Here is a 111,249-nt window from a genome sequence, read left to right as displayed (position 1 = left end):
CTCCGTGCGCTGGACCGGGGTGCCGGCCACCGCTTCCAGGAGGGCGCCCACCGCGGCCGTGGCCATCGCGCGGACCGGCTGGCGGATCGTGGTCAGGGGTGGGTCGGTGAAGGCGATGAGGGGGGAGTCGTCGAAGCCGACCACCGAGACGTCCTCCGGGACCCGCAGCCCCCGTTCGCGGGCCGCGCGGACGACGCCGAGGGCCATCATGTCGCTCGCGCAGACGACCCCCGTGCAGCCCCGGTCCAGCAGGGCGCCGCCCGCCGCGTGACCGCCCTCCACCGTGAACAGCGTGCGCTGGACCAGCCCCTGCGCGGCCGCCTCCGGCCGGGCCGCCAGGAACCCCTGCTCCTTGCGCGCCGAGGGCACGTACCGGGTGGGCCCGATCGCCAGGCCGATGCGGCGGTGGCCGAGCTCCTCCAGGTGGCGCACCGCCATGTCCGCGGCCGCCCGGTCGTCGGGGGACACGAAGGGTGCGCTGATGGCCTCGTTGAACCCGTTGATCAGCACGAACGGCACCCCCCGGGCCGCCAGCCGCTGGTAGCGCGCCGGGTCGGCCGAGCCGTCGGCGTGCAGCCCCGACAGGAAGACGATCCCCGTGACCCCCCGCTCCTCCAGCTGCTCGACCAGTTCGTCCTCGGTGGCCCCGCCCGGCGTCTGCGTGCACAGCACCGGCGTGTACCCGTGCCCGGCCAGCGCCTGCTCGATGACCTGGGCGAACGCCGGGAAGATGGGGTTGGTGAGCTCCGGGATCAGCAGCCCCACCAGCCCGTTGCTGCGCCGCTTGAGCCGCACCGGCCGCTCGTAGCCCAGCAGGTCCATGGCGGCCAGCACCCGGTGCCGGGTCCCGGCCGCCACGCCCGCCTTGCCGTTGAGCACTCGGCTGACGGTCGCCTCGCTGACCTCGGCCTGCGCGGCGATGTCCGTCAGCCGGAGCGGGGAGGTCACCCCTGCCACCACACCGCCGTGTCGGCCGGGAGCACGTCCGGGGCGTCCCCGTCCAGGGGCCCGCTGGCCAGCAGTACGGTCCCCGGCGCGGGCAGCCGTACGGGCGCGTCCGTCGTGTTGACCGTGCAGACGAAGCCGCCCCGGCGGAAGGCCAGCACCCCGGCCGGCGCGGGCAGCCACTCCACCGCGTCGCCGGCACCGAGGTCGTCCCGCTCGCGGCGGATCCGCAGCGCGGCCCGGTACAGCTCCAGCGTGGAGCCGGGGTCGCCGGTCTGCGCGGCCACGCTCAGCGCCGCCCACTCGCCGGGCTGCGGCAACCAGCTGCCGCCCGCGCCGAAGCCGTACGGCGCCTCGGTGCCGGACCACGGGATCGGTACGCGGCAGCCGTCGCGCAGCCCCTCCTGGCCGGTCTCGCGGTGGAAGGCCGGGTCCTGGCGTACGGCGTCGGGGAGGTCGGTCACCTCCGGCAGGCCGAGTTCCTCGCCCTGGTAGACGTACGCGGACCCGGGCAGCGCCAGCATCAGCAGCGCGGCCGCCCGCGCCCGGGCCAGGCCCTCGGGGCCGCCGCCGTAGCGGGTGACGTGCCGGACCACGTCGTGGTTGGACAGCACCCAGGTGCTGGTCGCGCCCACGGGCCGCATCGCGTCGAGGGACTCGTCGATGGCGGTGCGCAGCGCCCGCGCGTCCCACCCGGTGCCCAGATAGTGGAAGTTGAAGGCCTGGTGGAGCTCGTCGGGGCGCAGGTAGAGCGCGGTGCGCTCGGCGCTGGGGGTCCAGGCCTCGGCGACGCCGATGCGGTCTCCGGCGTACTCGTCGAGGACGGTGCGCCAGGAGCGGTAGATCTCGTGGACGCCGTCCTGGTCGAAGAAGGGCAGGACCTGGTTGCCGAGGAGCTTGAGCTGCTCGCTGCGGCCGAGGTCGGGCAGGCCGGGGGCCTTGACGAGGCCGTGGGCGACGTCGATGCGGAAGCCGTCCACGCCGAGGTCGAGCCAGAAGCGCAGGACGGAGCGGAACTCGTCCTGGACGGCGGGGTGTTCCCAGTTGAAGTCGGGCTGTTCGGAGGCGAAGAGGTGCAGGTACCACTCGCCGTCGGCGACGCGGGTCCAGGAGGGCCCGCCGAACAGGGACTCCCAGTCGTTCGGGGGCTCGGAGCCGTCCGCGCCCCGTCCGGGCCGGAAGTGGAAGCGCTCGCGCAGCGGGCTGCCGGGGCCTTCGCGGAGCGCCTGCTTGAACCATTCGTGCTGGTCGGAGCAGTGGTTGGGGACGAGGTCGACGATGATGCGCAGCCCCAGCGCGTGGGCCTCGCGGATCACGGCGTCGGCGTCGTGCAGGGTGCCGAACATCGGGTCGATGGCCCGGTAGTCGGCGACGTCGTAGCCGCCGTCGGCCTGCGGGGAGGCGTAGAAGGGGCTGAGCCAGACGGCGTCGACGCCGAGTTCCCTGAGGTAGGGCAGTCGGCCGCGGATGCCTTCGAGGTCCCCCACGCCGTCCCCGTCGGAGTCGGCGAAGCTGCGCGGATAGACCTGGTAGATCACCGCTTCTCTCCACCAGCCGGGCAGGGTGCCGGTGGGGGTGGAGAGCGTTTCGGCGAGGTGCTGGGTCATGTCGTCCTTGGAGAGGTCGGGCCGGTGATGCGGAAGCGGGCAGGGCGAACGCGGAGGGAGGGTGGTCAGCCCTTCGTCGCCCCCGCCGTCATCCCGGCGACGAGGTGGCGCTGGGCGAAGAGGAAGAAGATCGCCGCGGGGATCGCGATGAGCACGGAAGCCGCGCTCATGGCGCCCCAGTTGGAGGTGTACTGCGTCACGAAGGTCTGGAGCCCGCCGGCGAGGGTGAGGTTCTCCTCGCCCACCATGAAGGCGGAGGCGTACGCGACTTCGCCCCAGGCGGTGATGAAGGCGTAGAAGCCGGTGACGGCCAGGCCGGGCTTGGCGAGCGGGAGGATCAGCCGCCAGAAGGTGCCGAAGGGGTTGAGTCCGTCGACGCGGCCGGATTCGTCGATCTCGACCGGGATGGTGTCGAAGAAGCCCTTCATCATCCAGGCGCAGAACGGCACGGCGATGGTGAGGTACGTGATGATCAGGCCGAGGGGCTGGTTGAGCAGCCCGAGGTCGCCCATCAGGTTGTAGAGCGGCACGATGAGGATGGCCATGGGGAACATCTGCGTGATGAGCAGGGTCCACATGAGGGGCTTCATGCCGGGGAACTTGAAGCGGCTGACGGCGTACCCGGTGGTGGCGGCGATGAACACGCCGAGGACGGTGGTGACGCCCGCGACGAGGACGGAGTTGCCGAACCAGCTCAGGAAGTGGCTGTCCTCCAGCAGGTAGCGGTAGTTCCCGAGGTTGGGTTCCTTCACGAAGTCCGTGCTGATGGCGTACTTCGCGGGCTTGAGGGAGGTCAGCAGGATCCACAGCACCGGGAAGACGGCGACGACGGACGCGACGAGGAGCGTGGCGTGCAGGCCGAAGGAGGCGAGCGGGGAGCGGCTGCCGCGCGGGCGGACGGCCTTCGGGGAGCCGGCCGGAGCGGAGCCGTGTGGTGCGGAGGCGTCCGGAGCGGGGGCGTCCGGGGCCGGCTTCGTGGTCGTCACGGTCACCACACCTCTCCCTGCTTGCGCAGCGAGCGCCGGTAGACCAGCGCGAAGATCATGAGCAGGGCGAGGATGAGGACGCCCCAGGTCGCGGAGCCGGCGAAGTCGCGCGGGCTCGTGATGAAGGCCTCCCGGAAGGCCTGGGTCACCAGGATCTCGGTGGAGTCACCGGGTCCGCCCCGCGTCAGCAGGAAGATCACCGGGAACATGTTGAAGGTCCAGATGGTGGAGAGCAGGATCACCGTCATGCTGACGGCGCGCAGCCCGGGCAGCGTGATGTGCCGGAACCGCTGCCACGGCCTGGCGCCGTCCATCTCTGCGGCCTCGTAGAGCTCTCCGGGGATGGACTGCAGCCCGCCGAGCAGGGCGACCATCATGAAGGGGACGCCGAGCCAGACGTTGACGGCGATGACCGAGAACTTGGCCCAGGTCGGGTCGTCGAGCCACGGCACGGCGGAGATGCCGCCGCCGTCGAGGACCTTGTTGAGGATGCCGTTGTCGCGGTTGAAGAGGAACCGCCAGGCGAAGACGGAGACGAAGCCGGGGACCGCCCAGGGCAGGATGAGCGCCATCCGGTAGGCGGCGCGGCCCCGGAACGTCCGGTTGAGCATGGTGGCCAGGGCGAGGCCGAGCACGAAGGTGACGCTGACGCAGGCGACGGTCCACACCACCGTCCACACCAGCCGCTGCCAGAAGACCGGGTCGCCGAGCACGGCCGTGTAGTTGTCCAGCCCGACGAACTCGTACGTCGCCTCGATGTGACGGACGCCGATGGTACGGGAGACGTTGCGCTCGTTGGCGTCGGTGAGCGACAGGTAGACGCCCCGGACGAGCGGCCACCCGATGATCACGCCGAGGACGAGCACGACCGGGGCGACCATGGCCCAGGCGTACCAGTGCGTGGCGAGGGCCCGGCCGAGGGTCCGGCCGGAGCCGCGGCCCGGCCGGGGATTTCCGCTGGCAGTCGTGCGGCGGGAGCCGCGGGCGGCGGCGCCGGGGTGCTCCCCGGCGTCCGCGCCCGCGGCCGTCGCCGCCGACTGGCTGGTGTCGGCAGCCATCGTGCTCGTTACTTCCAGCCCTTGAGGATCTTGCGGAACTCGACGCCGGCCGCCTTGGCCGCGTCCTCGGGGCTCGACGTCCCGGTGACGGCCTTGGTGTACTCGACCTTCAGCGGCTCGAAGAGGGAGCCGTTCTCCGGGATCCAGGCGCGCTCGACGGCCTTGTCGACGGCCGGCTTGAAGAACTGGACCATCTCGCCGGCCTTGACCTCGGGCTGCTCGTAGGCGGCCGTGCGCGTCGGCAGCAGGCTGAGCTCCTTGGCGGACTGCACCTGGACCTCCTGCGAGGTCATGTACTCGACGAAGGCGTGCGCGGCGGCGGTGTTCTTCGAGCCCGCGTACACGGCGAGGTCGTGGCCGCCCTGCGGGGCGCCGGCCTTGGCGGAGCCGGCCGGGACCGGGGCGACGCCGAGGTTGGCCTTGTCCTTGAACTGGTCGCCCGCGTAGCTGTCGGCCACGGCCCAGGGGCCGTTGATCATCATGGCGACCTCCCCGGACTTGAAGGCGGTCTGCATGTTGGTCCAGCCGTCGGTGGCGTTGGTGACCGCCGCGCCGGAGGTGACCAGGTCGCGGGCGGCCTTGAAGGCCTTGACGCCGGCGGCGTTGTCGACGGTGACCGTCTTGGTCTTGGCGTCGACGAGGTCGCCGCCCTCGCCGTAGATGAAGGGGAGGAACCAGTAGGAGTCGTCGCCGCGCAGGTAGAGGCCGGTCTTGCCGGTCTTCGCCTTGATGGCGGCGGCGGCGGTCTTCAGCTCCTCCAGCGTCCTGGGGGGCTGGACGCCGGCGTCGGCGAGCATCTTCTTGTTGTAGAAGAGGCCGAGGGTGTCGATGACCTGCGGGACGGCGAAGGTCTTGCCCTCGAACTTTCCACTCGCGGCGGCCTGCGGCAGGAACTCCGCGTCGACCTTCTTCGCGGTGTCGGCCGGGACCTCGTCGAGGTAGCCGAGCGAGGCGAAGTCGGCGACCCAGCCGACGTCGGCGCGGATGACGTCCGGGGCCTCGGAGCCGCTGCTGAAGGCGTTCTTGACCTTGTTCTGGGCGTCGCCGTAGGGCACGTTGACGTACTTGACGGTCACCTTCGGGTGCTTCGCCGTGAAGGCCCCGGCGATCTTCTGGAAGCTCGCCTTCTCGGCGTCGTTCGAGGTGTCCCACCACGTGACCGTGCCCGAGAGCTCGCCACCGGCCTGGGTGCCCCCACCGTCGCCCTTGGTGTCACCGCCGCAAGCCGTCGCCGCGAGCGCCAGGGTCGCGACCAGCGCGGTGGCCGCTATGCCACGCCGCATATGAACTCCTTCGATGATCCCGGCCGCGCCCTCGCGGTCCCGAGTTGCCGAGAACGTAACAAGCCTGAAAGCCGACCGAAAGACCTTGCGGCAAATTTCTGCAAGCCGAGCTGATCGTTACATCCGTGTGTCCGTACGGTTGCCGCCGCTTGCTGTTAGTTCGAGTCCGCTTCGATTCCACAGGCCCGCAACCAGGGGGTGTGTACTCGCGTTGACCCCGATATGACCCACGAGTTGACGGCCCCGCCGCTTGCAAGCGCTTCCAGCAACTCCACCGCGCGCGGCGGCTGGTGGCGCGATGCCGTCATCTACCAGGTGTACGTGCGCTCCTTCGCGGACAGCGACGGCGACGGCGTCGGGGACCTGCGCGGGGTCCGCGAGCGGCTCCCCCACCTGGCCCGCCTCGGCGTCGACGCCGTCTGGCTGACCCCCTTCTACGTCTCCCCCCAGGCCGACGGCGGCTACGACGTCGCCGACTACCGGGCCGTCGACCCCCTCTTCGGGGACCTCGCCGACGCCGACGACCTCGTCCGGGCCGCGCACGAGCTGAACCTGCGGGTCATCGTCGACGTGGTCCCCAACCACACCTCCGAGCGCCACCCCTGGTTCCGCGCGGCCCTCGCCGACGAGCCGGGCGCCCGCGCCCGCTACCTCTTCCGCCCCGGCCGGGGCGCGGACGGCGCGCTGCCGCCCAACGACTGGGAGTCCGTCTTCGGCGGCCCGGCCTGGACCCGGGTCCCCGACGGCTCCTGGTACCTGCACCTCTTCGCCCCCCAGCAGCCCGACCTGGACTGGGACCACCCCGAGGTGGCCGCGGAATTCGCCTCCGTGCTGCGCTTCTGGCTGGACCTGGGCGTGGACGGCTTCCGCGTCGACGTCGCCCACGGCATGGTCAAGGCCCCCGGCCTGCCGGACATCGGCCGGGCCGCGCAGGCCACCCTGATCGGCACCGAGCCGCTCCCCTTCTTCGACCAGGACGGCGTCCACGCCATCCACCGCTCCTGGCGCCGCCTCCTCGACTCCTACGACGGGCAGCGCATCGGCGTCGCCGAGGCGTGGGCGCCGACCTCGGAGCGGCTCGCCCTGTACGTCCGCCCCGACGAACTCCACCAGGCCTTCAACTTCCGCTTCCTGTACTGCCCCTGGGACCCGGCCGCGATGCGCACCGTCATCGACGAGTCACTCGCCGCGACCGCCTCCGTCGGGGCGCCCACCACCTGGGTGCTGTCCAACCACGACGTGGTCCGGCACGTCACCCGCTACGGCGGCGGCGCCCAGGGCCTGGCCCGGGCCCGGGCGGCCGCGCTGCTGATGCTGGCCCTGCCCGGATCCGCGTACGTCTACCAGGGCGAGGAACTCGGCCTGCCGGAGGTGACCGACCTCCCCGACGCCGTACGCCAGGACCCGGCCTTCCACCGCGGCGCGGGCCAGGACGGGCTGCGCGACGGCTGCCGGATCCCGCTGCCCTGGACCGGTACCCGGCCCCCGTACGGTTTCGGGCCCGGCGGCAGCTGGCTGCCGCAGCCGGCGGACTGGGCGCACCTGAGCGTGGCCGCGCAGACCGGCGACCCGCACTCCACGCTGGAGCTGTACCGGGCCGCGCTGGAGCTGCGCCGCGCCCTGCCCGGCCTCGGCTCCCCGGAGGCGGGCCCGCTGACCTGGCTCCCCTCCCCCGCGGGCACGCTCCTCTTCACCCGCCCGTACTTCGCCTGCACCCTCAACACCCGGTCCGCACCCGTGGAGATGCCGGCGCCCGGCCGGCCGGTCCTGTCCAGCTCCCCGGTGGAGACCGACGGCCGGACCGTGCTGCTGCCCGCCGATGCGTGCACGTGGTGGGCGTTGTGAGCCGGGGACCGGTACAGTCCAATCCCGTGACCGCACGGCTAGCCGACATCGCAGCCCAGGCGGGGGTCAGCGAAGCCACAGTCAGCCGCGTGCTCAACGGCAAGCCCGGTGTGGCCGCCGGCACCCGCGAGTCCGTGCTGGCCGCGCTCGACGTGCTCGGCTACGAGCGGCCCGTACGGCTGCGCCAGCGCAGCGCGGGCCTCGTCGGGCTGATAACCCCCGAGCTGGACAACCCCATCTTCCCGGCGCTCGCGCAGGTCATCGGGCAGGCCCTGACCCGGCAGGGGTACACCCCCGTGCTGGCCACGCAGACGCCCGGCGGCTCCACCGAGGACGAGCTGACGGAGATGCTGGTGGACCGGGGGGTCTCCGGGATCATCTTCGTGTCCGGGCTGCACGCCGACACCACCGCCGACATGGGCCGCTACGACCAACTCCGCGGCCAGGGCGTCCCGTACGTCCTCATCAACGGTTTCTCCGACAAGGTGCGCGCCCCCTTCGTCTCCCCCGACGACCGGGCCGCGATGCAGCTCGCCGTGACCCACCTGACCGCGCTCGGGCACACCCGCATCGGCCTGGCCGTCGGGCCCAAGCGGTTCGTGCCGGTGCTGCGCAAGATCGAGGGCTTCCGGCTCGGGATGAAGGAGCGGCTCGGGCTGGACGAGGCCGCGACCGAGGAGCTGATCCAGCACTCCCTGTACTCGCTGGAGGGCGGGCAGGCCGCCGCGGCGGCGCTCCTCGCGCGGGGCTGCACGGCCGTGGTGTGCGCGAGCGACATGATGGCCCTCGGTGCCATCCGGGCCGCCCGCCAGCAGGGCCTCGCGGTGCCGCGGGACGTGTCGGTGGTCGGCTTCGACGACTCTCCGCTCATAGCGTTCACCGATCCGCCGCTGACCACCATCCGCCAGCCCGTGCTGGCCATGGGGCAGGCCGCGGTGCGCACGCTGCTGGAGGAGATCGGCGGTACGCCGGCCCCGCACAGCGAGTTCGTCTTCCTGCCGGAGCTGGTGGTGCGCGGCTCCACGGCCTCCGGTCCGGGGCAGCGCCGCGGCGCGTAGGCCCGTCCCCTACGGTCCCCGGGTAGTCCGCAGGGCGGAGCGGGGGCGCCGAAGACCGTCCCGAGGGATGATCGGAGGGGAGAACGCATCTGGCAGACTCTCTCCTCATGGGTGAATCGAGCGTGAAGACACTGGAAACCCGGATGGACGTCTCGTCACCCCCCGTGACCGAGCACGAGGCCCGTCCGGCGTCCGAACGCACCCTCCTCGCCCGGCTCCGGTTGCCGCGCCGTCCGCGCATCTGGTTCGAGGTCCTGCTGATCGCGGTCAGCTACTGGACGTACTCGCTGATCCGCAACGCGGTGCCGGAGCAGAAGGCGGCCGCCCTGGCGAACGCCGACTGGATCTGGAGCGTCGAGCGGGGCCTCGGCATCGCGGTGGAGCACTCCGTCAACCATGCCGTGAACTCGGTGACGTGGCTGATCGTGGGCATGAACTACTACTACGCCACGCTCCACTTCATCGTGACGATCGGCGTGCTGGTGTGGATCTACCGGTTCCACCCGGGGCGTTACGCGGCCACCCGCCTCATCCTCTTCGCCACCACGGGCGTGGCCCTGGTCGGCTACTTCTTCTACCCGCTCGCGCCGCCCCGGCTGATGAACGGCGGCGGGTTCGTGGACACCGTGCTGGTCCACCACACCTGGGGTTCGATGGCCTCGGGGAACCTCAAGCACATGTCGAACCAGTACGCGGCGATGCCGTCCATGCACATAGGGTGGTCGCTCTGGTGCGGGCTGACGATCTTCGCGGTCGCGTCGGCTCCCTGGGCCCGGATCCTGGGCCTGCTCTACCCGGCGGCGACCCTGGTCGTCATCGTGTCCACCGCGAACCATTTCTGGCTCGACGCCGTCGGCGGCATGATGTGCCTGGCCTTCGGCTACGGCGTCTCCCGCCTCTGGTACGGCTCGCTGCCGCACCGGCTGCCGCGCCGGCCGCTGCACACCGAGCCGCATCCGGCCGCCGAGGCCCTGCTGAACCGCTTCCGCAGGTAGCCGCCGCCCCTCAGCCCTCCCCGTGGGTGATCCGGCCCCCCGAGACGGTCAGCCGTACGGGAGCCTGCGCCAGCTCGTCCGGGGCCGCCGTGACCGGGTCGACGGTGAAGGCCGTGAGGTCGGCCCGCGTCCCCGGCGCGATCCGCCCGGCCACCGCCTCCTCCCCCGCGGCCAGCGCCGCGTGCGAGGTCATGCCCTCCAGTGCCATCAGCCCGGTCAGGGACCGGCCGCCCGAGGCCGCGCCCCGGGGGCGCTGGGCGGTCACCAGGACCTGACGGGCGTCGTGGTGGGCGATGGGCCAGTCCGAGCCGAGGGCCAGGACCGCTCCCGCGTCGCGCAGGTCCCGGCAGCGCCAGGCCCGGCCGGCGCGTTCGCCGCCGAGCCTCCTGGACCACTCGTCGGTGTGGTCGGCCCGGGTGTAGGCGGTGTGCGGGGGCTGCATGGAGGCGATCACCCCGAGCTGGGCGAAGCGTCCCAGCTGGTCGTCGGGGACGGTCTCGATGTGCTCGATCCGGTGCCGCATGCGGGCGCCGGGGCCCAGGGCGGCGACGGTGTCGAGGACGTGGCGGACGGCGGCGTCGCCGATGGCGTGGGTGGCGGTGCGGACCCCGGCCGCGTCCAGGACCCGTACCGCCCGGGCGTAGGCGCGCGGGTCGGGCCAGAAGGCCTCGGTGCCCTGGCCGTGGCAGTCGGCGTGCTCCAGCCAGGCGGTGCCGCCCTCGACGGTGCCGTCCATGAAGAACTTGACGCCGCCGACCCGCCAGTGGCGTCCGGCGCTCCCCTGGAGGGCGATCAGGGCGGCGAGCTCGTCGTCGTCCGCGCCGGGCATGCACCAGGGGGCCAGGCGCAGCCGCAGCGGGAGGTGGTCCTCGTACTCCAGGCCGGCCAGGAGGGCGGGGACGTCGCCGTCGCCGAGGTCCATGACGTGGGCGCCGGTGAGGCCGGTGGCGGCCATGTCGCGGAGCAGGGCGAGCAGGCGGGTGCGGCGTTCGGCGAGGGTGGGCTTGGGGGCGAGGGCGGAGACCAGGGCCATGGCGGCGTGCTCGATCAGGTGCCCGGTGGGGCGGCCGTCGGCGTCGCAGACGATCTCGGAGCGCTGCGGGAAGGCGCGGGGGCCGTCGATGCCGGCGGCGGCGAGGGCCGGGCCGCTGGCGAGGGCGGAGTGGCCGTCGTAGAGGCGCAGGAGGGCGGGGGCGCCGCCGAGGGCGTCCTCGATCGCGGTCCGGTCGACGGGTTGGCCGCCGAAGGCGTTGTGGTCGAGGCCGTGGCCGAGGACCCAGCCGCCGGTGCGGTCGGCGGTGCGCAGGACGGCGCGCAGCTGGTCGAGGTCGCGGACGGCGGAGAGGTCGGCGCCGGTGGCCATCTCGATGCCCCACACGGGGTGGCTGTGGGCGTCGGTGAGGCCGGGGGTGAGGGTGGCGCCGGCGAGGTCGATCACCCGGGTGCCGGGTCCGCGCCAGTCGCGTACGTCGCTCTCGTGGCCGACGGCGACGACGTGCCCGTCGGCGAGGGCTACCGCGCCGGCTTCGGGGCGGGCGGGATCGAGGGTGCGGACGCGGGCTCCGGTGAGGACGGTGTCGGCAGCGGGCACGGGGCTTCTCCTTGACGGGGGGCGGGGGCGTGGGCCGGGCGGTCTTCCGCGAAGCGGGCGTAGACCTCGGGGCGGCGGGACTTCAGCCGTCCGGCGAGGGCGAGTCCGGCGAGGAAGACGGCGGGGACGAGGGCGACGAGGACGGTGTCGACGGTGGTGGAGGCCCCGGTGAACAGGCCGACCTTGGCGACGACCAGACAGATCGCGACGGTCAGCAGCACGGCGGCGGTGACGGGCGCGACCACGGTCCGCCAGCGGCCCTCGGAGTGTGCGGTGCGCCGGAAGTAGACGGGTACGGCGAGGGCCGCGAGCAGCATGAGCGCCATCAGGCCGATCATGCCGGGCGTGTTCACCCAGAGCAGCAGCTGCTGGTACGGGTCGGCTCCGGCGAGGGCGAAGCCGAGGACGATGACGGCGCCGAGGGCGGTCTGGGCGGCTCCGGCCAGGTACGGGGAGCGGTGGCGCGGGTGGACGCGGCCGAGGGCGGCGGGCAGGACGCCTTCCTCGGAAAGGGCGAGCACGTAGCGGTTGATGGCGTGGTGGAAGGCGAGGAGGGAGGCGAGGACGCTGGTGACGATGAAGAGGTGCATCAGGTCCGCCGCCCAGGGGCCGACGTAGGTGGTGATGGCGGTGAAGAAGAGGCCGCCGGGGTCCTGTCCGGCGGCGGCGGTGACCTCGGTGGCGCCGTAGGCCTGGATGACGGTCCAGACGATGAAGGCGTAGAAGAGGCCGAGGAAGGCGACGGCGATGTAGGTGGCGCGGGGGACGGTGCGGTCGGGGTCGCGGGCCTCGCGGCGGTAGATCACGGTGGACTCGAAGCCGGTGAAGGCGGCGAAGGCGAAGGCCAGGACGGCGGCGGTGCCGGGGACGAGGACGGCACCGGGGGTGAAGGAACCGAGGGAGAGGCCGTGCGCGCCGCCCTTCAGGAGCACCCCGCCCGCGAGCAGGACGAGTATCCCGGTCTCGGCGACGAGGAGGACGCCGAGGAGTCTGGCGCCGAAGTCGACGGAGCGGTAGCCGCCGTACCAGATGAGGAGGAGGCCGGCGAGGGAGACGGGCAGCCAGGGGATGTCGAGGCCGGCGAGGGCGCGGCCGGTGTCGGCGGTGGTGGTGCCGAGGAGGCCGTAGACGCCGATCTCCATGCCGTTGTAGCCGATGAGGGCGAGCAGGGCGGCGCCGATGCCGACGCGCTTGCCCAGGCCGCGGGCGATGTACGCGTAGAAGGCGCCGCCGCTGGTGACGTGGCGGCTCATGGTGGTGAAGCCGACGGCGAAGACGGTGAGGGTGAGGCCGGCGAGGAGGTAGCCGGCGGGGGCCCCGATGCCGCCGAGGAGGATGGCGACGGGCGCGACTCCGGCCATGACGGTGAGGGGGGCGGCGGCGGAGACGACGAAGAAGGAGATGTCGGCGGTCCCGAGGGCGCCGGTGCGCAGCGCGTCGGGGCGCGGGGGCGCGGTCGCGGGTCTGTGGGGCTCTGGCGTTTCGGGCATGCGGAAGCACCCTTCTGCGAACGGCAGGCGACGGCGAGGCGAAACCTAAAGGCTTTCGGTTCGCGGCAATGTAGCCTCCGGTTTTGGCGTACGGGAAGACCTGGACGAGGGAGAACACCGATGGCACGGCCGCGCACCCCCCTGCTCGACCGGGACCGGATCGCCACCGCGGCGCTCCAACTGGTGGCGGAACAGGGCGAGTTCAGCGTCCCGCAGGTCGCACGGGCGCTCGGGGTGCAGACGGCTTCGCTGTATCACCACGTGGACGGCCGGGCCGGGGTGGTGGAGCTCGTACGGGAGCGGGTGTGCGCCCTGATCGACGACTCGGCGCTCGGGCTGGAGCCCTGGCACCGGGCGCTGGAGGAGTGGGCCCGCTCCTACCGGGCCGCCTTCGCCGCCTATCCGCGGGCCATACCGCTGCTGATGACCACTCCGGTACGGGCCCCCCGGGTGCTCGCGCACTACGAGCGGGCGGTGGCGCTGCTGCGGGCGGCCGGCTTCCCCGAGGAGCGGGTGATGCCGCTGCTGACCGGCCTGGAGAACCTGATCCTGGGCTCGGCGCTGGACCTGGCGGCCCCCGAGACCATGTGGGAGCCCTCGGAGCGCACCCCGCTGCTGGCCGCCGCCCTGGCGGCGGGCGGCCCGGGCCGCGCGGACGCCGCGTTCGACCTGGCCCTGACGGGGCTGCTGGCATACGCGGCGACCCTGCGCGAGGGTGACGGCAGGCGCTAGGACCGGCCTAGGGCACGCCCAGAACCCGCTCAGGCCCCGTAGAAGAGCTCGTCCACCACCGCGCGGGCGCGGCGCGTGACGCGGCGGTAGTCGTCCAGCATCTCGCCGACCCGGCCCTCGGGGTAGCCGAGGTAGCGGCCGACCGCCGCGAGTTCGCGGACGTCGGTCGGGAAGGTGTCCCCGGCGCGGCCGCGCACCAGCATGACCGCGTTGCGCACGCGGGTGGCGAGCACCCAGGCCTCGTCCAGGATCTGCGCCTCCTCCGTCGGGATCAGCCCGGCGGCGTGCGCGGCCGACAGGGCCTGGCGGGTGCGGGTGGTGCGCAGGCCCGGTTCGGCCCAGGCGTGCCGCATCTGCGTCAGCTGGACGGTCCACTCGACGTCGCTGAGGCCGCCGCGGCCGAGCTTGGTGTGCAGGGTGGGGTCGGCGCCGCGGGGCAGCCGCTCGGCCTCCATCCGGGCCTTGAGCCGGCGGATCTCCCGTACGGCGTCCTCGCCGAGGCCCTGGGCGGGGTAGCGCAGCGGGTCGATCAGCTCGATGAAGCGGCGGCCGAGGTCGTCGTCCCCGGCGACGGGTTCGGCGCGCAGCAGCGCCTGGCTCTCCCAGGTCAGCGACCAGCGGCGGTAGTAGGCGGCGTACGAGGACAGGGTGCGCACGAGCGGTCCGGAGCGGCCCTCGGGGCGCAGGTCGGCGTCGATGAGCAGCGGCGGGTCGGCGGTGGGCAGCTGGAGGAGCCTGCGCATCTCGGCGATGACGCTCTGGGCGGCCTTGGCGGCTTCCTGTTCGTCTACGCCCTCGCGGGGTTCGTGGACGAAGAGGACGTCGGCGTCGGAGCCGTAGCCGAGTTCGTGTCCGCCGAAGCGGCCGACGCCGATGACGGCGAAGCGGGTGGGGAGGGTCTCGCCCCACTGGTCGCGTACGGCGGCGCGCAGGGCTCCGGCGAGGGTGGCGGCGGTGAGGTCGGAGACGGCGTCGCCGACCCGGTCGACCAGGGCGCCGGGGTCCTCTTCGGCCGGGCTGTCCTCCGTACCGTAGGAGGAGATGATGTCGGCGGCGGTGGTGCGGAAGAGTTCGCGGCGGCGGACCCCGCGGACGGCCGTGACGGCGGCCTCGCCGCTCTCGGCGCGGCCGACGGCGGCCATTACCTCCTGGGCGAGGGCCTCGTGGGTACGCGGCTCCAGGCCTCCGGCGTCGCCGAGCAGGGCGACGGCCTCGGGGGCGCGCATCAGGAGGTCGGGGGCGAGGCGTCCGGCGGAGAGCACGCGGGCGAGGTTCTCGGCGGCGGCGCCCTCGTCGCGCAGCAGCCGCAGGTACCAGGGGGTCTTGCCGAGGGCGTCGGAGACCTTGCGGAAGTTCAGCAGCCCGGCGTCGGGGTCGGCGGAGTCGGCGAACCAGCCCAGCATGACGGGCAGCAGCGTGCGCTGGATGGCGGCCTTGCGGCTGACGCCGGAAGCGAGGGCTTCGAGGTGGCGCAGCGCGGAGGCCGGGTCGGCGTAGCCGAGGGCTTCCAGGCGCTGGCCGGCGGCGCGCGGGGAGAGCCGGGTCTCGCCGGGGGTGAGCTGGGCGACGGCGTCGAGGAGGGGCCGGTAGAAGAGCTTCTCGTGCAGCCGGCGGACGGCGGTGGCGTGCCGGCGCCAGGCCTTGTTGAGCTCGGCGACGGGTTCGGTGCGCAGGCCGAGCGAGCGGCCGAGGCGGCGCAGGTCGGCCTCGTCCTCGGGGACGAGGTGGGTGCGGCGCAGCCGGTAGAGCTGGATGCGGTGCTCCATGGAGCGCAGGAAGCGGTACGCGTCGTTCAGCTGGGCGGCGTCGGCGCGGCCGACGTAGCCGCCGGCGGCGAGGGCGTGCAGGGCGTCGAGGGTGGAGCCGGAGTGCAGGGTGGCGTCGCTGCGGCCGTGTACGAGCTGGAGCAGCTGGACGGCGAACTCGACGTCGCGCAGGCCGCCGGGGCCGAGTTTCAGCTCGCGGTCGATCTGGGCGGCGGGGATGTTGTCGACGACGCGGCGGCGCATCTTCTGCACGTCGGGGACGAAGTTCTCGCGTTCGGCGGCCTGCCAGACCAGTGGAGTTATGGCCGCCATGTACTCGGCGCCGAGGTCCTCGTCCCCGGCGACGGCGCGGGCCTTGAGCAGGGCCTGGAACTCCCAGGTCTTGGCCCAGCGCTGGTAGTAGGCGACGTGGGAGGCGAGGGTGCGGACGAGGGGGCCGTTGCGGCCCTCGGGGCGCAGGTTGGCGTCGACGGGCCAGATGGTGCCCTCGACGGTGGTCTCGGAGCAGATCCGCATGAGGTGGGAGGCGAGGCGGGTGGCGGCCTGGATGCCCTTGGCCTCGTCGGCGCCGGGGGCGGCCTCGCCGACGAAGATCACGTCGACGTCGGAGACGTAGTTGAGCTCGTTGCCGCCGCACTTGCCCATGGCGATGACGGCGAGCCGGCACTGGCGGGCGTCCTCGGGTGCGGCGGCGGTGGCGATGCGCAGGGCCGCGCGGAGGGTGGCGGTGGCGAGGTCGGCGAGTTCGGCGGCGGCCTCGGCGACGTCGGTGGTGCCGCAGACGTCGCGGGCGGCGATGGAGAGCAGGCAGCGGCGGTAGGCGACGCGCAGGGCGACGGGGTCGTGGGCGTCGGCGAGGCCCGCCTCGAACTCGGGCAGGCCCGGGTGCAGGTCGGCGGCCTCGTAGGTGACGAGGGCCTGCCAGTCGCGGGGATGGCGGGCGAGGTGGTCGGCGAGGGCCTCGGAGGCGCCGAGCACACCGAGGAGACGGTCGCGCAGGGGCTTGGCGCTGACCAGGGTGTCCAGCAGGCGCGGCAGGTCCTCGGGGGTCTGGGCCTCGGCGAGGCGGACCAGGCCGAGGAGGGCGAGGTCGGGGTCGGCGGTCGCGCCGAGGGCGTCGAGGAGCACCGGGTCGGTGCGGACGGCGGCCAGCGCGTCGGCGTCGAGGAGCCGGGCCGCGGTGGAGGGGTCGGTGAACCCGCTGCGCAGCAGTCGGATGAAGGTGCTGCTCCTGCGTCCCGGGACTGTCATCCCGCCGCCTCCCGAGTGCGTCGCCGCCGGTGGTCCGGCCGGCGCTGCCGGTGGTCGTGGTAGCCGGCCTGGGGGCGAGCCTAGCCGGAGCAGGCGTTCGACTCACCGGGGCGCCCGAGGACGGTGTCGTGGCGAATATCATGAGGCGGATTATCAGATTTTCTGATTACTTATAGATCTATGCGTCAGGGGCCCGGTCCCCGTGCGACCGGTTGCGAGGAGCCCCATGTCCGACGGACACCCGTACTCCGCCCCGACGCCTGCCTCGGTACCGTCTCCGCGCCGCCCGCGCCGCCAGGGTGGGGCGGGTGCGGTCGGTGGGTCCGGTGGGGCCGCTGGAATGTCCGACGCGGGACGGGGGGTGGGCGGTTCCGGGGTTACGGGGGGTGCCGGGGTTACGGGGGGTGCCGGGGTTACGGGGGGTGCCGGGGCGGTCGGCGGTTCCGGGGTTCCCGGCGGTTCCGGAGCCCCGGGCGGTGCTGGGGCCCCCGGCGGTGCTGGAACGCCCGGCGGCTCCCGGGCACCCGGCCGCGCCTCGATCCCCCGCCAGGCCACGGGACCCGCCGCGGACGCCGCGTACCCGTACGCCCACGGCCGGGCCGCGCACCACCGGCCGCACCACGCCCGCCACCGGGCCCGGGTCGTCAAGGCCGTCGCCGCCTTCGCGGCCACCGCCGCCGCCGGGATGCTCGTCCTGCGCGGCAGCGACGCCTTCGCCGCCCTCGGCGCCCCCACCGGCCCCGACTCCCGGCTCACCACCGCCACCACGGCCGACGCCCCCGACCCCGGCCGGGTGCTGCAGATCGTCGCCCACCCCGACGACGACCTGTACTTCATGAACCCGGACCTCGGGTACTCCATAGCCGCCGGCCACCCCGTGACCTCGGTCTACCTCACCTCCGGCGAAGCCGACGGCATCAACGCGGGCGCCGCCGAGGAGCACACCACCCCGCCCGACAAGCCCGCCTACGCCGAGGCCCGCCAGAACGGCATCCGCGCCGCCTACGCGAAGATGGCCACCGGCGACCGCAGCAGCCCCTGGAAGCGCACCGTCGTCCCGACCGACGGCGGCGGCCACGCCGAGATCGACGTCCTCCTCGCCAAGCCCCACGTCAACCTCGTCTGGCTGCAGATGCGCGAGGCCGGCAACGTCTACGGCGACGCCCCCGACAGCCTGCACGGGCTGTGGGACGGCCGGGTCCCGCGCCTGGAGTCGATGCTCGCCTCCGGCAGCCCCGTCAGGCAGCGGTTCACGTACACCAGGGACCAGGTCGTCAAGACGGTCGAGGGCGTCCTCGCCCGCTACAAGCCGACGACGATCCGCATGCAGGACCCGACCCCCGGCCGCTTCCCCGACACCAAGCGCTACACCGACCACCAGGACCACTTCTACGGGGCCCGGTTCGTACAGCTGGCCGCCGAGGCCTACGCCCGCGACGTCCGGGACCGGCCGCACTTCGGGGTGCAGAACTACATCGGCTACTTCAACGGCTCCCTGCCCAGCGCCCTGGGCCCCGGCGAGGCCAGGCAGAAGCTGGACATCCTCGACACCTACGCCTGGCTCGACCGGACGAACCACTGCGGCAGCGCCGCCGGCTGCGGTGACCTCAAGGTCGCCGACCACCCCTCGGGCAACCGCTGGACCGACTCCATCAACTACGCCCGCGGCACCAGCACGTCCTGGCTCGCCTCCGACCGCGACCAGGGCCTGTGGGCCTTCAAGGTGCTCGACGGCCAGGTCGCGCTCTGGCACCGCACCAGCCTGATCGGCGGCTGGAGCGGCCCCCGCCTGCTCCCGGGCACCGGCATGGACCAGGGCATCTCCACCGTCACCCTGCCCGACGGCCGGATCGCCGCCTACGGCACCCGCACCTCCTTCGGCGCCCGGCCCGCCGACTACCGGCGCGAGGTCGTGTACGCGGTCCAACGCGCCCCGGGCTCCGAGGAGTTCGAGCCCTGGGTGTCGCTCGGCACCCCCGAGGCCGCCGACGACACCTGGACCTCCGACATCAGCGCCCCCGCCGTGTCCGTCGACGACGCGGGCCGGGCCGCGGTCTACGTCCGCGACGGCGCCGCCGGCCTGCGCGGCCGGGTCCAGCGGGCCGACGGGGGCTGGGGCCCCTGGGAGCACCTCGGCGGCACCGACCTGCACGGCAGCCCGGTCGCCGCGAGCGACGGCGCCGGGCGGCGGATGGTCTTCGCCGCCACCACCCGTACGGTCATCGGCTGGGCGCAGCCCGCGCCGGGCGCCCCGCTGGGCCCGCCCACCGCGACCGGGCTGCCGGACACCACGCTGCCGCTGACGGCGGAGGGCCGCGAGGGCGGCGTACGGCTGTGGTTCCGCAAGCCCGGCTCCGGCAACGTCCGCACCGCCCTGATCACCGCCGACGGCGGCCTGAAGGTCAACCACCTCACCGACCTCGGCGGGCTCCAGGGCTTCGGCTCGGTGACGGCGAGCGGGCACGTGCTCGCGGGCCGCGCGGCGGGCGGCCAGCTCGGCTCGGACCTGGGCGTCGGCCTGCCGTGGCAGCGCTCGCCGCTGATGTTCGTCGGGGCCCCTGCCAGCACGATGACCGGGAAGAAGATCGTCAGCCTGGCGGTGGTCGGGCTCGACGGCCGGCTCTACGTCACCTCCTCGGCGGACTCCGCCGACGCCCACCTCGCGCCCTGGCAGCCGGTGGGCCCGCGCAACTCGGCGCCGTAGCGGGCGGTTGCACCGCGCCCGTCACGCGGCAGGCTCATCCTCCCCATCTCGCCCTCACGAACGGTCAATTCCGGACGAAACGCGTCATCGGCGAAACCGGTGAACCAACTCCCCCGATTTCGCCTCTCACTGACTGCACAGCGGTTCTTCCTGCCCGTCCGGAACGACCTCAAGGCGTGACCCCATGCCCGTATCCCGCCGCAGTCTCCTCCTCGCGGCCGTGGTGCCCATGCTCACCGTGGGCGCCACCGGCGTACTCTCCATCGCCTCCGGCCGGCAGACCTCGGCCGAGGCCACCCAGACCGACGGCGCCGGGAAGCCGGCCGCCGCCCTCCCCGCCAGCACCACCGCCGGCTCGGTGGTCCAGATCGTCGCGCACCCCGACGACGACCTGTTCTTCATGAACCCCGACCTCAGCCGCACCCTGCAGGCGGGGCTCCCCCTCACCACCGCCTACCTCACCTCCGGCGAGGCCGACGGCCGCAACGAGGCCCACGGCCGCGAGGCCAAGGACCCGGCGCAGCCCGCCGACCGCCCCCGGTACGCGGAAGCCCGGCAGAACGGCATCCGCTGCGCCTACGCCCAGATGGCCACCGGAGACCGCACGAGCGCGTGGACCCGTACGGTCATACCCACGGCCGGCGGCGGACAGGCGGAACTCGACGTCCTCGTCGCCCGGCCCCGGATCCACCTCGTCTGGCTCCAACTGCGGGAGGCCCGCAGCCCGGCCGGGGAGAACCCCGACAGCCTGCGCGGCCTGTGGAACGGCGCGATACCGGCGCTCGGCGCCCAGCTGACCACCGGCAGCCCGGTCCGGCAGTCGTTCACGTACACCAAGGACCAGGTGGTCGCGTCCATAGCCGGGATCCTGGAGCGGTACCGGCCGACGACGATACGCATGCAGGACCCGACGCCGAACCGCTACGAGGACACCGGCAAGTTCACCGATCACCAGGACCACATGTACGGAGCCCGCTTCGTACAGGCCGCCACCGCCGTGTACGCCGAGCGCGTCACCGACCGGCCGCGCTTCTCGGTCCAGAACTACCTCGGCTACCACAACGGCACCCTCCCCCACGCCCTGGACCCGCAGACGGCCGCGACGAAGATCGGCTTCCTGAAGACGTACGCCTGGCAGGACCGCACCGACTACTGCGGCAGCCCCTCCGGGTGCGGGGACCGCAAGGTGGCCGGCAGCCCCACCGGCCGCAACTGGGCACAGTCGCTGCGCTACGCCCGCGCCGACACGACCTCCTGGCTCGTCGAGGGCACACCCGGCCGGCTCTGGGCCTTCGCCGCGCTGGACGGCCGGATGGCGGTGTGGAACCGGGACCCGGCGGGCGTCTGGACCGGGCCCGCGCTGCTTCCCGGGACCGGCATCGACTCCGGCGCCGCCACCGCCCGCCTCCCCGACGGCCGCGTCGCGGTCCTCGCCACCCGCACCGCTCTCGGCACCCGGCCGGCCGACTACCGGCGCGAGGTGGTGTACGCCGTCCAGTCCGCGCCCGACGGGCCGTTCGGGCCCTGGCAGTCGCTCGGCACCCCGGAGCCGGGCGACGAGGGCGGCACCTCCGCCATCAGCGCCCCCGCCGCCGTCGCCGACGCCGACGGCCGGCTCACCGTCTACCTCCGCGACACCCGGCGCACCCTGCGCGCCCGAATCCAGCAGCCTTCGGGCGCCTTCACCGACTGGCAGCGCCTGGGCGGCGCGGACCTCCAGGGCGACCCCGTCGCCCTCACCGACGCGGCCGGGCGGCGCCACGTCTACGCCACCACCACCAAGTCGGTACTGGCCTGGACCGGGCCGGCCCCCGGCGCCCCGCTCGCCGGGCCCTTCCCGACCGCGCTGCCCGCCACCACGGTCCCGCTCTCGGCGGCCCGGGAGGGCGCGGGCGTACGCCTCTACTTCCGGCGCCCCGACTCGGGGGCGGTGCGCAGCGCGCTCGTCACGGCGGGACCGGGCGCCCCGCAGGTCACCGGCCTCGCCGAGTCCGGCGGCCGGGCGGGCTACGGGGCGGTCGCCGTGGCGGGCCGGACCCTGACGGGCCGGGCCGACTCCGGCACGGTGGCGGCGGCGTCCTTCGGCGGCCCGCCGACCTGGTCGGAGTCCCGCATGCTCTACACGGGCGCCCCCGCGGCGACCCTCACCCCCGCCACCACCACGGTCACCACGGTCCTAGGCCTGGACGCCCACCTCCACACCACCACAACCCACCCCACAACCCAACCGGTCTGGCACCCGGCGATCCCGACCCCCCGCGCCTAACCCCCGACCACGGGCCGGGACCCCCTGGACGGGCCCCGGCGGCTCCCGGCCCCGCAGGACAGCCGCCCCCCGGCGCCCGGGAAGCCCTACAACACCGGCAGGTTCTTGCGGAGTTCGAAGGCGGTGACCTCGCTGCGGTACTCCTCCCACTCCTGCTTCTTGTTGCGGAGGAACTGAGACGTCACTCCCCCGGCCTGCGGCACCCCTGCCCTACCCCCAGGTCATCGGCAGGAAGAGAGTCGTCCATGGCCGTTGTTAGTCACCCCCCGGCCACCGTCCGACGGCCCACAGACGGCCCAGGGGGGAGGCTGACAATGAACGCGTGACCGAACCCTTCGCCCTGGTCGCAGAGCCAACCGAGCGCGATGCCCACGCCTTAGCGCAAGGCGACCCAGCCACGGCTCGCACTCTACGAACCCACAGGAAAGGACGCACGAAGAGGCGACATCGTTTTCAGGTTTCAGGAGCACGCCATCGGACAGCTCAGACTTGGAGCCGGCTAGCGCTAGCAATCAAAGCCTTCTGTGCTATGAACCTGATCAGTTCAATGTCGGGCGATAGGGCATCCGCTTCCTTCGAGAACGGAAGTAGAAGATCTTTGGATTTTCCACCATCTTCCTTCGTGTGAACAATCCGGCAGCGAATTTCGTAGATTCGATTTGTGACCGAAGTCAGCAGGTCGTTTTGCTGGTCCCCGACATTAACGATAGCGACGTCTTTAATCTTCTGCTTTCCAGAAAAATGATCAGAGAGCAGTGAGTCGCCATTAATCAGACCCCTAATGGAATCGGCCGTTGTGCACCCGCCGATAGTGGAGCGCAGCTGCTCACGTTCGCTACCAAACCCCTTGCCGGTTCCTGCCGTGAGGGAGATGATTCGAACTAGAGCATCATTGTCGTCCGCACTGAATCGCGGATCTAGCAGCTCATTTCGGAGTCTCTCCAGAGTGTCCCGATGACTAAAGCTCGGGAAGAAGTACTCCAGGACCTGATAGTACGCGAGGTATTCCAGGAGCGGAAGACCGCGCGATTCCCTTCCGTAGCGGTAAAGACTTAGAGGTCTCTCGGCGTACTGATTTGCAGGAGTCCTCGGAGCTCCGGTGAATGCGTAACGGCTGGACCGCCCGGGTACCCTTCGTGACGTAGCTGCCAGTGACGGAGACAACCCGATCACGAGTGAGTACCGGATGTCAGTCTCGAAAAACACAGAATCCGATACCGTCTTAAGGATTTTCAGGCATTCATCGTGCCTTACCTGCTGCAGTCCAGAGATACGGAGCACTGGGAGGGGGCGGCGCTGCCCGAGACCTCGTCGCCTTGCGCGCTCGGAAATGCAGGAGAATTCTGCGGACGACGAACCGAGCTCTACCCGCAATTGAGGCAATGCCAGAGATGGGGAAAACTCCAGAACCCAACAATCTTCGGGACCTATTTCAGCCTTTTGCTCACCGGGTACTTCGACGGAATCATCATCGGCTTCGTTGGTCGAAGCGTCGGAATTGAGACGCCGAACGCCAGGTAGATCAGTTACCCGCGGATCGAAAAATGGACCTTCTTGGATGGTCGCTTCGATTACCCCTCTTGAGCGGAACAGGACGGCATCATACTCCCCGAGAAATGCAACGTCGGCCAAGTCAAGCGCAAGGTAATCTTCCGCTCGCCTGGAAGGGATTACGATCCATCTTTGCTCGCGTCCATTTGGGATAGAGATGCGCAGCCGCGGATTACTGAGTGTGCTTGCCGGCTTACCCCACTCGAAGCCTACGCCCTGCCCTACGCACTTCTGTTCAAGTTTCAGGAGTGGATCATCCTCAGCAAGGCCTTCTTTGAGGGCCTCGATCTCATCCGATGTCAGCGGCATGGTGTCCTGCTCCTGTAGTCGCCCGAGTCTTGTGCTCTTTGCCTCTTCAGGCTATCCGTTTCTGTGGTCGGGCATGGAGTAGTTTTGCGTAACTCGTCGCAGGCATTAGGTCGATGGAACGCCACACAGAGAGGCCAGCGTTGACGCGCGAAGCGCAGCAAGAGTCAACGGGCCCTGCAGAGCTTGCTCCGGCAACCCGATGGTGGGGCTTGCCTGCCGCAACCGGGCAGCCGACAGCTAGGACACTCGTCGCTCCCGGCCGACCGTACGAAGCTGGAGCGCGACCCCGATTGAAGGAGGAGTGCGTGCCGAGCCCCAGCCCACGCGGGACGTATCAGGTGATCTTTCAGGTGCTGCGCGAGCGGATCGCTGCTGGTGACTACGTCGACGGATTGCCGCCCGCGGCGGCGATCGGGCGGGAGTTCGGCGTGGCGCGCACGACTGTGCGGCGGGCGCTGCGGGCCCTTGAAGACGCAGCGGCGTCAAGTCCGTGGCTGGTGTCAGGCGGGCGGTGGCCGGGGGAGCCGACTCTCCGCCGTACGAGCTGATCACCAATTACCTGCTGGGGCAGATTCAGAGCGGGGAGCTGGCCGTCGGCGCCCGGCTGCCGAGCGAGGCAGTGCTCGCCGAGACGTACGCGGTTGCCCGGGGGACCGTGCGCCGCGCGGTGCGCGAGCTGAAGACCTTCGGGCACGTCGAGGCTCGGCACGGCGTGGGGCGGTTCGTTCACCCCTCCTCCTGAAGCCCGGAGCTCGAACTCCCGGTTCTGGCTCTCTCGGAGGCGCTGGACATGCAATTGGCCAAGTGGGCCCACGATCTCACCGAGTCTCTGCTCGCCAAGGACCTGCCCCGGCGGCGGGCCTCACTCCCAGCGGGTCTACGAACAGGCCCTGACTCCGGCGCCGGCGCTTGGCGCCGACGCCGAGCTGTTGGCAGCCGCGGCCATCGCGCACGACGTCGGGTATGCCGAGCGGGCGGTGGACACCGATCAACACGTGATTGACGGGGCCCGGTACCTGCGGGACGTGGTAGGCGGCGACCCATGGTTGTGCAGCATCGTCGCCTTGGATGTGTCCTGCCCCGTATAGGCCTTTCTGGGCAAGCGCCGAGGGCGGGCCCGGGTGTCCCGAGCCGCTCTTCGCCGTCCGGGCAGCGCGGCAGAAGCGGTACCGGCCGGACGATGGCGGATGTCGGCGGAGGGCTGGCGCTCCGACAGGGGGAAATCTTCCGCCTGCCGGACGACTTCCGCGGTGAATGGCTCCGGGTGGTCAATCAGGTGAAGGTGGCGAACGGGCACCTCGTCTTCGGGCCGCCCAAGCGGGAGAAGAAGCGGGACGTGCCACTCCCCCGCCGCATCGAGCAGGTGTTGTGGGAGCACCACGAGGAGTTCCCGCCGGTGGACGTAACGCTTCCCTGGCTGAAGCCGGAAGTTCGCCCTCGTGCAGGCCGGCGTCACCTCGGAGCCGCGGCCGGGTGAGCGTCACCAGGCCGCGCGGGAGCACGGGATGCGCGCATTGCCGCACTTTTGCGTCCGTCCTGCTGGACTCCGGGGAGAACATCAAGGCGCTGAGCACCTACCTCGGGCACGGCGACCCCGGCTTCACACTCCGGGTATACACGCACCTGATGCCGAGCAGCCACGAGCGGGCGCTGAGGGCCGTGGACGAGGTCTACAGGGCCGCCGATTCGACGGCCGACGGCCCACAGGCGGCCCAAAGGGGTGAGACAGGTCCGGGCCGGCGGCTGAGTGCCGCCGGCCCGGGGTGCCGTGCGTGCGGGATACCGCCGCTGACCTGCGGTTACAGGACCGGCAGGTTCTTGCGGAGTTCGAAGGCGGTGACCTCGCTGCGGTACTCCTCCCACTCCTGCTTCTTGTTGCGGAGGAAGAAGTCGAAAACGTGTTCGCCGAGGGTTTCGGCTACCAGTTCGCTGCGTTCCATCAGGGTGATGGCCTCGCCGAGGTTCTGGGGGAGGGGTTCGATGCCCATCGCGCGGCGTTCCGCGTCGGAGAGGGCCCAGACGTCGTCGTCGGCGCCCGCCGGGAGTTCGTAGCCCTCCTCGATGCCCTTGAGGCCGGCCGCGAGGAGGACGGCGTAGGTGAGGTAGGGGTTGGCGCCCGAGTCGATCGAGCGGACCTCCACCCGGGAGGAACCCGTTTTGCCCGGCTTGTACATCGGGACGCGGATCAGCGCCGAGCGGTTGTTGTGGCCCCAGCAGATGTACGAGGGGGCCTCGCCGCCCGCGCCGGCGCTGCGGGAGGAGCCGCCCCAGATGCGCTTGTAGGAGTTGACCCACTGGTTGGTGACGGCGGCCGTCTCCGCGGCGTGCTTGAGCAGGCCCGCGATGAAGGAGCGGCCGACCTTCGAGAGCTGGTACTCGGCGCCCGACTCGTAGAAGGCGTTGCGGTCGCCCTCGAAGAGGGAGAGGTGGGTGTGCATGCCGGAGCCGGGGTACTCCGAGAACGGCTTCGGCATGAAGGTGGCCTGGACGCCCTGCTCCAGGGCCACCTGCTTCATCACCAGGCGGAACGTCATGACGTTGTCGGCCGTCGAGAGGGCGTCGGCGTAGCGCAGGTCGATCTCCTGCTGGCCGGGGGCGCCCTCGTGGTGGCTGAACTCCACCGAGATGCCCATGGATTCGAGCATGGTGATGGCCTGGCGGCGGAAGTCCATGCCGACGTTCTGCGGGGTGTGGTCGAAGTACCCGGAGTTGTCCGCCGGGACCGGACGGGTGCCGTCCAGCGGCTTGTCCTTCAGCAGGAAGAACTCGATCTCCGGGTGGGTGTAGAAGGTGAAGCCCAGGTCGGAGGTCTTGGCGAGGATGCGCTTGAGGACGTAGCGCGGGTCCGCGAAGGACGGCGAGCCGTCCGGCATCAGGATGTCGCAGAACATCCGGGCGGTCCCGGGCGCCTCGGCGCGCCACGGCAGTATCTGGAACGTGCTCGGGTCCGGCTTGGCGATCATGTCGGACTCGTAGACCCGGGCGAAGCCCTCGATCGCGGAGCCGTCGAAGCCGATGCCCTCGTCGAAGGCCTGCTCCAGCTCGGCGGGGGCGACCGCGACGGATTTGAGGAAGCCCAGCACGTCGGTGAACCACAGGCGCACGAAGCGGATGTCGCGTTCTTCGAGCGTCCGGAGGACGAATTCCTGCTGCTTGTCCATGCCTTCATCCTCGCAGTTCAGACGATCTGTGCACCACCGCCCCGGGGCACCGGGGGGCACAGTCGGGCCCGTCCAGTATCGCCATCGGTGGTTTCCGCCACATTACGCACCCCGGAAAGCCGATGACACCCCCGCACTGACCGCCGGGCCGTCATGAGCATTACCATCTGCGCCCATGGGGGGCTGGAAGCACACGCGGAACGGGGGCCACGGGCGTCCCCTCGACGCCTCCCAGGTGCCGCGGGCGTAACGGTCGCGGCGTGGCAGGCGCACCACCGGCTCCACCCCGACCACCCCCCAGCAGAAGGAACCAGGGCACATGGCCAGCAGGACGTCCGGGAACAGCTCCCGTCAGGACCGCATAGCCGAGATGCGCCGCGCCGAAAAGGCACGCGACCGGCGCAACAAGTTCCTCGCGATCGGCATCTCGGCCGTCGTCGTCGCGGGGCTCGTCGGCTTCGGCTCGTGGCTGCTGATCGAGCAGAAGCGCAAGGACAAGGACGCGGTGACCGCCGCCAAGGCCCCGGTGACCGGCGAGCGCGACTGGGACCCGAAGAAGCTCGGCCGCAACCACGTCGAGACCCCGGTGAAGTACGAGATGACCCCGCCGGTCGGCGGCGACCACAGCCCCCGCTGGATGAACTGCGACGGCGACGTCTACAAGAACCCGATCCCCGAGGTCAACGCCGTGCACTCGCTGGAGCACGGCGCGGTCTGGGTGACGTACAACGAGAAGGCGGCCCCGGCCGACGTCGAGGCGCTCGCCGGGAAGGTCGGCAAGACCCCGTACACGCTGATGAGCCCGGTCAAGGAGCAGGCCGGCGCGATCATGCTCAGCGCGTGGGGCAAGCAGCTGACGGTGGACAAGGCGGACGACGCGCGGGTGGCGCAGTTCTTCACGAAGTACGTACAGGGCCCGCAGACCCCCGAGCCGGGCGCCGCCTGCACCAACGGGCTGGCCGACAAGTGACCCGTACGTACTGGGCCGCGGGCGCGGCGGTCGTGCTGGCCGTGCTCTTCGCGGTGGGGGCCACGGTGGCCACCGCCAACGGCGGCCCGGACGGGGCGGGGTCCGGGGCCGGGGCAGGGGCCGGGAAGGCGCCGGCGCTCTACTCCCCCGACGCGGGGTTCGCCCGGGACATGACCGTGCACCACCAGCAGGCGGTGGAGATGTCCTTCATCGTGCGCGACCGCACCCAGGACGAGCCGGTGCGCGCCCTCGCGTACGACATCGCCAACACCCAGGCCAACCAGCGCGGCATGCTGCTGGGCTGGCTGGACCTGTGGGGGCTGCCGAAGGTGCTGGCCGACGAGCCGCCGATGTCCTGGATGGCCGCCTCCGAGGGGGGCGGCGGCGAGCACGCGGGGCACGCCGGGCACGGCGCCGCCAAGCCGGGGGCGCTGATGCCGGGGATGGCCACCAAGGAGGAGCTGAGCCGGCTCGGCGCGGCGGGCGGCCGGGACGCGGAGGTGCTGTACCTCCAGCTGATGACCGAGCACCACAAGGGCGGCGTGGCCATGGCCGAGGGCTGTGCGGTGCAGTGCCGGACCCCGGCGGAGCGAGCGCTGGCGCAGGGGATGGTCGCGGCGCAGCAGTCGGAGATCACCCTGATGGCGGACATGCTCAAGCAGCGCGGGGCGGCCCCGCGCGGGTGACGTGGCTCAGGCGGCCCGGGGCGGCCCCGCACGGATGACGTGCAGGATCGCCCGGGCCACCTGGGCGGGGCGGTCCAGCATGACGAGGTGACCGGCGGGTTCGGCCACCTCGAAGCGGGCGCCCAACCGATCGGCGAGGCCGGCCTGGCGGGCCAGCCAGCGGCGGCCGGCGCGGCCGGTGCCCCCGTCGTGGGCGGCGAGGACGGTGGCGGGGGCGGTCAGCGGGCGGGCGGCGCGCAGGGCGGGCAGCTCGGCGGCGGTGTCGGCGTAGCGGGCGTTCTCCAGCAGGGCGCCCCGCCAGACCCGGCCGGTGCGGTAGCAGCGGCGTACGAGGTCCCGCGCGGCCGGGTCGGCGGCGGCGCCGGCCCGGGAGGCGCGTACGGCGGCCCGCCGGGCGGCGGGGCCCAGCGCGGCCGGCAGCCCGGCGGCGGTGACGGCCCGGCCGAGGGCTCGGGCGGCGGCGGTACGGAGGACCGGCGGGAGCCGGGTACGGGGGCTCTCCTCGACGCTGGCGTCGACGAGTACGAGCCCCGCCGTACGGTCCGGGTACAGGCGGGCGAAGGCTTCGGCGTGGAATCCGGCGAGGGAGTGCCCGGCGACGGTGACGGGCCCGGGCAGGCCGAGCGCGTCGAGCAGGGCGGCGATCCGGCGGGCCTCGTCGGCGGCTCCGGCCGGCGCGGTGGCGGGGGCGCTGAGCCCGTGCCCGGGGCGGTCGAAGCGGACGACGGTGCGGCCGCGGGCGGCGAGCAGGGCGGCGACCGGGTCCCAGTCGAACCAGGCCATGGCGAGCCCGGCGCTCAGCACCACGACGGGCCCGCGCCCCTCGACGACCACGTGCAGCGGCACCCCGTCGACGCGCACGAGGCGGCCGGGTACGGGGGCGGCGCCGGGGCCGGTCATGTGCGGTGCTCGCGGTGGACGGAGAGGGCGAGCACCCCGAGCCAGATCGCCACGAGCAGCACCTGGAGCCGCTGGCCGGCGCCGAGCGCCCAGGTCCCGTGCCCGGCGGTGAACAGGGCGATCGCGGTCAGGGTCCAGGCGGTGGCCAGCAGTTCCAGGACGACCAGGGCGGGGCCGAACCGGGCGAGCGGCGCGAACCAGCCGTAGCGGCGGGCGGCGACGGTGAGGGCCACGACCCCGGCGAGCGCGCCGGTCATGGCGAGGCTGCTGCTGACGGCGTGGGCCTGATGGGTGGCCGGGACCAGTCCGGCGGTCTCCCGGGCCGCGCACACCGGGTCCACGGTGGGCCGGCAGCTCAGCGGAAGCCAGGCGTCGGCGGCGGTCGCGGCGCCGAAGAGGGTCACCCCGGCCCAGCCGGCCACCGCCCACGGCCGCCGCGACTCGGGATGCCGGGCCAGCCGCAGCAGGGCGAGCAGCCCGCCGAGGAAGGCGAACAGCCCGGCGGTGAAGTCGGTGGCCCGGAAGAGACCGCCGAGGGGCTGGTCCTGGGCGGCGAGTTCACTGACGTAGGTCTCGATGGGGTTGAGGCCGGTGGAGAGCACCACCTCCAGCACCCACGCGGTATACGCGGCGGCACCGAGCCCAATGAAAACGGCGACGACCCGACTGCCCTTCGCGGCGTTGGTACGCATAGTGCGACCGATCCTAGACAGGGGCGGCGGGACGCGGGCGCGGCACGCGGGCACGGGGCGGGGGGCGCCGGGCATGGGGCGTCGGACGCGGCGGGGCCGTCCGGTCGGGTCTCGCACCGGAGAGGACGCGGTCGCCGCCGTCGGCGTTGTCCGTCCCCACGGGCCGCGCGGGCAATCCCAGTTGGAGCCGGGCGGCCCCCGTGGCAGTCTGACGCCGGCCCCTTACGCCGCACACCGCACCTCCGAGGAACTCCACCAGGCATGAGCACACCCCCGCACCCCGCCTCACCCGAGCCCACGGAACCGGGCATACCGCCGCACCCCATGACACCCACCCCGGCGGAACCGGCGACACCGCCAGCCGACGCCGCCGCCCGGGCGGCGGGGGCCTCCCCGGCGAAGGGCCGGGCCCCTCAGGACCCCGCCGACGCCCCAGACGTAACCCCGGCCGCGCCCGCCTCACGGACCCCCGGGCCCTCCCTGGCCAAGGCCCAGACCCCACAGGACCCCGCCGACGCCCCGGGCGTGACCCCGGCCGAGGCCCCGGCCGCGCCCGCCGCACAGACCCCGGACCCCTCCCTGGTGAAAGGCGCCGCCCCACAGGACCCCGCCGACGCCCAGGGCATGACCCCGCCCGAGGCCCCGGCGGCGCCCGCCCCACAGGCTCCCGGGCCCTCCCTGGCCAAGGCGCCCGCCGCTCACGACCCCGCCGACGCTCCCGCCCAGGCCCCGGCCCCCGTCGACCTCTCCGCGCAGGCCGGCGGCACCTCGCCGGGGAAGGGCCCCGCGCCGGAGGCCGCCGTGGGGTCCGGGGTTCAGGGCCCCGCCGCGGCGCCCGGAGCCTTCGGTGCGCCCGCCGCCGCGCCGCGTGACCCCTTCGCGGTGCCCGCCCCCGGCGGCTTCGCGCCCGTCGGGGGTGTGGCGGCCGGGCCCGGGTACGGGTGGGCGGCGCCCGGGTACGCCGGGTATCCCGGGTATCCGGTGGCGGCGCCCGCCAACGGGCTCGCCGTCGCCGCGCTCGTCCTCACGCTCACGGCCGTCCTGCTCGCCATCGTCCCGTTCGTGTTCCCCGTCGGGACCCTGGCCGGGCTCATCGGCATCGGTCTGGCCATCGGGGCCCTGGTCCGCGCCCGCTCCGGCGCCCCGCGCCGGGCGATGGCCGTCGCGGGCCTCGTACTCGGTGTCCTCAGCCTCGGCGTGTCCGCCGGCGGCTACCTGCTGACCGTCGCCGTCATCGACCACGCCCGCGACCTGGACCGGGAGATGGACGGGGACGGGGACTACGACGCGGACGCCGACGACCCCGGCTGGGACCCGTACCCGTATCCCGACCCGACGCCCTCCCCGTCCCCGAGCGCCACCCCGGCGCCCGGCCCGATGCCCTTCGGCCAGACGTACACGTATCCCGACGGGATCAAGGTGACCCTCACCGCCCCGAAGGAGTACGTCTCGTCCAACCCGTACCTCCACGTCGGCCACGCCGTGCAGATCTCCTTCACCATCACCAACGGCACGTCCGAGCCGCACAAGGTCATCTACGCCATGCCCAGCGTCCGCGACGACAAGGGCGTCGAGGGCAAGCTGGTCTTCGACGGCCGGATGCCGAAGCGCATCGAGGGCACGATCGACCCCGGCGCGTCCGCCACCGGCTTCGCCGCCTACGAGGTCCCCGAGGACACCCACGACATCAGCGCCGAGCTGTCCCCCGGCATCCTGATGCCCGCCGCGCGCTTCAACGGCCGCGTCGGCTGAAGCCCGCGACCGGCCCCCCGCCTCGCCGACGCCCCGCGACGGCGCACCCGGGGCACGGGATCCAGGACATCGCGTCAGAGAGACGATTAGACTGGGTTCCGTGCCTCAACTACGTCTGGCTCTGAATCAGATCGACTCGCACGTCGGCGACATCGCCGCCAACGCCGACTCCGTCCTCCACTGGACCCGGCACTCGGCCGAGCAGGGCGCCCACCTCGCGGTGTTCCCGGAGATGGTGCTGACGGGGTACCCCGTCGAGGACCTCGCCCTGCGCGGCTCCTTCGTCGAGGCCTCCCGCACCGCCCTCCGCGACCTCGCGCGGCGCCTCGCGGACGGGGGCCTCGGCGAACTGCCCGTCGTCCTCGGCTACCTCGACCGCAGCGAGGAGGCCACGCCCCGCCTCGGCCGCCCCGCGGGCTCCCCCGAGAACGCGGCCGCCGTCCTGCACCGAGGCGAGGTGGTGCTCCGCTTCGCCAAGCACCACCTTCCCAACTACGGGGTCTTCGACGAATTCCGCTACTTCGTGCCGGGCCAGACCCAGCCCGTGATCCGGGTGCACGGCGTCGACGTCGCCCTGGCCATCTGCGAGGACCTCTGGCAGGACGGTGGCCGCGTCCCCGCCACCCGCTCCGCCGGCGCCGGGCTGCTGATCTCGGTCAACGCCTCCCCCTACGAGCGCAACAAGGACGACGTCCGGCTGGAACTGGTGCGCCGGCGGGCCCGGGAGGCCGGCTGCACCCTCGCCTACCTCGCGATGATCGGCGGCCAGGACGAGCTGGTCTTCGACGGCGACTCCATCGTCGTCGACGCCTCCGGCGAGGTCGTCGCCCGCGCCCCGCAGTTCTCCGAGGGCTGCGTCCTGGTGGACCTGGACCTCCCGGCGGCCCGCGCCGACGCCCCGGAGGGCACCGTCGACGACGGCCTGCGCATCGACCGGGTGATCCTCTCCGAGGAGCCGCTCGCCCGCTACGAGCCGGTGGTGCCGGGCGGCTGCGCGGAGCCCCTGGACGACGACGAGGAGGTCTACGACGCCCTCGTCGTGGGCCTGCGCGCGTACGTCAGGAAGAACGGCTTCCACTCCGTCCTGATCGGGCTGTCCGGCGGCATCGACTCCGCGCTCGTCGCAGCCATCGCCTGCGACGCGGTCGGCGCGCAGAACGTGTACGGCCTGTCCATGCCCTCGAAGTACTCCTCGGACCACTCCAAGGGCGACGCGGCCGACCTGGCCGAACGGACCGGCCTGAACTTCCGTACCGTCTCGATCGAGCCGATGTTCGCCGCGTACATGGGTGCGGTGGTGCTCGACGGCCTCGCCGAGGAGAACCTCCAGTCCCGGCTGCGCGGCACGCTGCTGATGGCGCTGTCCAACCAGGAGGGCCACATCGTGCTGGCCCCGGGCAACAAGTCCGAGCTGGCCGTCGGCTACTCCACCCTCTACGGGGACTCGGTCGGCGCGTACGGCCCGATCAAGGACGTCTACAAGTCGGACGTCTTCCGGCTCGCCCGCTACCGCAACCGGGCCGCCGAGGAGCGCGGCGAGATCCCGCCGATCCCGGAGAACTCGATCGTGAAGCCGCCGAGCGCCGAACTGCGCCCGGGGCAGGTCGACACGGACTCGCTGCCGGACTACCCGGTGCTCGACGCGATCCTGGAGCTGTACGTGGACCGCGACCAGGGGATGGAGGCGATCGTGGCGGCCGGTTTCGACGCCGAGCTGGTCGCGAAGACCCTCCGGATGGTGGACGTCGCCGAGTACAAGCGGCGCCAGTACCCGCCGGGCACCAAGATCTCCGCGAAGGGCTTCGGCAAGGACCGCCGGCTGCCCATCACCAACGGCTGGCGCGAGCGGACGTGACCGCGCGTACGAAGGGGCCCGGCCGCTCCCACGAGCAGCCGGGCCCCTTCGTCGTGTCCTACGGGCGGACCGTCTTCCGTGGCGTCCTACGGCCGGACCGTCAGCCGGGCCGCCACCGGCAGGTGGTCGCTGCCCGTGCGCGCCAGGGTCCAGGAGGCTTCCGGCTTGATCCCGCGGACCATGATCTGGTCGATCCGGGCCATCGGGAACTGCGCGGGCCAGCTGAAGCCGAAGCCGTGGCCCGCCGCGCCCTGGGTGGAGCGCATCTGGGAGGTGACCTCCGAGAGGGCGCGGTCGTTCATGGTGCCGTTGAGGTCGCCGAGCAGCACGACCTTCTTCAGGCCGTCGTTGGCCAGGGCTGCGCCCAGCGCGTCGGCGCTGTTGTCGCGCTGGTTGGCCGTGAACCCGGCGTTGAGCTTGACCCGGACCGAGGGCAGGTGGGCCACGTACACCCCGACCTCGCCGAAGGGGGTCGCGGCGGTGGTGCGCATGGCGCGGGTCCAGCCGAGGCGGATGTCGACGGGCTTGCTGGAGGTCAGCGGGTACTTGCTCCACACGCCGACGGTGCCCTCGACCGCGTGGTACTTGTACGTGCCCGCCAGGGCCTTCTCGTAGACGGGGACGGCGTCGCCGGTGAGCTCGGTCAGGGCGAGCACGTCGGCCCCGGACTTGGCGACGGACTCGGCGGTGCCGCGCGGGTCGGGGTTGTCGGCGTCGACGTTGTGGGCGGCGACCATGAGGTTGCCGCCGCTCGCGGACTTGTCGGTGATCAGTCCGCCGAAGAGGTTCACCCACACCGCGGAGGTCAGCAGTATCGCGATCATCGCGGTGGCGGACTTGCGGACCACGGCGGCGACCAGCAGCAGCGGCACGGCCAGGCCCAGCCAGGGCAGGAAGGTCTCGGTGAGGCTGCCGAGGTTGCCGATGTCGTTGGGCAGCTCCGCGTGGAAGATCATGACCAGTGACACCAGCGCGGCCAGTACGGCGGTCACGATGCCGCGCCGCCAGATGCCCGGGTCCCGCCGCAATGCGGCCATGCGGCGGCGGAAGCCGGATCCGGAGGAGCCGGGCTCGGAGCCGCCGTTCCCCGTCTCCGTCATGTACGCCTGTGCCATGCCATGTCCTCGCTGCCGTGCTCGCGCTCCGTCCCCGCCCCTTGACCCTAGGCGATGTGCGGAGCCTTCCGTGCCGTCCTCGCGGCCCTACTTCCCGGAGGACGAACGGCCGTGCGACTTGGGTTCCGCTTGTCACGAAACGCGCACATTGGCCCGGCCGCGCCCGGAGCCGGGCCGGGAGTGTGGCGTACGGGTCGGCGCGGCGGGAGCGGCCCACTTCCGCCGACGGCCGGGAGGGTGCCACCATGGTGGGTGAGTCCGGGGACGCCGTAAGGGCGCTTCGAGATGACACTAGGAGCAGTTGCAATGACGCACGCCGTTTCGCCTGCCCGCGAAGCCGCCTCCACCACGCTGTACGGAGGCTCGGGCACCCGGCGCATCACCGTCCGCGACCTCGCGCTCGCCAAGGAGCGCGGCGAGAAGTGGCCCATGCTCACCGCCTACGACGCCATGACGGCGTCGGTGTTCGACGAGGCCGGCATCCCGGTCATGCTCGTCGGTGACTCCATGGGCAATTGCCACCTCGGCTACGAGACCACCGTCCCCGTGACGATGGACGAGATGACCCTGCTGTCGGCGGCCGTCGTACGGGGCACCAGCCGGGCCCTGATCGTCGGCGACCTGCCGTTCGGCTCGTACCAGGAAGGCGCCGTACAGGCGCTGCGCAGCGCGACCCGGCTGGTCAAGGAGGCCGGGGTCGGGGCGGTCAAGCTGGAGGGGGGCGAGCGCTCGCTGGCCCAGACCGAGCTGATCGTGCAGTCCGGCATCCCGGTCATGTCCCACCTGGGCCTGACCCCGCAGTCCGTGAACGCCATGGGCTACCGGGTGCAGGGCCGCAGCGACGAGGACGCGCACCGGCTGCTGCGCGACGCGAAGGCCGCGCAGGACGCGGGTGCCTTCGCGGTGGTGCTGGAGCTGGTCCCGGCCGAGCTGGCCGCCGAGGTCACCCGGTCGCTGCACATCCCGACGGTCGGCATCGGCGCGGGGTCGGAGTGCGACGCGCAGGTGCTGGTGTGGACCGACATGATGGGTCTGACCGGCGGGAAGATGCCGAAGTTCGTCAAGCAGTACGCGAACCTCCGCGCGACGATGGGTGACGCGGCGCGGGCCTTCGCCGAGGACGTGGTCGGCGGAACGTTCCCGCAGGCGGAGCACGCCTTCCACTAGTCCGCTAGTCCGCCAATCTGGCCCGCCAGTCCGGTCCGCCGACAGCCGGCCGACAGCCCTGCCCCGGGATGTCGGCCGGCTGTCGGTCGGCTGTAGGGGAATTGTCAGTGGCGGATGGTCCCATGGCGGACATGACGCGAAACGACAAGAACCCCCACGCCGTGGAGGTACGGGGGCTGGTCAAGCACTACGGCCAGACCAAGGCCCTCGACGGGGTCGACCTGGACGTGCGCGAGGGCACCGTCCTCGGTGTCCTCGGCCCCAACGGCGCCGGCAAGACCACCCTGGTGCGCTGCCTGTCCACCCTGATCGTCCCCGACGCCGGCACCGCCGTGGTCGCGGGCTACGACGTGGTCCGCCAGCCCCGGCAGCTGCGCCGCACCATCGGGCTGACCGGCCAGTACGCCTCGGTGGACGAGAAGCTCTCCGGCCGCGAGAACCTCTACATGATCGGCCGGCTGCTGGACCTGTCCCGCAAGGACGCCCGGTCCCGCGCCGACGAGCTGCTGGAGCGGTTCTCCCTGACCGAGGCCGCGAAGAAGGCCGTGATGAACTACTCCGGCGGCATGCGCCGCCGGCTCGACCTGGCCGCCTCGATGATCGGCCGCCCGGCCGTGCTGTACCTGGACGAGCCGACCACCGGTCTGGACCCCCGTACCCGCAACGAGGTGTGGGACGAGGTGCAGCGGATGGTCGCCGAGGGGGCCACCGTGCTGCTCACCACCCAGTACATGGAGGAGGCCGAGCAGCTCGCGAGCGAGCTGACGGTCATCGACCGCGGCAAGGTCATCGCCAACGGCAAGGTGGACGAGCTGAAGGCGCGCGTGGGCGGCCGCACCCTGCGGATCCGGCCCACCGATCCGGCCGATCTGCCGGGCATGGCGCGCGCCCTCGCGGAGACCGGGCTGGACGGCGTGGCCGGTTCCCAGGCCGTCCCGGACGAGGGGGCGCTGCTGGTGCCGATCCTGGCGGACGAGCAGCTGACGGCGGTCGTCGGCCTGCTGGCCGCCCGCGGGTACGGGATCGCCGACATCGGCACGTACCTGCCCAGCCTCGACGAGGTGTTCCTGTCCATCACCGGCCAGAAGCCCACCGCCGAGGACACCCTTTCCACCGAGCAGACCGAGCAGAGCGAGCAGACCGAGGAGGTCGCGGCATGAGCGGCACCGTAACCACGACGAAGCCCACGGCCCCGGCCCCGGCCACGGCCCCCGCGCCCGGCCCGCGGCCGGCCGCGGAGGGCCGGATCGGCCTGCGGGGCAACCTCCGCCACATCAGCGCGCTGGCGCGCCGCAACATGCTCCAGATCAAGCAGGACCCGGAGTCGATGTTCGACGTCCTGTTCATGCCGATCATCTTCACGCTGCTGTTCGTGTTCGTCTTCGGCGGCGCGATCTCCGGCAAGGGCAACCAGGGCGAGTACGTCAACTACGTCGTCCCGGGCCTGATGGCGATGATGGGCATGAACATCGCGATGGGCGTCGGCACCGGCGTCAACGACGACTTCAAGAAGGGCGTGATGGACCGCTTCCGGTCCATGCCGATCGCCCGTTCCTCGGTGCTCATCGCGAAGATCGTCGTCGAGCTGGGCCGGATGATGGTCGCCATCGCGATCCTGCTCGGCATGGGCTTCCTGCTCGGGCTGTCCATCAAGTCCTCGGTGCTGGACCTGTTCCTCGCCATCGGGCTGTCGGCCGTCTTCGGCGCCTCGCTGATGTGGATCTTCATCCTGCTGGGCCTCACCCTGAAGACCGCCCAGGCGGTCCAGGGCATGGCGATGCTGGTCCTGATGCCGCTGCAGTTCGGCAGCTCGATCTTCGCCCCGCCGACGACGATGCCGGGCTGGCTGCAGAGCTTCACCGACGTCAACCCGCTGTCGAACCTGGCCGACGCGGCCCGCGCCCTGATCAACGACACCCCGCTGGGGAACTCCGCGTGGATCACGCTGGCCTGGTCGGTGGGTCTGACGGCCGTCACGATGCCGCTGGCCGTCCGCAAGTTCCGCCAGAAGACCTGACCCGGGGCCGGCCGGTCCGTTCGGATCGCGTCCCGGACGGGCCCCGGCCGGGGGACGGTGCCGGATCAGATGAGGGCGGTGGCCTCCTCCAGGGTGAGGCCACCGCCTTCGGCGTACGCGGCCTCGTACCCGGCGTCGCCCAGCGCCGCCCGTGCCAGCTCCTCGGCACGGGCGGCGTCCTCGCGTTCGGTGGTGACCGGGACGTGCGCGGCCGGCAGGTGGGCGTGGTGGGCGCCGAGCAGCCGGGCGCCGTCCTCCGCCCGGCCGGGGCCGCCGGGTGCGGCGAGGGCGACGGCGGCCGTCAGCAGGAACACGGCGGGCAACTGCGGGGCGACCATCAGCGCGAGCGGGTCGTGGGCGACCGGCAGCGCGTCGCGGACGGCGGTCAGCGCCTGCGCGTACCGGCCCTCCTGGTTGTCGAGCCAGGCCGTCGTGGCCAGCTTGAAGACGTCGAAGGCCGCGTAGGCGCCGGAGGCGAACTCCGCGTCCAGCGAGCGGAGCTGGGCCCGGGCCTCGGGGATGCGGCCGGTGCGGCCGAGGATGCCCGCGAGGAAGAGCCGGGCGGCGGGCCCGGCTTCGGTGTCGTGGCCGCCGCCGGTGGCGATGACCTCGGTGAGGATGTCCTCCGCCTCGGCGGCGTGGCCGGTCTCGGCGAGGGTGCCGGCCATCCGTACCCGCAGCACCGTCACCTGGGCCTTGGCGCCGAGGCGTTCGGCGTGCTCGATCGCCGCGCGGTAGTCCCGGGTGGCCAGGGCGTACGAGCCGGTCTTCTCCCGGGCCTCGGCGCGCGCGGACAGCGCCTCGGCGCAGCCCCAGTCGTCGCCGAGGGCGCGGAAGAGGGCGTGGCTCTCGTCGGCGTCGCGGGTGGCGTCGCCGCCGTGCTCGGCGCGGTTGGCGAGGACGTTGGCGCGCAGCTGGAGCGCGGAGGCCAGTTCCCAGTCGTAGCCGAGGGCGCGGGAGGTGGCCACGGTCTCGTCCAGGACGCGTACGAGCGCGCCGGGCGGCCCGGCGATCATCACGGCGTAGATCCAGAGGCCGGCCGGGGGCCGGCAGGTCTGCGGGAGGCCCGGCCGGTAGACGGAGAGGACGGCGTCGACCTGGGCGCGGACCTCGGGGGTGTGCCAGCTGTCACCGCCCTGGTCGCGGGAGGCGAGGCGGACCATCCGGATGCCGCGCCAGGCCTCGGTGCGCAGTTCCCCGGCGTAGGGCGGGGGTGAGTCCACGAGGCGCTCGTGGACGGGGAGGGCGGGGGCGGCGGGCGGGGCGAAGGGGTCGGGGCCGAGGGCGGCGGCGACGTCGGCCCAGTGCCGGGACTCGCCGCGCAGGTCGTGCATGAACCAGTACCAGACGAGGGAGTGGACGAGGCACAGCACCTCGTCGGCCTCGTGGGCGGCGGCCGCGCGGCGCAGGGCGGTACGGAGGTTCTCGTACTCGGTGGTGAGCAGGGTGACGGCGGCGCGCTGGCCGTGGCCGCGGAGCAGGGGTTCGGCGGTGCGGGCGAGTTCGCGGTAGTGGACGAGGTGGCGCCGCTCGGTGGCGGTGCGGTCGGTGCCGGTGAGCCGTTCGGTGGCGTACTCGGCGACGGTTTCGAGGAGCCGGTAGCGCATGCCGCCCGTGGTGTCATCGGGCTCGGCGACGACGAGGGACTTGTCGACGAGGGACCCGATGACGTCGGTGACATCGGTGACGTCGGCGACGTCGAGGGGGGCGCCCGGTCGCGGCTCGGCGCAGACGGCTTCGGCGGCGGCCAGGTCGCAGCCGCCGGCGAAGACGGACAGCCGGGCGAGGACGGCCCGTTCGGCGGTGTCGAGGAGGTCCCAGGACCAGTCGACCACGGCCCGCAGGGTCTGCTGACGGGGCAGAACGGTACGGGCGCCGCCGGTCAGGAGACGGAAGCGGTCGTCCAGCCGGTCGGCGATCTGACGCGGGGTGAGCAGCCGCAGCCGGGCGGCGGCCAGCTCGATGGCGAGCGGCAGACCGTCCAGACGGCGGCAGATCTCCACGGCGGCGCCCGGGTCGGCGCTGACGCTGAACCCGGGGCGGGCGGCGGCCCCGCGGTCGTCGAGGAGCCGGAGCGCGACGGCGTCGGGCAGCGGGTCCACGGGACGTACGAACTCGCCCGGCACGCCCAGGGGTTCGCGGCTGGTGGCCAGGATCTGCACGCCGGGGCAGTGGGTGAGGAGGCGTTCGGCGAGTTCGGCGGCGGCGCCGACGACGTGCTCGCAGTTGTCGAGGAGCAGCAGGAGCCGGCGGCGGGCGCAGTGTTCGGCGAGCCGGGCGAGCGGGGTCTCGCCGGGGCGCTCGGTGAGGGCGCGCAGTTCCTCGGAGGCGGCGCCGCGCAGCTTCGTCTCGCGGGCGCCGAGTGCGGCGAGGGTCGCTTCGGCGACGTCCTCGGGGTCGTCCACGGGCGCCAGCTCGACGAGCCACACCCCGTCGGGCCAGGCGTCGCGCCCGGCGGCGTGCCGCTCGGCCGCCTCCTGGGACAGCCGCGTCTTCCCGGCCCCGCCGGGCCCGAGCAGCGTGACGAGCCGCGCCCGCGCGAGGTCCTCCCCGAGCACCCGGATGTCCTCGTCCCGCCCCACGAAGGAGGTCAACCGCACCCGAAGGTTCCCGGGCCCATCGGCATGCCCCGACACCGACACCGACGCCCCGCCCGGATACCCCGATCCCGCCGGACCGCCGGCCCCGAACTCCGCGGCGGGCGAAGCCGGGGCCGCGGGACCGGGGCGCGGCGGCATCGAAAGCGCCGCAGCACCGGCCGCCGGGGCCGCAACCCCCGAACCCGTAGCGACGGAAACCGGGCCCGGACCCGAGGCCGCCGGATCCGGACCCAGAGCCGCCGGATCCGGGAACTCCCCGGGCACCACAGCACCGGAACCCACCGCACGGAGGGCCGCGCTCGGCGCCCCCGGGGCAGGGGCCGGGGCTGGGGCGGGGGCGACCGGATCAGGACCCGCCGGGCCGGAAGCCGGCGCGGCCGAGATGCCCGGATCCCCGGACACGGCTGCGCCCGGAGGCGTCGGACCGGGCGCGGGGGCGGCCAAGGGCGTCGAAGCGGACGTGGCTGCCGCCGGGAGCGTCGAGCCGGGCGCGCCCGGAGGTGGGGGCATCGAGCCGGGGGCCGCCGGGGCGGAGGGCGCCGCAGCCGGACCCGGGGCGGCCGGGGGTGTCGAGCCGGGATCGGTCGGGGGCAGGGACGTCGAGCCGGGACCGGCCAGGGACGGGGGCGTCGGGGCGGAGGGCAGCGCCGCCGGGCCGGGGGTCGTCGGGGGCCAGGGGTCGGGCGTGGGGGCCGCCGGGGGCGTCGAGCCGGCTGTGGCCGGGGGCGGCGGCGGGGTGAGGAGTTCCGTGTGGAGGGTGCGGAGGTGGGGGCCCGGGGTGGTGCCCAGGCGGGCTGCCAGGTCGCGGCGGACGGCTTCGTAAGCGGCCAGCGCCTCCGCCGGGCGGCCGACCGCACGCAGGGCCTGGATCCGCAGCACCTGCAAGGGCTCGTCCAGGGGCCGGCGCGCGCACAGTTCGGCCAGCTCCGGCAGGGCCTGTTCCGCTTCGCCCAGGGCCAGGGCCGCGCCCAGCCGGCCCCGGCGCGCGTCCATCCGTACGGCTTCCCAGCGGGCGGACTCCGCGCCCGCCTCCGGCAGGGAGACCAGCGCCGGGCCCCGCCACAGCGCGAGGGCCTCGTCGTACAGGGCTGCCGCCCGGGCCGGGTCCGCCGTGCGGGAGGCGTCCCGGACGAGGCGCTCGAAGCGGTACGCGTCCACGTCCTCCCGCTCCGCCACCAGCAGGTAGCCGCCCTCGACGGAGCGCAGGGCCGGGTGCCCCAGCGCCCGGCGCAGCCGCCCCACCAGCGCCTGGAGCGCGGGCACCGCCTCGGCGGGCGGGTCCGCGTCCCAGACCTCGGCGACGAGCAGTCCGGCCGGCACCGCCCGCCCGGGCCGCAGGGCGAGGGCGGTCAACAGCGCGCGCAGGCGGGCGCCGCCGACGGCGACGGGGCTCCCGTCGTCGCGGCTGGCCTGGGTGGTGCCGAGGATCGCGTACCGCACCGGCCCATTGTCGCCGCCCCCGCGCCCCGGCCCGAACGGGCACCGGGATAGGTTTCGCCGCATGGGTCATCTGGGTCACCACCACGGCAGCCGCGGCGAGCGGCGGGTCAGCTCCGTATTCCTCGGCATCGTCGCCGTCATGGCGGTCACCGGCTGGGCGGTGTGGACCGATTACGCCTCCAGCCCGGGGCTGGCGGTGTTCCTGTTCGTCACCTCGGCGTGGGTCGTCTCCCTCTGTCTGCACGAGTACGCGCACGCCCGCACCGCCCTGCACGGCGGCGATCACACGGTCGGCGCGAAGGGCTACCTGACCCTGAACCCGCTGAAGTACACGCACGCGCTGCTCAGCATCGTGCTGCCGGTGGTCTTCGTGATCCTGGGCGGTCTGGGCCTGCCCGGCGGGGCGGTGTACATCGAGCGGGAGCGGATCCACGGACGCTGGAAGCACAGCCTGGTCTCGGCGGCGGGCCCGCTGACCAACGTCGTCTTCGCGGTGGTCTGCACGGCGCCGTTCTGGCTGGACGCCCTCGACGGGGTCCCCCTCGGCTTCCGCTTCGCGCTCGCGTTCCTGGCGCTGCTCCAGGTGTCGGCGGCGATCCTGAACTTCCTGCCGGTCCCGGGTCTGGACGGCTACGGGGTGATCGAGCCCTGGCTCTCGCACCGGGTCCGGCGCGAGCTGGCACCGCTGGCGCCCTTCGCCCTGATCGGGGTGTTCGCGCTGCTGTGGATCCCGGCGGTGAACGCGTTCTTCTTCGGCGTGGTGGACGGCGTCCTCAGCGGGCTGGGCGTCTCCGACCTGGAGACGTACTGCGGCCACGACCTGTACCGCTTCTGGCAGGACTCGGACGGCTACTGCGCCCTCTCCGGCAACTGACCCGCGCCGCCCGGGCCGCTCCGGGCGGCCTAGCCCGCGGTCCGCTGCTTCTCGGCGCGGGCCTTGCGCACGTAGAACCAGGCCATGTTGGACGTCAGGCCGGCCAGCAGCACCCAGACGATGCCGAGGAAGCTGCCCTCCACGAAGGCGACCACGGCGGCGGCCACGGCGAGGACGCAGACGACAACGGCGAACACGGCAAGGCGGGGCATCGGGCACAGCTCCTCGGCGACACGGGACGGGGGTCGAGCCCCTCCAGTGTCCCCCATCCCCGAGGGCGGCCTTTTCCGCCTTCGCCTGATTCCGGGCATCGCGTCCGGTTACGGTTCGTCCGGGGCTCGCCGTACACGTCGGGCGAGAGCACGAAGACCCCGGCCGCCGCTGCGTACGACGGCCGGCACATGGGGGGGGAACGAAGATGCGGGAAATCGGGAAGGGCGCGAACGTCAGCCTGACCGCGCTGAGCGAGGACGCGGGCGCGGTCGTCGTGAGCCTGAGCTGGACCAGCGCCTCGGGCGCCGGTGACGCGGACGTCTCCGTCCTGCTGCTGGACGAGAACGGCAAGGTCCGGGACGAGAACGACTTCTACTTCTACAACCACCCGGCCGCCGACGACGGCAGCGTGCAGCTGCTGGGCAAGACGCCGACGGAGAACGGTGACGAGGACCGCATCGGGCTCGACCTGACGGCGGTCCCGGCGGGCGTGGCCCGGATCGTGGTGGCGGCCAGTCAGTACGACGGCGCGCGGTTCGGGGACCTGGACGACCTGCGGATGACGGTCGCGGACCGCTCCGGGGTGCCGCTGGTCGGGTTCTCGATCGAGGACGCGGGGGTGGAGACCGCGTTCATCTTCGGGGAGCTCTACCGGCGCGGCGAGGAGTGGAAGTTCCGCGCCGTGGGCCAGGGGTACGAGACCGGGCTCGCCGGGCTCGCGACCGACTTCGGCATCGTGGTGCTGGAGGACGGCGAGGAGGCCGAGGGCGCCGAGGGGACTCCGGGGACGGAAGGGCCCCTCGGAGCCGAGGGGGTTCCGGGAGCCGGGGGGACCGACGCGACCGTGAAGACCCTGGGCGGCGGGGGCTCGGCCCCGGGCGGGGATCCGGAATCCGCCCCCGCGGCCGTCGCCGGGCAGGGCGGTGGACCCGCCCCGGAGGCCGGGCCGGCGGAGCCCGTCGTACCGGCGCAGGGCCGCGCCAGAGGTCCCCGTACGACCAGGAAGAAGGTCACCCTCCCCAAGGTGCCCGGGAAGTCCCTCGCCGAGAACGACTCCTGGCGCCCGGCGCGGCTCTTCCCGGTCCCCTCCCTGAAGAGCGACAAGGAACGCGAGGTCCGCTCGACCTCCGTCCTGCTGTCGGTCATGGCACAGGTTCCGGAACTGGGCCGTCGTCTCACGGCGGGGTTCGGCGCGCCCTCGGGGCGGATGCAGACCTTCACCGAGGTGTCGCTGCCCCACGGCGAGAGCCCGCGGCGCCCGGACGGTGTGATCCGGATCGACCGGGCGGGCAAGCTGTGGACGGCCCTGGTCGAGACGAAGACGAACGGCAACGCGCTGCGGGCCGAGCAGGTCCAGGAGTACGTGGACATCGCCACCCGGCGCGGCTACGAAGCCGTGATCACCCTTTCCAATGACGTGGCCCTCGAAGGCGTCCCGATGGTCGAGGTCAAGATCGACGGTCGACGCCGGCACAAGGTGAGCCTGTGGCACCTGTCGTGGGCGGAGGTGGCCCACCAGGCGCAGATGCTGATCCGCCACGAGGGGGTCGCCAACGCCGCCCACGCCTGGCTGCTCCAGGAGCTCCTGGAGTACCTCCAGCACGAAAACTCCGGCTGCCACGGCTTCCAGAACATGGGGCCCGCCTGGGTCCCCGTACGCAAGGGCATCGAGGACGAGACCCTGTGCGCCGGTGATCCGCGTGCCGTGGAGGTGGTGGAGAGCTGGGAGCGGCTCATCCGGCAGGTGTGCCTTCGCCTGGGCGGAGAGCTGGGGCAGAAGGCGCTGCCGGTGCAGCGGGCGCGGCGGGCCAGCGATCCCCTGGAGCGGCGGGCGGCCGCGGGCGAGGCGCTGTGCGCGGACGGCAAGCTGGTGGCGGAGCTGCGGATCGACGGGACGAGCCGGGTGATAGCGGTGACGGCCGACCTGCGGACGGCGAAGGTCCGCACCTCGGTGGAGATCCCGGCGCCCGCGGGCTCCTACCCCCTGTCCACGGCGAAGCGACTGCTGCGGCTGCTGGCCGAGGCGCCCGCCGACCTGCACGTGGAGAGCCTCGTCGAGGGGACGAACGGGCCGCGCGGGACGCTGGAGCGGCTGCGGCCGGAGCCGGGCGACCTGCTGCCCAAGGACGGTGCGCAGCTCACCGGGTTCCGGCTGACCCTGGTCAAGGGGATGGGCAACACGCGGGGCAGCGCCGAGTCGGGGTTCATCCGCAGCGTGGACGACGCCGTGGAGCGCTTCTACCACGGGGTGGTCGCGCACTTGGGCGCCGCCGACCGCCCGCGCGCGAACGGCGCCCGGCGGGGCTGACCGGGTGGGGGCCCCGCGCCGGGGCCCCCGTCGGGATCAGACGTCGGTGAGGCGGAGGCCGGCGTGGGCCTTGTAGCGGCGGTTCGTGGAGATCAGGTTGGCGACCATGGCCTCGACCTGGTGGGCGTTGCGCAGGCGGCCCGCGAAGACGCCGCGCATGCCGCGGATGCGGGCCGCGAGCGCCTGGACGAGGTCGGTGTCGGCGCGGGACTCACCGAGGACCATCACGTCGGTGTCGATCTCCTCGACGCCCTCGTCCTGGAGGAGGACGGCGGAGAGGTGGTGGAAGGCGGCGGTGACGCGGGAGTCCGGGAGCAGCGCGGCGGCCTGCTGGGCGGCGCTGCCCTCCTCGACGTGGAGGGCGTAGGCGCCCTGCTTGTCGAAGCCGAGCGGGTTGACGCAGTCGACGACGAGCTTGCCGGCGAGGTCCGCGCGCAGCGCTTCGAGGGTCTTGGCGTGGCCTTCCCAGGGCACGGCGATGATCACGATGTCGCTGCGGCGGGCGCACTCGGCGTTGTCCGCGCCCTCGACGCCGAGGCCCAGCTCGTCGGCGGCGGTCCGCGCGCGGTCGGCGGCGCGGGAGCCGATGATCACCTTCTGGCCGGCCCGGGCGAGCCGGTAGGCGAGGCCGCGGCCCTGGTCGCCGGTGCCGCCGAGGACGCCGACGACCAGGCCGGAGACGTCCGGGAGGTCCCAGGGGTCCTTGGCGGGCGGCTTCTGCGTGCTGTCTGAGGAAGTCATGGGGGCGAGAGTACTGCCGCGCACCTGACGGTCGAAGGAATGAGCCGGACGGGTGACGCCGCCGATCGGGCCCCCGGGGGCGCCCCCGGTGCGGCAGGATGCGGCCATGGACGCCGTGAGGGTGGCGCTGCTGCGCGAGGTGCTCGCCGGGACGCACTGGCCGGGTGAGGCGCGGAGGTTCGCCGGGGCGCTGCGCCGGTCGGTGGTGCCCTCCCCCGGCGCCGGGCGGCTGCTGCTGGTGGGGACCGAACAGTACGAGCCCTGGCACCTGGCGGCGCACCTGGTGGACGAGGCCGCCTGGTCGGGGCTGCCGGAGCTGGCGCCGACGCTGGTGCGCCACCGGGTGCGGCCGGGCGGGCCCCCGCACCTGTCGGTCGGGCTGAGCCGGCTGGCGGCGGCCCGGCGCGGGCACACGCTGCTGGTGGTGGCGCCGGAGCGGCCGGGCGGCGGACTGCTGGAGCGGGTGCACGATGCCCGGCGCGCGGGGGCGACCGTACTGTCCCTGGACGGCGGGGACCCGGATCTCGGCACGCTGGCGCACGAGGCGCTGTCGGTGCCCGCCGCCACCGCCGAGCTGGACCTGGACACGGTGCAGCACCTGGTCAGCGCGGCGGCCGGGGAGAACGGCCTGCCGGCCCAGCGGGCGCCGCGGCGCTTGCGGGACCGGCTGGCGCGGCTGGCCGACCAGCTGACCGCGCCGCCGCCCAGCCGCTGGTGACGGCGGCGCGAGGCCGGGCCTAGGGGGCCGTGCCCTCTTCTTCCTCGCGGGCCTTGTCGTTCCAGTGGGGGTCGTTCTGCCATTCGAGGTTGCGCTCCTGCGCCGTCTCCATGGCGCGGCTCGCCTCGGCGGGCGTGTCGTAGGGGCCGAAACGGTCCTTGGCCGGACAGTCCGGACCCTCTTCGACCTTCTTGTGAACCAGGCAGTAGTACCACTCGCCCGGCTTGCCCACCTGTCGCTTCTTGAACAGGGCCATCGTCGGCTCCTTCCTCTGTCGCCATGCTGCCCCATACCCGCTGGATACACTCGCTTGCATGTCTGGCCAGTCGCTGCTCGTACCAGGCGAGCTCTCTCCCGTCCGTTCCGTTCCCGGAAACATCCGCCGGCCCGAGTACGTGGGCAAGCCCATGCCCACGCCGTACACCGGACCGGAGGTGCAGTCGGCCGAGACCATCGAGGCGATGCGCATCGCCGGCCGCATCGCCGCCCAGGCGATGGAGGAGGCCGCCAAGCACATCGTCCCGGGGGTGACCACCGACGAGCTGGACCGGATCGCGCACGAGTACATGTGCGACCACGGTGCCTACCCGTCGACGCTGGGGTACCGGGGCTTCCCCAAGTCCCTGTGTTCCTCGCTCAACGAGGTCATCTGCCACGGGATCCCCGACTCGACCGTCCTCAGGGACGGCGACATCGTGAACCTCGACGTGACCGCGTACATCGGCGGGGTGCACGGCGACAACAACGCCACGTACCTGTGCGGCGAGGTGGACGAGGAGTCGCGGCTGCTCGTGGAGCGCACCCGCGAGGCGCTGAACCGGGCGATCAAGGCGGTCAAGCCGGGCCGGCAGATCAATGTGATCGGCCGGGTCATCGAGTCGTACGCGAAGCGCTTCGGCTACGGCGTCGTCCGGGACTTCACGGGGCACGGCATCAACAGCTCGTTCCACTCCGGGCTGATCGTCCCGCACTACGACAGCCCGCACGCCACCACCGTCATCGAGCCGGGCATGACCTTCACGATCGAGCCGATGCTGACGCTGGGCACCCACGAGTACGACATGTGGGAGGACGGCTGGACGGTCGTCACCAAGGACCGCAAGCGCACCGCGCAGTTCGAGCACACGCTGGTGGTGACCGACACGGGGGCGGAGATCCTGACCCTCCCCTAGCGGGACCGGGCGGCGGCGGGCACCCGCGTTTTACCGACAGGACGTCGGGAACACATTGACTCGGGCCCGCCCCGGCAGGAGTATCGGGTCGTGGCGGCGCCGCGCCGCCACGCCCGTTTTCCTCTTCCCCGGAGGTCCGTCTTGGACGCCTTCTCCACGGCCATCCGTGTCGCCTCGCACGAGCAGCACACCGAGGCCGAGACCTCCACCTTCATGAGCGACCTGCTCGGCGGCCGGCTCGGAATCGACGCGTACACCCGCTACACCGAGCAGCTGTGGTTCGTGTACCGGGCGCTGGAGGACGCGGCCGACGCGCTGCGCGACGACCCCGTCGCGGGGCCGTTCATCCGGCCCGAGCTGATGCGCGTCGCGGAGATCGAGCGGGACCTCGCCCACCTGACCGGCCCCGACTGGCGGGAGTCGGCCGTGGCGCTGCCCGCGACCGCGGCGTACGCCGCCCGGGTGGCCGAGTGCGCGGCCTCCTGGCCGGGCGGGTACGTCGCCCACCACTACACCCGCTACCTCGGCGACCTCTCCGGCGGCCAGATCATCCGGGACAAGGCGGAGCGCACCTGGGGCTTCGCGCGCAAGGGCGACGGGGTGCGGTTCTACGTCTTCGCGGACATCTCCAACCCGGCCGCCTTCAAGCGGGACTACCGCGAGCTGCTCGACGCGATCGCGGCGGACGACCTGGAGAAGCAGCGCATCATCGACGAGTGCAAGCGCGCCTTCGACTTCAACGGCGCGGTCTTCCGCGAGCTGGGCGAGGCGTTCCCGCTCAGCGCGTAGGGCGGCCGCGTTTCGCGCGGAGTGGTCTTACGAGGCGAAGCGGACCCGGCCGCCGACCTCGACGGTGCCGTCGGGACCCGGGGCGGTGAGGAGCTGCGAGCCGGCGCCCTGGGTGATGTTGAGGGCGCGGTTCAGCTGGGCCGTCAGCAGGATCGCGGCCGAGCCGGTGGCCTCGTCCTCGGTGACGGCCCCGTCCGGGCGGCGCGGGAAGCCCCGGGCGCGGATCCGGCCGGCGGCCTCGTCCTCCCAGGCCCACGCGTACAGCCAGCCCTCGCCCGGCGGCGGGGCGGGCAGCGCCTCGACCTCGGCGGCGCTCGCGTACTGCTCGGCGCGCTTGCCGGTCACCCACTCGGGGCGGGCCGTGATCCAGGTGAACTCCCCGTCGCAGCGGGCCCATACGGACCCGGCGGGCGGCTGGAGCTCCTCGATGTCGAGCAGCCAGGCGACGCCGACGAGCGGGTGCCCCGCGAAGGACATCCGGGTGCCGGGCGTGCGGATGTCGACGACCCCGCGCTCGGGGTCGTCGACGAACACCGTTTCGCTGTACCCCAGTTCGGCGGCGAGGGCCTGCCGGTCCGCGTCATCCGGGCAGGTCCGGCCGTCGCGGACGACTCCGAGCAGGTTGCCGAAGCGGCCGTCGCCCGCGCAGAAGACCCTGAGGACATCGAGATCGTTCACGCGCGCATTCAAGCACGGGCCGGTCGCGGGCACGCGGCTTGACCAGCGCTTGACCCTGGCTTGGGCTGCCCATGGGGGCGTCGTGACGGCCTCGTGTCCGGGCCCGGAACGTGAGAGCTGAATCACTGGCCGGGTGGGTATTGCTGAGGTAAGCCTCGGTTAAGTTAGGTCCGCCTCACTACCTGGTGTCCACCCAGCCTCCACCTCGCAGGAGCCCTTATGCGCCCCGCCCGTCCCACCGTTCTGACCGCGGTCGCCGCCGTCGTCGCCCTCACCGCCGTCACCGGCTGCGCGGAGAAGAGCGGCCAGGGCGGCGACGGCGCGATCCACGTGAACGCGACGGACAGCGCCTGCGAGCTCTCCACGACCGGGTTCCCGGCCGGCAAGGTCTCCATAGAGGTCGAGAACAAGGGCTCCAAGGTCACCGAGCTGTACGTGCTCTTCCCCGACGACCGCATCGTCGCCGAGCGCGAGAACATCGGCCCCGGCACCAAGGCCACCATCACCGCCGAGATCAAGGCGGGCGACTACGTCTTCGCCTGCAAGCCCGGCATGACGGGTGACGGCATCCGCACCAAGGTCAAGGTCACCGGCAAGGGCGGCGACGCCAAGCGCGACCCCCGGCTGGACGCCGCGGTCGCCGCGTACCGCAAGTACGTGCAGGAGCAGGCCGACGAGACCCTCCCGCAGGTGAAGACCTTCACCGACGCCGTCCGCGCCGGTGACGTCGAGGGCGCCAAGAAGGCCTTCGCGCCCTCGCGCACCGGCTGGGAGCGCACCGAGCCGGTCGCCGAGTCCTTCGGCGACATCGACCCGAAGACCGACACCCGCGAGGACGGCCTGGAGCCCGGCCAGCAGTGGACCGGCTGGCACCGCCTGGAGAAGGCCCTGTGGGCCGACAACAAGATCGGTGACGAGGAGAAGACCCTCGCCACGCAGCTGGACACCGACCTCACGGACTGGCAGAAGCGCGTCGGCACGGCGGAGATCACCCCCACCTCGATGGCCAACGGCGCCAAGGAGCTCCTCGACGAGGTCGCCACCGGCAAGGTCACCGGCGAGGAGGACCGCTACGCCCACACCGACCTGGACGACTTCAAGGCCAACGTCGAGGGCGCCCAGAAGGCGTACGAGCTCCTCAAGCCGGTCGCGGCGAAGAACGACGCGGCCCTGGTGACGGAGCTGGACAAGCAGTTCGCCGCGCTCGACACGCTGCTGGAGAAGTACCGCACCGCCCCGGGGGCCACCGGCTTCATCTCGTATGACAAGGTCGGCGAGACCGACCGCAAGCAGTTCTCCGACAGCGTGAACGCCCTGGCGGAGCCGCTGTCGAAGCTCGCCGCCGCGGTCGCCAAGTAGTGCGGGCCCCAGGAAGGCGGGAGCGACGATGACCGAGCAGACCAACCAGGAGCCCGGGGGCGCCGACGGCACCCCGGCCGCCGCCGCGCCCTCGCGGCGCTCCGTGCTGGGCTGGGGCGGAGCCGGCCTCGCGCTCGGGGCCGCCGCCGCGGGCGGCGCGGTCGCCGCGTTCAACGGGGGCTCCGGCCTCGCCCCGGCGGCCTCCGCCGGGACGGCCGTGCCCTTCCACGGCGAGCACCAGGCGGGCATCGCCACCGCCGTCCAGGACCGGCTGCACTTCGCGGCGTTCGACGTGAAGACGAAGGACCGGGCCGAACTGGTCCAGCTCCTCAAGGACTGGACCGAGGCGGCCCGCCGGATGACGGCCGGACAGCCCGTCGGCGAGGGCGGCTTCGGCGGCCTGCCCGAGGCGCCGCCGGACGACACCGGCGAGGCGCTCGGCCTGCCGGCCTCCCGGCTCACCCTGACCGTCGGCTTCGGCCCGGGGCTCTTCGCCAGGGACCGCTTCGGCCTGGAGGGCAAGCGCCCCGAGGCCCTGGTGGACCTGGAGGCCTTCCCCGGCGACAACCTGGACCCGGCCCGCTCCGGCGGCGACCTGTGCGTCCAGGCCTGCGCCGACGACCCGCAGGTCGCGGTGCACGCCATCCGCCAGCTGGCCCGCATCGGCTTCGGCAAGGTCGCCGTGCGCTGGTCGCAGCTCGGCTTCGGCAAGACCTCCTCCACCACCCCGGACGCCCAGACCCCGCGCAACATGATGGGCTTCAAGGACGGCACCCGGAACATCCCCGGCACCGACACCGCGGCCCTGGACCAGCACGTGTGGGTCGGCGCGAACGACGGCGGCGGCTGGCTGACCGGCGGCTCGTACCTGGTCGCCCGCCGCATCCGGATGCACATCGAGACCTGGGACCGGACCTCCCTCCAGGAGCAGGAGGACGTCTTCGGCCGCGACAAGGGCGAAGGCGCCCCCGTCGGCCGGTCCAAGGAGCGCGACGAGCCCTTCCTGAAGGCGATGAAGCCGGACGCGCACGTACGCCTCGCACACCCGGACTCCAACGACGGGGCGCGGATCCTGCGCCGCGGCTACTCCTTCACCGACGGTACGGACGGCCTCGGCCGGCTCGACGCGGGGCTGTTCTTCCTCGCCTACCAGCGGGACGTCCGCAAGGGCTTCGTGCCCGTCCAGCGGCGGCTCGCCAAGAACGACGCGCTCAACGAATACATCCAGCACGTGGGTTCGGCCGTCTTCGCCGTCCCGCCGGGCGTCCGCGACAAGGACGACTGGTGGGGCCGGACGCTGTTCGCGTAGTCCCCGCCGGAGAGGAACACCGCCGTGTTCGGCAACTATCTGATCGGCCTGCGCGAGGGCCTGGAAGCCAGTCTCGTCGTCTGCATCCTCATCGCCTACCTGGTGAAGACGGACAACCGGGCCGCCCTGCGTCCCGTGTGGACGGGCATCGCCATCGCCTGCGGTCTCTCGCTCACGTTCGGCGCCCTGCTCACCTTCGGGACGCAGGAGCTGACCTTCGAGGCGCAGGAGGCGCTGGGCGGCAGCCTGTCCGTCCTCTCGGTCGGCCTGGTGACCTGGATGGTCTTCTGGATGAAGAAGACCGCCCGGCACCTGAAGGGCGAGCTGGAGGGCAAGCTCGACGCGGCGCTCGCCATGGGCACCGGCGCCCTCGTGGCCACCGCGTTCCTGGCGGTGGGCCGTGAGGGCCTGGAGACGGCGCTGTTCGTGTGGGCCTCGGTCCGGGCGAGCGGCGAGGGCTCCTCGGCGCCGCTGATCGGGGTGCTGCTGGGCATCGCGTCGGCGATCGTGCTGGGCTGGCTCTTCTACCGGGGCGCCGTACGGATCAACCTGGCGAAGTTCTTCCGGTGGACCGGCGGCATGCTGGTGATCGTCGCCGCGGGCGTGCTCGCGTACGGGGTCCACGACCTCCAGGAGGCCGGGTTCGTCGGCGGCCTCCAGGACAAGGCGTTCGACATCAGCGGCGCCGTCCCGCCGGACAGCTGGTACGGGGTCCTCCTCAAGGGCGTGCTCAACTTCCAGCCCGACCCGACGGTCTGCCAGCTCGTGGTGTGGGCCCTGTACCTGGTGGTCGTGCTGGCGCTGTTCCTGGCCCCGGCCCGCCTGGGCCGCGGGTCCGGCGCCCCGGCCGCGGAGAAGCAGTCCGCGGGGGCCCCGTCGCGCGGCTGACGCCCCGCACCCGCCGTCCGTCGCCCGGCCGCGTCCCCTCCCGAGGGGGTTGCGGCCGGGCGTCGCGCGTTGCGGGGGCTCACCAGAGCCGGTCGACGCTGCCCGGGTGGAGCGGGATCCGGGCCCCCGTCAGGGCGGCGCGGTCGGCGGCGGCTTCCGGGTCCGGGGCGAAGAACGCCGCCAGCACCTCCTTGTCGAAGCCGGGGCCGTCGGTGGCCAGCGGCTCGGCGGGAGTGCCGCCGACCAGGACCGTGCCGGGGAGCCGCTCGAAGCCGGCCGCCGTGTAGAACGGCGCCAGCGGCCGGTCACAGCTGAACAGGGCCAGGTCCACCGCCGGGTCGGCGGCCAGGGCGGCCCGGGCCCCGGCCACCAGCCGGCCGCCGAGGCCCCGGCCGCGCAGCCCGGGCCGGGTCACCACCGCGCTGAGCCCGGCGGCCCGCCGGGCACGGCCCGCGCCGCCGGGGATCTCCTTGTACAGCAGGGCCAGCGAGGCCCCGACCGTCCCGGCGTCGTCCACCAGCAGCAGCGCCCGCGGCCGCAGCGCCGGGTCGTGCCCGGGCGCGCTGCCGGGCCACACCTGCGCCTCGATGGCGCCGATCTGCGCGGCGAGCTGCGCGGGCAGGTCCTCCTGCGCGTACGCGAGCAGCCGCATCAGGGGATCCGGACGGCCGCGCCGCCGACCCGGACGCGGGGGTCGCCCGCCCGCAGCTCCACCGTCAGGACGCCGGGGCGGCCCATGTCCTCGCCCTGGTGGAGGGTGAGCACGGCCGCGTCCGGGACCAGGCCCAGCTCCCGCGCGTACGCCCCGAAGGCGGCCGCGGCGGCTCCGGTGGCGGGGTCCTCGACGACGCCGCCGACCGGGAAGGGGTCGCGTACGTGGAAGAGCTCCGGCCCGGCCCGCCACACGAGCTGGACGGTGGTGAGGTCCAGGCGCCGCATCAGCGCCTCCAGCCGGCCGAAGTCGTAGTCGAGGTCGGCGAGCCGCTCCCGGCTCCCGGCGCCGAGCACCAGGTGCCGGGCCCCCGCGAAGGCGATGCGCGGCGGGAAGGCGGCGTCCAGACCGGCGGCGGGCCAGCCGAGCGCGGCCAGGGCCTCGGCGAGGTCGGCGGGGGCGATGTCCTCGGTGTGCGGGGCGACGCTGGTCAGGGTGGCGCGCAGGACGCCGTCGTCCTCGGCCACCGTGACCGGTACGGGGCCGACCGGGGTCGCGAAGAGCAGCTCGCCGGGGCCGATCCGCTCGGCCAGCGCCACGGAGGCGGCGACGGTGGCGTGCCCGCAGAAGCTGACCTCCGCCTTGGGGCTGAAGAACCGCAGGGTGAAGGCCCGTCCGGGCGCGCCGCCGAGGTCCGCGGGCGGGGCGGTGAGGAAGGCGGTCTCGCTGTAGCCCAGTTCGGCGGCGAGGGCGAGCATCGCGGCGTCGTCCAGGGCGGCCGCGTCGAGGACGACCCCGGCGGGGTTGCCGCCCTCGGGGTCGCGGGAGAAGGCGGTGTAGCGCAGTACGTCGGAGTGGATCTTGATCGTCATGCCCACCACAACCGAGGTGTCGTGCGGGGCATTCCCCCGGCCCCTGCCGACCCCCGGCCCCGCCCTCGGCCCCGCCCTCCGCCCGGCCCTCAGCCCCGCCCGATGTACGGCATCGCCGTGGCCATCACCGTCGCGAACTGGACGTTGGCCTCCAGCGGCAGCTCCGCCATGTGCACCACCGTCCGCGCGACGTCGGCGGCGTCCATCACCGGCTCGACCGCGAGCTCCCCGTTCGCCTGGAGGATCCCGGTCCGCATCCGCTCCGTCATCTCGGTGGCCGCGTTGCCGATGTCGATCTGGCCGCAGGCGATCCGGTACGGGCGCCCGTCCAGCGACAGGGACTTCGTCAGGCCCGTCATGGCGTGCTTGGTCGCGGTGTAGGCGATCGAGTGCGGGCGGGGCACGTGGGCCGAGATGGAGCCGTTGTTGATGATCCGGCCGCCCTGCGGGTCCTGGTCCTTCATCATCCGGAACGCGGCCTGCGCGCAGAGGAAGGACCCGGTCAGGTTGACGTCGACGACCTGCCGCCAGGCCTCGGGGGTGAGGTCCTCCAGCGCGACCCCGGCCGGGCCGAAGGTGCCCGCGTTGTTGAAGAGCAGGCCGAGCCGTCCGTAGCGCTCGCGGACGGCGGCGAAGAGCGCGGTCACGTCGTCCGCGTCGCTCACGTCGGCCCGTACGGGCATGACGTCCGCGCCCGGGCCGGCGGCCGCGGCGGTCTCCTCCAGCGGCCCGGTCCGGCGGCCGGCCACGGCCACCGACCAGCCGGCCCCGGCGAGGGCGAGGGCCACGGCACGGCCGATCCCGGAGCCGGCCCCCGTCACGACAGCGATCTTCTTCAGGCGAGCGTTCATGGGGCCGCAGGGTACGTCACGGCGCCGATCCGTCCCCGGGCGTTCCGACAGCTGAGAGCATGGGTCGGTCAGGGGTGCGTAAGAGCAGATGAGATGACTGGAGATCCGATGTCGGAGAGAGGCCCTTCGACGGCCCCCGCACAGGGCCCCACGCCCGAACCCCCCTCCCCTTCCGCCACCACCGCCGCCCCGGCGCCGCACCCGGCCGTCCCCTTGACGGCCGCGCGCCGCACCGGCCTGCTCGTCACCTTCGTCCTGGGCGGCCTCACCGCCCTGCCGCCGCTGTCCATGGACATGTACCTGCCGGCGCTGCCGCAGGTCACCGCCGCCCTGCACAGCCCGGCCGCGACCGTCCAGCTCACCCTCACCGCCTGCCTCGCCGGCATGGCGCTCGGCCAGCTCGTCATCGGCCCGATGAGCGACAAGTGGGGGCGCCGACGCCCGCTGCTGGCCGGCATGGCCGTCTACGTCCTGGCCACCGCGATCTGCGCCCTGGCGCCGAGCGCCGAGCTGCTGATCGGCTTCCGGCTGCTCCAGGGCCTGGCCGGCGCGGCCGCGATCGTCATCGCCCGGGCCATCGTCCGCGACCTGTACGACGGGGTCGAAATGGCCCGCTTCTTCTCCACGCTCATGCTCATATCCGGCGCCGCCCCGATCGTCGCCCCGCTCATCGGCGGCCAGGTGCTGCGCTTCGCGGACTGGCGGGGGGTCTTCGTCGTGCTCACCGCCGTCGGCCTCGCGCTGACCCTGGTGGTCTGGCGCGCGCTCGGGGAGACGCTGCCGCCCGAGCGGCGGCACACCGGCGGGGTGGGCTCCGCGCTGCGGACCATGCGGGGACTGCTGGGCGACCGGGTCTTCGCCGGGTACACCCTGGCGGGCGGCTTCGCCTTCGCCGTGCTCTTCTCGTACATCTCCGCCTCGCCATTCGTGGTGCAGGAGATCTACGGGGCCTCCCCGCAGGCGTTCAGCCTGCTGTTCGGCCTCAACTCGGTCGGCCTGATCGTCATCGGCCAGGTCAACGGCAAGCTGCTGGTCGGCCGGGTCAGCCTCGACAAGGCCCTCGGCGCCGGTCTCGCCGTCATCACCGCGGCGTCCGTGGCCCTGCTGCTGATGTCGAGCGGGGTGTTCGGGGAGGTCGGGCTGGTGCCGGTCGCCGCCGCGCTGTTCGCGCTGATGTCGGCGATGGGCCTGGTGCTGCCGAACACCAACGCGCAGGCGCTGATGCGCACCCCGCACGCCGCCGGCTCGGCGTCCGCGCTGCTGGGCACCTCCTCCTTCCTGGTCGGGGCGGTCGCCTCGCCGCTGGTCGGGATCGCGGGCGAGCGCACGGCGGTGCCGATGGCCGTGGTCCAGCTGAGCTGCTCCCTCCTCGCGGCGGCCTGCTTCCTCGGCATGTGCCGCCCCTGGCGGCCCCGCGAGCCGCAGTCCGCGTAGCGCACCGGACCGGGCGGCGGTCCGGGCGGGACGGCGGCCGGACCGGGCGGCGGTCCGGCCGCCGTAAACTTCGTGGGTGAACGTCAGCGCCCCCACCACCGCCGAGACCCTCCGCAGCGCCCTCGCCGGGCTGCTCGACGGGCTGCCGCCGAAGCAGGCTTCGGCCGCCGTCGAGCGGCTGATCGCCAGCTACCGGGGCGCCACCCCCACCGACACCCCGGTCCTGCGCGACCGCTCCGACGTGGCGGCGTACGCGGCCTACCGGATGCCGGCCACCTTCGAGGCCGTCCGCTCCGCCCTCGCCGGGCTCACCGCAGCCGCGCCGGACTGGATCCCGGGCTCGCACGTGGACGTGGGCGGCGGCACCGGCGCCGCGACCTGGGCGGTCGACGCCACCTGGGACGGTCCCCGGACGACGGCGGTACTGGACTGGGCCGAGCCGGCCCTCGTCCTCGGCCGGGAGCTGGCGGCCCGCTCGCACTCGGCGGCGCTGCGCGGGGCCGCGTGGCGCCGGGCCGTCATCGGCGCCGGGATCAGCCTGCCCGACGCGGACCTGGTGACGGTCTCGTACGTGCTCGGCGAACTGACCCCGCAGGCCCGCCGGGCGGTCGTCGCCGAGGCGGCCCGCGCCGGACAGGCCGTCGTGCTGGTCGAGCCGGGCACCCCGGAGGGCTACCTGCGCGTCCGCGAGGCCCGCGAGCAGCTGATCGAGGCCGGGCTCCGGGTCGCCGCGCCCTGCCCGCACGACGGCGCCTGCCCGATCGAGGTGGGCCAGGACTGGTGCCACTTCTCGGCGCGGGTCAGCCGGTCCTCCCTGCACCGGAAGGTCAAGGGCGGCTCGCTCTCGTACGAGGACGAGAAGTTCAGCTACGTCGCCGCCACCCGGTTCCCGGTGACGCCGGTCCCCTCCCGGATCACGCGGAGGCCGCAGATCCGGAAGGGGCTCGTCCAGCTGGACCTGTGCGGTCCCGAGGGCGAGGGCCTGACGCGGGCCACCGTGACCAAGCGCCACGGCGACCGCTACAAGGCCGCCCGCGACGCGGACTGGGGTCACCCGTGGCCGCCCGCGGAGGCCCCGTAACCACTGCGCGCGTCCGGGCCGGGGCCGGGGCTCGGGCCCCGCTAGGGCCGCAGCTCCTGGGTGCAGCACTTCACGCTGCCGCCGCCCTTGAGCAGTTCGCCCAGGTCCATCGGCACCGGTTCGAAGCCCCGGTCGCGCAGGGGGGCCAGGAGCCCGGCGGCCGCCTGCGGGAACAGCACGTGCCGCCCGTCGGAGATCGAGTTCAGACCGAAGGCGGCCGCGTCCGGGGTCTCCACGAGCAGGGCGTCCGGGAAGAGCCGGCGCAGGACGGCCTGGCTGCCCGGGGAGAAGGCCGGCGGGTGGTACATGATCTCGTCGCCGTCCAGCACGCACAGCGCCGTGTCCAGGTGGTAGTAGCGCGGGTCCACCAGGTCGAGTCCGATGACGGGCCGGCCGAAGAACTCCTGGGCCTCGTCGTGCGAGAGCGGGCTGGAGCGGAAGCCCCGGCCGGCCAGGATGTAGGTGGCGGTGACGGCGAAGTCGCCCTCGCCCTCGTTGACGTGGGACGGTTCGTGGACGTCCGTGAAGCCGTGGGAGCGGAACCAGTCGAGGTGGATCTCCGCCTCGGCGGTGCGTTCCGGGTAGGCGAAGCGGGCTCCGAGCACCCGGCCGTCGACGACGAGGGCGCCGTTGGCGGCGTAGACCATGTCGGGCAGGCCGGGGTGCGGTTCGAGCGTCTCGACGGTGTGGCCGAGGGAGCGGTAGCGGTCCCGCAGGTCCTCCCACTGGGCCTGGGCGAGGGGCAGGTCCACCGGTTTCGTGGGATCCATCCACGGGTTGATGGAGTACGTGACCTTGAAGTGTGCCGGTGGGCACATCAGGTAGCGCCGGGGTGTGGCGTCTCTGCGCAAAGAAGGCTCCTCACGACTCGGTCTGTGGAGGGAATCGTCTCTCCTCCGCGGGAACCGCGCAGTGAACTGACCGGGTGGTTTAGTCGAGGCGCGGGAGACGAGACGTCTCGCATGGGTACGGTGGGCCCCATGACCAAGATCCTCGGCACCGCCTCCGCCCCCGCCAAGGCCCCGGACGCCACCCGCCGCAGTGACCGTTCGCGGCGCGCCATCCTCGACGCCGCGCTCGCCCTGGTGGGCGAGGTCGGCTACAACAAGCTGACCATCGAGGCCATCGCCGCCCGCGCGGGCGTCGGCAAGCAGACCATCTACCGCTGGTGGCCCTCGAAGGCCGCCGTGCTGCTGGACGCCTCCCTCGCCCTGGCCGGGGAGGTGGCGGAGGGCGGCGACTGGAGCTTCCCCGACACCGGGGACCTGACGGCCGACCTCAAGACGGCCATGCGGGCCACGGTGGACGAGTTCGCCGACGCCCGGTACGAGGCCCCCGCGCGCGCCCTCGCCGCCGCCGCGGCGAGCGACCCCGAGCTGGGGGCGCGTTTCACCGAGCGGCTCCTCGAACCGCAGCTCGCGCTCTACGAGACCCGGTTGCGCAGCGCGCGGGAGAGCGGGCGCCTCCCGGCGGACACCGATCTGCGTCTGATGGTGGAGATGCTGGTGGGCCCGCTGACGTACCGGTGGCTGATGCGGACCGGGCCGCTCGCGCACGCGCACGCGGACGCCCTGGTGGACACGGTGTTGCGCGGGGTGGGATACGTCACCGACCGGACGGCCACGACCCGGGCCTGACCCGGTGGCCGGGAACATTTGGCCGAATTCTATGGTTATGAGGGCACCCCGTTCGGGGGGTGCGGTCACCCGGGACACGGGATGGTGGGACGATGGGTGCGTCTTCCGGGGCAACGGTTCGAGGTGAGGGGATAGATGGGGTCTGAGTCCGGCCGCGTCAAACGCGGCGAGCAGAGCAGGATCTCCCAGTGGCTGCGCCGCCGCCCGAAACCCGCCCCCGAAGACCCCGCCGCGGTGCGCGAGGCGCTCCTGCTGGCCGTGGCCGCCGCCGGACTCCCGATCGCCCCCGCCGCGCATCCCGCCGGCTACCGGTGTTCGTGCGACCGCATCGGCTGTCCCACCCCCGCGCGCCATCCCGTCTCGTTCGCCTGGCAGACCCAGTCGACCACCGACCGCGCGCAGGTCGAGCGCTGGGCCCGCAACGAGCCCGAGGCCAACTTCATCACCGCCACCGGCATGGTCCACGACGTCCTGGACGTCCCGCTGGAAGCCGGCCGCAACGCGCTGGAGCGGCTGCTCGCCGCCGGCATCGAGGTCGGGCCGGTCGCCGAGTCGGGCGGTACGGGCGAGCAGGCGCGGATGCTCTTCTTCACGGCGACCCGCGGGACGCCCGAGGACGAGGACGAGTGGTGGCCCTGCGAACTGGACTGCCACCCCGAGACGATGGACGAGCACCCGGGCCTGCGCTGGCACTGCCGCGGCAGCTACGTCCTGCTCCCCCCGGCCACCCTGCCCGGCGACCTCGCCGTCACCTGGCTGCGCGACGTCGGCCACCCGCTCCCGGACCCGCTGACCCTGCTGGAAACCCTCACCGACGCCTGCGCCACCTACGCGGGCACCGCCGGCCAGACCCCGGCGGCCGTCGCCTGGCCGCTGGGCCGCTGACCCCGCCGCCCCCGCCCCGCGCGCCCGGAGCGGCGCGCGGGCCGGCCGCCGGGCGCGGCCTCAGTGGATGCGGCTGACCACCACGTCCAGGGACCAGGCCTTCGACGGCTTCGCCGGGACTTCGGCCTCGACGGTGTAGCCCAGCTCGCGCAGGGCCGTGACCAGCTCCGCCGGGGAGCCGGGGACCGCCCCGGCCAGCAGCAGGTCCCGTACCAGCCTGCCCTTGGTGGCCTTGTTGAAGTGGCTGACCACCGACCGCTTCTCGACGCCGTCGACGATCTGCGCGTGCAGCACCCGCACCGTCGCCGTGCGGCCCGCCGTCTCGCCCTTCGGCTTCCACGCGGACGCGTACGCCGAGGAGCGCAGGTCCAGCACCAGCCCGTCGCCCGCCACCTCCGGCAGCACCTCGGCCATCGGGGTGCGCCAGTACGCGCCCAGCGCGCCGAGCCCCGGCAGCCTGACCCCCATCGAGCAGCGGTACGAGGGGATCCGGTCCGTCACCCGTACCGCGCCCCACAGGCCGGAGAACACCAGCAGCGACCGCTCGGCGAGCTCCCGCGCACCGGCGGGCAGCCCGGCCAGGCCGAGGGCGTCGTACAGCACCCCGGTGTAGACCTCCCCCGCCGGACGGGCCACCGCCTCCCGCAGCCCCGCGTTCTTCGCCACCTCGCCGGCCAGCCCCTCGCTCAGGCCCAGCACCTCGCGCGCCTTCGGCACGTCCGCGGAGCACAGCTCGACGAGCTCCTCCAGTACGGCGGCCCGCGCCCCGGCCAGCCCCGGCAGCGACAGGGACCCCGGCTCCAGCGGTGCGCCGGAGCCGCCGGCGGCCTTTCCCTCGGAGGGCGGCAGCAGCACGAGCACGGTGGTTCTCCTTCGACACGACACGGCGGGGGTGCGGCCCCCGAGCCAGGGTAGACGGCTCGCCGCGCCGCCCCGGCCCGCCGGCCATACGCTCGACCCATGCCACGCCGCCTCCTGCACATGACCGGCGCGGACGGCAGCGCCCTGCGGTCCGCGCTGGGCGCCCTGCGCACCCGGCTGGGCGTGCCCGGGGCGTTCCCGTCCGCCGTGCTCGCCGAGGCGGAGCGGGCCGCCGCCGCTCCCCGCCTCCCCGATCTCGACGCCACCGGGATCCCGCTGTTCACCATCGACCCGCCGGGATCCGTCGACCTCGACCAGGCCATGCACCTGGCGGAGCGGCCGGGCGGCGGCTACCGGGTGCACTACGCCATCGCCGACGTCGCCGCCTTCGTCACCCCGGGCGGCGCCCTCGACGCCGAGGCGCACCGCCGCGTCACCACCCTCTACTTCCCCGACGAACGGGTCCCCCTGCATCCGGCCGCGCTCTCGGAGGACGCCGCCAGCCTGCTGCCCGACCGGACCCGGCCCGCCCTGCTGTGGCGCCTCGACCTGGACGCCGAGGGCCGGGTCGAGGCCGCCGAGGTCCGCCGGGCCCTGGTCCGCAGCCGGGCGAGGCTCGACTACGAGGGCGTCCAGCGGGCCGTCGACTCCGGCACCGCCGAAGCGCCCCTGGCCCTGCTGAAGGAGATCGGGACCCTGCGCGAGGCGCTGGAGACCGAGCGCGGCGGGATCTCCCTGAACGTCCCCGAACAGGAGGTCATGGAGCGCGAGGACGGCTCGTACGCCCTGGTCTACCGGGCGCCGCTGCCCGCCGACGGCTGGAACGCCCAGATCTCCCTGATGACCGGCATGGCCGCCGCCGACCTGATGCTCGCCTCCGGCACCGGCGTGCTGCGCACCCTCCCGGCCGCTCCCGACGGCGCGGTCGGCCGGCTGCGGCGGACGGCGGCGGCCCTGGGGATCGACTGGCCGCACCACGTCCCGTACGCGCGGCTCGTGCGCTCCCTCGACCCCCGCCGGCCCGCCCACGCCGCCTTCCTCCAGGAGTGCACCGCCCTGCTGCGCGGCGCCGGGTACACGGTCTTCACCGGCGGCCACACCCCGGACCCCGCCCTGCACGCGGCGGTCGCGGCCCCGTACGCGCACTGCACCGCGCCGCTGCGCCGCCTCGTCGACCGGTACACCGGCGAGCTGTGCGTGGCGGCCGTCGCCGGGACCGCGCCGCCGGAGTGGGTCACAGCCTCCCTGGACGCGCTGCCGCGCACGATGGCGGAGGGCACCCGGCTGGCCAACACCGTGGAGCGGGAGTGCGTGGACCTGGTGGAGGCGGCCGTGCTCCAGCACCGCGTCGGGGAGACCTTCGAGGCGACGGTCATCGACGTCAAGGAGCAGCGGCCCACGGTGGGCACCGTCCACCTGGAGGACCCTGCGGTCGTCGGCCGCGTCGAGTCGGCCGGGGACCGGCTCCCCCTCGGCGACCGCATCCGGGTCCGCCTGACCCGCGCCGACCCCGGCACCGCCACGATCCTCTTCACCCCGGCCTGAGCCCGGCCGGGCACCGCCCGGGCACCACGGCCACGGAGTGGACCTCGGCGAGGCGCCCGGGCCCGCCCCGCCCCGCCCCGGCTGCCGGTCCCCGGTTCCCCGAGCGGTACGGCAGCCCGTCACGGCGGTGCGGGTTGCCGTACGGCGCTCACCACGGCGCGGGGGTCGTCCGCGTGGAAGCGGATCGTACGGGCCGACGCGCGGGCCCCGAGCGGCCTGCGGAACTCCAGCGGCCGGTGCAGCTCCACGGTCACCGTGGTCTGGCCGCCCACGACCAGGTCGAGCACCCCGTCCCCGGAGACGGTGACGAGCCGGCCCGCCGGGTAGCGTCGCTCGACCCGGACCGAGGCCACCGCCTCCGCCGGGACGGCCAGGTCGAACAGGGCCCCGTACCGGATCCGCAGCGCCCCGTCCGGCCCCACCACGTGCGGCCGGGTCACGCAGGCGGCGTGCAGCGCGAGCACCTGGAGCAGCCCGTACACGTCGAGGACGAGCAGCACCCGGTGGACGGCCGGCCAGGGGATCAGCACGGCCAGCCCGACGGTCTCGATCACCGCTACGAAGAGCAGCCCGTACACCATGGCGGTCTGCGGTCCGGTGTACGCGGCGGCGAGGTCCCCGGGCCGCACCCCGTGGCGGCGGCGCAGCACCCAGCGGCCCAGCGAGCCGAACGCCCGCAGCTCGTGCCGCAGCAGCCGCCGTACGGGCTCCGGGACGGCGCTCATGCCCGGCCCCGGCGCACGCGGTCGGTGAAGGCCGCCATCACCCGGCGTACGACCTCCGCCTGGGCGGGCGCGTACTCGGCGAGCAGCGCCTCCTGGAGGCCGGGGACGTCGGGCCCGTCGGCCGGGACCGAGTGGAGGAGGGCCGCCGGGACGGCCGCGACGAGCGCGTCGGCGAGCGGCCCGACGCGGGGGTCGTCGACGGCGGCTCCGGCGAGCGCGTCGAGGCGTTCGTAGAGGGCCAGGACCGCCGGATCGGCGGTCAGCGGGGCGAGGGCGGCGTAGACCTCCTCGCCGGCCGCGCCGGTGGCGTCGAGCAGCGTGAGGTGCTCGCGGTCCTTGGCGGCGGCCGGGGAGGTGGTGGGCGGCGCCTTCGCCAGCAGCGCGGCCAGACCGGGCGAGACGGGCTCCCCCTCCCCCGGCCCGGCGGCGAGCAGTCCCGCGAGCCGGGCCCGGCGGGCGGCGAGTCCGGCTTCCTGGCGGGCCAGGTCGGCGTCCAGCTCGGCCAGCACCTCGGCGAGCTCGCGCCCGGCGTCGTCGGCGAGGACGTCGCGCACCTCGTCGAGGCTCAGGCCGAGCTCGGTGAGCCGGCGCACGCGGGCGAGCAGGACGGCGTCCCGCACGGTGTAGGCCCGGTAGCCGTTGGGACGTCGCGTGGGCTCCGGGAGCAGGCCGACGTGGTGGTAGTGCCGGACGGCCCGGGTCGTGACCCCGACCAGCGCGGCGATCTCTCCGATTCGCATGGCCCCAGTAGAAACGTTGCCGTTGCGTCAAGGTCAAGCCGGTGCGCACGGCCCGGTAGCATGGTCCACCGCAGAACAAGCGGAGTGGACGGCCGCGTCGGGGCATCGCACCCCGCCGAGGAACGTCCGGGCTCCACAGGGCAGGGTGGTGGCTAACGGCCACCCGGGGTGACCCGCGGGACAGTGCCACAGAAAACAGACCGCCTGGGGCTTCGGCCCCCGGTAAGGGTGAAACGGTGGTGTAAGAGACCACCAGCGCCTGAGGTGACTCAGGCGGCTAGGTAAACCCCACCCGGAGCAAGGTCAAGAGGGATCCTCCCCGGAGGGTCCTGCGCGGACGATCGAGGGCTGCCCGCCCGAGTCCGCGGGTAGACCGCACGAGGCCGGTGGCAACACCGGTCCTAGATGGATGGCCGTCTCCCCGGCGACCGCGAGGTCGCCGGGTGACAGAACCCGGCGTACAGCTCCGCTTGTTCTGCGCCTCGTACGACGCCGAAGGGCCCGCACACACGGTGTGCGGGCCCTTCGGCGTACGGGCGGGCTAACGCAGGTGGGAGGTGTCGTTCAGCAGCCGCAGCGAGGCGTTGCCGTCGGCGTAGTAGGCCACCGCCGAGAGGGAGGCCGCGGACAGCTCCATCTTGAACAGCGCCTCGGGCGGCGCGCCCAGCGCGAGGCGGACCAGCGTCTTGACCGGGGTCACGTGGGTGACCAGCAGGACGGTGCGGCCCGCGTGGGCGGCGAGCAGCCGGTCGCGGGCGGCGGAAACCCGGCGGGTGACGGCGCTGAAGCTCTCGCCGCCGCCGGTGGGGGCCGCCCGGGGGGAGTCCAGCCAGGCCTGGAGGTCGTCGGGGAAGCGCTCGCGCACCTCGGCGAAGGTCAGGCCCTCCCAGGCGCCGAAGTCCGTCTCGCGCAGGCCCTCCTCGACCGCCACGGGCAGCCGGAGCCGGTCGGCGACGGCCTGGGCGGTCTCGCGGCAGCGGCGCAGCGGGGAGCTGACGACCGCCTGTACGGTGCCCCGCGCGGCCAGCGCCTCGGAGACGGCCGCGGCCTGCCGGCGCCCCACCGGGGACAGCTCGGGGTCGGTGCCGCCGCTGCCGGAGAACCGCTTCTGCGGGGTCAGCGCGGTCTCCCCGTGCCGCAGCAGCACGAAGGTGGCGGGCGCCCCCATGTCGGGCCCCCACCCGCTCCCGGCGACGGGCGCCCCGGCCGGGGCCGGGCCCGCCCCGGCCTCCACGGCCCCACCGGGGACGACGAGAGCGGCCGCGGGGGTCCCCGTACCACCGCCGGAGGCTTCGGTGTCGGCGAAGAGCGTGTCGGCCGAGACGTCGGGTCCCTCGGAGGCGGGCCACAGGCCCACGGCCGTCGCCGCGCGGGCGTCCTCCGCCGGGGCGGAGCCGGACCGCGTGCCCGCGCCGGGCTCCTTACCACCGGCGGAGCCGGCCCGCGCGGCCCCCGCCGGGCGGGATCCGGCGTGAGCGCCGGAGGCGAGCGCCGCGCGGGCCGCCGCCGCTCCCTTCGCGGCGTCGCCCGGCAGGCGGGGCTCCGGGTCACCGGAGGAGCCGGCGCCGCCGGGCTGGATGAAGGCGGCCGTGGAGCGGGACGGTTCCCACTGGGCGCCGCGCTTGCCCGCGTCCATCGCCTCGTTGGCGAGCCGGTCCGCGTGCTTGTTCCGCTCGCGCGGAATCCACTCGTAGCTGACCTGCGCCCGCGGCAGGATCGTCGCCGCCTCCGCCGCGAGCGGCTTCATGTCCGGGTGCTTGATCTTCCAGCGGCCCGACATCTGCTCCACCACGAGCTTGGAGTCCATGCGGACCCGCACCACCGCGTCAGGGGCCAGTTCGCGGGCGGCCCTGAGGCCGGCGATCAGGCCCTTGTACTCGGCGACGTTGTTCGTCGCGACGCCGATGAACTCGGCGCGTTCGGCCAGGGTCTCCCCCGTCGTCGGGTCGAGGACGACCGCGCCGTAGCCGGCGGGCCCCGGGTTGCCCCGGGATCCGCCGTCCGCCTCCACGACGAAACGCGGCATCAGATGCCCGAGTCCGCCGTACGGACCAGGATGCGCCCGCAGTTCTCGTGGCGGACGACCTGGTCACGGGCCGCGGCCTTGATCTCGTTGACCTCGGCCATGTCCAGCTCCAGCCGGCAGCCCTCGCAGCGGCGCTGGTACAGGCGCGCGGCGCCGACCCCGCCCTGCTTGACGCGGATCTTCTCGTACAGGGCCATCAGGTCGGCCGGCATGGAGGCGACGATGACCTCGCGGTCCTTGCCGATCTTCGCGACCTCGGTGTCGATCTCCCCGGTGGCGGCGTCGCGGCGCGCGGTGGCGTCGACCAGCTTGGCCTCCAGCGCGGCGACCCGCTCGGTCAGCTCGGTGACGCGCTCCTGCGCGGCCTCCAGGCGCTCCATGACCTCCAGGACCACGTCCTCCAGGTCACCCTGCCGCTTGGCCAGGGAGACGACCTCGCTCTGGAGGTTCGCCAGGTCCCGCGCCGAGATGCCGACGCCGGTGTCCAGGCGCTGCTGGTCGCGGGCCGCGCGCTGGCGGACCTGGTCGACGTCCTGCTCCGCCTTGGTCTGCTCGCGGGCGGCGTCGCTGGCCTGCGTCTGCGCGGCGACGAGCAGGTCGCGCTGCTGGGTGAGGTCCTTGGTCAGGGAGTCGACCTCGGCGTGCTCGGGGAGCGACTTGCGCTTGTGGGCGAGCTGAGACAGCCGGACGTCCAGGGCCTGGACGTCGAGAAGTCGGATCTGGTCGGCGGGCTCGGCGTTCAGTTGGGGGCTCCAGAGGTAGAGGGGGAGGTGACGGACGGCGCGTGCGCCGTCCACGGGTCGGTGACCGTGCGCGAGACGTGGGTTCGCAGACCCCAGCCGTGGCGCTCGGAGATCGCGTCGAGCTGCGCGGCGGCCTGCTCGCACCAGGGCCACTCGGTGGCCCAGTGGGCGGCGTCGACGAGGGCGAGCGGGTTCTGCTCGCGCGCCTCGGACACCGGGTGGTGGCGCAGATCGGCGGTGAGGTACGCGTCCACGCCCGCCGCGCGGACCTGCGCGAAGAGGCTGTCGCCGGAGCCGCCGCTGACGGCGACCGTACGGATCACCGCGTCGGGATCGCCGGCGACCCGGATGCCCTGGGCGGTCGACGGCAGCCGCGCGGCGGCCCGGGCGGCGAACTCGCGCAGGGTCTCGGGATGGTCCAGCTCGCAGATCCGGCCGAGGCCCCGGCGGCCGGCCGGATCGGTGGCGTCGGGCACCAGGGGGCCGGTGACGCGCAGGTCGAGGGCGCCGGCGAGGGCGTCGGAGACACCGGGATCGGCGGTGTCGGCGTTGGTGTGGGCGACGTGCAGCGCGATGTCGTTCTTGATCAGCGTGTGCACGACGCGGCCCTTGAAGGTGCCCGCCGCGACGGTGGTGGTGCCGCGCAGATAGAGGGGGTGGTGGGTGACGAGCAGGTCGGCGCCGAGCTTCACAGCCTCGTCCACGACGTCCTGTACGGGGTCCACGGCGAACAGCACCCGGCCGACCTCGGCGTCGGGGTCGCCGCAGACGGTGCCGACGGAGTCCCACTCCTCGGCCCGCGAGGGGGGCCAGAGAGCGTCCAGCGCGGCGATGACTTCAGAGAGACGGGGCACAGGCCAAGGCTACCGTTGGTTTTTTGGGCTCCCTCGCCTCCGGGCCGCCTTTTGCCGGGCTCACAGGCCCGACCGTGCGCGAAAGCCCTCGTTCCTCGCGCTTCCCGCGCGCGCCCGGACCTTCCCCCGGACTCCGTCCGGGGGAACCGGCGCAGCAGGAGGTGGTCTGCGAGACGCCTTCAGGGGGAGCTGGTGGACGGCCGGGCAGCCGCGCCGGGAACAGCCGGTCCGTCCGGCATCGTTGCACCGACCGGAGGCCCGGCGCCGCACGGGTGGGGACGATGTCGTCCGCCCCGGCAGGGTCCGGCCTCCTGGATCGCGAAACGCCCACCGCGCACTCGGACCCACACGTGTTCCCGCAGGAGGACTCCCTCATGACCGACCGGCCCTTGACGCTCATGGCAGTGCACGCCCACCCCGACGACGAGGCCACCGGAACGGGAGGAATCCTCGCCCGGTACGCGGCGGAGGGCATCCGCACGGTTCTCGTGACGTGTACCGACGGCGGTTGCGGAGACGGGCCGGGGGGCGTCAAGCCGGGTGATCCCGGGCACGATCCGACGGCCGTCGCCTTGATGCGCCGACGAGAGCTTGAGGCGAGCTGTGACGTCCTGAAGGTCAGTGACCTGGAGATGCTGGACTACGCCGACTCCGGGATGATGGGCTGGCCGAGCAACGACGCCCCTGGGTCTTTCTGGAAGACCCCCGTGGAGGAGGGCGCTGCCCGGCTCGCGACCCTCATGCGGCACTACCGGCCCGATGTGGTCGTCACCTATGACGAGAACGGCTTCTACGGCCACCCCGACCACATCCAGGCCCACCGCATCACGATGGCGGCGCTCGAAATGACCACGCTGACACCGAAGGTGTACTGGACGACGATGCCGCGCTCGGCGATGCAGCGGTTCGGCCAGATCATGCGCGAGTTCCAAGAGGACATGCCGGAGCCGGATCCTGCCGAGGCCGCCGCGCTGGCCGACATCGGCCTCCCCGACGACGAGATCACCACGTGGGTGGACACCACCGCGTTCAGCGGTCAGAAGTTCGACGCGCTGGCCGCGCACGCCAGTCAGGGCGAGAACATCTTCTTCCTCAGGATGGGCAAGGAGAGGTTCGGCGAGCTGATGGGCATGGAGACCTTCGTGCGGGTCCAGGACGCCACCGGCACTGCCGTGCCCGAGAACGATCTCTTCACCGGCCTGCGCTGACCCGACCGTCCGGCCGGGCCCCGTCGGGCAGCGGTTCCGATACGTCCCGGTATGCCACAGCACAACCCTGTCCCGCGACACCGGCGAATCGGGACTCGGCCACCCGTACGTGTGAAGCGGGCCGAGTCGCGCGGGACGTAGGGGGAGTCGAAAACTAGCTTCCTGATCCGGAGGTGAAGGCCCGGATGACTGTCTGTGCCATCGACATCACGACGACCGCCCGGTTCACGATCGCCGCCGCCGGGGAGTATGCCGCGCGGCTGGCCGGGGAGGGGCAGGCGCGGTACCCCGAGCGGTGGACGCTGGGGGGGCCCGAGCCCTACGCGGTGCCGTTGCCGCTCGGGCAGCCGGAGGAGGCCGACAGTGAGGTGCTGCCGCTGGCCGACGGGCGGGTGCTGATCCACCGCCGGGTCGCCGACCGGCACGCCTTCGCGCTGCTCTACCCCTCGGGCGCCGCGAGCGGCCCGCGCACCGGGGAGCTGCCGCTCGGCTCGGTGTCCGCCGAGGAGGGCGTACGGGTCCGCCTGCTGCCGCCGTCCCCCGACGGACACGGGGCCTTCGCCCTGGCCGTGGGCGCCGACCGGAGCACCCTGTGGCAGGTGGCCGGGATCCCGGGCGGGCCGCGCCGGGCGGCCGTGCTGCCGGGCCGCTGCTCCGGCGGGGTGTGGCTGGACCGGGTCGGCCGGCTGCTGTCCCTGGACCGCGAGCTGGAGGGCCGCACCAAGGCCGTCGTCGTGGACCTGGAACGGGGCGGCGAGGTCAGCCCGCTCCTCCAGATCGCCGAGGACAGCGACGACCGGCTCCTGCTCGCCGCCCCCGACAGCGGGCTCCTGCTGATCCGCTCCGACGCCCCCGGCGAGCCCCGGCTCGGCTGGGGGGTGCTGGGCAGTGCCCGACCGGTGCGCTTCCCGGACTGCCTGCGCATGCGGGACGCGCACCCGTTCGCGGTGCAGCCCGGCCAGGCGCTGATGCCGGAGACCTGCGGGGTGGCGCTGCGGGTCGGCGAGAGCGGCCTGGCGCTGTGGCGTCCCTCCGACCGGTCCGTGTTCCGGCTCGGTGCCCCGGTGGGCTGGCTCGGGACCGGGCTGTGGACCGCGGAGGGCCGTCTGCGCCTCCCGTACAGCACCCCGGAGGTGCCGTGCGGGCTGGCCTCCCTGGTCCAGCCGGCCGCCCCGCCCCCGCGGGTGCGCCCGCGCCCGCCCGCCGGCCCGGGCCCCGCCGTCGCCGCGTCCGCGTGCGCGGAGCCGCCCCGGCGGCCGGTCCCGCTGCAACAAGCCCCGCTGGGCTGATCCCCGAGCCGGGGGTGATAGGCAGGCCCGGTGATCACCTCCCCCGCCCCCGGCGCGACCCGGCCCTTCGACGCCGTCCTGTGCGACCTGGACAACGTCATCCGCTTCTACGACTCCTCCCGGCTCGGCGCCCTGGAACGCGCCGCCGGGCTGCCCGAGGGGACCACCGCGGAGGTGGCCTTCGCCCCCGCGCTGGACGGCCCGCTGATGCTCGGCCGGATCACCCCGGAGCAGTGGGCGCGGGAGGTGGCCGACGCGCTGAGCGCCACGGCACGGGTGCCCGGGGAGCGGGCCCGGGAACTGGCGGACGCGCTGGCCGGGACCCCGTTCTCGGCCGACGCCGAGGCGGTCTCCGTCCTGAGGGACGCCCGGGCCGCCGGGATGACCCTGGTGCTGGTCACCAACGCCACCCTGGACCTGGAGGCGGACCTGGCGGAGATGGGGCTGTCCGACCTGGCGGACCACGTCGTCAGCAGCGCCCGGGTGGGGGTGGCCAAGCCGGACCGGGAGATATACGAGATCGCCGCCGCGCGGGCGGGGGCCGACCCCGGGCGCTGCCTGTTCGTGGACGACCAGCGGGAGAACGTCGAGGCCGCGCGGGCCCTCGGAATGACGGGCGTCCACTACGCCTCCCCCGCCGGCCTGCGCACGGCCCTCGGCCTTCCCGGCTAGGCCGAAAGAGACGGCCTAGTCGTGCTTGAGGCCCAGCACCTCGGCCGCCGCGAAGGTCTCGTTCGGCGGCCGGGAGTCGTAGTGCGGGGTGAGGAGCGCGTCGAGTTCCTCGTAGGAGAAGACCTCCTTGGCGGTGTCGAACTTCGCGGCCACCTTCGGGCGCTCCATCACGACCACGATCCCGCCGTGGACGACGAAGAGCTGGCCGTTCGCCTTCGCCGAGGCGGGCGAGGCCAGGTAGCCGACGAGCGGGGCGACGTGTTCGGGGGCGAGGGCGTCGAGCCTGCCCTCCTCCGGTACCTGGAAGCCCGCGAAGACGTCCTCGGTCATCCGGGTGCGGGCGCGCGGGCAGATGGCGTTCGCGGTGACCCCGTACTTGGCCAGGGCGAGGGCGGTGGAGGTGGTCAGGCCCACGATGCCGCCCTTCGCGGCGGCGTAGTTGGGCTGGCCCGCCGAACCGCCGAGGAAGGCCTCGGAGGAGGTGTTGACGATCCGGCCGTAGACCGGGCCGCCCGCCGCCTTGGAGCGTTCCCGCCAGTGCGCGGAGGCGAAGTGGGTGGTGTTGAAGTGGCCCTTGAGGTGGACCCGGATCACCGAGTCCCACTCCTCCTCCGACATGGAGAAGACCATCCGGTCCCGCAGGATCCCCGCGTTGTTCACGAGGACGTCCAGCTTGCCGAAGCGGGAGACCGCCAGCTCCACCAGTTCCCGCGCCTGCTCGAAGTCGGCCACGTCACCGAGGTGCGCCACCGCCTGCCCGCCCGCCGCGCGGATCTCGGCGGCGACCTCCTCGGCCGGGGCGGCCGAGGCCTCGCCGGAACCGTCGCGGCCGCTCTGGCCGAAGTCGTTGACGACGACGCTCGCGCCGAGCCGGGCCAGTTCGAGCGCCTCGGCCCGGCCGAGCCCGCGCCCGGCGCCGGTGACGATGGCGCTGAGCCCCTCAAGTGGCAGTGACATCTACCGGTTTCCTCTCAGAGCGGTCGGAGTCGGATCAGATCTCTATGCAGGTGCGCAGCGCGACGCCGGTGCGCATCTGGTCGAGCGCGTCGTTGATCTCGGCGAGCTTCACGCGATGGGTGATCAGTCCGGCCAGGTCGACCCGGCCGGCCCGCCACAGGGCGATGGTGCGCTCGTAGGAGCGGAGCACGTCCCCGCCCCCGTACATCGACGGCAGGATCTTCTTCTCGTCGAAGAACAGGGAGAACATGTCGATCTGGAACGTGTCGTCGAGGGCGCCCGCGCCGACGATGACGACGTTGCCGCCGCGCCGGGTCATCTTGTAGGCGGTCTGCGCGGTGGCGGACTTGCCGACGACCTCGAAGACGTAGTCGAAGCCCTCCCCGGCGGTGATCCGGTTCTTGGCGTCGTCGAAGGCGTCCGGGGCCACGGCCTCGGACGCGCCGAAGCGCAGGGCCGCCTCGCGCCGGGACGCGACGGGGTCGATCGCGATGATCTGCGCGGCGCCCTGGAGCTTGGCGCCCTGGATGACGGAGATGCCGACGCCGCCGCAGCCGATGACGGCGACCGAGGAGCCGGCCTCCACCTGGGCGGTGTTGATGGCCGCGCCGAGGCCGGTGGTGACGCCGCAGCCGATGAGGGCGGCGATGTCGAAGGGCACGTCGTCGGGGATCGGGACGGCGCACTTGGCGTCGACGACGAGTTCCTCGGCGAAGGTGCCGGTGGCGGCGAAGCCGAAGATGTCCCCGCCCGCGCGCCGGAAGTTGGGGGTGCCCGCGTTGACGAGGCTCTCCAGGCAGAGGTGGCCCTGCCCGCGCTTGCAGGCCGCGCAGTGCCCGCACGGCGGCAGCCAGCACACCAGGACGCGGTCGCCCTGCCGGAGGTGGGTGACGCCGTCGCCCACGTCGGCGATCACCCCGGAGCCCTCGTGGCCCGGGACGAAGGGCGCAGGCTGGGGCAGGACCCCGCTCATCGCGGACAGGTCGGAGTGGCACAGGCCGGTGGCCTTGACGCGGATCTTGACCTTGCCGGGGCCCAGGCCCACGGCTTCCATGTCGTCGACGACCTCCAGCTTGTCCTGGCCTATCTCGCTCTGCAGTGCTGCGCGCACGGTGCGGCTCCTTCGGTGGGCGGACTGTTACGCGTGTTCGACGACGGTGTCGGCGAGGACCGGCGCGTCGTCCCGTTCGACGGCGCTCACGGCGGCCACGACGCGGCCGGGCTCCCGCCACATCCGGATGCGCAGCGTCTCGCCGGGGAAGACGATCCCGGCGAAGCGCGTGCGGTAGGCGCGTACCCGGGAGACGTCGCCGCCGAGCACGGTGTCGACGACGGCCTTGAGGGTCATCCCGTACGAGCACAGGCCGTGCAGGATCGGCCGGTCGAAGCCGGCCAGCTTGGCGAACTCCGGGTCGGCGTGCAGCGGGTTCCAGTCCCCGGAGAGCCGGTAGAGCAGGGCCTGTTCCTCCCGGACGGCGCGCTCCTCGACCCGGTCGGGGGCCCGCTCGGGCGGTTCGGTCCGTACGGAGGGGCCGCGCTCGCCGCCGAAGCCGCCTTCGCCGCGGACGAAGAGCTGCGCGTCGCTGGTCCACAGCGGCCCGTCGGCGTCCGCGACCTCGGAGCGCAGCACGATCACGGCGGCCTTGCCCTTGTCGTGGACGGCCACGACCCGGGAGGTGGAGGTGGCCTTGCCCTGGACGGGGATGGGGCGGTGCAGCTCGATGGAGTGGCCGCCGTGCAGGACGTGGGCGAGGTTGACCTCGATGCCGGGGGCGGCGAGGCCGCCCAGCATGGCCATGCCGGCGCCGGCGACGGTGGCGAAGCTGGGCAGCACGTGGAGCTTGGACTCCAGGGTGTAGCGCAGCTCGTCGGGGTCGGTGGCGGGGATTCCGGCGCCGAGGCCGAGGTGGTAGAGCTGGATGTCCTTGTGGTCCCAGCCGATCTCCCCCCGGCGGGGTTCGGCGGCGAGGGCCTTGGCGGCATCGATCGGCATGGGGAGCTGCTCCCTGTCTCGGGGCGCCGCGGCCTGCGCGAGCACCGCTGCCTTGGAAGACCTCGGCGCGGCCGTCCGCACCGTCAGCCGCACCGAGGTCGTACGCGGGACCGGTCCGGTTCTAGAACGCGTTCTAGGGAGCCGGTCGAAGGCATGTATAACGCACGCCCGACCACTTGGGAAGTCTCCTGACTTGACGTCAGATCAGCCTTGGCGGTCGCGTGTTGCCCGCCGCCCACACGGACGGGCGTTACGCTGCGCCGGTGGACGAAATGCCCGTGACGCACCCGCCCGCCCGTTCCCTGCGCGTCCTGCTGGACCCGCCGAACCGGGCCCTCGCGGTCCTCCTGGGCCTCCAGCCGGACATCGAGGTGGTGGCCTCGGCGCAGGCCCGGCCGGCCGTGGCGCTGGTGGAGGAGCCGGCCTCCGTACGGGCCGTCCTGGCGGACGAGCCGGAGTGCCGGGTGCTGGTCGCCGCCGGTTCGGCGCGGCCGGGGCTGCGGGAGGCGGCGCTGGCCGCGGGCGCGGCGGGGCTGGTCCTGCGGGACGGCCCGGTCGAGGAGCTGGCGGAGTGCCTGCGGCGGGCGGCCAGGGGCGAGACGGTGGTGGACCCGGCCCTCGCGGGACCGTAACGCGGCGGCCTGGCGGCCCACCGGCGCGGCGGCAGTGCGATGCCCTCCGCCGGCGCCGGCGGAGGGCATCGGGAGGATCCGCGTACGCCGTCAGGCGGTCGGCGCGTCCGGGGCCGTCCAGTCGTCCACCGTCCGCGAGGGGTCCAGCGCCACCGGCAGCTTCTCCAGCCCCCGGAACGCCGGGAACGGCCCCTTCAGCCAGTCCCCCTCCTCCGACTCCGGCATCGCCAGCACCATGTCCGGGAAGCGGTCGAGCAGCGCGGTGAGGCAGACCTCCAGCTCCAGCCGGGCCAGCGGGGCGCCCAGGCAGAAGTGCGGACCGAAGCCGAAGCCGATGTGGGTGCGCTGGAGGTGCTCCCGCGTGATGTCCAGGGTGTCCGGGTCGGGGAACTTCTCCGGGTCGCGGTTCGCGGCGGTCAGGGCGATCTGCACGATCGCGCCCCGCGGAATGACCGTCCCGCCGATTTCCACGTCCTCCCGCGCGTACCGGAAGGTGGAGGTCTCCACGGAGCCCTCGTAGCGCAGGAGTTCCTCGATGGCCTGCGGCAGGAGTTCCCGGTTCTCCTTCAGCGCCCTCAGCTGTCCGGGATGGGTGAGCAGGTTGAAGACGGAATTGCCGATCTGGAGGGTGGTCGTCTTGTGCCCGGCGAAGAGCAGCACCCACATCATCGAGACGAGTTCGTGGTCGGTGAGCGGCTCTTCCTCGTGGTGCGTCTGCACCAGCATGGTGAGGAAGTCGTCCGTGGGGTTCTCGCGCGTGCGCCGGATGTGCTCGGTGAAGTAGTCGCGCAGCCAGTGTTCGGCCTGGACCAGGTCGTCCTTCATGTCCTTGCTGAACCGGGAGCGCGTCACCACCGAGAACCACTTCAGGACCTCGGTGCGCTCCTCCCCGACGATGCCGAGCAGCTCGCAGATGACCATGACGGGCAGCGGCAGCGCGAAGGCCTTCATCAGGTCGACGGGCTCGTCGGTCGGGCAGCGGTCCAGCAGCTCGTTCGCGAGCTCCTCGATGTGCGGGCGCAGTTCCCGTACGTGGCGCGGGGTGAACGCGGTCTTCGCGATGTGCCGCAGCCGGGTGTGCCGGGGCGGGTCCGCGAAGAGCAGGTTGTCGTCGAGGGTCTCGCACGCGTCCCCGAAGAGCGCGTGGTAGAGGTCGGTGCGCTCGTGCATGTCCTTGCCGATGCGCGGGTCGGCGAGGGCCGCGTGGGCGTCCTCGTACCCGGTGATCAGGTAGGTGTCGACGCCGTGCCGCGGGGTGAGGCGGGCGACCGGGGCCTGCTCGCGCAGGACCTTGTAGTACGGGTGCGGGCACTGCCGGTATTCCGGCGTGCTCAGCGTCGCCGCCTTCACCGCTTCGTCCAGCGCGAGGCCGTCGTTCACCGCCGCAGTCGGTTCAGTCGTCACGCGTCCAGACCTTTCGGATGTCCCGGAATTGACGTTCGGCTCCTTTCCCGGACGGCGCGCGGAACAAAACCTCATTGACCCGTTCGGGGCCGGATCTCCCGCCGGGGAATGTCCGCCGCGTTACGGCCGGGGGCCGCCCTAGGGTGTGAATCCGATACTCCCGACGAGCCCGACGAGCCCGATGAAAGGGAATGCGCGCATGCCGGAATACGGTGCGAGTGGAATCACCGCTGGTTCGGCGGTACGGCCCCGGGCGGGAATGCCGGACACGGCGGCCGCACGCCCCGGCGCGGCGGCCGGCGAGGACGACGGCAGCCGGGCGGTGATCGACGTCCACCACCACTTCTGCGCCCCGGCCTGGCGCGCCTGGGCCGAGGAGCAGGGGCTGGTGCACCCCAGGGCGCTGCCCCCGTGGTCGCGCTGGGACGCCGAAAGCGCGCTCGGCCTCATGGACCGGGCCGGGATCGCCACCGCCGTGCTCAAGCCGATGCTGCCCGCCCGCTACACCAGCTCCGCGCAGCTGCGCGAGGCGGTCACGGTGACGCTGCGGGCGGCCGTCGAGGTCTGCGCGGCGCATCCGGGGCGGTTCTTCTTCCACGCCCCGCTGTTCCTGGACGACCTGGAGGTGTCGTCCTGGACACTGCGCCGGGGCCTGGACGAGCTGGGCGCGGTCGGGGTGAACCTGACCGCGAACTACGGGGGCGTCTACCTCGGCGACCCGTCCTACGACGGGATCTTCGCCGAGCTCGACGAGCGGTCGGCCGTCGTCGACACCCATCCCCACAACCTGCCGGGGCCGGGCGGTCCGCCCGGGGCGGCGACCGTGCCGGGGCTGCCGAACTTCCTGTGCGACTTCCTGCTGGACACCACCCGCGCCGCCGCGAACATGATCCGCACCGGGACGCTGGACCGCTTCCCGAACCTGTCGGTGATCCTGCCGCACGGCGGCGGCTTCCTCCCGCACATCGCGACCCGGCTGGAGGCCTTCGCGCACGCCTTCGACCCGCCGGTGGAGCCCGCGGCGGTACGGGACCACCTCCAGCGCTTCTACTACGACACCGCCGGCCCGCTGTCCCCGGCGGGCACCCTGCTGGCGACGGTGTCACCGGACCGGATCCTCTTCGGCAGCGACTGGCCGGCCTGCCCGGCCCCGATGGTCACCGGCGTCGCCGTGCCCGCCCTGGCCGCCGACCCCGCCTTCACCCCGGAGCTGCGCCGGGCCGTCAACCGGGAGAACGCGCTGCGCCTGATGCCGCGCCTGGCACCGGCCTGACGCACCGCGGGCGCCGGAGCCCGCCCGCCCCGGCCGTCCCCCCCCCGCCCGGGGCGCCGGAGCGGGCCGTGGGCTCAGCGGCGCAGCAGGGTGACCACCGCCGCGCCGCCGAGTCCGATGTTGTGCGCGAGGCCGACCCCGGCGCCGGGGACCTGGCGTGCTCCGGCCTCGCCGCGCAGCTGCCAGACCAGTTCGGCGGCCTGGGCGAGGCCCGTGGCGCCGAGGGGGTGGCCCTTGGAGATGAGCCCGCCCGACGGGTTGACCACCCAGCGGCCGCCGTAGGTGGTGGCGCCGCTCTCCACGAGCTCGCCGGAGGCGCCGTCGGCGCACATGCCGAGGGCCTCGTAGGTGAGCAGTTCGTTGACGGAGAAGCAGTCGTGCAGCTCGATGACGTCGACGTCCTCGATGCCGAGCCCGGACGCCTCGTACACCCGGCGGGCGGCGGCGGCGCTCATCGGCTTGCCGACGACGTCGATGCAGGAGCCGACGAAACTCTCGGCGGTGTCGGTGGTCATGGCCTGGGCGGCGATCTCCACGGCCTTGTCATGCAGTCCGTGCCGGACGACGAAGCGTTCGGAGACGACGAGGGCGGCCGCCGCCCCGTCCGAGGTGGGCGAGCACTGGAGCTTGGTCAGCGGGTCGTGGATGGTCTTCGCGGCGAGCACCTCCTCCACCGAGTACACGTCCTGGAACTGCGCGTTCGGGTTGTGCGCGGAGTGCCGGTGGTTCTTGGCGCCGACCGCCGCCAGCTGGGCGGGCGTGGTCCCGTAACGCTCCATGTGCTCGCGAGCGGCGTTCCCGAAGATCTGCGCGGTGGGCGGGGACATCTCGAAGCCGTGCGCGGCCGCCATGATCCCGTAGTGCCGGGCCACCGGCGAGGTCTGGAAGTCGCCGCCGTCCGCCCCGCCGCCGAGGGCGCCGCGCTTCATCTTCTCGAAGCCGAGCGCGAGGACGCAGTCGTTGATCCCGCCCTCCACGAACTGCCGGGCCATCATCAGGGCCGTCGAGCCGGTGGCGCAGTTGTTGTTGACGTTGTAGACGGGGACACCGGTCAGGCCCAGTTCGTACGCGGCCCGCTGCCCGGCGGTGGAGGCCTGGAAGCAGTAGCCCACCGGCACCTGCTCCACCAGCCCGTAGTCCACGTCGGCGTCGGCCAGCGCCGCCGTGCCCGCCTCCCGCACCATGTCCCAGTACTGCCAGTCGCGCGATTCCGGCTTCTCGAACTTCGTCATGCCGACGCCGACGATGTAGGCCTTCGTCGCCTTCGTTTCCTTCACTGCCTTTACTGGCTTCATTCCGCTGACTCCTAGTCCCGGGGCAGGCCGAGGATGCGCTCGGCGACGACGTTGAGCTGGACCTGTGTGGTGCCCCCGGCGATGGTCAGGCAGCGGGACATGAGCATCCCGTGCACGGCCCGCTCCCCCGCCCCCTCCCGTACCGCGCCCGCCGGGCCCAGCAGTTCGAGGGCCAGCTCGGCGGTCCGCTGCTGGTGCGGGGTCTGCACGAGCTTGCGTACGGAGGCACCCGCGCCGGGCTCCAGCCCGGACACCTGCTGGAGCGTGGTGCGCAGGCCGATGCAGGCGAGGGCGTGCGCCTCGGCGGCCAGGGCGCCGATGCGGGCCCGGTAGGAGCCGTCGAGATCGGCGGAGCGGGCGATGAGCGCTTCGAGGCCGGTGTCGAAGGTCATCTGGTCGGCCATGTGGACGCGTTCGTTGCCGAGGGTGTTGCGGGCGACTTTCCAGCCGTCGCCGGGCGCCCCGACGAGGGCGTCGGCGGGCAGCGGGACGTCGTCGAAGTACACCTCGTTGAAGAGGGCCTCGCCGGTGATCTCCTTCAGGGGGCGCACGTCGATGCCCGGCGTGTTCCTCATGTCGACGACGAAGTACCCGAGGCCCTTGTGCTTGGGCGCGTCCGGGTCGGTGCGGGCCAGCAGGATCCCGAAGTCGGCGGTGTGCGCGGAACTCGTCCACACCTTCTGCCCGTTGACCTTCCAGGAGCCGTCCGGCTCCCTTTCGGCCCGCGTCCGCAGGGAGGCGAGGTCCGAGCCGGCGTCCGGCTCGGAGAAGAGCTGGCACCAGGTCGCGTCCCCGCGCAGCGTGGGCAGGACGTACGCCTCGCGCTGCGCGTCCGTGCCGTAGGCGAGCAGGGAGGGCACGACCCAGGTGGCGATGCCGAGGTCGGCGAGGACGACCCCGGCCTCCTTCAGCTCCTGCTGCACCACGAGCTGCTCGGCGGCCCCGGCGCCGAGCCCGTACGGGCGGGGCAGGTACGGGGCCGCGTAGCCGGTCGGCGCGAGGACCCGGCGGGCGGCGGCCGGGTCGAGGCCGCGGGCGTCCCGGGCGGCGGCGCGGGCGGCCGGCCGGTGCGCCTCGGCGCTCGCGGGCAGCTCCAGGCGCAGCTCGCGGCGGGCGCCGTCGGCGGCGAGGCGCACGGCGCGGACGCGGTGGCCGTCGCCGGGTCCGAGGAGCTGGCGGGCGACCAGGGCCCGGCGCAGGTGGATGTGGGCGTCGTGTTCCCAGGTGAAGCCGATGCCGCCGAGGATCTGGATGCAGTCCTTGGCGCAGGAGTAGGCGGCGTCGAGGGCGCTCCCGGCGGCGAGGGCGGCGACCAGGGAGCGGACCGGCGCCTCCTCGCCGGCGCTGTTGGCGGCGTCCCAGGCGAGGGCGCGGGCCTGCTCCAGGCGGACCAGCATGTCGGCACAGAGGTGTTTGACGCCCTGGAACCGTCCGATGGGCCGTCCGAACTGCTCGCGCACCTTCGCGTACTCGGCGGCGGTGTGCACGGCCCAGGCGGCGGTGCCGCAGGCGTCGGCGGCGAACAGGACGCAGGCCAGGTCCCGTACGAGCGCGGCGTCCAGCTCCAGCAGCCGGCCGGGCGGCACGACGGCCCCGCGGGCCCGCACCTCGGCGGTGGGGCGGGTGGGGTCGGCGCTCTCGTGGGTGCGGACGTCCAGGGCGGCGGCGTCCACGGCGAACCAGCGGGTGCCGTGGGCCGCTTCGGCGGCGAGCAGGACGAGGTCGGCCTCGCCCGCGCCGAGAACGGGCGGCGCGAGCCCGTCGAGCAGGTACCCGCCGCCCTCGACGGCGACGGCGGTGAGGCCGCCGGGGCCGAGGGCGACCGCCCCGGTCCGGCCGTCGAGCGGCGCGGCCCCGGCCCTGTCCAGGAGTACGGATGCCAGCGCACTCGGCAGGAAGGGCCCGGGCAGCGCCGCCCGGGCGGCCTCCTCCACCACGACGGCCAGATCCAGCAGCGTGCCGCCCTCCAGATGGGGCGCCAGCAGTCCGGCCGCCGCGAGCCCGTCCCAGTAGCCGGGCCGCGTCCCGCTCCGCGGCGGGGTGTCCAGCAGCTTGCGCACCTCCTCGGGCGGCACGGCCCGCCCCACCCAGCCGCGCACGGCGTCGGCCAACTCCCGCTGTTCTCGCGTGATTCCGATGCCCATGCGCGGCAGACTAGAACACGTTCCAATCTGACGGAAGGTCAGCAGGACGTGTTCTTCGGCGCCTGCGACAATCGTCGGACGAGGACGGACAAGGAGGCACGAACGTGGTCATGGCCCTCATGCTCGGAGTGCTGGCACTCGCCGTGGCCGGCTGCGCGTGCGTGGTGTGGACGGCTCGCGGCGGCGGCCCCCGCTGGGCCCACGCGGTCGCCACCGCCACCCTCACCGCGGGCGGCCTGCTCCACGCCGCCCGCAAACGCCGCCGCCGCGGGATCGGCGGCAGCGGCCGCAGCGACGGAGACGGCGACTAGTACTGCAACCGTCTTCGCTGTGACGGTTTGTTGTTGTTCGCAGTGGCTGACGCGGGCTTGCTGTTGTCGGCGGCTTCGCCCATGGACCAGTGCACGACGTGGCCGGTGGAGGCGGGTCGGCGGTGGGTGAGGCGGGTGATCAGGCGTCGGAGTTCGGGGAGGGTGAGGGGGATGGCCTCCAAGGATCCGTTCCTGCCTTCCCGGCGTCCGCCGCTCGGGCCCCAAGGACGGTGAGACAGGCATGGGCGGCCATGGCGAGGGTGATGGGCGGTGCCAGCCGGGGTGGCGGCGGACCTGGTAGTCGTCCAGGCCGCATTCCTGCTTCGCGTGGGCCATGGCCCATCGGGAGACGACGGTGTCGTGGCGGGTGGTGGCCATGACGTGGAAGACATCGGCCCGCTCGAGCTCCCTGCCTCCTCCGCGAGCGTCCAGCCGTTCTTCCGTTCCGACGGGGCTGTCAGTCCCCGGACATACGTGCCGTGACAGACGTAGCCGTCGCTTGGTGGCTACAGTCCCGGAACTGCCACCAGGCCGTACTGAAGCGTCCTCAACAACCCTCCTATGATTTCGCGGGCGCGGGCGCTGGCGTGGACGCGGGCGCGGATCCGGCGGGGGCGGCCGGTGGAGGCGGCGAGGGAGCGTCGGGCTCCCGGTTGTTGCGGTCGGTGATCCACGCGTCCGCGCCGGGCAGGTGCAAGTCGGCTTCGACGACTGCCCGGTTTTCCGCACATGTCGCCGAAGGCGGGGGACAGGACGTCACCGACACCACGTTCTGCCGCCGGCATCCGCGGCCCGCATGGGCCGTGGATCCGGGAATGGTGGCCCTCCAGCCCGTGCTCGTGTACGTCCGGATGGCGTCGGTGAGGCATTGGCGTGTGTCCGCGGGACTCAGCGCCTGCGCCTGCAGGTGCGCGTACATGTCCTGGTAGGCCTCTACGTCGGAACGTTTCTCCACGTAGAGGTTGCTGGTGAACCTCTCCTGATACACCACGCCGGGTTCGGAGGTATCGGCGAACTCGAGCATCGAGAACTGCCCGGAGACTCCGGGATGTGCTCCCGCGGAGTGCGGGAGCACCTGCATCGTGATGTGTGGCTGTGTGCTCATGCGGGCCAGATGCTCCAGCTGATCGCGCATGACCTCGCGGCTGTCGACGACGCGCCACAGCACCGACTCGTCGAGTACGACCCACAAGCGAAGTGGGCGGTCCGAGGCCTTCGTGATCCGGTCCTGGCGGCGCAGGCGTGCCTGCAGCCGCGCGGCTGCCTGTTCAGTGGTGGGGAGCGGGAGCGTCGCCGCGATGAGAGCCCGGGCGTAAGCGGGCGTTTGCAGCAGGCCCGGTACCACCAGCGGCTCGTAGGAGCGGACCGAGGCGGCTTGGTCCTCCAGGCCGATATAGGAGCCGTCGGGAATGTCGCCGTAGGCGTTCCACCAGCCTTCCTGGCGGGGCTCCTTGGCCAACTCCATCAGCAAGTCGACGATCTCCCGGTCCCGGACGCCGTAGAGGGCGCACAGATCACGGACATCGCGTGGATTGATGCGACGGTGGCCGTTCTCCAGGAGACTGAGCTTGGGCTGGGAGACGAGCAGATGCGCGGCTGCCTGTTGCATTTTCAGGCCGCTGGCTTCCCGGAGTCGGCGCAGCTCCGCTCCGAGCCGACGCCTTCTGATAGTGGGATTGACGTACGCCGTCACGGAACTGCTACCTCCACTTAGGAGTTCTGCCGATCAGCAGATTGCCACGGCCGGAGGGGTGCGAATCCCCTATCTGGCCCCGTGTCGTGGGTGCGTTTCCGTCGTACCGCAGAGGGGCCGATGGCGGATGTAGCTGCACAGCCCCCTGTCCGCAGCCTTTGTCCGGCCGTCCCATTGGGGGGAGTCCGACCGGAGCGCGCTCATCGAGCCGTCCGCGATTCCTTCCGAACTATTTAATGGCCAGTCGTATGTTCCGCCGGGCCAACTGGTCGAATGTGTGAATCACCCGAACGATTCGCATTCGATGCGGATTACTTTGAAATATGCCAGTGAAAATGGAAGCGTCCGTACGACGGGGATCTTCCCCCCTAAGCCACCACTCAGGAGTTGGCCCCTCGATGACGCCGAACATCTCTCACATGCCTCAATGGCGCAGAACGCCCGCCCTGATTGCGTCGGCGATCGCGGCGGTGATCGCCGTTGCGGTGGCCACGGTGACGCCGACACCGGCACATGCCATCGCAATCCCCGTACCGCTCGGCACCGCGACCCCCTTCGCGATTCTGGCCGGTACCCAGATCACCAACACCGGCCCCTCGACGGTCACCGGAGACATCGGGGTCCATCCGGGTACGGCCATCACCGGCTTCCGTCCCCCCGTGACGGAGGACGGAACGGTGAACGGAGTCCAGCACCGGGCGGACGCCGTGGCCCTCAGCGCCAAGAACGATCTGGTCAACGCTTACGACCAGGCCGCCGGCCAGCCCGTGGACCAAGCCATTCCGGCGGGCCTCGCCAATGTCACTTTGGCCCCCGGCGTCTACCACGCCGCGGTCGGTCTCGGACTCACCGGCGACCTGGTCCTGGACGCCGCGGGTGACCCCAACGCGGTGTGGGTGTTCCAGATCCCCGAGTCCCTGACGACGGCCTCCGCCAGCCGTGTGCTCCTCGTCAACGGGGCTTCGCCGTGCAACGTGTACTGGCAGATCGGAGCATCGGCCACTCTCGGCAGCGGCTCCACGTTCGTGGGCACGATCATGGCTCTGAGCTCGATCACCGTGGATGACGGAGTGTCGGTCGCCGGTCGGTTGTTGGCTCGTAACGGCCTGGTGTCCTTGATCAACGACTCGGTCGACATCGGGACCTGCGCCACCGGGGGTACCGGTGGGACCACGGGTGGTCTGGTCACGGGCGGTGTGGTCGCCGGCACGACCACGGGCGGCACCGCGACCGGCGGCACGGCGACCGGAGGCACTACGGGCGGCGGAACCGCGGGCGGTCTCCTCGGCGGGGTGACGACCGGCGGTACCACGGGCGGTGGCCTCTTGGGCGGAGTCCTGGGCGGAGCCACCGGCGGCCTTCCCGGCGGTCTCATCGCGGGTACCACGGGCAGCACCACGGGTGGCGCCAACGGCGGAATCCCCGGCTACCCCAAGCCCCCGCATGACCATGGCAAGCCCCCGCATGACCACGGCAAGCCCGGTCACGACCACGGCCGGCCTCCGCATGACCACGGCAAGCCCGGTCACGACGAGCACGGCAAACACGGTGACGACGAACAGGGCGAGCAGGGCTACGGCGAGTAAGGCAGAGCCCGGTCACGACAAGCACCACAGGCACGACGAGTAGGCAGCCAGACGGGGTCGGGCGGCGAAGCGGCACCGCGATCGCCGCCCGGCATCGGCGAGAGCTCGGGAGATCAGTTGAGCGCAGTCGGGACGCAAGGGCCGGTCGGAGCCGTGCCGGAGGCGGCGGAGTCGGCGGATGTGAAGAAGCCGAAGCAGCAGCGCGGCACTTCGGCGCGGACACCTGGCCCGGACCCGGACGGGAACCCCCTGGTCGAGCCGACCGGTTCAGAAAACCCGACCGGCCCGTGGAAAGCCGGAGTCTCGGCCGGTGTGGTCGTGTGCGTGGCGACGGCCCTGATCCATGTCCTCCTGGTCTTCCTTCACGTGGCACCCCCGAACACCGTCTCACAACGGTACAGCCGACAGATCAACGCATGGGTCTTCCCCCTGTTCGAGCAGAACTGGCGCCTGTTCGCCCCCGATCCGGAGTCGGTCAACCGGCAGATCTCGGCGAGGACCGTACGCACCGCCCCGGACGGCACCGCACAGATCAGTGACTGGTTCGATCTGTCCGGCCCGGACGGTGCCGCCGTCGAGCACAACGCCTTCCCCAGCCACACGACGCAGAACATGCTCCGGCGGGCCTGGAGTTCCTACCTCGAAACGCACGGCGGCGACGACCAGCCGCGAACCGAACGGGCTCTGATGATGCAGAAGTACCTGCGCAACATCGCGGCGCATCGTGTGGCCGCCCAAGGCGGTGGCCGCTTCGACTCCATCCAGTTGCGGGTGATCACCCGCCGCATCGGCCCACCCGCACCAGCCGGCGGCCTTCGCCGGGCCACGCCCGCTACCCCGCCTGCCGACATCCGCTACCTGCCCGTGTGGACGGTGGACGCGCATGAGCACTGAGCAGGCCTCCTCAGCGCGTCGCGTCTCCTTCGCTGTCCTCACCGAGACGCCGATCTCCCTCTACGCGGCCGCCGTGCTGCGCATCGGGTACGGATTCCTCTACCTCGTCTTCCTGCTCCGCGAGTTCCCCCACCGAAACGAGATCTGGGGTCCCGGGTCACCGTGGACCCCGGATCTCGCCAGGGAACTGTTCGACCAGACCGGCTGGCTCAGCGTCCTCACCCTCTCCGACAGCCGGCCGTACTTCGAGATCTGTTACGCGGGGGCTCTCGTCACGTCGGCACTGTTCGTGCTCGGCTGGCGGACCAGAGCGGTCTCCGTGCTGTTCGCGGTCGTGGTCGCGTCGTTCCATTCCAGGGCGGTCTTCATGACGGACGGAGGGGACAACGTCACCCTCCTCATGTCGATGTACCTCGTGTTCACCGCGTGCGGCCGCCGCTGGTCCCTCGACGCGGCCCGACTCCGGACACCGGCGGGCCTGCCGACCGGTCGGCGAACGCGGCACCTCGTCCGTGCCCGGCGGACGTTGACCACGGTGCTGCACAACTGCGGCATGTTCGTCATTGCCGCTCAGGTCTGCTTCCTCTACGGATCCGCAGGGCTCTACAAGGTGCAAGGCGGTTCCTGGGGGAACGGAACGGCCCTCCACTACGTCATGAACCTCGATCTGTTCCGGCCCTGGCCGGCCCTGTCGCTCATGGCCGACGCGCACCCGGCACCGCTGGCCGTCGCCGGCTACCTGACGGTGCTGCTCCAGGTGGCATTCCCGTTCGTCCTGTTCGGCAGACTGAAGTATCCCGTCCTCACCATGCTGCTCGGCATGCATCTAGGTATCGCCGTGCTCCTGGGCCTGCCGCTGTTCTCCGGCGCGATGATCGTCGCGGACGCCACCTTCCTGCCGGATCGCTTCTACCAAGCACTGGGACGACGGTGGCGGCGCACCGTCCGGCGGACGCAGGCCGCCGCATCCCCGCGGCAGGGGAGGGGAAAGCCCGCACTCGTGCCGCAGCGGCAGGCGGCCCCCGCCGTGCCGCGCGACCGCGCCATCGTCGCGAGCGAGCGAGGACAGGCGTAGGACGCGAAAACTTCTGTGCCCCTGCCGATCAGATACTCGTCCATGCGTCGAGGAAAGCCTTTCGCCGGGCTGGATCGGCGGATTTCTGGTGGGCGTGCAGGACCCGCCAAGCCGTGAGTTCGAGGTCTCGGAGCCACAGCTCGCCGATGACCTGCGTCTTGAGGTCGGGGAGGTGGTCGGACTCGGAGAGTGCCTGGCCGATGACCTCTCCGGCTGCGATGCGCTGGGGCGGCGTCATCTCGTCGACAGCCGAGAGGATTTGCCCTGCCAGCCCGGACCCCTCGCCGGCCAACGAACTCAGCACGCACGTCTTGATGTTGGCGGGCAGTAGGTAGAGAGAGCCGGAAGACCTCCACAAGTCCGACCAGAAGCGCTCTCCAGCCTCGGTGGGAGCGGGGAGCGCGGCCAGCAGTCCGAGAAGGTGGGCGGTGGCCGCGTAGCCGTCGGAGTGGGCCGATGCGACGACGGCGATGTGAGCGACGCGCTCCACGTCGATTCGCCCGGCGTCGAGGCGCGGATCCAGTCCCAGCCGCTGTTCCAGCTGATGGGCAAGGGGAACGGATGCGTGGGAGCGGAACTCGGGAAGCATCGGCGGTCCTTGAACGTCGGGGAGCGGAGATCCCGTTCGGGAGCTCTGATCGTTCCCACGGGCCGTCGGATTACACGAGTTCCGCCTTCCCGAGTTGGCGGAAGACTGCCCCTAAGGGAGCCATCAGCGGCTGCATTCGACGCGCCCGGCGACGCCCGCCCGGGGGAGCGCGCCAGGCCTCCGCGACCGCGGCTCCGCACAGGCTCCTAGCATGAGCGCATGGTTGCCCGTGATACCCAGCAGTCCGAGTCAGAACGGGAAGCAGTGTTTCGAGACGACACCGAAACCGGCAGCGCACCTTCCGCACCCACCGGAACGGGACGGGAGGACTCTCGCCCGGTTGGCGGCCTGGTCGAGCGAGCGGCCGATCTGGTGGAGCCGATCAAGCCGAGGCTACGGGGCTGGCTTCACGCCGGTATGGTCCCCACCTCGCTCGCCGCGGGCATCGTCCTCATCTGCCTGGCAGGGAGACCGCACGCCGCCGTTGCCTGCGCCGTGTACTCCATCACCGCCTGGTTGTTGTTCGGGACGAGCGCGGTCTACCACCTCGGCACGTGGGGCCCACTCGGCGAGGCCGTTCTGCGCCGCCTCGACCACGCCAACATCTTCCTGATCATCGCAGGCACCTGCACCCCGCTCGCCGTGCTCCTGCTCGCCGCTGACCAAAGGTCGACCCTCCTGTGGATCGTGTGGACAGGCGCGTTGGCGGGCATCGCGTTTCGGGTCCTGTGGGTCGGAGCTCCCCGCTGGCTGTACACCCCTTGCTACCTGGCCCTCGGCTGGGCGCCGGTGCGTTACCTGCCCGACTTCCTGGACAGCGGCGGATCGGCCGTACTCGCCTGGATCGTGGCCGGAGGCCTCCTCTACAGCGCGGGCGCGGTGGTGTACGCCCTCCAGCGGCCCGACCCCTCACCCCGCTGGTTCGGCTACCACGAGGTGTTTCACGCCCTTACCGTTGCAGCCTTCACCGCGCACTACATCGCCATCTTCCTGTCCGCCCACTGACCACGCCGGTGCCAAGTGCGCCTGCCGTGCGACCGAGCGGATGCCAGGACAGGAACGGCTCTCCCGGCCCCGGGGGTGACCCCCTGCCGTGTACCGGTTCGCCCGGTCCGAGCCGCGGGAGTCGGCGTGGGCGTATATGCGGGCCTGATGGCCCCGTTGGAGCGGAAGAACGGCTGGACGCTCGCGGAGGAAGCCGGGCAGGCGGCTACGGACCGGATGCGCCGGCTGTTGAACCGGTGTGACTGGGACACGCAGGAGGCCTTCGACGACGTGCACGAGTACGTGGTCGCCTTCGAGACGAAAGGGCCATCGCGGAAGTGATGCCCGCCGACCCATTAGCCAGCGCCGGCCGGAGGGGCTGCGGGTGGAGGTGACGGACGGGTGCCCCGGCCTCCGCTGGGGCGCGCTCCCCCGGCCGGCCGGGAAGACGGTGTGGTTCGCGTGCGACGGGTGACCCCCGCCCGCCCCGCTCGGAGATAATGCCCCGGCGAGCGGAACGATCAAGGGCGACGGGGGCCGAGGGGCGTGCGGGAGATCATCGAAGGGCGTTACGCGCTCGACGAGTTGCTCGGCAGGGGCGGCTTCGGCGAGGTGTGGCGGGCCAAGGACTCCCGGGTGGGCCGCTGGGTCGCGGTGAAGATCGGCTATCCGCAGACTCCGGAGGAGACCCGCCGGTTCGAGCGGGAGGCCAGCCTCGCCGGGAACCTGGCCCACCCCGCCATCGCCACCATCCACGACTTCGGCCGCACCCGGCGCGGCGGGCGCGACGCGGTGTTCCTCGTCATGGAGCTGCTCCAGGGCCGCAGCCTCGCCGAGGTCCTGGAGGGCGGGGTGCCGCCGCTCGCCGACGCCCTGGCGTGGGCCGCGCGGATCGCCGACGCGCTCGGGGCCGCGCACGACGCCGGGATCGTCCACCGGGACGTCAAGCCGGCCAATGTGATGGTCACCGAGGGCGGCGCCGTCAAGGTCCTCGACTTCGGGATCGCCAAGTCCTCGGGCGCCCCCGGCACGGAGCTGACCGCCACCGGGATGATCATCGGCTCCTTCCCGTACATGGCGCCGGAACGCTGGACGGGCGGCGCGAACGGGGTCCCCGTCGACGGGCGGGCCGATCTGTACGCCCTCGGCTGCGTCCTGACGGAGCTGCTGACCGGCCGGCGGCCCTTCCCCGCCCGCGAGATGCACGAACTGCTCGCCCACCACCTGACGACCGCGCCGCCCGCGCCCGGTTCGTTGTACGAGGGAATCCCGGCCGCGCTGGACGAGCTGGTGCTCGGGCTGCTGGCGAAGGACCCGCGCGAGCGGCCCGCCGACGCGCGGGAGGTGAGCCGCAGGCTCGGGGAGATCGCCGGGAGCGCCACCGCCCCGGCCCCCGTACCCGTACCGCCCGCCGTGGCGTACCCACCGCCGCCCGCCTACTCCCCCACCGTGCACACGGCCGCCGGGGACCCCGTCCGGACCATGCTGGAGCGGCGCCTCGACCAGGTGCTCGACGAGGATCCGGCGGACCGCCCCGTACGGCTGGACATGCTGGTCGCCGACCTGACGGAGGAGCTGGGCGCCCAGGACGCGCTGACCGTACGGGCCGCCTACCACCGGGCCATGACCGTACGCGGGCACTCCCGCAGCGAGCTGGAACGCATCCTGCCGCGCATGGTGCGCGTGCTCGGGCTGGAGCACCCCGACACCATCGCCGCGCGGGCCGCCTGCGTCGGGGAGGCCGCCGCCTACGGGCCCGGCGACGGGCGCCGCCACGAGGCGGAGCTGCGCGAGATCATCGAGCAGGCCGGGCGGGTGCTCGGCGCCGACGACCCCGTCACGCTGTCCGCCCGCTACCACCTGGCCGGAGCCCTCCAGCGCGGTGACGCCTCCCACGCCGGCCGGTGGGGCTCCGAGACCGCCGAGCAGGCGCACGCCGAACGCGGCTGGCTGGCGCCGCTGCTGCCCGACCTGGAACGGCGGCTGCCCGCCGACAGCCCGGTGCTGCTCGACGTACGACGGCGCCTCGCGCACGACGCCTGGCTGCTCGGTGACTTCGCCGCCGCCGCGCCCCTGTTCCTGCGGCTGTACCCGGACCTGGCGACACTGGCGGAGCGCGGCGACCCGGAGACCGCGTACCGGGTGCTGCGCTGCGTCGGCGGGGCGGGGGAACCGGGGCGGGCGCTGCCGCACCTGAAGGCGCTGCTGCACCGGCTCCACCTGACGGCCGGGAACACGCACTGGCTGACGCAGGAGGTGACGGAGGTCCGCGACGCGTTCCGGCGGGCGCTGCGCGAGGACCGCCTCGCGGAGCTCGGCGGGGGCCTGTCCCGGCTGTTCGGCCGCTGAGCGGACGGCCGGCGCACCGCGCAACGGGGCCCGCCCATGGCGTCCTACCCGCCGGTAAGGCAGCATGGCCCGGCACCGACCCGCAGCTCAGCAGGAGGAACCACATGGCCACCCCCAAGCCGCAGACCCTGGCCGCCTTCGAGGCCGCCAAGGGGTTCATGCCCGTCGGCGAGGGCCTCGCGCTGTACGAGGCGGCGGTGGCGGCGGCGGAACTCGGGCTGCCGCTGCTGGAGGTCGGCACGTACTGCGGGCGCTCCACCATCCTGCTGGCCGACGCCGCCCGCGCGGCGGGGGTGCCCGCGCTGACCGTGGACCACCACCGGGGCAGCGAGGAGCAGCAGCCGGGCTGGGAGTACCACGACCCGTCGGTCGTGGACCCGAAGGTCGGGCTGATGGACACCCTGCCGACCTTCCGCCGCACCCTGCACGCGGCGGGGCTGGAGGAGCACGTCATCGCGCTGGTGGGCCGCTCCCCGCAGGTGGCCGCGGCCTGGGGCGGCCCGCTGGGCCTCGTCTTCATCGACGGGGGCCACACCGACGAGCACGCGACCGGCGACTACGAGGGCTGGGCCCCGCACCTGGCCGTGGGCGGGACCCTGGTGATCCACGACGTCTTCCCCGACCCGGCCGACGGCGGGCAGGCCCCGTACCGCATCTACCTGCGCGCCCTGGCCTCGGGCGCCTTCGAGCAGGTCTCCGCGACGGACTCCCTCCACGTCCTGCGCCGCACGGCCCCGGGCATCTGACCGCACGGGGGACGCGGGCCTGCGGGCCACGGCACGCAGTCCCCCGCCCCCGGCCGCCGGGCCTCGCGGCCATACAAGCGGGTCATCGCACCACGCCCCCGGATGGAGCAGGGTCCGTACGGGGCCCGGTCGTGCGTTCTAGCATCGCGAGGTGCGCTACGACGACAGTTCCCCGGCCCCCGAGTCCCGCGACTCCATCGATCCCGACCGGCCCTGGTACACGCGCCGCTCCACCCTCTCGGTGGCGGTCGCGGTCCTGGCCCCGACCGTCCTCGCCGGCTGGGTCCTGACCCAGGTGGCGTCGGGGACGGGCGCCGACGCGAAGCGGCCCGCCGCCCTCGCCCCGCTCCCGGCCTCGCACACGGCGGCGGCGGGCGACGCGAAGTCCAGCGCGTCCCCGTCCGCCCCCGTCTCCCCCGCCGCCCCCGCCGCGGCCCCCGCCAAGGGGCCCCTCGCGGGCAGGACGGTCGTGATCGACCCCGGCCACAACACCGGCAACTTCAAGCACACCGACGAGATCGACCGCCAGGTGGACATCGGCACCAACCGCAAGGAGTGCGACACCACCGGCACCACCACCAACTCCGGTTACATGGAGGCGGAGTTCACCCTCGACGTGTCGCGTCGGCTGCGCACGATCCTGGAGGGTCGCGGGGTGCGGGTGGTGCTCACCCACGAGGCCGGCACCGCCCGCCCCTGGGGCCCCTGCATCGACGAGCGGGCCCGGATCGGCAACGAGGCCCGCGCCGACGCCGTCGTGTCCGTCCACGCGGACGGGGTCTCGGCCGGCAACCGCGGCTATCACGTCATCCTCCCCGCCCGGGTCAAGGGCGGCGCCGCCGACACCGCCGCGATCATCGAACCCTCCCGTCAGCTGGGCGAACGCATCGGGAGCAACTTCGCCCGCGCCACCGGCTCCGCGCCCGCCAACTACCTCGGCTCCGGTACCGGACTCGTCGTCCGCGACGATCTGGGCGGACTCAATCTCTCGACACGGCCCAAGGTGTTCATCGAATGCGGCAACATGCGTGACGGCAAGGACGCGGCGCAGCTGATGAGTCCGGAGTGGCGTCAGAAGGCAGCACAGGGCATCGCGGACGGCATCGTCGGTTTCCTCGGGGGCTAGGGCCCCGGGGGCGGCCCGCCGCCCCGATCCTCTCGGCCTCGGGAAACTCCGTACCATGGTGCCGCCACCCCGCTGCAGCCCGGCACGCGCCCGCACGACCGCGGCGCCACGAGACGACCGAGACCGAGAAGGACACCAGAGACGTGAACATCCGCTCCCTCACACGAGGCGACGGCGTGGTGATCGGAGCAGCGGCGCTGCTGTTCATCGCCTCGTTCCTCGACTTCTACTCCGCCACCAACGTGGACCTGCCCAGCGCGTGGGACACGGACTCCTTCGGGCTGGCACTGCCCACGATCTTCCTGACCGGCTTCGCCGCCGCCGGTCTCCTTATCGCGGCGCGCTTCCAGCCCGAGGGCCGCAAGCTCGCCGGGCTGACGCTGACCGGCTGGGGCACGGTGCTGGCGGTGGCGGCCGCCTGGAGCGCGCTGTGGTCGCTGATCGTCATCCCGACCCGGCTCGACCTCGGCGCCGGCTGCATCCTCGCCTTCCTCGCCACGCTGGCCCTGGCCGGTGTCGCGATCGCCGGTACGAAAATCCCCGCGCTGGCCGGTCCGCTCGTGCCGGAGCCCCGGCCGGTCGCCCCCGCGCCCTACGGCGGCCACCAGCCGCAGCAGCCGGGCACCGGGTACGGCTACCCGGGCGGCCCGCAGCAGCAGACCCCGTACGGGTCCACCCCGCAGCCCGTGCCGCCGTACGGCGGTACGCCGCAGGACCCCGCCCCGGCGCCCCAGCCGCAGCCGGCCGCGGAGTTCAGCCCGTTCTGGTTCGCGGTGCCGGTGGCCCGCCCGCTGTTCGGCGAGGACGGCTCCCCCACCCCGATCGCGGAACTCGCGCCGGGGACCTGGTACCTCGCCGTCGACCAGCGCGGCCCGGCCTCGCTGATCGCCCAGACGCAGGACGGCCGCCGCGGCGTGCTGAACGACACCTCGGGCATCCAGCGCGGCTGACCTACCGCCGGCCCCCTGCGAAGGCCCCCGCCCCTCCGGGCGGGGGCCTTCGCCCTTCACGGCGCGACCCGCGTGCCCTACAGTCACCTGACGCCTCGTCAGATTGCCTCAGGCCTCAGGGGGACCCATGCGCCTAGGACTCGCACTCGGATACTGGGGCCGCGGCCCCCACCCGGCCCACCTCGACCTCGCCACCGAGGCCGAGCGGCTCGGCTACGACTCGGTGTGGACCGCCGAGGCCTGGGGCTCCGACGCCTTCACCCCCCTGACCTGGATCGCCGCCCACACCTCGCGCATCCGCCTCGGCACCGCCATCGCCCAGATGGCCGCCCGCACCCCCACCGCCACCGCCATGCACGCCCTCACCCTGGACCACCTCTCCGGCGGCCGGATGATGCTGGGCCTCGGCCTGTCCGGGCCGCAGGTGGTGGAGGGCTGGTACGGGCGCCCCTTCCCCGCGAGCCCGCTCACCGCGACCCGCGAGTACGTCGACGTCATCCGGCAGGTGCTGCGCCGCGAGGCCCCGGTCACCCTCGACGGCCGCTTCCACCGCCACCCGTACCAGGGCGAGGACGGCACCGGCCTCGGCAAACCCCTCAAGCCGATCACCCACCCGCTGCGCCCGGACCTGCCGGTCCTGCTCGGCGCGGAGGGCCCGAAGAACATCGCCCAGACCACCCGCATCGCGGACGGCTGGCTCCCCCTCTACTGGTCCCCGACCCGCACCGACGCCTACCGCGCCTCCCTGGCCGACCTCCCCGAGGGCTTCATGATCGCCCCGATGGCCCGTGCCCACGTCTGCGAGGACGTCGCCGAAGGCCTGCTCCCCGTCAAGGCGATGCTCGGCTTCTACATCGGCGGCATGGGCCACGCGGCCCGCAACTTCCACGCCGACCTCATGGCGCGCATGGGCTACGAGGAGGAGGCCCGCCGCATCCAGTCCCTCTTCCTGGCGGGCCGCACCCAGGAAGCGGTCCTGGCCGTCCCCGACGCCTTCGCCGACGAGATCTCCCTGATCGGCCCCCGCGCCCGCATCGCGGAACGCCTGGAACTCTGGCGCAAGGGCCCGGTGACCGACCTCCTGGTCACCGCCCCCGACCCCCACACCCTCCGCGTCCTGGCGGAACTGAACGCCTGAGGCTTGAGCCCCGGTCAGTCGGTGCCTTCGACGATGCGGAAGTCGCGCTCGACGCCGTCGGCGAGGGCGACCAGCGCCTCCTGGTAGGCAACGCTCTCGCGCGCCGCGACGGCCTGCTCGAAGCTGTCGAACTCGATCACGATGGTGCGCTCGGCGGTTCCGGCGTCATGCGCCACGATCCGGCCGCCACGGACGAGGACCCGCCCGCCCGCGGCCTTGACGGCCGCAGCGGCCAGCTTGTCGTAGGCGGCCAGTTTCTCAGGGTCGGAAATGGTGCGGTAGGCGCTGACCCAGTAGCCCTTGGGCATGGAACCTCCAGTGTGTCGACGGTGGGCCAAGGAAACAGGACCCGGGACGGCGGGCGGCCCGCAATGATCACCACATGGCTGGTCTGATCACGGCAGCGGTGCCGTCCTGGACGGTTCCCTTCGGCGGGTTCGGGCAAGGACAAACCTCAGGCGACCGCCTTCAGGAGGTCGGCCAGGTCCAGGGCCATCACCGCGATCTCGATGTCCGGGCCGCCGTCCGCCGTGGCGCAGGTGACGATACGGGAGCCCGGGTTGATGGAGAGGGCCTCCCGGACCGTCGGGGGGCGGACGGTATCCGGGCGGGCCGCGGCCAGGGGGACGGCCGGGCCGCGGGTGGGCTGCCAGCGGGGGGCGTCCTGGTCCGCGTGGACCCGGCCGGCGCGCCAGCGGCCCTGGCCGCCCGGGCGGCGGGCCATGCCCGGGATGCCGGCGGGGGAGCCGGCCTCCGCCCTCTGGCGGTGCTTGCGGCGGAAGAGCCAGCCGGCGACGGCGGCCACGAGGGCGAACAGCAGGAACTCGATCACATGCGCCATTAAAACAGGGTGGAATGACCGAAAACCGCCCACCGGAGTACCGGTGGGCGGTTCGCCGGGCTCGCGGGAGGGGTCAGCCGCCGCTGAGCTGCGAGGCGCTCGGGACCTTGTCGGTCACCGGGGCGCCCGCACTGCTGCCCGCGTTCTTCACGCCGTCGATGACGTTCTGGAAGGAGCTGACGTCGGCGTCGCCCGCCTGGCCCTTGCGGAGCTTGGACCCGAGGCCCTTCAGGGACTCGATGCCCGAGGTCAGCGGCCCCATCGCCTTGGAGAGCAGGGGGTCGCCCTTGGCGTTGTCGGCCGCCGCCTTCAGCCGGTTGTACGCGAAGGCGCCCGCCAGGCCCGCCTTGATCAGCGCGAACGTACGGCCCTTGGCGCCCTTCTTGAACTTGCCCGCCTGGTACGGCTTGACGATCCACTGGTACGTGGCCCCGGCCGCGAGACCGGCGTTGGCCACGAAACGGGTCTTGGCGAACTTCTGCCTCTCGGCCGACGTGCTGGGCGCGGGCGTCGCGGCGGCCAGCTCGTCCTCCTCGGCGGCCACCGGTTCGGCGGCGGCGAGGACGGCCAGGTCGGCGGCGGCGGCCGAGGAGATCTCCTCCTGCCGGCCCTGGCCGCCGTTCGTGCCTGCACAGGCGGTGGCGCCGGCCAGCAGCGCGGTGGACAGGACCACCGCGGTCAGGGCGCGGCGGAATCGGACGGTCACGGGTAGGGACACGGGTTGCCTCCGGGGACTGAGGTGTCCTCCGCAGCCTCGCCCCGGCCCGTCTGCTGCGCTACTTGGGGGACCCGTTCGGGTTTCGCCGGCCCCAACGCGGCAAGACGTTTGACATGTCCCCTTACACCCGAGCACACTCCCGCGCACATGCCGGTGGCGGCAATCCGGTGGCCAGGGCCATTGCCCTGGTGGCGGACGTCGCCGCCTTCCTGATCGTCCTCTGGATCGCGCTGTGGCTGCTGGACGCCAACCAGGGCAACGCCCTGGTGTCCTTCGTGCACGACGCCGCCGACTGGCTCGCCGGCTGGTCGTACGACCTGTTCACCTTCGACCGCGACTGGGTGCAGGTCGTCGTCGGCTACGGCCTGGCCGCCGTCGTCTACCTGCTCGTCGGCCACGCCGTGGCCGGCCGCCTCGCCCGGCGCTGAAACGGGCGCTGAACCCGGCGCCCGGCCTGGCGCCCGGCCCGGCGCCGAGCCGCCGGCTCCCACCCGGCGGCTCCCCGCCCCGCAGTGCTCCGGCCCCCGACGCTCCGGCCCGCCGACGACGTGTCGGCGGGCCGGAGCGCGTTGTTCAGCGGCAGCAGTCCGGTTCCAGGCCGCGCGGCAGCGCGAGCCCGCCGAACACCTCGCCGGTCGCCTCGTCCCCGCCCAGCGCCGCGACCGCGAGCAGCAGCGAGCCGGCCGTCCAGGTCGTCTGCTCGACCGGCCACACCGCCCGGTCGTCGAAGACGTAGCCCGTCCAGTACATGCCGTTGTCGGCGCGCAGGTGGCCGATCGAGCGCAGGACCTCCAGCGCCCGGTCCGACTCGCCCATCACCCACAGGGTCAGGGCCAGTTCACAGGACTCCCCGCCGGTCACCCACGGGTTCGGCAGGACGCACCGCACCCCGAGGTCCGGTACGACGAACTCCTCCCAGCGCTCCTCGACGCGGGACTTCGCCGCCGCCCCGGACAGGGCGCCGCCGAGGACGGGGTAGTACCAGTCCATCGAATAGCGGGACTTGTCGAGGAAGCGCTCCGGATGGTGGCGCACGGCGTGGGCGAGCGCGCCCGTCGCCAGCTCCCAGTCGGGCTGCGGCTCCCCCCGGTGGTCGGCGATGGCCAGGGCGCAGCGCAGGGCCTGGTGGATGGAGGAGGAGCCGGTCAGCAGGGCGTCGGTGACGATGGTCCCGTCGGCCTCCCGCTTCCAGCCGATCTCCCCGCCCGGCTGCTGGAGGCCGAGGACGAACTCGACGGCCGCGTACACGGCGGGCCACATCCGGTCCAGGAAGGGGTCGTCGCCGGTGGCGAGGTAGTGGTGCCAGACGCCGACGGCTATGTACGCGACGAAGTTGGACTCCCGGCTCGCGTCCTGCGGCGCTGCGGTGTCCACGCCCTCGGGCCGGTCCGCGTACGCGGCGTACCAGGAGCCGTCCTCGTTCTGGTGGCGGACCAGCCAGTCGTACGCCCGCTCCGCGGCCTCGTGCTCGCCCGCCGCGTCGAGGGCCATCGCGGCCTCGGTGTGGTCCCACGGGTCGAGGTGGTGGCCGCGGAACCAGGGTATGGCGCCGTCGGAGCGCTGCGCCGCGAGGATCCCGGCGACGGTGGCGGCGGCCTCCCCGGCGGTCAGGACGCCGTCGAGGACGAGGTGCTCGGGCACCTCGGGGACGGTGCGCCCGGGCGAGGTCACTGGGCCGCGCCGACGGGAAGGTGCGGCTTGGTCGCGTACGCCACGAAGCTCTTGCCGATGACCGGGTTGAGGGCCTGCTCGGCGAGCCGGGTCGCCAGCGGCTTCTTCATGATGTCCCAGACCAGCAGCTTGTGGTACGCCTGCACCGGCAGCGCCTTGTCGTTGTCGACGCCGAAGGCGCACTTGAGCCACCAGTACGGGGAGTGCAGGCCGTGCGCGTGGTGCGTGCCGTACGGCTTGAGGCCCGCGGCCTCCATCTTGCCGAGCAGTTCGTCCGCCTTGTAGATGCGGATGTGGCCGCCCTCGACCTCGTGGTAGGCGTCGGAGAGCGCCCAGCAGATCTTCTCCGGGCCGTAGCGGGGCACGGTGATCGCGATGCGGCCGCCGGGCTTGAGGACGCGGACCATCTCGGCGAGGACGCCCTTGTCGTCGGGGATGTGCTCCATCACCTCGGAGATGATGACGACGTCGAAGGACTCGTCGGGGAAGGGCAGGGCGAGGGCGTCGCCCTCCATCGCGGTGGCGGTGGCGCCGGCCGGGGCCTCACCGGCCTCCTTCATGGCGGCGAACCACTTGGCGACCTCGCGGATCTCCTCGCCGTTGCGGTCGACGGCGATCACCTGGGCGCCGCGCCGGTAGCACTCGAAGGCGTGCCGGCCTGCGCCGCAGCCCAGGTCGAGTACGCGGTCGCCGGCGGCGAGCGGGAACCGGGAGAAATCGACGGTCAGCACGGGGTCCTGCCTTCGCGGTCGCGGGGGTGGAGGGGGTTGCGCATGGGACGGGGAAGCGGGAACGGGGAGCGCCGCCGCGGCCGGGGAGGCCGGTGGGGCCGGATGAGCTGGGCGGCGCGGCGGGTCCGGCAGGTCACCGCGCGCCGCGGCGGCCACGGGCTGCCGCGGCCTGCTCGATGGCGGCTCTGTAGTGCCGGACGGTGCCCTCGGCGGCCTTGGCCCAGGTGAACCGGGCCAGGACCCGCTCCCGCCCGGCGGCGCCGAGGCGGGCGCGCAGGGCGGCGTCACCGAGCAGCCGGCCCAGCGCGGCGGCCAGCGCCCCCGCGTCGCCGGGCGGCACGGCCAGGCAGGTCTCGCCGTCGGGCCCGGCCACCTCGGGGATGGCCCCGCCGGTGGTGGCGACGAGCGGGGTGCCGGTGGCCATGGCCTCGGCCGCCGGGAGCGAGAAGCCCTCGTAGAGGGAGGGCACGCAGGCGACCTCGGCACCGCGCACGAGGTCGACGAGCTCGGCGTCGGTGATCCCCTTGACGAAGCGCACCGCGTCCGCCAGGCCGTACTTCTCGATCGCGCGGGCGACCGGCCCGCTCTCGGCGCGCTTGCCGACGACGACGAGGTGCGCGTCGGGCCGCTCGGTACGGAGCTTGGCGAGCGCCTCCACGAGGTGGACGAGCCCCTTGAGGGGGACATCGGCGCTGGAGGTGGTGACGATGCGCCCGGGCACCTCGGCGACGGAGGCGTCGGGCGACCAGAGGTCGGTGTCGGCGCCGATGTGGACGACGTGGATCCGCTCGTCGGGCACGCCGAGGTGCTCGGCGATCTCCTGCTGGGAGGAGCCGGAGACGGTGAGGACGGAGGGCAGCCGGCGGGCGACGCGGCCCTGCATCCGCGTGAACCCGTACCAACGCCGCACGGAGAGCCGCTTCCTGCGGCTCCTGGCGGCGGCGAGGTCGAGGCCCCGGTCGACGGTGATGGGGTGGTGGACCGTCGTCACCAGGGGCGCGCCGAGATCGGCGAGCAGCCCGTAGCCGAGGGTCTGGTTGTCGTGGATGACGTCGAACTCACCGGCCCGCCCCCGCAGATGGCGCCGGGCGCGCAGCGAGAACGTCAGTGGCTCGGGGAAGCCGCCGGTCCACATGGTGGCGACCTCCAGCGCGTCGATCCAGTCCCGGTACTCGTCGCGCTTGGGGGTACGGAAGGGGTCCGGGCTGCGGTACAGGTCCAGGCTCGGCAGCTCGGTCAGCGTGGCGCCGGTGTCGAGGACCGGGTAGGGCTGCGCGCCGATGACCTCGACGCTGTGGCCGAGCTTCACGAGCTCGCGCGAGAGGTGGCGGACGTAGACGCCCTGACCGCCGCAGAACGGGTTCCCCTTATAGGTGAGGAGTGCGATGCGCAACGGGCGGTCGCCGTCGGTGGCGGAACCCGCGAAAGGGCTCGTCACCATGGCCTCTGCGGTCACTCTCGGCCCCCTTCTCCCTGCACTTTCGCCGGAGCGTAACCGCTCGGATAATGTAGAACAAGTTTCAGACTTGATCCCTCGAAGACCATTGAATCTACCGGCCGGAAACCACACCGTAAGAGGCGGAGCAGGTGATTCGCGCCACGGCTCGGACGCCTGAGATGCTGGCCCCGGACCATCCCGGAAACAGCTCCCCGCAACGACACGGAACGCGCCACGGAACGCCAGGAACGGGACACATGACAGCGGAAGCGAAGGCGGTCGCGAAACCGGCGACCACACCGGCGACCACGCCGGCGTCCCCTCCCCTGACGGAACGCCAGGAGGCCCGCCGCCGCCGGATCCTGCACGCCAGCGCGCAGTTGGCCAGCCGGGGCGGCTTCGACGCGGTGCAGATGCGGGAGGTCGCGGAGGCCGCCGGTGTCGCGCTGGGCACCCTGTACCGCTACTTCCCCTCCAAGGTGCACCTGCTGGTGGCCACCATGCAGGACCAGCTCCAGCACATGCACACCACGCTGCGCAAACGCCCCCCGGCGGGCGAGGAGCCCGCGGCACGGGTGGCGGAGACCCTGATGCGCGCCTTCCGCGCCCTCCAGCGCGAACCGCACCTGGCCGACGCGATGGTCCGGGCCCTGACCTTCGCCGACCGCAGCGTCAGCCCGGAGGTCGACACCGTCTCCCGCCTGACCACGGCCATCATCCTGGACGCGATGGGCCTGGAGGCCCCGCCGACGGCGGAACAGCTCTCGGCGGTCCGCGTCATCGAACACACCTGGCACTCGGCCCTGATCACCTGGCTGTCGGGCCGCGCCTCGATCGCCCAGGTCAAAATCGACATCGAAACGGTCTGCCGCCTCATCGACCTGACGTCCCCGGAAAAGTCCTGATAGCGCCGTCGGGGGGAGCGTAGACGGTGATCGGGGTCGGGGGTGGGCGGTGCGCCCTTGCCCGGTCTCAGGGAGGGTTGGGGGCTTCCCGGCAGTCCATCGTCTTCCGTGGCGGGCCGGTCCCTCAAGGGCGCTCCCTTCGGTCGCGTCGCTTCGCGATGGCCTTCGGCCACCCTTGACCGACCGACCCGCCACGGAAATAACGAAGACTGCCGGGAACCCCCCAAGAAACGGTCTGGTCTGAACGAGGCAGGAACGGCCCCGTCACAGTCCTTGATCCCGCCTCCGGTCGCCGCAAAGGGCATACGGCACACTCACAGTCGTTGAGGGGGGCGGGGGGGCGCATCAGATCGCTACGCCCTACCACTCGGCTTAGCGTCTGCGGCCGGCCTGTGGCTGGACATAAGCCGCACCAGCTCCGTCGTGCCCCGGCTATCTCAGCGACAGCAGCCCGGATGGACTACCTGCCCCACTACCTACAGGAAACGACGAGATCATCAGCCCTGAGTGTGGAGAAGCGGCCTGAGAGCTGCGCGGGTGCAGCCGAAGAGCTGCGCGTGTGGGAAAAGGACATCGAATCCGCACTCCACGACCTCAGGTGGCCGTCAGGGACGCCCAGACGAGCCGCAGTCGCTGAGACGAGTCGCAGGGCGTAGCGATCTGATGCGCCCCCCGTCCCCCTGGCGGTCTGTGAGTGGGCCGTGTGCCCGGTAAGGCAACGGGAAGCGGGATCAAGGACTGTGACGGGGTCGTTCCTGCTTCGTTCAGACCAGACCGTTTCTTGGGGGGTTCCCGGCAGTCTTCGTTATTTCCGTGGCGGGTCGGTCGGTCAAGGGTGGCCGAAGGCCATCGCGAAGCGACGCGACCGAAGGGAGCGCCCTTGAGGGACCGGCCCGCCACGGAAGACGATGGACTGCCGGGAAGCCCCCAACCCTCCCTGAGACCGGGCAAGGGCGCACCGCCCACCCCCGACCCCGAGCCCCACCCCTTACCCCCGCTCCCTCCGGGAGTCCTCGCGCAGGGCGTTGTCGCAGGCGCGGCTGTCGTAGAGGGCCGTCAGGTTCAGTGTCCGCAGCAGACCGCCGTTGGAGACGTGCAGCCGCCACGGGCCGCGGGACAGCTCCGTGCTCGGTACGGGATCACCCCGGCGGGCCGTGACGTGCCAGCCACCGGTCTTCAGCCGCGCTTCGACCGCCGCCAGCTGGGCCGGGTCCGCGGGGCCGCCGCCCGACCAGGACGCCACGCATGCTGCGCTCCTCCCGGTCCTGGCCGGGGCCGGGTCTCCCGGGGTGAGGCCGGCCGCGGCCGTTGCGGCGGCGAAGTCCGCTTCCGCCCCGACTCGCGATGCGGCGTCCCCGTACGGGCCGTCGTCGGACCCGGCCGTGATCAGCAGAGCGGCGACGATGGCCGCGACCGCCACGACGACCGCCACGACGACGACGGCGGCGACGGGCACTACCCCGCCGCCGCCCGCTCTCGTACCCCTGCCCATGCCGCACTCCCCCACCCTCACGACGACCACCGCCGCCGGCTCCCTGCGGCCGGCGGCGGTGGTCAGGCTAGCTTCCCGCCCACCCCTAGTCCTCCGGCGGGAACACCGGTTCGCCCGTGGTGGAGAGGGTGATCGTGATGGCTTCCACCGGGCAGCCCTCGGCCGCCGTCAGGGTGGGTTCGTTGGCGTCTGTCTGCGGGGAGCGGGGGTGGGACTGGCGGGCCGAGTCCAGGGCGAAGGCCTCGGGGGCGTGGTTCACGCACATGCCCGAGCCGATGCACACCGCCCGGTCCACCTCGATCTGCCAGCGGTCCCCCATCACGCACCCGCCGGAAGGTGGATCATCTTGTGCTCCAGGTACTCGCTCAGCCCCTCCGGCCCGAACTCCCGTCCCAGGCCGCTGTTCTTGTAGCCGCCGAAGGGCCCCAGCATGTCCAGGCTGAAGGTGTTCACGTTGAAGGTGCCGGTGCGCACCCCGCGCGCGAAGTCGACGCCGTGTTCCACGTCCCCGGTCCAGACGCTGCCGCTGAGTCCGAACTCCGAGTCGTTGGCGATCCGCAGCGCCTCCTCCTCGTCCCCGTACGGGATCAGGCAGACGACCGGCCCGAAGATCTCCTCGCGGGCGATCCGCATCGTGTTGTCGACGTCGCCGAAGAGGGTGGGCTCCACGTACCAGCCGTGTTCCAGGCCGGCCGGGCGGCCGCCGCCGGTGAGGATCTTGGCGCCCTCCTCCTGGCCGATGCGGATGTAGTCGAGCGAGCGCTGCTGCTGGCGCCGGGCGACGAGCGGTCCGAGCTGGGTCGCCGGGTCCAGCGGGTCGCCGACGACGAGGGCTCCGGCGGCCGCCGCGAAGGCGTCGGCGTACTCCTCGTACCGGCTGCGCGGGGCCAGGATGCGGGTCTGGGCGACACAGGCCTGGCCGTTGTTCATCCAGGCGGCCGGGACGATCCCGGCGACGGTGGCGGCCGGGTCGGCGTCGGGCAGGATCACGGCGGCGGACTTGCCGCCGAGTTCGAGGGTGACCCGGGTCAGGTTGCGGGCGGCGACCTCCATGACCCGCCGGCCCGCGGCGACGGACCCGGTGAAGGCGACCTTGTCGACGCCGGGGTGGCCCACCAGGTACTCGCTGACCTCCCGGTCGGCGGGCAGCACCGACAGCACGCCCTCCGGCAGCCCGGCCTCGCGTGCGATGCCGGCCAGGATGAAGGAGTCCAGCGGCGCTTCGGGCGAGGGCTTGAGGATCACGGTGGAGCCGCTGAGCAGCGCCGGGGCGAGCTTGGCGGCGGCCACGAACTGGGGGACGTTCCACGGGATGACGGCGGCGACGACGCCGACCGGCTCGCGGCGCACGAGGATGGGGCCGAGCGCGCCCTGCCGGCGTTCCTCGTAGGGGTAGTCGGCGGCGACCTTGATGGCGGAGTCGTAGACCATCATCGCGCCGAGCGCCTGGGCCAGGACGCTCCAGGAGTACGGGGAGCCGTTCTGGGAGCTGATCGAGCGGGCGATCTCCTCGTGCCGGACGGCGATGGCGTCCTTGATCCGGGTGACGACGGCGGTCCGCTCCTCCAGGCTCAGCCGTGGCCACGGGCCCTGGTCGAAAGCCTTGCGGGCGGCGGCGACGGCCCGGTCCACGTCGGCGCGGGAGGCGTGCGGGACGCTGCCGATGACCTGCTCGGTGTGGGGGGAGACGACGCGGATGGTGTCGGTGCCCAGCGGGTCCGTCCACTCTCCGCCGATGAACAGTTGTCCGTGTTCCACGAGCTCGGTCATCGCTGATGCCTCCCGGCGCTGCGTGCTGCTTGGCGTTCCAGAACTGATACCAGTTCTAGTTCCAGGAGTCCACGGCCGGAGCGGAACGGCCGTGGACCAACCGGGGCCACGGCGGAGAAGATCCGACGACTAGCCAGGAACCGGGAGAGATGGTCGACTTGGGCGACTACTGAAACAGGTTCTCTTTCGGCATGTCTCTTTCGACAGGTTCTCTTTCCAGGGAGTTCTCATGGCCCTCACCCCCGGGACGGCCCAGGTCACCGATCACGGCGGCGGCGTGCGGGGCATCAAGGTCCCCATCCCCGACAACCCGCTCGGGCACACCCTCGTCCACGTCGTCGACACCGACCGCGGCCCCGTCCTGATCGACACCGGCTGGGACGACCCCGCCTCCTGGGACGCCCTCACCGCCGGGCTCGACGCCCTCGGCACCCGCGTCGCCGACGTCCACGGGGTCGTCATCACCCACCACCACCCCGACCACCACGGCCTGTCCGGGCAGGTGCGGGAGGCCTCCGGGGCGTGGATCGCGATGCACGCCGCCGACACCGAGGTCGTCGTACGGACCCGCTCCGCCGAGCCTGGTGTCTGGTACGACTACATGGCCGGGAAACTGGCCGCCGCCGGCGCACCCGAGGAGCACCTCGCCCCGCTGCGGGCGGCCCGCAGCGAAGGCCGGCTGCGGACCCTGCCCGGGCTGCGGGCCGCCGTCCCCGACCGGGAGATCGTCCCCGGCGAGCTGCTGCCGCTGGCCGGCCGCCGGCTCCGCGCGATCTGGACCCCCGGCCACACCCCCGGCCACGTCTGCCTCCACCTGGAGGAGGAACACCCGGCGCGGCTGCCCGGCAACGGCCGCCTCTTCTCCGGGGACCACCTGCTGCCCGGGATCTCCCCGCACATCGGCCTGTACGAGGACCCGGAGGACATCCGGGTCACCGACCCCCTCGGCGACTACCTCGACTCCCTCGAACGCGTCGGCCGGCTGGAGCCCGCCGAGGTGCTCCCGGCCCACCAGCACGCCTTCACCGACGCCCCCGCCCGCGTACGGGAACTCCTGGAGCACCACGAGGACCGGCTGACCGGGCTGTGGCGGCTGCTGGCCGAGCCGCTGACCCCGTGGGCGCTCGCGGAGCGGATGGAGTGGAACCGCCCCTGGCCGCAGATCCCGTACGGCTCCCGCACCATCGCCGTCTCGGAGGCGGAGGCGCATCTGCGGCGGCTGGTGAAACAGGGCCGGGCGGAAGCGGTCCCGGGCACGGACCCGGTGACGTACCGGGCGCTGTGACCGTCCGGGCGCGCCCGCCGGTAACCGCTGTGACCGTCCGCGCGCGCCCGCCGGTAAGGGGCGCCGGGGCCCGCCGCCCCCCCGGGCCGGCCGGCTACGGGCCGGTAGAGTGGGCCCGTCGTCCACATCTCCGTACGGGGGGAAGCCGGTGCGAATCCGGCGCTGACCCGCAACCGTGACCCGGCCCGCACTCCGCGGGACGGCAAGCCGGAATGCCCCGTACCGGAGGTGCGCGGCTCGTGCCGCCGGGGCCTCCGGCGGCCGGCACCGTCGAGGTAAACGGAGCCGGAGCCCGGTGCCTGCGCGTGCCTGCCTCCCGCTCCCCCAGCACGAGAGGCACCCGCCCCCCATGAACGTCCGCCGCAGCGCAGCCGCGCTCGCCGCCTCCGCCGTGCTCTGCGTGGGTGCCGCCCCCGCAGCCCTCGCCGACACCCCGCCGCCCTCCCCCTCCGCGCCCCCGGTCGTCCCGTCGGGCCTGTTCGGCAAGGCCGATCCGACGTACGACGGCGTGTGGCGCCAGTCGATCGCGCTGCTCGCCCAGCGGACGGCCGGCGAGAAGCCCGCCGCGCAGGCGGTGGACTGGCTCACCGGCCAGCAGTGCGCGAACGGCGGCTTCGCCTCCTTCCGCGCGGACGCCGGCCAGGCCTGCGACGCGACGACCGTGCTCGACACCAACGCCACCGCCATCGCCGTGCAGGCGCTGAAGGAGCTCGGCGGCCGGGACGCGGCCGTCCGGAAGGGCGTGGACTGGCTGAAGTCCGTCCAGAACGAGGACGGCGGCTGGGCGTACGTCCCCGGCTCCCCCAGCGAGGGCAGCTCCACCTCGATCGTGATCAGCGCCCTCGCCGTGGCGGGCGAGAAGCCCGCCGAGGTCAGGTCGAAGGCGGGCAAGTCCGCGTACGACGGTCTGCTCGCCTTCCAGCTGGGCTGCTCCGCCGAGCCGGCCGCCGACCGGGGCGCCTTCGGCTACCAGGCCGCCGACGGCAAGCTCCCCGCCAACGCCGACGCCACGGCCGCCGCCGCCCTCGCCGGGCTCGGCAAGGGCGCCGTCGTCGACCCCGACGCCACCGACACCCCGGCCGCCGCGCTGCCCTGCCCGGCCGGGGCCGGCGACCCTGCGGGCGCCGCCCAGGGCGCGGCCGGCTACCTGGCCGAGGCCCTGAAGAAGGACGGCCACCTCACGGCCGTCACCCCGGGCGCGGACCAGCCCACCGCCGACACCGGCAACACCGCCGACGCCGTCCTGGCCCTGGTCGCCACCGGGCACCGGCAGTCGGCGGCGGGCGCGCTGGAGTGGCTCAAGGCCAACTCCGCCGACTGGTCGAAGGGCAACCCGGCGGCGCTGGGCACCCTGGTCCTCGTCGCGCACGCCACCGGCACCGACCCCAAGGCCTTCGGCGCCGCCGACCTGGTCGGCGCGCTGAACGCGACCGGCCCCGCCCCGCAGCCGGCCAACGCCGAGGCGGAGAAGGTGGAGAGCAAGGACGACGGCGGCTCCGGCGGCCAGAACGTGTGGTGGATCATCGGCGCGGGCGCCGCGGCCGGCATGGGCATCGGCATCCTGCTGAGCGGCCGCCGGAAGAAGAACCAGCTGTGACCCGCCGCCGTCCGCGCACCCTGGCCGCCGTGCTCCTGGGCGCCCTGCTGACCCTGCTCGCCGCTTCCCCGGCCCTGGCGGCGAGTTACCGCTACTGGTCGTTCTGGGACGGCGCGCACGGGCAGTGGGCGTACGCGACCCAGGGTCCGTCGACGGCCCGGCCCGCGGACGGCGCGGTCCTCGGCTTCCGCTTCTCGGTGAGCAGGGACGCCGCCGACCAGTCGGGGCGGCCGCGCGCGGCCGCCGACTTCGAGGGCGTCTGCTCGGGCACCGCGGCGGCGGACGGCAAGAAGCGGGTGGCCCTGGTCCTCGACTTCGGCGTCCCCGCGGACGCGCCCGGCGGGGAGGCCCCGCCGCAGGACGCCCCGCGCACCGCCTGCGCCCAGGTGGCCCCCGACGCCACCGCCGCCGAAGCCCTGGCCTCGGTGGCGAAGCCGCTGCGGTACAACGGCGCGGCCCTGCTGTGCGGGATCTCCGGCTATCCGAAGACGGGCTGCGGCGAGCCGGCCGAGGACTCCGGGGGCGGCGCTCCGGCGGCCTCGGCGGCGGCGCCCGCCGCGGCGCCCGGGGAGACCGGCTCCTCCGGGCCGTCGGCGGGCCTCGTCGCGGGGCTGGCCGCGGTGGCCGTGCTCGGCGCGGCGGGCGTCTGGCAGTCCCGCCGCCGCCGTCGGCGATGACGCACGGCGCGGCGGGTACCGGCATACCCCCGGCCGGGCGCGGCCCCGGCCGGGCGGGTCGGGGCGCGGGCGGGGCGACGTACAAGAAGACCTGGAAGGCGCCCGAGGCGCGGCGCAGCAACGCCCTGCACGCGGGGGCCTGGTGGCTGTGGGCCCTCGGGCTCGCCACCGCCGCCTCCCGGACCACCAACCCGCTGCTCCTCGGGCTGATCGTCGGCGTCGCCGGGTACGTGGTCGCCGCCCGGCGCACCGACGCGCCCTGGTCGCGCTCCTACGGGGCCTTCCTCAAGCTCGGCCTGTTCGTCATCGGGCTGCGGCTGCTGTTCTCCATGCTGCTCGGCTCCCCGGTGCCCGGCGCGCACGTGCTGTTCACGCTGCCCGAGGTGCCGCTGCCCGCCTGGGCGCAGGGCATCCGCTTCGGCGGCAGGGTCAGCGCCGAGCAGCTCGTCTTCGCCTGCTACGACGGGGCGAAGCTGGCGGCGCTGCTGGTGTGCGTGGGCGCCGCGAACGCCCTCGCGAATCCGGCGCGGCTGCTGAAGTCCCTGCCCGCCGCCCTGTACGAGGCGGGGGTCGCGGTGGTCGTCGCCATGACCTTCGCGCCGAACATGGTCGCCGACGTGGCCCGGCTGCGGACCGCGCGGCGGCTGCGCGGGCGGCCCACCGGCGGGGTGAAGGCCGTCCTCCAGATCGGGCTGCCGGTGCTGGAGGGCGCGCTGGAGCGGTCGGTGGCCGTCGCCGCGTCGATGGACGCGCGCGGGTACGGGCGCACCGCGCGGGTCCCGGCGGCCGTGCGGCACACCACCAACGCGCTCACCCTCGGCGGCCTGCTCGGCATGTGCGCCGGCACGTACGGGCTGCTCGCCGCCGAGGGCGCCGCGTACGGGCTGCCCGTGCTCGGCGTCGGCCTCGTGCTGGCCCTGGCCGGGCTGCGGCTCGGCGGCCGGCGCAGCGTGCGCACCCGTTACCGGCCCGACCGGTGGGGGGCGCGGGCGTGGCTGGTCGCCGGGTCGGGGGCGGCGGTGGCGGTCCTGCTGATCCACGCGGCGTCGGTGGATCCGGCGGCGCTGCGGCCGGGCGTGGTCCCGCTGGTCGCGCCGACGCTGCCGCTGTGGCCGGCGGCGGCGGTGCTGATCGGTCTGCTTCCCGCCTTCGTGGCACCCGTACCTACCCAGGAGTCCGCGTCGTGATCCGCTTCGAGCAGGTGTCGGTGACGTACGCCGACGCCGCCCAGCCGTGCCTGCGGGACGCCGACTTCACCCTCCGGGAGGGGGAGCTGACGCTCCTCGTCGGCCCGTCCGGGGTCGGCAAGTCGACGCTGCTCGGCGCCGTGTCCGGACTGGTGCCGCACTTCACGGGCGGGGTGCTGCGGGGGCGGGTGACGGTGGCGGGGCGCGATACGCGCACGCACCGGCCGCGGGAGCTGGCGGACGTGGTGGGCACGGTGGGGCAGGACCCGCGGGCGCACTTCGTGACGGACGTGGTCGAGGACGAGCTGGCGTACGGCATGGAGTCCCTGGGCCTGCCGCCCGCCGTGATGCGGCGCCGGGTGGAGGAGACCCTCGACCTGCTGGGCCTGAACGAGCTGCGCGACCGGCCCATCGCCTCCCTGTCCGGGGGGCAGCAGCAGCGGGTCGCGATCGGTTCGGTGCTGACCCCGCACCCCAAGGTGCTGGTCCTGGACGAGCCGACCTCCGCGCTGGATCCGGCGGCGGCGGAGGAGGTCCTGGCGGTGGTGCAGCGGCTGGTGCACGACCTCGGCACGACGGTCCTGATGGCGGAACACCGCCTGGAGCGGGTCGTCCAGTACGCGGACCGCGTCCTGCTCCTGCCCTCCCCGGGCGCCGCGCCGCTCCTCGGCACCCCGGCGGAGATGATGGCCGTCTCCCCGGTCCACCCCCCGGTGGTCTCCCTGGGCCGCCTGGCCGGCTGGCACCCCCTCCCCCTGACCATCCGCGCGGCCCGCCACCAGGCGCAACCCCTGCGCACCCTCCTGACCACGGCTACGAAGCCCACCCCCGAGGCCGCCGCTACGGAGGCCTCCCCCATGGCCCCCTCCGCCGCCCCGGGACCCGCTGCCCGGCCCCCGGCCGGGTCCCGAGGCTCGACCCAGACCCCCGCGCCCCGGACGCCGGCATGTTCAGCCCCGCCGGCGCTTGAGGCGCGGGGTCCGGGGCCGAGCCCCGACCCCACAGCCCCGCCGGCGCTTGAGGCGCGGGGTCCGGGGCGGAGCCCCGGTTTCGGGAAGGGGCGGGGTGGGGGAGAAGCTCCGCGCAGCGGGCCCGGCCTGCTCGCGCGGCTGCGCGGGCGCCGCCCCGCCCCGGCCCCCATGAGCGGCAGCGCCCCCGCCGCCACCGTCAAGAACCTCGGCGTCCGCCGAGCCCGCACCGAGGTCCTCCGCGACATCACCCTCACCGTCGCCCCCGGCGAAACCATCGCCCTCATGGGCCGCAACGGCGCCGGCAAATCCACCCTCCTCGCCACCCTGGTCGGCACCCTCGCCCCCGCCACCGGCGAGGTGACCGTCGGCGGCCGCACCCCCCACCGCACGCCGCCCCCGGAGATGGTGCGCCGCGTCGGCCTGGTCCCCCAGGAACCCCGCGACCTCCTCTACGCCGACACCGTCGCCGCCGAGTGCTCCGCCGCCGACGCCGACGCGGACGCCGCCCCCGGCACCTGCCGCGCCCTGGTCTCGGCCCTGCTGCCCGGCGTACCGGACGACACCCACCCCCGTGACCTGTCCGAGGGCCAGCGCCTGACCCTGGCCCTGGCCCTCGTGCTGACCGGCCGACCCGCCCTGCTCCTCCTCGACGAGCCGACCCGCGGTCTGGACTACGCCGCCAAGGCCCGCCTGATCGAGCTGCTGCGCGACCTCGCCGCCGACGGCCACGCCATCGTCCTGGCCACCCACGACGTGGAACTCGCCGCCGAACTGGCGCACCGGGTCGTGATCCTGGCGGGCGGCGAGATCGTCGCGGACGGCCCGACGGCCGAGGTGGTGGTGTCCTCCCCCGCCTTCGCCCCGCAGGTGGCCAAGGTGCTGGCCCCGGGCCACTGGCTCACGGTGTCCCAGGTGGCCGCGGCCCTCGCCCGTACGGAAGCCCCGCCCGGGACCCCCGCCTCCGCCCCCACGGAGCGGGCCACGCCATGACCCGCCCCCTCCGCATCGGCCCCCGCGCCGCCGTCGCCCTGCTCCTCGTCACCCTCATCGGCATCGCCGCCTTCGGCTGGCCCCTCCTCGCCGACCCCGGCTCCGGCCTCGCGCACTCGGAGGACGCCCCCTGGCTCTTCGCGGCGCTGCTCCCGCTCCTGGTGGCGGTGGTCGTCGCGACCATCGCCGACCAGGGCATGGACGCCAAGGCCGTCGCGATGCTCGGCGTGCTCGCCGCCGTGGGGGCCGCCCTCAGACCCCTGGGTGCGGGCACGGCCGGGCTGGAGCCGATGTTCTTCCTGATGGTGCTGAGCGGCCGCGTCCTCGGTCCCGGGTTCGGGTTCGTCCTCGGGTCGGTGACCATGTTCGCGTCGGCCCTGCTCACGGGTGGGGTCGGTCCGTGGATGCCGTTCCAGATGCTGGCCCTGGGCTGGTTCTCGCTGGGCGCCGGGCTGCTGCCCGGTCCGGAGCGGATCCGGGGGCGGGCCGAGCTGGCGCTGCTCGCCGCGTACGGGTTCCTCGGCTCGTTCGCGTACGGGACGGTCATGAACCTCCAGGGCTGGGTGCTCCTCCAGGGCATGGGCCAGGGCATCTCCTTCCACCCCGGCGAGCCGGTGCCGGCGAACCTCGCGCGCTTCCTCGCGTACTGCCTGGCCACCTCCGTGGGGTGGGACCTGGGGCGGGCGGTGCTGACCGTCGTCCTGACCCTCACCCTGGGGGCCACCCTGCTGAAGGCACTGCGCCGGGCCACGCGGAAGGCTGCCTTCGAGGCGCCCGTTTCCTTCGATTCCGTGCCGTTTTCGACCCCTTCCCCCTCTCCGAAAGGGAGACGAACGGCCACGCAGGGTGAGATCGGGGTCCCCCGCGGGTGAGGCGCCCCACAGGACCCACGTCACATACGACCCGGGATCGTAGAGCCGA

Annotated in this window: 98 protein-coding genes, 1 other RNA gene, 4 pseudogenes and 1 riboswitch (1 of these 104 only partly in view); of the genes and pseudogenes, 55 read left to right on the top strand and 48 right to left on the bottom strand. The window is 73.3% G+C overall.

Annotation, left to right across the window (positions count from 1 at the left end; all coding sequences use genetic code 11):
• From ACZ6ZT_RS18675 to ACZ6ZT_RS18655, 5 genes are all read right to left on the bottom strand, one after another.
• A protein-coding gene (locus tag ACZ6ZT_RS18675) for a LacI family DNA-binding transcriptional regulator (protein WP_469720341.1) crosses the window boundary here: on the bottom strand, positions 1–957 show its 5' portion. Its footprint begins 63 nt before the window's first position; only the first 957 of its 1,020 coding nucleotides appear in the window; it begins with the start codon at positions 955–957; its stop codon lies beyond the left edge, outside the window.
• The gene (locus ACZ6ZT_RS18670; RefSeq protein ID WP_469720338.1) at positions 945–2,552 is read right to left on the bottom strand and encodes a glycoside hydrolase family 13 protein; all 1,608 of its coding nucleotides are present in this window, start codon (positions 2,550–2,552) and stop codon (positions 945–947) included. The genes ACZ6ZT_RS18675 and ACZ6ZT_RS18670 overlap by 13 nt, the downstream gene beginning before the upstream one ends.
• Positions 2,553–2,617: 65 nt before the next feature.
• Positions 2,618–3,538, bottom strand: a complete 921-nt coding sequence (locus tag ACZ6ZT_RS18665) for a sugar ABC transporter permease (protein WP_469720334.1) — start codon at positions 3,536–3,538, stop codon at positions 2,618–2,620.
• A 2-nt stretch (positions 3,539–3,540) separates the two neighbouring features.
• On the bottom strand, positions 3,541–4,596 hold the full coding sequence (locus ACZ6ZT_RS18660) for a carbohydrate ABC transporter permease (RefSeq protein WP_469720329.1): 1,056 nt from the start codon (positions 4,594–4,596) through the stop codon (positions 3,541–3,543).
• Positions 4,597–4,604: 8 nt separating this feature from the next.
• Positions 4,605–5,879 carry an extracellular solute-binding protein gene (locus ACZ6ZT_RS18655; protein WP_469720325.1) on the bottom strand — a complete coding sequence of 425 codons (1,275 nt, stop codon included), beginning with the start codon at positions 5,877–5,879 and terminating at the stop codon, positions 4,605–4,607.
• 222 nt (positions 5,880–6,101) lie between these two features.
• Here ACZ6ZT_RS18655 and ACZ6ZT_RS18650 point away from each other — a divergent pair, with 222 nt between their 5' ends.
• The 3 genes from ACZ6ZT_RS18650 to ACZ6ZT_RS18640 all read left to right on the top strand — a co-directional run bounded on the left by ACZ6ZT_RS18650 (position 6,102) and on the right by ACZ6ZT_RS18640 (position 9,777).
• A complete protein-coding gene (locus tag ACZ6ZT_RS18650) occupies positions 6,102–7,724 on the top strand; it encodes a glycoside hydrolase family 13 protein (RefSeq protein ID WP_469720322.1) in 1,623 nt (540 codons plus the stop codon).
• Positions 7,725–7,750: 26 nt separating this feature from the next.
• The gene (locus tag ACZ6ZT_RS18645; protein ID WP_469720319.1) at positions 7,751–8,782 is read left to right on the top strand and encodes a LacI family DNA-binding transcriptional regulator; all 1,032 of its coding nucleotides are present in this window, start codon (positions 7,751–7,753) and stop codon (positions 8,780–8,782) included.
• 107 nt (positions 8,783–8,889) lie between these two features.
• Positions 8,890–9,777, top strand: coding sequence for a phosphatase PAP2 family protein (locus ACZ6ZT_RS18640; RefSeq protein WP_469720317.1), 888 nt, complete (start codon positions 8,890–8,892; stop codon positions 9,775–9,777).
• Positions 9,778–9,787: 10 nt separating this feature from the next.
• Here the strand turns inward: ACZ6ZT_RS18640 and ACZ6ZT_RS18635 are convergent, their stop codons facing one another.
• Together ACZ6ZT_RS18635 and ACZ6ZT_RS18630 are read right to left on the bottom strand one after the other, a co-directional pair.
• Positions 9,788–11,368: an amidohydrolase gene (locus ACZ6ZT_RS18635; RefSeq protein ID WP_469720315.1), complete on the bottom strand. Its 1,581-nt coding sequence runs from the start codon at positions 11,366–11,368 to the stop codon at positions 9,788–9,790.
• Entirely contained in the window at positions 11,290–12,858 is a 1,569-nt protein-coding gene (locus ACZ6ZT_RS18630) for an APC family permease (protein ID WP_469720313.1), read from the bottom strand. The genes ACZ6ZT_RS18635 and ACZ6ZT_RS18630 overlap by 79 nt, the downstream gene beginning before the upstream one ends.
• Positions 12,859–12,978: 120 nt before the next feature.
• Here ACZ6ZT_RS18630 and ACZ6ZT_RS18625 point away from each other — a divergent pair, with 120 nt between their 5' ends.
• On the top strand, positions 12,979–13,590 hold the full coding sequence (locus ACZ6ZT_RS18625) for a TetR/AcrR family transcriptional regulator (RefSeq protein ID WP_469720309.1): 612 nt from the start codon (positions 12,979–12,981) through the stop codon (positions 13,588–13,590).
• Positions 13,591–13,619: 29 nt separating this feature from the next.
• Here ACZ6ZT_RS18625 and ACZ6ZT_RS18620 read toward each other — a convergent pair whose 3' ends face one another.
• Positions 13,620–16,607 (bottom strand): bifunctional [glutamine synthetase] adenylyltransferase/[glutamine synthetase]-adenylyl-L-tyrosine phosphorylase, encoded by a 2,988-nt coding sequence (locus ACZ6ZT_RS18620; protein ID WP_469720308.1) that lies wholly within the window; start codon positions 16,605–16,607, stop codon positions 13,620–13,622.
• A 340-nt stretch (positions 16,608–16,947) separates the two neighbouring features.
• On the opposite strand from ACZ6ZT_RS18620, the gene ACZ6ZT_RS18615 reads away from it, so the two are divergent.
• Positions 16,948–19,311 carry a PIG-L family deacetylase gene (locus ACZ6ZT_RS18615; protein ID WP_469720304.1) on the top strand — a complete coding sequence of 788 codons (2,364 nt, stop codon included), beginning with the start codon at positions 16,948–16,950 and terminating at the stop codon, positions 19,309–19,311.
• A gap of 184 nt (positions 19,312–19,495) precedes the next feature.
• The gene (locus tag ACZ6ZT_RS18610) at positions 19,496–21,577 is read left to right on the top strand and encodes a PIG-L family deacetylase (RefSeq protein WP_469720301.1); all 2,082 of its coding nucleotides are present in this window, start codon (positions 19,496–19,498) and stop codon (positions 21,575–21,577) included.
• Positions 21,578–21,663: 86 nt separating this feature from the next.
• Here the strand turns inward: ACZ6ZT_RS18610 and ACZ6ZT_RS18605 are convergent.
• Both ACZ6ZT_RS18605 and ACZ6ZT_RS18600 read right to left on the bottom strand, forming a co-directional pair.
• Positions 21,664–21,750, bottom strand: a pseudogene (locus ACZ6ZT_RS18605) (glutamine synthetase); the annotation flags it as partial.
• A gap of 310 nt (positions 21,751–22,060) precedes the next feature.
• Positions 22,061–23,437, bottom strand: a complete 1,377-nt coding sequence (locus tag ACZ6ZT_RS18600) for a hypothetical protein (protein WP_469720299.1) — start codon at positions 23,435–23,437, stop codon at positions 22,061–22,063.
• Between the two features lie 113 nt (positions 23,438–23,550).
• On the opposite strand from ACZ6ZT_RS18600, the gene ACZ6ZT_RS18595 reads away from it, so the two are divergent.
• The 4 genes and pseudogenes from ACZ6ZT_RS18595 to ACZ6ZT_RS18580 all read left to right on the top strand — a co-directional run.
• A complete protein-coding gene (locus ACZ6ZT_RS18595) occupies positions 23,551–23,985 on the top strand; it encodes a GntR family transcriptional regulator (RefSeq protein ID WP_469720297.1) in 435 nt (144 codons plus the stop codon).
• On the top strand, positions 23,928–24,179 hold the full coding sequence (locus tag ACZ6ZT_RS18590; protein ID WP_469720296.1) for a GntR family transcriptional regulator: 252 nt from the start codon (positions 23,928–23,930) through the stop codon (positions 24,177–24,179). The genes ACZ6ZT_RS18595 and ACZ6ZT_RS18590 overlap by 58 nt, the downstream gene beginning before the upstream one ends.
• A 73-nt stretch (positions 24,180–24,252) precedes the next feature.
• A complete protein-coding gene (locus ACZ6ZT_RS18585) occupies positions 24,253–24,525 on the top strand; it encodes an HDIG domain-containing metalloprotein (protein WP_469720664.1) in 273 nt (90 codons plus the stop codon).
• Positions 24,526–24,611: 86 nt separating this feature from the next.
• Positions 24,612–25,153 (top strand): annotated as a pseudogene (locus ACZ6ZT_RS18580) (site-specific integrase); the annotation flags it as partial.
• An 83-nt stretch (positions 25,154–25,236) separates the two neighbouring features.
• Here the strand turns inward: ACZ6ZT_RS18580 and ACZ6ZT_RS18575 are convergent.
• The gene (locus tag ACZ6ZT_RS18575; RefSeq protein WP_469720294.1) at positions 25,237–26,598 is read right to left on the bottom strand and encodes a glutamine synthetase family protein; all 1,362 of its coding nucleotides are present in this window, start codon (positions 26,596–26,598) and stop codon (positions 25,237–25,239) included.
• Between the two features lie 319 nt (positions 26,599–26,917).
• On the opposite strand from ACZ6ZT_RS18575, the gene ACZ6ZT_RS18570 reads away from it, so the two are divergent.
• Both ACZ6ZT_RS18570 and ACZ6ZT_RS18565 read left to right on the top strand, forming a co-directional pair.
• On the top strand, positions 26,918–27,568 hold the full coding sequence (locus ACZ6ZT_RS18570) for a DUF3105 domain-containing protein (RefSeq protein WP_469720293.1): 651 nt from the start codon (positions 26,918–26,920) through the stop codon (positions 27,566–27,568).
• Positions 27,565–28,254 carry a DUF305 domain-containing protein gene (locus ACZ6ZT_RS18565; RefSeq protein ID WP_469720291.1) on the top strand — a complete coding sequence of 230 codons (690 nt, stop codon included), beginning with the start codon at positions 27,565–27,567 and terminating at the stop codon, positions 28,252–28,254. The genes ACZ6ZT_RS18570 and ACZ6ZT_RS18565 overlap by 4 nt, the downstream gene beginning before the upstream one ends.
• 6 nt (positions 28,255–28,260) lie before the next feature.
• Here the strand turns inward: ACZ6ZT_RS18565 and ACZ6ZT_RS18560 are convergent, their stop codons facing one another.
• Positions 28,261–29,154 (bottom strand): alpha/beta fold hydrolase, encoded by an 894-nt coding sequence (locus tag ACZ6ZT_RS18560; protein ID WP_469720288.1) that lies wholly within the window; start codon positions 29,152–29,154, stop codon positions 28,261–28,263.
• Positions 29,151–29,846: a DUF998 domain-containing protein gene (locus tag ACZ6ZT_RS18555; RefSeq protein ID WP_469720285.1), complete on the bottom strand. Its 696-nt coding sequence runs from the start codon at positions 29,844–29,846 to the stop codon at positions 29,151–29,153. Before ACZ6ZT_RS18555 ends, ACZ6ZT_RS18560 begins: the two co-directional genes overlap by 4 nt.
• Positions 29,847–30,107: 261 nt before the next feature.
• Here ACZ6ZT_RS18555 and ACZ6ZT_RS18550 point away from each other — a divergent pair, with 261 nt between their 5' ends.
• Both ACZ6ZT_RS18550 and ACZ6ZT_RS18545 read left to right on the top strand, forming a co-directional pair.
• Positions 30,108–31,598: a DUF4190 domain-containing protein gene (locus ACZ6ZT_RS18550; protein WP_469720283.1), complete on the top strand. Its 1,491-nt coding sequence runs from the start codon at positions 30,108–30,110 to the stop codon at positions 31,596–31,598.
• Between the two features lie 100 nt (positions 31,599–31,698).
• Complete coding sequence (locus ACZ6ZT_RS18545; protein WP_469720281.1) at positions 31,699–33,453, top strand: NAD+ synthase; 1,755 nt, start codon at positions 31,699–31,701, stop codon at positions 33,451–33,453.
• Between the two features lie 86 nt (positions 33,454–33,539).
• On the opposite strand, the gene ACZ6ZT_RS18540 is transcribed toward ACZ6ZT_RS18545, so the two are convergent.
• Positions 33,540–34,490 (bottom strand): endonuclease/exonuclease/phosphatase family protein, encoded by a 951-nt coding sequence (locus tag ACZ6ZT_RS18540; protein WP_469720663.1) that lies wholly within the window; start codon positions 34,488–34,490, stop codon positions 33,540–33,542.
• 384 nt (positions 34,491–34,874) lie between these two features.
• Here ACZ6ZT_RS18540 and panB point away from each other — a divergent pair, with 384 nt between their 5' ends.
• The 3 genes from panB (at position 34,875) to ACZ6ZT_RS18525 (ending at position 37,752) form a co-directional block, all read left to right on the top strand.
• On the top strand, positions 34,875–35,735 hold the full coding sequence (gene panB, locus ACZ6ZT_RS18535) for a 3-methyl-2-oxobutanoate hydroxymethyltransferase (protein ID WP_469720278.1): 861 nt from the start codon (positions 34,875–34,877) through the stop codon (positions 35,733–35,735).
• Between the two features lie 122 nt (positions 35,736–35,857).
• A complete protein-coding gene (locus ACZ6ZT_RS18530) occupies positions 35,858–36,895 on the top strand; it encodes an ATP-binding cassette domain-containing protein (RefSeq protein ID WP_469720275.1) in 1,038 nt (345 codons plus the stop codon).
• Positions 36,892–37,752, top strand: coding sequence for an ABC transporter permease (locus tag ACZ6ZT_RS18525; RefSeq protein WP_469720274.1), 861 nt, complete (start codon positions 36,892–36,894; stop codon positions 37,750–37,752). Before ACZ6ZT_RS18530 ends, ACZ6ZT_RS18525 begins: the two co-directional genes overlap by 4 nt.
• Before the next feature lie 65 nt (positions 37,753–37,817).
• On the opposite strand, the gene ACZ6ZT_RS18520 is transcribed toward ACZ6ZT_RS18525, so the two are convergent.
• On the bottom strand, positions 37,818–41,792 hold the full coding sequence (locus ACZ6ZT_RS18520) for an AfsR/SARP family transcriptional regulator (protein WP_469720271.1): 3,975 nt from the start codon (positions 41,790–41,792) through the stop codon (positions 37,818–37,820).
• 61 nt (positions 41,793–41,853) lie between these two features.
• Between ACZ6ZT_RS18520 and ACZ6ZT_RS18515 the strand changes: the two genes are divergently transcribed.
• Entirely contained in the window at positions 41,854–42,666 is an 813-nt protein-coding gene (locus tag ACZ6ZT_RS18515) for a site-2 protease family protein (RefSeq protein ID WP_469720270.1), read from the top strand.
• Positions 42,667–42,695: 29 nt separating this feature from the next.
• Here the strand turns inward: ACZ6ZT_RS18515 and ACZ6ZT_RS18510 are convergent, their stop codons facing one another.
• Positions 42,696–42,878: a hypothetical protein gene (locus ACZ6ZT_RS18510; RefSeq protein ID WP_469720269.1), complete on the bottom strand. Its 183-nt coding sequence runs from the start codon at positions 42,876–42,878 to the stop codon at positions 42,696–42,698.
• A 206-nt stretch (positions 42,879–43,084) separates the two neighbouring features.
• On the opposite strand from ACZ6ZT_RS18510, the gene ACZ6ZT_RS18505 reads away from it, so the two are divergent.
• Positions 43,085–45,187 carry a TerD family protein gene (locus ACZ6ZT_RS18505; RefSeq protein ID WP_469720267.1) on the top strand — a complete coding sequence of 701 codons (2,103 nt, stop codon included), beginning with the start codon at positions 43,085–43,087 and terminating at the stop codon, positions 45,185–45,187.
• Positions 45,188–45,223: 36 nt separating this feature from the next.
• On the opposite strand, the gene npdG is transcribed toward ACZ6ZT_RS18505, so the two are convergent.
• Positions 45,224–45,928: an NADPH-dependent F420 reductase gene (gene npdG / locus ACZ6ZT_RS18500; RefSeq protein ID WP_469720266.1), complete on the bottom strand. Its 705-nt coding sequence runs from the start codon at positions 45,926–45,928 to the stop codon at positions 45,224–45,226.
• A gap of 106 nt (positions 45,929–46,034) precedes the next feature.
• Between npdG and ACZ6ZT_RS18495 the strand changes: the two genes are divergently transcribed.
• Positions 46,035–46,646, top strand: coding sequence for a hypothetical protein (locus tag ACZ6ZT_RS18495; protein ID WP_469720264.1), 612 nt, complete (start codon positions 46,035–46,037; stop codon positions 46,644–46,646).
• A gap of 19 nt (positions 46,647–46,665) precedes the next feature.
• Here ACZ6ZT_RS18495 and ACZ6ZT_RS18490 read toward each other — a convergent pair whose 3' ends face one another.
• Positions 46,666–46,902, bottom strand: coding sequence for a hypothetical protein (locus ACZ6ZT_RS18490; RefSeq protein WP_469720263.1), 237 nt, complete (start codon positions 46,900–46,902; stop codon positions 46,666–46,668).
• A gap of 58 nt (positions 46,903–46,960) precedes the next feature.
• Here ACZ6ZT_RS18490 and map point away from each other — a divergent pair, with 58 nt between their 5' ends.
• Positions 46,961–47,818 carry a type I methionyl aminopeptidase gene (gene map / locus ACZ6ZT_RS18485; protein ID WP_469720261.1) on the top strand — a complete coding sequence of 286 codons (858 nt, stop codon included), beginning with the start codon at positions 46,961–46,963 and terminating at the stop codon, positions 47,816–47,818.
• 141 nt (positions 47,819–47,959) lie between these two features.
• A complete protein-coding gene (locus ACZ6ZT_RS18480; RefSeq protein ID WP_469720259.1) occupies positions 47,960–48,607 on the top strand; it encodes a biliverdin-producing heme oxygenase in 648 nt (215 codons plus the stop codon).
• Between the two features lie 27 nt (positions 48,608–48,634).
• Here ACZ6ZT_RS18480 and ACZ6ZT_RS18475 read toward each other — a convergent pair whose 3' ends face one another.
• Positions 48,635–49,285 (bottom strand): PhzF family phenazine biosynthesis protein, encoded by a 651-nt coding sequence (locus ACZ6ZT_RS18475; protein ID WP_469720257.1) that lies wholly within the window; start codon positions 49,283–49,285, stop codon positions 48,635–48,637.
• A 219-nt stretch (positions 49,286–49,504) separates the two neighbouring features.
• Between ACZ6ZT_RS18475 and efeO the strand changes: the two genes are divergently transcribed.
• From efeO to efeU, 3 genes are read left to right on the top strand one after another with little or no spacing between them, the layout of a single operon-like run.
• Positions 49,505–50,644 carry an iron uptake system protein EfeO gene (gene efeO / locus ACZ6ZT_RS18470; RefSeq protein WP_469720255.1) on the top strand — a complete coding sequence of 380 codons (1,140 nt, stop codon included), beginning with the start codon at positions 49,505–49,507 and terminating at the stop codon, positions 50,642–50,644.
• A gap of 28 nt (positions 50,645–50,672) precedes the next feature.
• The gene (efeB, locus tag ACZ6ZT_RS18465) at positions 50,673–51,953 is read left to right on the top strand and encodes an iron uptake transporter deferrochelatase/peroxidase subunit (RefSeq protein ID WP_469720252.1); all 1,281 of its coding nucleotides are present in this window, start codon (positions 50,673–50,675) and stop codon (positions 51,951–51,953) included.
• 24 nt (positions 51,954–51,977) lie between these two features.
• Positions 51,978–52,841, top strand: coding sequence for an iron uptake transporter permease EfeU (gene efeU, locus ACZ6ZT_RS18460; protein WP_469720249.1), 864 nt, complete (start codon positions 51,978–51,980; stop codon positions 52,839–52,841).
• Positions 52,842–52,920: 79 nt separating this feature from the next.
• Here the strand turns inward: efeU and ACZ6ZT_RS18455 are convergent, their stop codons facing one another.
• The 3 genes from ACZ6ZT_RS18455 to ACZ6ZT_RS18445 form a co-directional block, all read right to left on the bottom strand.
• Positions 52,921–53,493 carry a GNAT family N-acetyltransferase gene (locus ACZ6ZT_RS18455; protein ID WP_469720246.1) on the bottom strand — a complete coding sequence of 191 codons (573 nt, stop codon included), beginning with the start codon at positions 53,491–53,493 and terminating at the stop codon, positions 52,921–52,923.
• A complete protein-coding gene (locus ACZ6ZT_RS18450; RefSeq protein WP_469720245.1) occupies positions 53,493–54,365 on the bottom strand; it encodes a PhzF family phenazine biosynthesis protein in 873 nt (290 codons plus the stop codon). Before ACZ6ZT_RS18450 ends, ACZ6ZT_RS18455 begins: the two co-directional genes overlap by 1 nt.
• A gap of 89 nt (positions 54,366–54,454) precedes the next feature.
• Complete coding sequence (locus ACZ6ZT_RS18445) at positions 54,455–55,216, bottom strand: SDR family oxidoreductase (RefSeq protein WP_469720243.1); 762 nt, start codon at positions 55,214–55,216, stop codon at positions 54,455–54,457.
• Positions 55,217–55,324: 108 nt separating this feature from the next.
• On the opposite strand from ACZ6ZT_RS18445, the gene ACZ6ZT_RS18440 reads away from it, so the two are divergent.
• The gene (locus tag ACZ6ZT_RS18440; RefSeq protein WP_469720241.1) at positions 55,325–56,650 is read left to right on the top strand and encodes a multidrug effflux MFS transporter; all 1,326 of its coding nucleotides are present in this window, start codon (positions 55,325–55,327) and stop codon (positions 56,648–56,650) included.
• A gap of 76 nt (positions 56,651–56,726) precedes the next feature.
• Positions 56,727–57,731 (top strand): small ribosomal subunit Rsm22 family protein, encoded by a 1,005-nt coding sequence (locus ACZ6ZT_RS18435; protein WP_469720240.1) that lies wholly within the window; start codon positions 56,727–56,729, stop codon positions 57,729–57,731.
• Positions 57,732–57,772: 41 nt separating this feature from the next.
• Here the strand turns inward: ACZ6ZT_RS18435 and ddaH are convergent, their stop codons facing one another.
• Positions 57,773–58,582: a dimethylargininase gene (gene ddaH, locus ACZ6ZT_RS18430; protein ID WP_469720237.1), complete on the bottom strand. Its 810-nt coding sequence runs from the start codon at positions 58,580–58,582 to the stop codon at positions 57,773–57,775.
• Positions 58,583–58,711: 129 nt separating this feature from the next.
• Between ddaH and ACZ6ZT_RS18425 the strand changes: the two genes are divergently transcribed.
• Both ACZ6ZT_RS18425 and ACZ6ZT_RS18420 read left to right on the top strand, forming a co-directional pair.
• Entirely contained in the window at positions 58,712–59,368 is a 657-nt protein-coding gene (locus ACZ6ZT_RS18425) for a TetR/AcrR family transcriptional regulator (RefSeq protein WP_469720236.1), read from the top strand.
• 135 nt (positions 59,369–59,503) lie between these two features.
• A complete protein-coding gene (locus ACZ6ZT_RS18420) occupies positions 59,504–60,253 on the top strand; it encodes a bifunctional DNA primase/polymerase (protein ID WP_469720233.1) in 750 nt (249 codons plus the stop codon).
• 60 nt (positions 60,254–60,313) lie between these two features.
• On the opposite strand, the gene yaaA is transcribed toward ACZ6ZT_RS18420, so the two are convergent.
• On the bottom strand, positions 60,314–61,114 hold the full coding sequence (gene yaaA / locus ACZ6ZT_RS18415; RefSeq protein ID WP_469720231.1) for a peroxide stress protein YaaA: 801 nt from the start codon (positions 61,112–61,114) through the stop codon (positions 60,314–60,316).
• 99 nt (positions 61,115–61,213) lie between these two features.
• Between yaaA and ACZ6ZT_RS18410 the strand changes: the two genes are divergently transcribed.
• A complete protein-coding gene (locus ACZ6ZT_RS18410) occupies positions 61,214–62,659 on the top strand; it encodes an RNB domain-containing ribonuclease (RefSeq protein WP_469720229.1) in 1,446 nt (481 codons plus the stop codon).
• A gap of 119 nt (positions 62,660–62,778) precedes the next feature.
• Here the strand turns inward: ACZ6ZT_RS18410 and ACZ6ZT_RS18405 are convergent, their stop codons facing one another.
• Together ACZ6ZT_RS18405 and ACZ6ZT_RS18400 are read right to left on the bottom strand one after the other, a co-directional pair.
• Positions 62,779–63,384, bottom strand: a complete 606-nt coding sequence (locus tag ACZ6ZT_RS18405; protein ID WP_469720227.1) for a hypothetical protein — start codon at positions 63,382–63,384, stop codon at positions 62,779–62,781.
• A complete protein-coding gene (locus tag ACZ6ZT_RS18400) occupies positions 63,381–64,124 on the bottom strand; it encodes a MerR family transcriptional regulator (protein ID WP_469720225.1) in 744 nt (247 codons plus the stop codon). The genes ACZ6ZT_RS18405 and ACZ6ZT_RS18400 overlap by 4 nt, the downstream gene beginning before the upstream one ends.
• Before the next feature lie 76 nt (positions 64,125–64,200).
• Between ACZ6ZT_RS18400 and rnpB the strand changes: the two genes are divergently transcribed.
• An RNA gene (rnpB, locus tag ACZ6ZT_RS18395) (RNase P RNA component class A) lies at positions 64,201–64,601 on the top strand.
• Between the two features lie 64 nt (positions 64,602–64,665).
• On the opposite strand, the gene ACZ6ZT_RS18390 is transcribed toward rnpB, so the two are convergent.
• From ACZ6ZT_RS18390 to ACZ6ZT_RS18380, 3 genes are read right to left on the bottom strand one after another with little or no spacing between them, the layout of a single operon-like run.
• Entirely contained in the window at positions 64,666–66,150 is a 1,485-nt protein-coding gene (locus ACZ6ZT_RS18390) for a bifunctional RNase H/acid phosphatase (protein WP_469720224.1), read from the bottom strand.
• On the bottom strand, positions 66,150–66,893 hold the full coding sequence (locus tag ACZ6ZT_RS18385; RefSeq protein WP_469720662.1) for a zinc ribbon domain-containing protein: 744 nt from the start codon (positions 66,891–66,893) through the stop codon (positions 66,150–66,152). The genes ACZ6ZT_RS18390 and ACZ6ZT_RS18385 overlap by 1 nt, the downstream gene beginning before the upstream one ends.
• Complete coding sequence (locus ACZ6ZT_RS18380) at positions 66,890–67,747, bottom strand: Nif3-like dinuclear metal center hexameric protein (RefSeq protein ID WP_469720222.1); 858 nt, start codon at positions 67,745–67,747, stop codon at positions 66,890–66,892. The genes ACZ6ZT_RS18385 and ACZ6ZT_RS18380 overlap by 4 nt, the downstream gene beginning before the upstream one ends.
• Positions 67,748–68,121: 374 nt before the next feature.
• Here ACZ6ZT_RS18380 and ACZ6ZT_RS18375 point away from each other — a divergent pair, with 374 nt between their 5' ends.
• The 3 genes from ACZ6ZT_RS18375 (at position 68,122) to ACZ6ZT_RS18365 (ending at position 70,916) form a co-directional block, all read left to right on the top strand.
• The gene (locus ACZ6ZT_RS18375) at positions 68,122–68,955 is read left to right on the top strand and encodes a PIG-L family deacetylase (protein WP_469720220.1); all 834 of its coding nucleotides are present in this window, start codon (positions 68,122–68,124) and stop codon (positions 68,953–68,955) included.
• 185 nt (positions 68,956–69,140) lie between these two features.
• A complete protein-coding gene (locus ACZ6ZT_RS18370; protein WP_469720218.1) occupies positions 69,141–70,244 on the top strand; it encodes a hypothetical protein in 1,104 nt (367 codons plus the stop codon).
• Positions 70,245–70,274: 30 nt separating this feature from the next.
• Positions 70,275–70,916, top strand: a complete 642-nt coding sequence (locus tag ACZ6ZT_RS18365) for an HAD family hydrolase (RefSeq protein ID WP_469720215.1) — start codon at positions 70,275–70,277, stop codon at positions 70,914–70,916.
• A 15-nt stretch (positions 70,917–70,931) separates the two neighbouring features.
• Here the strand turns inward: ACZ6ZT_RS18365 and ACZ6ZT_RS18360 are convergent, their stop codons facing one another.
• The 3 genes from ACZ6ZT_RS18360 to ACZ6ZT_RS18350 are packed head-to-tail and all read right to left on the bottom strand — an operon-like array spanning position 70,932 to position 73,866.
• Positions 70,932–71,873, bottom strand: a complete 942-nt coding sequence (locus tag ACZ6ZT_RS18360; RefSeq protein WP_469720214.1) for a 3-oxoacyl-ACP reductase — start codon at positions 71,871–71,873, stop codon at positions 70,932–70,934.
• Positions 71,874–71,907: 34 nt separating this feature from the next.
• Positions 71,908–72,984, bottom strand: coding sequence for a Zn-dependent alcohol dehydrogenase (locus ACZ6ZT_RS18355; protein ID WP_469720212.1), 1,077 nt, complete (start codon positions 72,982–72,984; stop codon positions 71,908–71,910).
• A gap of 27 nt (positions 72,985–73,011) precedes the next feature.
• A complete protein-coding gene (locus ACZ6ZT_RS18350) occupies positions 73,012–73,866 on the bottom strand; it encodes a MaoC/PaaZ C-terminal domain-containing protein (RefSeq protein ID WP_469720211.1) in 855 nt (284 codons plus the stop codon).
• 272 nt (positions 73,867–74,138) lie between these two features.
• Between ACZ6ZT_RS18350 and ACZ6ZT_RS18345 the strand changes: the two genes are divergently transcribed.
• Positions 74,139–74,498 (top strand): response regulator, encoded by a 360-nt coding sequence (locus ACZ6ZT_RS18345; protein ID WP_469720661.1) that lies wholly within the window; start codon positions 74,139–74,141, stop codon positions 74,496–74,498.
• A 90-nt stretch (positions 74,499–74,588) separates the two neighbouring features.
• Here ACZ6ZT_RS18345 and ACZ6ZT_RS18340 read toward each other — a convergent pair whose 3' ends face one another.
• The gene (locus ACZ6ZT_RS18340; protein WP_469720210.1) at positions 74,589–75,902 is read right to left on the bottom strand and encodes a cytochrome P450 family protein; all 1,314 of its coding nucleotides are present in this window, start codon (positions 75,900–75,902) and stop codon (positions 74,589–74,591) included.
• Between the two features lie 199 nt (positions 75,903–76,101).
• Here ACZ6ZT_RS18340 and ACZ6ZT_RS18335 point away from each other — a divergent pair, with 199 nt between their 5' ends.
• Positions 76,102–77,175 (top strand): amidohydrolase family protein, encoded by a 1,074-nt coding sequence (locus tag ACZ6ZT_RS18335; RefSeq protein WP_469720209.1) that lies wholly within the window; start codon positions 76,102–76,104, stop codon positions 77,173–77,175.
• Positions 77,176–77,249: 74 nt separating this feature from the next.
• Here the strand turns inward: ACZ6ZT_RS18335 and ACZ6ZT_RS18330 are convergent, their stop codons facing one another.
• Positions 77,250–78,470 (bottom strand): lipid-transfer protein, encoded by a 1,221-nt coding sequence (locus ACZ6ZT_RS18330; protein WP_469720206.1) that lies wholly within the window; start codon positions 78,468–78,470, stop codon positions 77,250–77,252.
• 11 nt (positions 78,471–78,481) lie between these two features.
• Positions 78,482–80,614 carry an acyl-CoA dehydrogenase gene (locus tag ACZ6ZT_RS18325; RefSeq protein ID WP_469720204.1) on the bottom strand — a complete coding sequence of 711 codons (2,133 nt, stop codon included), beginning with the start codon at positions 80,612–80,614 and terminating at the stop codon, positions 78,482–78,484.
• Positions 80,615–80,724: 110 nt separating this feature from the next.
• Here ACZ6ZT_RS18325 and ACZ6ZT_RS18320 point away from each other — a divergent pair, with 110 nt between their 5' ends.
• Positions 80,725–80,925 carry a hypothetical protein gene (locus ACZ6ZT_RS18320; protein WP_469720660.1) on the top strand — a complete coding sequence of 67 codons (201 nt, stop codon included), beginning with the start codon at positions 80,725–80,727 and terminating at the stop codon, positions 80,923–80,925.
• Here the strand turns inward: ACZ6ZT_RS18320 and ACZ6ZT_RS18315 are convergent.
• The 3 genes and pseudogenes from ACZ6ZT_RS18315 to ACZ6ZT_RS18305 all read right to left on the bottom strand — a co-directional run bounded on the left by ACZ6ZT_RS18315 (position 80,922) and on the right by ACZ6ZT_RS18305 (position 82,618).
• Entirely contained in the window at positions 80,922–81,107 is a 186-nt protein-coding gene (locus tag ACZ6ZT_RS18315; RefSeq protein ID WP_469720691.1) for a hypothetical protein, read from the bottom strand. The genes ACZ6ZT_RS18320 and ACZ6ZT_RS18315 overlap by 4 nt on opposite strands.
• Positions 81,065–81,351: pseudogene (locus tag ACZ6ZT_RS18310) on the bottom strand (hypothetical protein); the annotation flags it as partial. The gene ACZ6ZT_RS18315 and the pseudogene ACZ6ZT_RS18310, both read right to left, overlap by 43 nt.
• Positions 81,352–81,484: 133 nt before the next feature.
• Positions 81,485–82,618, bottom strand: coding sequence for a helix-turn-helix domain-containing protein (locus ACZ6ZT_RS18305; RefSeq protein ID WP_469720202.1), 1,134 nt, complete (start codon positions 82,616–82,618; stop codon positions 81,485–81,487).
• Between the two features lie 398 nt (positions 82,619–83,016).
• On the opposite strand from ACZ6ZT_RS18305, the gene ACZ6ZT_RS18300 reads away from it, so the two are divergent.
• From ACZ6ZT_RS18300 to ACZ6ZT_RS18290, 3 genes are all read left to right on the top strand, one after another.
• Positions 83,017–84,204 carry an ice-binding family protein gene (locus tag ACZ6ZT_RS18300; protein WP_469720201.1) on the top strand — a complete coding sequence of 396 codons (1,188 nt, stop codon included), beginning with the start codon at positions 83,017–83,019 and terminating at the stop codon, positions 84,202–84,204.
• 153 nt (positions 84,205–84,357) lie between these two features.
• Positions 84,358–85,098, top strand: a complete 741-nt coding sequence (locus tag ACZ6ZT_RS18295; protein ID WP_469720200.1) for a DUF5819 family protein — start codon at positions 84,358–84,360, stop codon at positions 85,096–85,098.
• Positions 85,088–86,173: an HTTM domain-containing protein gene (locus ACZ6ZT_RS18290; protein WP_469720199.1), complete on the top strand. Its 1,086-nt coding sequence runs from the start codon at positions 85,088–85,090 to the stop codon at positions 86,171–86,173. Before ACZ6ZT_RS18295 ends, ACZ6ZT_RS18290 begins: the two co-directional genes overlap by 11 nt.
• 28 nt (positions 86,174–86,201) lie before the next feature.
• Here ACZ6ZT_RS18290 and ACZ6ZT_RS18285 read toward each other — a convergent pair whose 3' ends face one another.
• The gene (locus ACZ6ZT_RS18285; RefSeq protein ID WP_469720198.1) at positions 86,202–86,762 is read right to left on the bottom strand and encodes a hypothetical protein; all 561 of its coding nucleotides are present in this window, start codon (positions 86,760–86,762) and stop codon (positions 86,202–86,204) included.
• 219 nt (positions 86,763–86,981) lie between these two features.
• Between ACZ6ZT_RS18285 and trhA the strand changes: the two genes are divergently transcribed.
• From trhA to ACZ6ZT_RS18250, 7 genes and pseudogenes are all read left to right on the top strand, one after another.
• Complete coding sequence (gene trhA / locus ACZ6ZT_RS18280; RefSeq protein WP_469720197.1) at positions 86,982–87,767, top strand: PAQR family membrane homeostasis protein TrhA; 786 nt, start codon at positions 86,982–86,984, stop codon at positions 87,765–87,767.
• 88 nt (positions 87,768–87,855) lie between these two features.
• Positions 87,856–88,055, top strand: a pseudogene (locus ACZ6ZT_RS18275) (IS701 family transposase); the annotation flags it as partial.
• A 237-nt stretch (positions 88,056–88,292) separates the two neighbouring features.
• Complete coding sequence (locus tag ACZ6ZT_RS18270; RefSeq protein ID WP_469720196.1) at positions 88,293–90,095, top strand: serine/threonine-protein kinase; 1,803 nt, start codon at positions 88,293–88,295, stop codon at positions 90,093–90,095.
• A gap of 104 nt (positions 90,096–90,199) precedes the next feature.
• Positions 90,200–90,841 carry a class I SAM-dependent methyltransferase gene (locus ACZ6ZT_RS18265; protein ID WP_469720195.1) on the top strand — a complete coding sequence of 214 codons (642 nt, stop codon included), beginning with the start codon at positions 90,200–90,202 and terminating at the stop codon, positions 90,839–90,841.
• A gap of 151 nt (positions 90,842–90,992) precedes the next feature.
• Positions 90,993–91,967: an N-acetylmuramoyl-L-alanine amidase gene (locus ACZ6ZT_RS18260; protein WP_469720194.1), complete on the top strand. Its 975-nt coding sequence runs from the start codon at positions 90,993–90,995 to the stop codon at positions 91,965–91,967.
• 143 nt (positions 91,968–92,110) lie between these two features.
• A complete protein-coding gene (locus ACZ6ZT_RS18255; protein ID WP_469720193.1) occupies positions 92,111–92,917 on the top strand; it encodes a hypothetical protein in 807 nt (268 codons plus the stop codon).
• Between the two features lie 127 nt (positions 92,918–93,044).
• Positions 93,045–94,055 carry an LLM class F420-dependent oxidoreductase gene (locus ACZ6ZT_RS18250; RefSeq protein WP_469720192.1) on the top strand — a complete coding sequence of 337 codons (1,011 nt, stop codon included), beginning with the start codon at positions 93,045–93,047 and terminating at the stop codon, positions 94,053–94,055.
• 14 nt (positions 94,056–94,069) lie between these two features.
• On the opposite strand, the gene ACZ6ZT_RS18245 is transcribed toward ACZ6ZT_RS18250, so the two are convergent.
• The 3 genes from ACZ6ZT_RS18245 to ACZ6ZT_RS18235 form a co-directional block, all read right to left on the bottom strand.
• On the bottom strand, positions 94,070–94,363 hold the full coding sequence (locus ACZ6ZT_RS18245; protein ID WP_469720191.1) for a DUF1330 domain-containing protein: 294 nt from the start codon (positions 94,361–94,363) through the stop codon (positions 94,070–94,072).
• Positions 94,364–94,509: 146 nt separating this feature from the next.
• Positions 94,510–94,896, bottom strand: coding sequence for a hypothetical protein (locus ACZ6ZT_RS18240; protein WP_469720190.1), 387 nt, complete (start codon positions 94,894–94,896; stop codon positions 94,510–94,512).
• Between the two features lie 73 nt (positions 94,897–94,969).
• A complete protein-coding gene (locus tag ACZ6ZT_RS18235) occupies positions 94,970–95,602 on the bottom strand; it encodes a hypothetical protein (protein WP_469720659.1) in 633 nt (210 codons plus the stop codon).
• Positions 95,603–95,727: 125 nt separating this feature from the next.
• Between ACZ6ZT_RS18235 and ACZ6ZT_RS18230 the strand changes: the two genes are divergently transcribed.
• Entirely contained in the window at positions 95,728–96,042 is a 315-nt protein-coding gene (locus ACZ6ZT_RS18230) for a hypothetical protein (RefSeq protein WP_469720189.1), read from the top strand.
• Positions 96,043–96,187: 145 nt separating this feature from the next.
• Here ACZ6ZT_RS18230 and ACZ6ZT_RS18225 read toward each other — a convergent pair whose 3' ends face one another.
• From ACZ6ZT_RS18225 to ACZ6ZT_RS18215, 3 genes are all read right to left on the bottom strand, one after another.
• Positions 96,188–97,285, bottom strand: coding sequence for a prenyltransferase/squalene oxidase repeat-containing protein (locus ACZ6ZT_RS18225; RefSeq protein ID WP_469720188.1), 1,098 nt, complete (start codon positions 97,283–97,285; stop codon positions 96,188–96,190).
• Positions 97,282–98,016: a class I SAM-dependent methyltransferase gene (locus tag ACZ6ZT_RS18220; protein ID WP_469720187.1), complete on the bottom strand. Its 735-nt coding sequence runs from the start codon at positions 98,014–98,016 to the stop codon at positions 97,282–97,284. The genes ACZ6ZT_RS18225 and ACZ6ZT_RS18220 overlap by 4 nt, the downstream gene beginning before the upstream one ends.
• 133 nt (positions 98,017–98,149) lie before the next feature.
• The gene (locus ACZ6ZT_RS18215) at positions 98,150–99,472 is read right to left on the bottom strand and encodes a glycosyltransferase family 4 protein (protein ID WP_469720186.1); all 1,323 of its coding nucleotides are present in this window, start codon (positions 99,470–99,472) and stop codon (positions 98,150–98,152) included.
• Between the two features lie 239 nt (positions 99,473–99,711).
• Between ACZ6ZT_RS18215 and ACZ6ZT_RS18210 the strand changes: the two genes are divergently transcribed.
• A complete protein-coding gene (locus ACZ6ZT_RS18210; RefSeq protein ID WP_469720185.1) occupies positions 99,712–100,359 on the top strand; it encodes a TetR family transcriptional regulator in 648 nt (215 codons plus the stop codon).
• A 988-nt stretch (positions 100,360–101,347) separates the two neighbouring features.
• Here ACZ6ZT_RS18210 and ACZ6ZT_RS18205 read toward each other — a convergent pair.
• The 3 genes from ACZ6ZT_RS18205 to ACZ6ZT_RS18195 form a co-directional block, all read right to left on the bottom strand.
• Positions 101,348–101,851, bottom strand: a complete 504-nt coding sequence (locus ACZ6ZT_RS18205; RefSeq protein ID WP_469720184.1) for a hypothetical protein — start codon at positions 101,849–101,851, stop codon at positions 101,348–101,350.
• Positions 101,852–101,936: 85 nt separating this feature from the next.
• The gene (locus ACZ6ZT_RS18200) at positions 101,937–102,170 is read right to left on the bottom strand and encodes a ferredoxin (RefSeq protein ID WP_469720183.1); all 234 of its coding nucleotides are present in this window, start codon (positions 102,168–102,170) and stop codon (positions 101,937–101,939) included.
• On the bottom strand, positions 102,170–103,621 hold the full coding sequence (locus ACZ6ZT_RS18195) for an aldehyde dehydrogenase (RefSeq protein ID WP_469720182.1): 1,452 nt from the start codon (positions 103,619–103,621) through the stop codon (positions 102,170–102,172). Before ACZ6ZT_RS18195 ends, ACZ6ZT_RS18200 begins: the two co-directional genes overlap by 1 nt.
• Positions 103,622–103,850: 229 nt before the next feature.
• Here ACZ6ZT_RS18195 and ACZ6ZT_RS18190 point away from each other — a divergent pair, with 229 nt between their 5' ends.
• The 6 genes from ACZ6ZT_RS18190 (at position 103,851) to ACZ6ZT_RS18165 (ending at position 111,200) form a co-directional block, all read left to right on the top strand.
• Positions 103,851–104,906 carry an MBL fold metallo-hydrolase gene (locus tag ACZ6ZT_RS18190; protein ID WP_469720181.1) on the top strand — a complete coding sequence of 352 codons (1,056 nt, stop codon included), beginning with the start codon at positions 103,851–103,853 and terminating at the stop codon, positions 104,904–104,906.
• A 138-nt stretch (positions 104,907–105,044) separates the two neighbouring features.
• Positions 105,045–105,124, top strand: a riboswitch (cobalamin riboswitch).
• A gap of 131 nt (positions 105,125–105,255) precedes the next feature.
• Positions 105,256–106,503 carry a prenyltransferase/squalene oxidase repeat-containing protein gene (locus ACZ6ZT_RS18185; RefSeq protein WP_469720180.1) on the top strand — a complete coding sequence of 416 codons (1,248 nt, stop codon included), beginning with the start codon at positions 105,256–105,258 and terminating at the stop codon, positions 106,501–106,503.
• A complete protein-coding gene (locus tag ACZ6ZT_RS18180) occupies positions 106,500–107,180 on the top strand; it encodes an SCO2322 family protein (protein ID WP_469720179.1) in 681 nt (226 codons plus the stop codon). Before ACZ6ZT_RS18185 ends, ACZ6ZT_RS18180 begins: the two co-directional genes overlap by 4 nt.
• The gene (locus ACZ6ZT_RS18175) at positions 107,177–108,367 is read left to right on the top strand and encodes an energy-coupling factor transporter transmembrane component T family protein (protein ID WP_469720178.1); all 1,191 of its coding nucleotides are present in this window, start codon (positions 107,177–107,179) and stop codon (positions 108,365–108,367) included. The genes ACZ6ZT_RS18180 and ACZ6ZT_RS18175 overlap by 4 nt, the downstream gene beginning before the upstream one ends.
• On the top strand, positions 108,364–110,328 hold the full coding sequence (locus tag ACZ6ZT_RS18170; RefSeq protein ID WP_469720177.1) for an ABC transporter ATP-binding protein: 1,965 nt from the start codon (positions 108,364–108,366) through the stop codon (positions 110,326–110,328). The genes ACZ6ZT_RS18175 and ACZ6ZT_RS18170 overlap by 4 nt, the downstream gene beginning before the upstream one ends.
• Positions 110,325–111,200 carry an ECF transporter S component gene (locus ACZ6ZT_RS18165; protein ID WP_469720176.1) on the top strand — a complete coding sequence of 292 codons (876 nt, stop codon included), beginning with the start codon at positions 110,325–110,327 and terminating at the stop codon, positions 111,198–111,200. Before ACZ6ZT_RS18170 ends, ACZ6ZT_RS18165 begins: the two co-directional genes overlap by 4 nt.
• Positions 111,201–111,249: the final 49 nt, after the last annotated feature.

The sequence above is a fragment of the Streptomyces sp. NPDC102258 genome, from assembly GCF_055584685.1.
The sequence above is the reverse complement of the archived record's forward strand: the minus strand, read 5'-3'. Positions and strand labels throughout refer to the sequence as shown.

Excerpts from the sequence above, each read along its gene's own strand:
- ACZ6ZT_RS18285 (WP_469720198.1), bottom strand. The coding sequence starts at position 86,762 with ATGCTTCCCGAGTTCCGCTCCCACGCATCCGTTCCCCTTGCCCATCAG.
- ACZ6ZT_RS18335 (WP_469720209.1), top strand. The coding sequence starts at position 76,102 with ATGCCGGAATACGGTGCGAGTGGAATCACCGCTGGTTCGGCGGTACGG.
- ACZ6ZT_RS18265 (WP_469720195.1), top strand. The coding sequence starts at position 90,200 with ATGGCCACCCCCAAGCCGCAGACCCTGGCCGCCTTCGAGGCCGCCAAG.
- ACZ6ZT_RS18595 (WP_469720297.1), top strand. The coding sequence starts at position 23,551 with ATGGAACGCCACACAGAGAGGCCAGCGTTGACGCGCGAAGCGCAGCAA.
- ACZ6ZT_RS18185 (WP_469720180.1), top strand. The coding sequence starts at position 105,256 with ATGAACGTCCGCCGCAGCGCAGCCGCGCTCGCCGCCTCCGCCGTGCTC.
- ACZ6ZT_RS18670 (WP_469720338.1), bottom strand. The coding sequence starts at position 2,552 with ATGACCCAGCACCTCGCCGAAACGCTCTCCACCCCCACCGGCACCCTG.
- ACZ6ZT_RS18195 (WP_469720182.1), bottom strand. The coding sequence starts at position 103,621 with ATGACCGAGCTCGTGGAACACGGACAACTGTTCATCGGCGGAGAGTGG.
- ACZ6ZT_RS18245 (WP_469720191.1), bottom strand. The coding sequence starts at position 94,363 with ATGCCCAAGGGCTACTGGGTCAGCGCCTACCGCACCATTTCCGACCCT.
- ACZ6ZT_RS18530 (WP_469720275.1), top strand. The coding sequence starts at position 35,858 with ATGGCGGACATGACGCGAAACGACAAGAACCCCCACGCCGTGGAGGTA.
- ACZ6ZT_RS18540 (WP_469720663.1), bottom strand. The coding sequence starts at position 34,490 with ATGGCCGCATTGCGGCGGGACCCGGGCATCTGGCGGCGCGGCATCGTG.
- ACZ6ZT_RS18410 (WP_469720229.1), top strand. The coding sequence starts at position 61,214 with ATGCCACGCCGCCTCCTGCACATGACCGGCGCGGACGGCAGCGCCCTG.
- ACZ6ZT_RS18610 (WP_469720301.1), top strand. The coding sequence starts at position 19,496 with ATGCCCGTATCCCGCCGCAGTCTCCTCCTCGCGGCCGTGGTGCCCATG.
- ACZ6ZT_RS18210 (WP_469720185.1), top strand. The coding sequence starts at position 99,712 with ATGACAGCGGAAGCGAAGGCGGTCGCGAAACCGGCGACCACACCGGCG.
- ACZ6ZT_RS18455 (WP_469720246.1), bottom strand. The coding sequence starts at position 53,493 with ATGCGGCTGCTCGCGTACGCGCAGGAGGACCTGCCCGCGCAGCTCGCC.
- ACZ6ZT_RS18445 (WP_469720243.1), bottom strand. The coding sequence starts at position 55,216 with ATGAACGCTCGCCTGAAGAAGATCGCTGTCGTGACGGGGGCCGGCTCC.
- ACZ6ZT_RS18370 (WP_469720218.1), top strand. The coding sequence starts at position 69,141 with ATGACTGTCTGTGCCATCGACATCACGACGACCGCCCGGTTCACGATC.
- ACZ6ZT_RS18510 (WP_469720269.1), bottom strand. The coding sequence starts at position 42,878 with ATGCCCCGCCTTGCCGTGTTCGCCGTTGTCGTCTGCGTCCTCGCCGTG.
- ACZ6ZT_RS18190 (WP_469720181.1), top strand. The coding sequence starts at position 103,851 with ATGGCCCTCACCCCCGGGACGGCCCAGGTCACCGATCACGGCGGCGGC.
- ACZ6ZT_RS18440 (WP_469720241.1), top strand. The coding sequence starts at position 55,325 with ATGTCGGAGAGAGGCCCTTCGACGGCCCCCGCACAGGGCCCCACGCCC.
- ACZ6ZT_RS18490 (WP_469720263.1), bottom strand. The coding sequence starts at position 46,902 with ATGGCCCTGTTCAAGAAGCGACAGGTGGGCAAGCCGGGCGAGTGGTAC.
- ACZ6ZT_RS18175 (WP_469720178.1), top strand. The coding sequence starts at position 107,177 with ATGACGCACGGCGCGGCGGGTACCGGCATACCCCCGGCCGGGCGCGGC.
- ACZ6ZT_RS18570 (WP_469720293.1), top strand. The coding sequence starts at position 26,918 with ATGGCCAGCAGGACGTCCGGGAACAGCTCCCGTCAGGACCGCATAGCC.
- ACZ6ZT_RS18325 (WP_469720204.1), bottom strand. The coding sequence starts at position 80,614 with ATGGGCATCGGAATCACGCGAGAACAGCGGGAGTTGGCCGACGCCGTG.
- ACZ6ZT_RS18330 (WP_469720206.1), bottom strand. The coding sequence starts at position 78,470 with ATGAAGCCAGTAAAGGCAGTGAAGGAAACGAAGGCGACGAAGGCCTAC.
- ACZ6ZT_RS18505 (WP_469720267.1), top strand. The coding sequence starts at position 43,085 with ATGCGGGAAATCGGGAAGGGCGCGAACGTCAGCCTGACCGCGCTGAGC.
- ACZ6ZT_RS18560 (WP_469720288.1), bottom strand. The coding sequence starts at position 29,154 with ATGACCGGCCCCGGCGCCGCCCCCGTACCCGGCCGCCTCGTGCGCGTC.
- ACZ6ZT_RS18240 (WP_469720190.1), bottom strand. The coding sequence starts at position 94,896 with ATGGCGCATGTGATCGAGTTCCTGCTGTTCGCCCTCGTGGCCGCCGTC.
- ACZ6ZT_RS18290 (WP_469720199.1), top strand. The coding sequence starts at position 85,088 with ATGAGCACTGAGCAGGCCTCCTCAGCGCGTCGCGTCTCCTTCGCTGTC.
- ACZ6ZT_RS18320 (WP_469720660.1), top strand. The coding sequence starts at position 80,725 with ATGGCCCTCATGCTCGGAGTGCTGGCACTCGCCGTGGCCGGCTGCGCG.
- ACZ6ZT_RS18200 (WP_469720183.1), bottom strand. The coding sequence starts at position 102,170 with ATGGGGGACCGCTGGCAGATCGAGGTGGACCGGGCGGTGTGCATCGGC.
- efeO (WP_469720255.1), top strand. The coding sequence starts at position 49,505 with ATGCGCCCCGCCCGTCCCACCGTTCTGACCGCGGTCGCCGCCGTCGTC.
- ACZ6ZT_RS18420 (WP_469720233.1), top strand. The coding sequence starts at position 59,504 with ATGGGGTCTGAGTCCGGCCGCGTCAAACGCGGCGAGCAGAGCAGGATC.
- map (WP_469720261.1), top strand. The coding sequence starts at position 46,961 with ATGTCTGGCCAGTCGCTGCTCGTACCAGGCGAGCTCTCTCCCGTCCGT.
- ACZ6ZT_RS18525 (WP_469720274.1), top strand. The coding sequence starts at position 36,892 with ATGAGCGGCACCGTAACCACGACGAAGCCCACGGCCCCGGCCCCGGCC.
- ACZ6ZT_RS18375 (WP_469720220.1), top strand. The coding sequence starts at position 68,122 with ATGACCGACCGGCCCTTGACGCTCATGGCAGTGCACGCCCACCCCGAC.
- ACZ6ZT_RS18630 (WP_469720313.1), bottom strand. The coding sequence starts at position 12,858 with ATGCCCGAAACGCCAGAGCCCCACAGACCCGCGACCGCGCCCCCGCGC.
- ACZ6ZT_RS18400 (WP_469720225.1), bottom strand. The coding sequence starts at position 64,124 with ATGCGAATCGGAGAGATCGCCGCGCTGGTCGGGGTCACGACCCGGGCC.
- ACZ6ZT_RS18660 (WP_469720329.1), bottom strand. The coding sequence starts at position 4,596 with ATGGCTGCCGACACCAGCCAGTCGGCGGCGACGGCCGCGGGCGCGGAC.
- ACZ6ZT_RS18650 (WP_469720322.1), top strand. The coding sequence starts at position 6,102 with ATGACCCACGAGTTGACGGCCCCGCCGCTTGCAAGCGCTTCCAGCAAC.
- ACZ6ZT_RS18390 (WP_469720224.1), bottom strand. The coding sequence starts at position 66,150 with ATGCCGCGTTTCGTCGTGGAGGCGGACGGCGGATCCCGGGGCAACCCG.
- ACZ6ZT_RS18615 (WP_469720304.1), top strand. The coding sequence starts at position 16,948 with ATGTCCGACGCGGGACGGGGGGTGGGCGGTTCCGGGGTTACGGGGGGT.
- ACZ6ZT_RS18655 (WP_469720325.1), bottom strand. The coding sequence starts at position 5,879 with ATGCGGCGTGGCATAGCGGCCACCGCGCTGGTCGCGACCCTGGCGCTC.
- panB (WP_469720278.1), top strand. The coding sequence starts at position 34,875 with ATGACGCACGCCGTTTCGCCTGCCCGCGAAGCCGCCTCCACCACGCTG.
- ACZ6ZT_RS18640 (WP_469720317.1), top strand. The coding sequence starts at position 8,890 with ATGGGTGAATCGAGCGTGAAGACACTGGAAACCCGGATGGACGTCTCG.
- ACZ6ZT_RS18425 (WP_469720236.1), top strand. The coding sequence starts at position 58,712 with ATGACCAAGATCCTCGGCACCGCCTCCGCCCCCGCCAAGGCCCCGGAC.
- ACZ6ZT_RS18360 (WP_469720214.1), bottom strand. The coding sequence starts at position 71,873 with ATGTCACTGCCACTTGAGGGGCTCAGCGCCATCGTCACCGGCGCCGGG.
- ACZ6ZT_RS18450 (WP_469720245.1), bottom strand. The coding sequence starts at position 54,365 with ATGACGATCAAGATCCACTCCGACGTACTGCGCTACACCGCCTTCTCC.
- ACZ6ZT_RS18600 (WP_469720299.1), bottom strand. The coding sequence starts at position 23,437 with ATGCCGCTGACATCGGATGAGATCGAGGCCCTCAAAGAAGGCCTTGCT.
- ACZ6ZT_RS18350 (WP_469720211.1), bottom strand. The coding sequence starts at position 73,866 with ATGCCGATCGATGCCGCCAAGGCCCTCGCCGCCGAACCCCGCCGGGGG.
- ACZ6ZT_RS18405 (WP_469720227.1), bottom strand. The coding sequence starts at position 63,384 with ATGAGCGCCGTCCCGGAGCCCGTACGGCGGCTGCTGCGGCACGAGCTG.
- ACZ6ZT_RS18625 (WP_469720309.1), top strand. The coding sequence starts at position 12,979 with ATGGCACGGCCGCGCACCCCCCTGCTCGACCGGGACCGGATCGCCACC.
- ACZ6ZT_RS18575 (WP_469720294.1), bottom strand. The coding sequence starts at position 26,598 with ATGGACAAGCAGCAGGAATTCGTCCTCCGGACGCTCGAAGAACGCGAC.
- efeB (WP_469720252.1), top strand. The coding sequence starts at position 50,673 with ATGACCGAGCAGACCAACCAGGAGCCCGGGGGCGCCGACGGCACCCCG.
- ACZ6ZT_RS18345 (WP_469720661.1), top strand. The coding sequence starts at position 74,139 with ATGCCCGTGACGCACCCGCCCGCCCGTTCCCTGCGCGTCCTGCTGGAC.
- ACZ6ZT_RS18555 (WP_469720285.1), bottom strand. The coding sequence starts at position 29,846 with ATGCGTACCAACGCCGCGAAGGGCAGTCGGGTCGTCGCCGTTTTCATT.
- ACZ6ZT_RS18550 (WP_469720283.1), top strand. The coding sequence starts at position 30,108 with ATGAGCACACCCCCGCACCCCGCCTCACCCGAGCCCACGGAACCGGGC.
- trhA (WP_469720197.1), top strand. The coding sequence starts at position 86,982 with ATGGTTGCCCGTGATACCCAGCAGTCCGAGTCAGAACGGGAAGCAGTG.
- ACZ6ZT_RS18165 (WP_469720176.1), top strand. The coding sequence starts at position 110,325 with ATGACCCGCCCCCTCCGCATCGGCCCCCGCGCCGCCGTCGCCCTGCTC.
- npdG (WP_469720266.1), bottom strand. The coding sequence starts at position 45,928 with ATGACTTCCTCAGACAGCACGCAGAAGCCGCCCGCCAAGGACCCCTGG.
- ACZ6ZT_RS18620 (WP_469720308.1), bottom strand. The coding sequence starts at position 16,607 with ATGACAGTCCCGGGACGCAGGAGCAGCACCTTCATCCGACTGCTGCGC.
- ACZ6ZT_RS18300 (WP_469720201.1), top strand. The coding sequence starts at position 83,017 with ATGACGCCGAACATCTCTCACATGCCTCAATGGCGCAGAACGCCCGCC.
- ACZ6ZT_RS18205 (WP_469720184.1), bottom strand. The coding sequence starts at position 101,851 with ATGGGCAGGGGTACGAGAGCGGGCGGCGGCGGGGTAGTGCCCGTCGCC.
- ACZ6ZT_RS18515 (WP_469720270.1), top strand. The coding sequence starts at position 41,854 with ATGGGTCATCTGGGTCACCACCACGGCAGCCGCGGCGAGCGGCGGGTC.
- ACZ6ZT_RS18250 (WP_469720192.1), top strand. The coding sequence starts at position 93,045 with ATGCGCCTAGGACTCGCACTCGGATACTGGGGCCGCGGCCCCCACCCG.
- ACZ6ZT_RS18230 (WP_469720189.1), top strand. The coding sequence starts at position 95,728 with ATGTCCCCTTACACCCGAGCACACTCCCGCGCACATGCCGGTGGCGGC.
- ACZ6ZT_RS18495 (WP_469720264.1), top strand. The coding sequence starts at position 46,035 with ATGGACGCCGTGAGGGTGGCGCTGCTGCGCGAGGTGCTCGCCGGGACG.